The sequence below is a fragment of the Lactobacillus sp. WILCCON 0059 genome (genome assembly GCF_057197985.1).
Genome location: NZ_JBUBHN010000001.1, coordinates 793,313 through 908,655, shown reverse-complemented (window position 1 = coordinate 908,655; position 115,343 = coordinate 793,313). Strand labels below are relative to the sequence as shown.

Annotated in this window: 95 protein-coding genes, 1 tRNA gene, 3 rRNA genes, 3 pseudogenes, 2 CRISPR repeat arrays and 1 riboswitch (2 of these 105 running past the window's edge); of the genes and pseudogenes, 27 read left to right on the top strand and 75 right to left on the bottom strand. The window is 50.0% G+C overall.

The window, feature by feature from the left end:
- The 3 genes and pseudogenes from ACYVUT_RS04405 to ACYVUT_RS04395 all read right to left on the bottom strand — a co-directional run.
- On the bottom strand, window positions 1-212 hold the start of the coding sequence (locus ACYVUT_RS04405) for a GTP pyrophosphokinase (protein ID WP_484501514.1). 397 nt of this gene lie to the left of the window's left edge; the window shows 212 of its 609 coding nt (coding positions 1-212); it begins with the start codon at window positions 210-212; the stop codon falls past the left edge of the window.
- Between the two features lie 225 nt (window positions 213-437).
- The gene (locus tag ACYVUT_RS04400) at window positions 438-689 is read right to left on the bottom strand and encodes a hypothetical protein (protein WP_484501513.1); all 252 of its coding nucleotides are present in this window, start codon (window positions 687-689) and stop codon (window positions 438-440) included.
- A gap of 93 nt (window positions 690-782) precedes the next feature.
- Window positions 783-1,091: pseudogene (locus tag ACYVUT_RS04395) on the bottom strand (IS4 family transposase); the annotation flags it as partial.
- Window positions 1,092-1,101: 10 nt separating this feature from the next.
- Window positions 1,102-1,373: direct repeats of the CRISPR family, unit length 28 nt; unit sequence GGATCACCCCCACTTACGTGGGGAATAC.
- 91 nt (window positions 1,374-1,464) lie between these two features.
- Here ACYVUT_RS04395 and ACYVUT_RS04390 point away from each other — a divergent pair.
- Both ACYVUT_RS04390 and ACYVUT_RS04385 read left to right on the top strand, forming a co-directional pair.
- Window positions 1,465-2,082, top strand: a complete 618-nt coding sequence (locus ACYVUT_RS04390; protein ID WP_484501512.1) for a hypothetical protein — start codon at window positions 1,465-1,467, stop codon at window positions 2,080-2,082.
- On the top strand, window positions 2,072-2,284 hold the full coding sequence (locus ACYVUT_RS04385; RefSeq protein ID WP_484501511.1) for a DUF7675 family protein: 213 nt from the start codon (window positions 2,072-2,074) through the stop codon (window positions 2,282-2,284). Before ACYVUT_RS04390 ends, ACYVUT_RS04385 begins: the two co-directional genes overlap by 11 nt.
- Before the next feature lie 203 nt (window positions 2,285-2,487).
- Here ACYVUT_RS04385 and ACYVUT_RS04380 read toward each other — a convergent pair.
- Window positions 2,488-3,150, bottom strand: a pseudogene (locus ACYVUT_RS04380) (transposase); the annotation flags it as partial.
- 127 nt (window positions 3,151-3,277) lie between these two features.
- Between ACYVUT_RS04380 and ACYVUT_RS04375 the strand changes: the two are divergent.
- The 3 genes from ACYVUT_RS04375 to ACYVUT_RS04365 all read left to right on the top strand — a co-directional run bounded on the left by ACYVUT_RS04375 (window position 3,278) and on the right by ACYVUT_RS04365 (window position 4,688).
- Window positions 3,278-3,652 (top strand): hypothetical protein, encoded by a 375-nt coding sequence (locus ACYVUT_RS04375; protein WP_484501510.1) that lies wholly within the window; start codon window positions 3,278-3,280, stop codon window positions 3,650-3,652.
- Window positions 3,653-3,795: 143 nt separating this feature from the next.
- Window positions 3,796-4,170, top strand: coding sequence for a hypothetical protein (locus ACYVUT_RS04370; protein ID WP_484501510.1), 375 nt, complete (start codon window positions 3,796-3,798; stop codon window positions 4,168-4,170).
- A gap of 143 nt (window positions 4,171-4,313) precedes the next feature.
- Window positions 4,314-4,688, top strand: a complete 375-nt coding sequence (locus ACYVUT_RS04365; RefSeq protein ID WP_484501510.1) for a hypothetical protein — start codon at window positions 4,314-4,316, stop codon at window positions 4,686-4,688.
- A 425-nt stretch (window positions 4,689-5,113) separates the two neighbouring features.
- Window positions 5,114-9,231: direct repeats of the CRISPR family, unit length 28 nt; unit sequence GGATCACCCCCACTTACGTGGGGAATAC.
- Between the two features lie 29 nt (window positions 9,232-9,260).
- Here ACYVUT_RS04365 and cas2e read toward each other — a convergent pair.
- The 9 genes from cas2e to ACYVUT_RS04320 form a co-directional block, all read right to left on the bottom strand.
- On the bottom strand, window positions 9,261-10,133 hold the full coding sequence (gene cas2e / locus ACYVUT_RS04360) for a type I-E CRISPR-associated endoribonuclease Cas2e (RefSeq protein ID WP_484501509.1): 873 nt from the start codon (window positions 10,131-10,133) through the stop codon (window positions 9,261-9,263).
- Entirely contained in the window at window positions 10,130-11,080 is a 951-nt protein-coding gene (gene cas1e, locus ACYVUT_RS04355) for a type I-E CRISPR-associated endonuclease Cas1e (protein ID WP_484501508.1), read from the bottom strand. Before cas1e ends, cas2e begins: the two co-directional genes overlap by 4 nt.
- A 2-nt stretch (window positions 11,081-11,082) precedes the next feature.
- Window positions 11,083-11,706 (bottom strand): type I-E CRISPR-associated protein Cas6/Cse3/CasE, encoded by a 624-nt coding sequence (gene cas6e / locus ACYVUT_RS04350; protein ID WP_484501507.1) that lies wholly within the window; start codon window positions 11,704-11,706, stop codon window positions 11,083-11,085.
- Between the two features lie 12 nt (window positions 11,707-11,718).
- Entirely contained in the window at window positions 11,719-12,420 is a 702-nt protein-coding gene (gene cas5e, locus ACYVUT_RS04345; protein WP_484501506.1) for a type I-E CRISPR-associated protein Cas5/CasD, read from the bottom strand.
- Window positions 12,401-13,477, bottom strand: a complete 1,077-nt coding sequence (gene cas7e, locus ACYVUT_RS04340) for a type I-E CRISPR-associated protein Cas7/Cse4/CasC (protein WP_484501505.1) — start codon at window positions 13,475-13,477, stop codon at window positions 12,401-12,403. The genes cas5e and cas7e overlap by 20 nt, the downstream gene beginning before the upstream one ends.
- A gap of 18 nt (window positions 13,478-13,495) precedes the next feature.
- Window positions 13,496-14,104, bottom strand: a complete 609-nt coding sequence (gene casB, locus ACYVUT_RS04335; protein WP_484501504.1) for a type I-E CRISPR-associated protein Cse2/CasB — start codon at window positions 14,102-14,104, stop codon at window positions 13,496-13,498.
- A gap of 18 nt (window positions 14,105-14,122) precedes the next feature.
- Entirely contained in the window at window positions 14,123-15,841 is a 1,719-nt protein-coding gene (locus ACYVUT_RS04330) for a type I-E CRISPR-associated protein Cse1/CasA (protein WP_484501503.1), read from the bottom strand.
- A 2-nt stretch (window positions 15,842-15,843) separates the two neighbouring features.
- Window positions 15,844-18,609: a CRISPR-associated helicase Cas3' gene (cas3, locus tag ACYVUT_RS04325; RefSeq protein WP_484501502.1), complete on the bottom strand. Its 2,766-nt coding sequence runs from the start codon at window positions 18,607-18,609 to the stop codon at window positions 15,844-15,846.
- 407 nt (window positions 18,610-19,016) lie between these two features.
- On the bottom strand, window positions 19,017-20,195 hold the full coding sequence (locus ACYVUT_RS04320) for an IS256 family transposase (RefSeq protein WP_484500213.1): 1,179 nt from the start codon (window positions 20,193-20,195) through the stop codon (window positions 19,017-19,019).
- Window positions 20,196-20,765: 570 nt separating this feature from the next.
- Here ACYVUT_RS04320 and ACYVUT_RS04315 point away from each other — a divergent pair.
- Together ACYVUT_RS04315 and ACYVUT_RS04310 are read left to right on the top strand one after the other, a co-directional pair.
- Window positions 20,766-20,854 (top strand) — tRNA-Ser (locus ACYVUT_RS04315).
- Window positions 20,855-20,926: 72 nt separating this feature from the next.
- Entirely contained in the window at window positions 20,927-21,145 is a 219-nt protein-coding gene (locus ACYVUT_RS04310; protein WP_484501501.1) for a hypothetical protein, read from the top strand.
- A 272-nt stretch (window positions 21,146-21,417) separates the two neighbouring features.
- On the opposite strand, the gene ACYVUT_RS04305 is transcribed toward ACYVUT_RS04310, so the two are convergent.
- Both ACYVUT_RS04305 and ACYVUT_RS04300 read right to left on the bottom strand, forming a co-directional pair.
- The gene (locus ACYVUT_RS04305) at window positions 21,418-21,591 is read right to left on the bottom strand and encodes a hypothetical protein (protein ID WP_484499206.1); all 174 of its coding nucleotides are present in this window, start codon (window positions 21,589-21,591) and stop codon (window positions 21,418-21,420) included.
- A gap of 288 nt (window positions 21,592-21,879) precedes the next feature.
- Window positions 21,880-22,038 (bottom strand): hypothetical protein, encoded by a 159-nt coding sequence (locus ACYVUT_RS04300; RefSeq protein ID WP_484499207.1) that lies wholly within the window; start codon window positions 22,036-22,038, stop codon window positions 21,880-21,882.
- Window positions 22,039-22,430: 392 nt separating this feature from the next.
- Between ACYVUT_RS04300 and ACYVUT_RS04295 the strand changes: the two genes are divergently transcribed.
- Window positions 22,431-22,655: a helix-turn-helix domain-containing protein gene (locus ACYVUT_RS04295; RefSeq protein WP_484500057.1), complete on the top strand. Its 225-nt coding sequence runs from the start codon at window positions 22,431-22,433 to the stop codon at window positions 22,653-22,655.
- A 307-nt stretch (window positions 22,656-22,962) separates the two neighbouring features.
- On the opposite strand, the gene ACYVUT_RS04290 is transcribed toward ACYVUT_RS04295, so the two are convergent.
- The 5 genes from ACYVUT_RS04290 to ACYVUT_RS04270 form a co-directional block, all read right to left on the bottom strand.
- Window positions 22,963-23,307: a hypothetical protein gene (locus ACYVUT_RS04290; RefSeq protein ID WP_484500056.1), complete on the bottom strand. Its 345-nt coding sequence runs from the start codon at window positions 23,305-23,307 to the stop codon at window positions 22,963-22,965.
- Window positions 23,308-23,339: 32 nt separating this feature from the next.
- The gene (locus ACYVUT_RS04285) at window positions 23,340-23,525 is read right to left on the bottom strand and encodes a hypothetical protein (protein WP_484499210.1); all 186 of its coding nucleotides are present in this window, start codon (window positions 23,523-23,525) and stop codon (window positions 23,340-23,342) included.
- A gap of 117 nt (window positions 23,526-23,642) precedes the next feature.
- The gene (locus ACYVUT_RS04280) at window positions 23,643-24,641 is read right to left on the bottom strand and encodes an AraC family transcriptional regulator (protein ID WP_484501500.1); all 999 of its coding nucleotides are present in this window, start codon (window positions 24,639-24,641) and stop codon (window positions 23,643-23,645) included.
- Between the two features lie 143 nt (window positions 24,642-24,784).
- Window positions 24,785-26,167, bottom strand: a complete 1,383-nt coding sequence (gene argH, locus ACYVUT_RS04275) for an argininosuccinate lyase (RefSeq protein ID WP_484501499.1) — start codon at window positions 26,165-26,167, stop codon at window positions 24,785-24,787.
- A gap of 35 nt (window positions 26,168-26,202) precedes the next feature.
- Window positions 26,203-27,429, bottom strand: coding sequence for an argininosuccinate synthase (locus ACYVUT_RS04270; protein WP_439774916.1), 1,227 nt, complete (start codon window positions 27,427-27,429; stop codon window positions 26,203-26,205).
- A gap of 567 nt (window positions 27,430-27,996) precedes the next feature.
- Between ACYVUT_RS04270 and ACYVUT_RS04265 the strand changes: the two genes are divergently transcribed.
- Both ACYVUT_RS04265 and ACYVUT_RS04260 read left to right on the top strand, forming a co-directional pair.
- Window positions 27,997-28,902, top strand: coding sequence for a LysR family transcriptional regulator (locus ACYVUT_RS04265; protein ID WP_484501498.1), 906 nt, complete (start codon window positions 27,997-27,999; stop codon window positions 28,900-28,902).
- An 18-nt stretch (window positions 28,903-28,920) separates the two neighbouring features.
- Window positions 28,921-29,826 carry a LysR family transcriptional regulator gene (locus tag ACYVUT_RS04260; protein ID WP_484500050.1) on the top strand — a complete coding sequence of 302 codons (906 nt, stop codon included), beginning with the start codon at window positions 28,921-28,923 and terminating at the stop codon, window positions 29,824-29,826.
- Window positions 29,827-29,870: 44 nt separating this feature from the next.
- On the opposite strand, the gene ACYVUT_RS04255 is transcribed toward ACYVUT_RS04260, so the two are convergent.
- The 3 genes from ACYVUT_RS04255 to ACYVUT_RS04245 are packed head-to-tail and all read right to left on the bottom strand — an operon-like array spanning window position 29,871 to window position 33,369.
- The gene (locus ACYVUT_RS04255) at window positions 29,871-30,494 is read right to left on the bottom strand and encodes a hypothetical protein (protein ID WP_484500048.1); all 624 of its coding nucleotides are present in this window, start codon (window positions 30,492-30,494) and stop codon (window positions 29,871-29,873) included.
- A gap of 16 nt (window positions 30,495-30,510) precedes the next feature.
- A complete protein-coding gene (locus tag ACYVUT_RS04250) occupies window positions 30,511-30,912 on the bottom strand; it encodes a hypothetical protein (protein WP_439775681.1) in 402 nt (133 codons plus the stop codon).
- A 21-nt stretch (window positions 30,913-30,933) separates the two neighbouring features.
- Window positions 30,934-33,369, bottom strand: a complete 2,436-nt coding sequence (locus tag ACYVUT_RS04245; RefSeq protein WP_484500047.1) for a hypothetical protein — start codon at window positions 33,367-33,369, stop codon at window positions 30,934-30,936.
- Between the two features lie 196 nt (window positions 33,370-33,565).
- On the opposite strand from ACYVUT_RS04245, the gene ACYVUT_RS04240 reads away from it, so the two are divergent.
- Entirely contained in the window at window positions 33,566-34,234 is a 669-nt protein-coding gene (locus ACYVUT_RS04240; protein WP_484500046.1) for a hypothetical protein, read from the top strand.
- Here ACYVUT_RS04240 and ACYVUT_RS04235 read toward each other — a convergent pair.
- Window positions 34,220-35,125, bottom strand: coding sequence for a LysR family transcriptional regulator (locus tag ACYVUT_RS04235; protein WP_484500045.1), 906 nt, complete (start codon window positions 35,123-35,125; stop codon window positions 34,220-34,222). The two genes, ACYVUT_RS04240 and ACYVUT_RS04235, sit on opposite strands and share 15 nt — an antisense overlap.
- A gap of 368 nt (window positions 35,126-35,493) precedes the next feature.
- Between ACYVUT_RS04235 and ACYVUT_RS04230 the strand changes: the two genes are divergently transcribed.
- The gene (locus tag ACYVUT_RS04230) at window positions 35,494-36,429 is read left to right on the top strand and encodes a LysR substrate-binding domain-containing protein (protein ID WP_484500044.1); all 936 of its coding nucleotides are present in this window, start codon (window positions 35,494-35,496) and stop codon (window positions 36,427-36,429) included.
- A gap of 79 nt (window positions 36,430-36,508) precedes the next feature.
- Here the strand turns inward: ACYVUT_RS04230 and ACYVUT_RS04225 are convergent, their stop codons facing one another.
- The 14 genes from ACYVUT_RS04225 to ACYVUT_RS04160 form a co-directional block, all read right to left on the bottom strand.
- On the bottom strand, window positions 36,509-39,385 hold the full coding sequence (locus ACYVUT_RS04225) for a YfhO family protein (RefSeq protein WP_484500043.1): 2,877 nt from the start codon (window positions 39,383-39,385) through the stop codon (window positions 36,509-36,511).
- Window positions 39,386-39,513: 128 nt separating this feature from the next.
- A complete protein-coding gene (locus ACYVUT_RS04220; protein ID WP_484500042.1) occupies window positions 39,514-40,767 on the bottom strand; it encodes a tetratricopeptide repeat protein in 1,254 nt (417 codons plus the stop codon).
- Between the two features lie 115 nt (window positions 40,768-40,882).
- Window positions 40,883-41,158 carry an HU family DNA-binding protein gene (locus ACYVUT_RS04215; RefSeq protein WP_002877566.1) on the bottom strand — a complete coding sequence of 92 codons (276 nt, stop codon included), beginning with the start codon at window positions 41,156-41,158 and terminating at the stop codon, window positions 40,883-40,885.
- Window positions 41,159-41,361: 203 nt separating this feature from the next.
- Window positions 41,362-42,669 carry a ribosome biogenesis GTPase Der gene (gene der / locus ACYVUT_RS04210; protein WP_439776032.1) on the bottom strand — a complete coding sequence of 436 codons (1,308 nt, stop codon included), beginning with the start codon at window positions 42,667-42,669 and terminating at the stop codon, window positions 41,362-41,364.
- A 76-nt stretch (window positions 42,670-42,745) separates the two neighbouring features.
- The gene (rpsA, locus tag ACYVUT_RS04205; protein WP_439776033.1) at window positions 42,746-43,951 is read right to left on the bottom strand and encodes a 30S ribosomal protein S1; all 1,206 of its coding nucleotides are present in this window, start codon (window positions 43,949-43,951) and stop codon (window positions 42,746-42,748) included.
- Between the two features lie 88 nt (window positions 43,952-44,039).
- Window positions 44,040-44,717 carry a (d)CMP kinase gene (gene cmk / locus ACYVUT_RS04200; RefSeq protein WP_439776034.1) on the bottom strand — a complete coding sequence of 226 codons (678 nt, stop codon included), beginning with the start codon at window positions 44,715-44,717 and terminating at the stop codon, window positions 44,040-44,042.
- Between the two features lie 52 nt (window positions 44,718-44,769).
- Window positions 44,770-45,165: a LysM peptidoglycan-binding domain-containing protein gene (locus tag ACYVUT_RS04195; protein WP_484500041.1), complete on the bottom strand. Its 396-nt coding sequence runs from the start codon at window positions 45,163-45,165 to the stop codon at window positions 44,770-44,772.
- A gap of 109 nt (window positions 45,166-45,274) precedes the next feature.
- Complete coding sequence (locus ACYVUT_RS04190) at window positions 45,275-45,979, bottom strand: ECF transporter S component (RefSeq protein WP_484500040.1); 705 nt, start codon at window positions 45,977-45,979, stop codon at window positions 45,275-45,277.
- An 80-nt stretch (window positions 45,980-46,059) separates the two neighbouring features.
- A riboswitch (FMN riboswitch) is annotated at window positions 46,060-46,175 on the bottom strand.
- 27 nt (window positions 46,176-46,202) lie between these two features.
- A complete protein-coding gene (locus ACYVUT_RS04185; RefSeq protein WP_439776037.1) occupies window positions 46,203-46,922 on the bottom strand; it encodes a pseudouridine synthase in 720 nt (239 codons plus the stop codon).
- The gene (scpB, locus tag ACYVUT_RS04180; RefSeq protein WP_484500039.1) at window positions 46,922-47,524 is read right to left on the bottom strand and encodes an SMC-Scp complex subunit ScpB; all 603 of its coding nucleotides are present in this window, start codon (window positions 47,522-47,524) and stop codon (window positions 46,922-46,924) included. Before scpB ends, ACYVUT_RS04185 begins: the two co-directional genes overlap by 1 nt.
- Window positions 47,514-48,248, bottom strand: coding sequence for a segregation and condensation protein A (locus ACYVUT_RS04175; protein ID WP_439776039.1), 735 nt, complete (start codon window positions 48,246-48,248; stop codon window positions 47,514-47,516). The genes scpB and ACYVUT_RS04175 overlap by 11 nt, the downstream gene beginning before the upstream one ends.
- On the bottom strand, window positions 48,238-48,591 hold the full coding sequence (locus ACYVUT_RS04170; RefSeq protein ID WP_439776040.1) for a reductase: 354 nt from the start codon (window positions 48,589-48,591) through the stop codon (window positions 48,238-48,240). Before ACYVUT_RS04170 ends, ACYVUT_RS04175 begins: the two co-directional genes overlap by 11 nt.
- 10 nt (window positions 48,592-48,601) lie before the next feature.
- On the bottom strand, window positions 48,602-49,498 hold the full coding sequence (gene xerD, locus ACYVUT_RS04165; protein WP_484500038.1) for a site-specific tyrosine recombinase XerD: 897 nt from the start codon (window positions 49,496-49,498) through the stop codon (window positions 48,602-48,604).
- On the bottom strand, window positions 49,491-50,369 hold the full coding sequence (locus ACYVUT_RS04160) for a CvfB family protein (RefSeq protein WP_484500037.1): 879 nt from the start codon (window positions 50,367-50,369) through the stop codon (window positions 49,491-49,493). The genes xerD and ACYVUT_RS04160 overlap by 8 nt, the downstream gene beginning before the upstream one ends.
- Window positions 50,370-50,560: 191 nt before the next feature.
- Between ACYVUT_RS04160 and ACYVUT_RS04155 the strand changes: the two genes are divergently transcribed.
- The 5 genes and pseudogenes from ACYVUT_RS04155 to ACYVUT_RS04135 all read left to right on the top strand — a co-directional run.
- Window positions 50,561-51,736, top strand: coding sequence for an acyltransferase (locus ACYVUT_RS04155; RefSeq protein ID WP_484500036.1), 1,176 nt, complete (start codon window positions 50,561-50,563; stop codon window positions 51,734-51,736).
- The gene (locus ACYVUT_RS04150; RefSeq protein WP_484501497.1) at window positions 51,733-53,265 is read left to right on the top strand and encodes an AMP-binding protein; all 1,533 of its coding nucleotides are present in this window, start codon (window positions 51,733-51,735) and stop codon (window positions 53,263-53,265) included. Before ACYVUT_RS04155 ends, ACYVUT_RS04150 begins: the two co-directional genes overlap by 4 nt.
- Before the next feature lie 6 nt (window positions 53,266-53,271).
- A complete protein-coding gene (locus ACYVUT_RS04145; protein ID WP_484500034.1) occupies window positions 53,272-54,249 on the top strand; it encodes an aliphatic sulfonate ABC transporter substrate-binding protein in 978 nt (325 codons plus the stop codon).
- A 14-nt stretch (window positions 54,250-54,263) separates the two neighbouring features.
- The gene (locus ACYVUT_RS04140; RefSeq protein ID WP_484500033.1) at window positions 54,264-55,046 is read left to right on the top strand and encodes an ABC transporter permease; all 783 of its coding nucleotides are present in this window, start codon (window positions 54,264-54,266) and stop codon (window positions 55,044-55,046) included.
- Between the two features lie 11 nt (window positions 55,047-55,057).
- A pseudogene (locus ACYVUT_RS04135) lies at window positions 55,058-55,520 on the top strand (ABC transporter ATP-binding protein); the annotation flags it as partial.
- Window positions 55,521-55,863: 343 nt separating this feature from the next.
- Here ACYVUT_RS04135 and pyk read toward each other — a convergent pair.
- The 3 genes from pyk to dnaE form a co-directional block, all read right to left on the bottom strand.
- Window positions 55,864-57,633: a pyruvate kinase gene (pyk, locus tag ACYVUT_RS04130; protein ID WP_439776047.1), complete on the bottom strand. Its 1,770-nt coding sequence runs from the start codon at window positions 57,631-57,633 to the stop codon at window positions 55,864-55,866.
- 39 nt (window positions 57,634-57,672) lie between these two features.
- Window positions 57,673-58,632, bottom strand: a complete 960-nt coding sequence (pfkA, locus tag ACYVUT_RS04125) for a 6-phosphofructokinase (RefSeq protein WP_439776048.1) — start codon at window positions 58,630-58,632, stop codon at window positions 57,673-57,675.
- 208 nt (window positions 58,633-58,840) lie between these two features.
- Complete coding sequence (gene dnaE, locus ACYVUT_RS04120; RefSeq protein ID WP_484501496.1) at window positions 58,841-62,335, bottom strand: DNA polymerase III subunit alpha; 3,495 nt, start codon at window positions 62,333-62,335, stop codon at window positions 58,841-58,843.
- A gap of 119 nt (window positions 62,336-62,454) precedes the next feature.
- Between dnaE and ACYVUT_RS04115 the strand changes: the two genes are divergently transcribed.
- From ACYVUT_RS04115 to proC, 4 genes are all read left to right on the top strand, one after another.
- Window positions 62,455-62,655, top strand: coding sequence for a YjzD family protein (locus ACYVUT_RS04115; RefSeq protein WP_270448977.1), 201 nt, complete (start codon window positions 62,455-62,457; stop codon window positions 62,653-62,655).
- A 113-nt stretch (window positions 62,656-62,768) separates the two neighbouring features.
- Window positions 62,769-63,845: a glutamate 5-kinase gene (proB, locus tag ACYVUT_RS04110; protein WP_484500031.1), complete on the top strand. Its 1,077-nt coding sequence runs from the start codon at window positions 62,769-62,771 to the stop codon at window positions 63,843-63,845.
- Window positions 63,846-63,869: 24 nt separating this feature from the next.
- Window positions 63,870-65,117, top strand: a complete 1,248-nt coding sequence (locus ACYVUT_RS04105; protein ID WP_484500030.1) for a glutamate-5-semialdehyde dehydrogenase — start codon at window positions 63,870-63,872, stop codon at window positions 65,115-65,117.
- Window positions 65,118-65,132: 15 nt separating this feature from the next.
- Entirely contained in the window at window positions 65,133-65,906 is a 774-nt protein-coding gene (gene proC / locus ACYVUT_RS04100) for a pyrroline-5-carboxylate reductase (protein WP_484501495.1), read from the top strand.
- Between the two features lie 142 nt (window positions 65,907-66,048).
- Here the strand turns inward: proC and ACYVUT_RS04095 are convergent, their stop codons facing one another.
- The 5 genes from ACYVUT_RS04095 to ACYVUT_RS04075 form a co-directional block, all read right to left on the bottom strand.
- Complete coding sequence (locus ACYVUT_RS04095; protein ID WP_484502044.1) at window positions 66,049-67,416, bottom strand: glycoside hydrolase family 1 protein; 1,368 nt, start codon at window positions 67,414-67,416, stop codon at window positions 66,049-66,051.
- 42 nt (window positions 67,417-67,458) lie between these two features.
- Window positions 67,459-68,910: a PTS sugar transporter subunit IIC gene (locus ACYVUT_RS04090; RefSeq protein ID WP_484501494.1), complete on the bottom strand. Its 1,452-nt coding sequence runs from the start codon at window positions 68,908-68,910 to the stop codon at window positions 67,459-67,461.
- A 34-nt stretch (window positions 68,911-68,944) separates the two neighbouring features.
- On the bottom strand, window positions 68,945-69,265 hold the full coding sequence (locus ACYVUT_RS04085) for a PTS sugar transporter subunit IIB (RefSeq protein WP_484499220.1): 321 nt from the start codon (window positions 69,263-69,265) through the stop codon (window positions 68,945-68,947).
- A 191-nt stretch (window positions 69,266-69,456) separates the two neighbouring features.
- On the bottom strand, window positions 69,457-70,170 hold the full coding sequence (locus tag ACYVUT_RS04080; protein WP_439774852.1) for a GntR family transcriptional regulator: 714 nt from the start codon (window positions 70,168-70,170) through the stop codon (window positions 69,457-69,459).
- A gap of 139 nt (window positions 70,171-70,309) precedes the next feature.
- Window positions 70,310-70,873, bottom strand: a complete 564-nt coding sequence (locus tag ACYVUT_RS04075) for a TIGR01440 family protein (RefSeq protein ID WP_439774851.1) — start codon at window positions 70,871-70,873, stop codon at window positions 70,310-70,312.
- A 148-nt stretch (window positions 70,874-71,021) separates the two neighbouring features.
- On the opposite strand from ACYVUT_RS04075, the gene ACYVUT_RS04070 reads away from it, so the two are divergent.
- A complete protein-coding gene (locus ACYVUT_RS04070; protein ID WP_484500027.1) occupies window positions 71,022-71,681 on the top strand; it encodes a DUF2238 domain-containing protein in 660 nt (219 codons plus the stop codon).
- Here the strand turns inward: ACYVUT_RS04070 and ACYVUT_RS04065 are convergent.
- The 8 genes from ACYVUT_RS04065 to uvrC form a co-directional block, all read right to left on the bottom strand.
- Window positions 71,678-73,573, bottom strand: coding sequence for an SNF2-related protein (locus ACYVUT_RS04065; protein WP_484501493.1), 1,896 nt, complete (start codon window positions 73,571-73,573; stop codon window positions 71,678-71,680). The genes ACYVUT_RS04070 and ACYVUT_RS04065 overlap by 4 nt on opposite strands.
- A gap of 86 nt (window positions 73,574-73,659) precedes the next feature.
- A complete protein-coding gene (locus tag ACYVUT_RS04060; protein ID WP_484501492.1) occupies window positions 73,660-75,225 on the bottom strand; it encodes a bifunctional metallophosphatase/5'-nucleotidase in 1,566 nt (521 codons plus the stop codon).
- 69 nt (window positions 75,226-75,294) lie between these two features.
- On the bottom strand, window positions 75,295-75,486 hold the full coding sequence (gene rpmF, locus ACYVUT_RS04055) for a 50S ribosomal protein L32 (RefSeq protein WP_003614010.1): 192 nt from the start codon (window positions 75,484-75,486) through the stop codon (window positions 75,295-75,297).
- 114 nt (window positions 75,487-75,600) lie between these two features.
- Window positions 75,601-76,395, bottom strand: a complete 795-nt coding sequence (locus ACYVUT_RS04050; RefSeq protein ID WP_439774847.1) for an SDR family NAD(P)-dependent oxidoreductase — start codon at window positions 76,393-76,395, stop codon at window positions 75,601-75,603.
- Between the two features lie 11 nt (window positions 76,396-76,406).
- Window positions 76,407-77,336: a ribonuclease Z gene (rnz, locus tag ACYVUT_RS04045; protein WP_439774846.1), complete on the bottom strand. Its 930-nt coding sequence runs from the start codon at window positions 77,334-77,336 to the stop codon at window positions 76,407-76,409.
- Between the two features lie 31 nt (window positions 77,337-77,367).
- Window positions 77,368-79,311, bottom strand: a complete 1,944-nt coding sequence (locus tag ACYVUT_RS04040) for an acyltransferase family protein (RefSeq protein WP_439774845.1) — start codon at window positions 79,309-79,311, stop codon at window positions 77,368-77,370.
- Window positions 79,312-79,364: 53 nt separating this feature from the next.
- Complete coding sequence (gene obgE / locus ACYVUT_RS04035; RefSeq protein WP_484501491.1) at window positions 79,365-80,687, bottom strand: GTPase ObgE; 1,323 nt, start codon at window positions 80,685-80,687, stop codon at window positions 79,365-79,367.
- Window positions 80,688-80,755: 68 nt separating this feature from the next.
- Window positions 80,756-82,558 carry an excinuclease ABC subunit UvrC gene (uvrC, locus tag ACYVUT_RS04030; protein ID WP_484501490.1) on the bottom strand — a complete coding sequence of 601 codons (1,803 nt, stop codon included), beginning with the start codon at window positions 82,556-82,558 and terminating at the stop codon, window positions 80,756-80,758.
- A gap of 274 nt (window positions 82,559-82,832) precedes the next feature.
- On the opposite strand from uvrC, the gene ACYVUT_RS04025 reads away from it, so the two are divergent.
- Entirely contained in the window at window positions 82,833-83,771 is a 939-nt protein-coding gene (locus ACYVUT_RS04025; RefSeq protein WP_484500021.1) for a nucleoside hydrolase, read from the top strand.
- A 56-nt stretch (window positions 83,772-83,827) separates the two neighbouring features.
- On the opposite strand, the gene recQ is transcribed toward ACYVUT_RS04025, so the two are convergent.
- The 7 genes from recQ to ACYVUT_RS03990 form a co-directional block, all read right to left on the bottom strand.
- The gene (gene recQ / locus ACYVUT_RS04020; RefSeq protein ID WP_439775153.1) at window positions 83,828-85,597 is read right to left on the bottom strand and encodes a DNA helicase RecQ; all 1,770 of its coding nucleotides are present in this window, start codon (window positions 85,595-85,597) and stop codon (window positions 83,828-83,830) included.
- A 65-nt stretch (window positions 85,598-85,662) separates the two neighbouring features.
- Window positions 85,663-86,613: a 2-hydroxyacid dehydrogenase family protein gene (locus ACYVUT_RS04015; protein ID WP_484501489.1), complete on the bottom strand. Its 951-nt coding sequence runs from the start codon at window positions 86,611-86,613 to the stop codon at window positions 85,663-85,665.
- 1 nt (window position 86,614) lies between these two features.
- Window positions 86,615-87,589, bottom strand: a complete 975-nt coding sequence (locus tag ACYVUT_RS04010; protein ID WP_484501488.1) for an amidohydrolase family protein — start codon at window positions 87,587-87,589, stop codon at window positions 86,615-86,617.
- Between the two features lie 127 nt (window positions 87,590-87,716).
- A complete protein-coding gene (gene coaBC, locus ACYVUT_RS04005; protein ID WP_484500017.1) occupies window positions 87,717-88,916 on the bottom strand; it encodes a bifunctional phosphopantothenoylcysteine decarboxylase/phosphopantothenate--cysteine ligase CoaBC in 1,200 nt (399 codons plus the stop codon).
- 10 nt (window positions 88,917-88,926) lie between these two features.
- Window positions 88,927-89,400 carry an arginine repressor gene (locus tag ACYVUT_RS04000; RefSeq protein ID WP_439775157.1) on the bottom strand — a complete coding sequence of 158 codons (474 nt, stop codon included), beginning with the start codon at window positions 89,398-89,400 and terminating at the stop codon, window positions 88,927-88,929.
- A 217-nt stretch (window positions 89,401-89,617) separates the two neighbouring features.
- Window positions 89,618-91,315, bottom strand: coding sequence for an arginine--tRNA ligase (gene argS, locus ACYVUT_RS03995; RefSeq protein ID WP_484500016.1), 1,698 nt, complete (start codon window positions 91,313-91,315; stop codon window positions 89,618-89,620).
- A 233-nt stretch (window positions 91,316-91,548) separates the two neighbouring features.
- Window positions 91,549-92,463: a LysR family transcriptional regulator gene (locus tag ACYVUT_RS03990; RefSeq protein WP_484500015.1), complete on the bottom strand. Its 915-nt coding sequence runs from the start codon at window positions 92,461-92,463 to the stop codon at window positions 91,549-91,551.
- A gap of 122 nt (window positions 92,464-92,585) precedes the next feature.
- Here ACYVUT_RS03990 and ACYVUT_RS03985 point away from each other — a divergent pair, with 122 nt between their 5' ends.
- Window positions 92,586-93,791 (top strand): aminotransferase-like domain-containing protein, encoded by a 1,206-nt coding sequence (locus tag ACYVUT_RS03985; protein WP_484500014.1) that lies wholly within the window; start codon window positions 92,586-92,588, stop codon window positions 93,789-93,791.
- 156 nt (window positions 93,792-93,947) lie between these two features.
- Here the strand turns inward: ACYVUT_RS03985 and rrf are convergent.
- The 12 genes from rrf to ACYVUT_RS03925 form a co-directional block, all read right to left on the bottom strand.
- A 5S ribosomal RNA gene (gene rrf, locus ACYVUT_RS03980) occupies window positions 93,948-94,064 on the bottom strand.
- Between the two features lie 70 nt (window positions 94,065-94,134).
- A 23S ribosomal RNA gene (locus ACYVUT_RS03975) occupies window positions 94,135-97,041 on the bottom strand.
- 217 nt (window positions 97,042-97,258) lie between these two features.
- Window positions 97,259-98,822, bottom strand: a 16S ribosomal RNA gene (locus ACYVUT_RS03970).
- The 16S, 23S and 5S rRNA genes sit together here, the layout of an rRNA operon.
- 509 nt (window positions 98,823-99,331) lie before the next feature.
- Window positions 99,332-100,981, bottom strand: coding sequence for a phosphoenolpyruvate carboxykinase (ATP) (locus ACYVUT_RS03965; protein ID WP_484501487.1), 1,650 nt, complete (start codon window positions 100,979-100,981; stop codon window positions 99,332-99,334).
- Between the two features lie 178 nt (window positions 100,982-101,159).
- Window positions 101,160-102,557: a flavocytochrome c gene (locus ACYVUT_RS03960; RefSeq protein WP_484500012.1), complete on the bottom strand. Its 1,398-nt coding sequence runs from the start codon at window positions 102,555-102,557 to the stop codon at window positions 101,160-101,162.
- 163 nt (window positions 102,558-102,720) lie between these two features.
- Window positions 102,721-103,434: a methionine ABC transporter permease gene (locus ACYVUT_RS03955; protein WP_439776212.1), complete on the bottom strand. Its 714-nt coding sequence runs from the start codon at window positions 103,432-103,434 to the stop codon at window positions 102,721-102,723.
- Window positions 103,431-104,486, bottom strand: a complete 1,056-nt coding sequence (locus ACYVUT_RS03950; protein WP_439776211.1) for a methionine ABC transporter ATP-binding protein — start codon at window positions 104,484-104,486, stop codon at window positions 103,431-103,433. Before ACYVUT_RS03950 ends, ACYVUT_RS03955 begins: the two co-directional genes overlap by 4 nt.
- A gap of 36 nt (window positions 104,487-104,522) precedes the next feature.
- Window positions 104,523-105,383: a MetQ/NlpA family ABC transporter substrate-binding protein gene (locus ACYVUT_RS03945; protein ID WP_439776210.1), complete on the bottom strand. Its 861-nt coding sequence runs from the start codon at window positions 105,381-105,383 to the stop codon at window positions 104,523-104,525.
- Window positions 105,384-105,782: 399 nt separating this feature from the next.
- The gene (locus tag ACYVUT_RS03940; protein WP_484500011.1) at window positions 105,783-108,191 is read right to left on the bottom strand and encodes an HAD-IC family P-type ATPase; all 2,409 of its coding nucleotides are present in this window, start codon (window positions 108,189-108,191) and stop codon (window positions 105,783-105,785) included.
- 36 nt (window positions 108,192-108,227) lie between these two features.
- Entirely contained in the window at window positions 108,228-108,716 is a 489-nt protein-coding gene (locus ACYVUT_RS03935; protein WP_484500010.1) for a dihydrofolate reductase, read from the bottom strand.
- A 14-nt stretch (window positions 108,717-108,730) separates the two neighbouring features.
- Complete coding sequence (locus ACYVUT_RS03930) at window positions 108,731-109,687, bottom strand: thymidylate synthase (protein WP_439776207.1); 957 nt, start codon at window positions 109,685-109,687, stop codon at window positions 108,731-108,733.
- Window positions 109,688-109,847: 160 nt separating this feature from the next.
- The gene (locus ACYVUT_RS03925; RefSeq protein ID WP_484500009.1) at window positions 109,848-110,840 is read right to left on the bottom strand and encodes a D-2-hydroxyacid dehydrogenase; all 993 of its coding nucleotides are present in this window, start codon (window positions 110,838-110,840) and stop codon (window positions 109,848-109,850) included.
- Window positions 110,841-111,081: 241 nt separating this feature from the next.
- Between ACYVUT_RS03925 and ACYVUT_RS03920 the strand changes: the two genes are divergently transcribed.
- Window positions 111,082-111,459, top strand: coding sequence for a hypothetical protein (locus tag ACYVUT_RS03920; RefSeq protein ID WP_484502043.1), 378 nt, complete (start codon window positions 111,082-111,084; stop codon window positions 111,457-111,459).
- 59 nt (window positions 111,460-111,518) lie between these two features.
- On the opposite strand, the gene ACYVUT_RS03915 is transcribed toward ACYVUT_RS03920, so the two are convergent.
- A complete protein-coding gene (locus tag ACYVUT_RS03915) occupies window positions 111,519-113,168 on the bottom strand; it encodes a peptide ABC transporter substrate-binding protein (RefSeq protein ID WP_484501486.1) in 1,650 nt (549 codons plus the stop codon).
- A gap of 275 nt (window positions 113,169-113,443) precedes the next feature.
- On the bottom strand, window positions 113,444-114,106 hold the full coding sequence (locus ACYVUT_RS03910; RefSeq protein WP_484501485.1) for a nitroreductase: 663 nt from the start codon (window positions 114,104-114,106) through the stop codon (window positions 113,444-113,446).
- Window positions 114,107-114,246: 140 nt separating this feature from the next.
- Between ACYVUT_RS03910 and ACYVUT_RS03905 the strand changes: the two genes are divergently transcribed.
- Both ACYVUT_RS03905 and ACYVUT_RS03900 read left to right on the top strand, forming a co-directional pair.
- The gene (locus ACYVUT_RS03905; protein ID WP_002879072.1) at window positions 114,247-114,387 is read left to right on the top strand and encodes an SPJ_0845 family protein; all 141 of its coding nucleotides are present in this window, start codon (window positions 114,247-114,249) and stop codon (window positions 114,385-114,387) included.
- Between the two features lie 134 nt (window positions 114,388-114,521).
- Window positions 114,522-115,343, top strand: the 5' portion of a protein-coding gene (locus ACYVUT_RS03900) for an Mbeg1-like protein (RefSeq protein WP_484500006.1). The gene runs 786 nt beyond the window's last position; 822 of the gene's 1,608 nt are visible here — the first part of the coding sequence; the start codon lies at window positions 114,522-114,524; its stop codon lies off the right edge, out of view.

Below are 115,343 nucleotides of genomic sequence, written 5' to 3'. Positions count from 1 at the left end.
TTTTCGATCAATGCAGACTTTGGCGTTAGCGGCAAACCTTTTCTCTCGCACTTTTGCGTCATGCTTTCTTCGCCTTTGACGCGGCCTTCCAGGTGCTCATATAGCTTTTGCCCGTGTTCAGCGCTATACTCCTGACCGATGCCTTGGATTTGCTGCAAAACAGAATCCAGGATCTGTGGAAGATAGTCGGCGTACTTTCCGTAAATGCTCATTTCACCACTCCTTCTCTATTACTTCTACTCTACCAAAGATCCTTGAAATTTGCTTGTGCTTTAAGGGAAACTTATGATCATCCCCGCATATGTATGGAGAATACACAGTACGAAAAACACAATAGCATAAAGAACGGATTGCCCCCACATACGTGAGGAATGCTGTTTCGACCTATGTTACTCACTAATGGCAGTGAGATTACAGCCAATTAGTAACATAGCCTCCTAGTGTGGTGTACTACGACAACCCCCAGGATCACCGCCACCTACGTGGGGAATACTGTTCATTGCTAAAAATAACTTGCTAATAATTTTCCAGACGAGCCAAATTGGAAAAAAGATAATACAAATTTCAACGAAAAAAATAAAATCGCCAATTGGCTTATCTGCAATCCAATTCGCAAAAATAATTGAGAGCACAACTATTCCAGTATAAGCAATTACGGCTGGCCCCCATTCATCCCACCATTTTTTCATATTTGGCACCTCTTTTTTAACAACATAAACTTCTCACACCAAAACGGACTATGAAGCCTTGAAAACTCAATAGTTTAGCCAGTAAATATTCAATTAAGTTACTAGTGATGACAATAATACCTCTTGCATGTACTTCGGGAGGTGGGAAATGAAAATATTGGTAAAACTTTCCATCTGCTCTTCTATTAGTTGAAATATCTCTTTCACGCTCTCGAACACAGCTTCCACCAGGATCTGAAGAGAGTGATGGAAAGTTGTGCAAATAAGAGCGATCCAGTCTTTGCGGTTGGAGCGATTTCTTACGCAGACTATTCTGGCATCAATCTGGGCACCATCTTTGGCAGGATCTCCAACCTTTATCGGGATGGACAAGCGAATTATAGCATAGCTTAGCCTCCCTCGAGTTAACAAGGGATCACCCCCACCTACGTGGGGAATACCTTTAGTACTGGTAATACTAGAGGCGGGCTGTGGGATCACCCCCACTTACGTGGGGAATACAATGGACCATTGAAAAGGCCGCACCAGCCGCAGGGATCACCCCCACTTACGTGGGGAATACTATGTAAGGAGAACAACAATGCTAGGTGCAAAAGGATCACCCCCACTTACGTGGGGAATACTTTATGTCGACCATAAACCAGCTCTGGTTGGTGGGATCACCCCCACTTACGTGGGGAATACAGCACTGAAAGCACTAAAGGACAAATTACCGTACGCAACTGGAGTGCTCTCGTTTTGGTATCCGAAACGGGAAAAAGACGAAGATTTAAACTTGAAAGATGTGCGTTATAACAGCCCACAGAAAATGAAAAGGGCCGAGTCAGAGCGAGAATCAATCAAAGCTATTGGCGGCTTAGACAAAACAGATGGTTCATGTATGTCTGCGGCACTGGCTTTCGTTATGAGACAAGCGGGGTTTGATGTGACAGACTATAGAGGGGGGCAGAGCGCAAATGCGTTTTCAGAACCAGCAATGCCAATAGCAATTGCCAAGCTAGACGGGGTAACCAGCTATATGGAAAAAAGCAAAAGTGATTATACGGCGGTTCATAGGTTGCTTAGAAATGCAAGACCGGGCAAAGAATATTTACTTGCTGCGGGTGAACATGCAGCCCTTATTAGATCTATTAACAACGAGTGGCAATTCTTAGAATTGCAGGATAAACCAAAAGGCAACGGTTGGCAAGAAATGGGGGGCATTAAAAAGGCGGGTGACGTTGATCGTAAATTGCGTACTAGATTTGGTGCTAAAAGGCGGCCGATGGAACTCACAAGCGTTTTAATTGATGTTGAAAGCTTGATGAAAAGCAAACAGTTTCAGAAAATAGCAGGCTTCTTTAACACCAAAGGTATGAAAGAACATAAGGGGGACGGTGGACATGTCAAGTAGAAAAATATTTTATAAAGAAAATGAAAATGATAAAATTTGGAGCGTGTTAACCGGCAAAAAGGGGCCAATTTTAATCAGTTTTGACAAGAAAACAATTTATAATCTATGGACCGATTATGAAAAAATGACATCGGAGCAAAAAGCAATTATCAAAGAAGAGATGCCTTTTTGGTATGACTTCTTTGAAAGAAACAAAAATTAATTATGGAGCGCTAAACAGCGCTCTTTTTCTACTCTAAGTCAAGTGTTATCAACGATTTTAGGCAATTTTATTTTGAAATAAGGGCCTAATCGGAAAATAGTTCCCGGAGAATCAAGTCAAATATCTGATTTAGGGCATGGTAAATACAGCCACCTTCTGTAATTTCGAAAAAGAGGCTGTTATAATATCTATTGGATCAATTTTTATGACAAAAGTCTTTGGTTATGTTTGGCTACGTCATAGCTATACAATTGATCATTCTTAATTAAAGCGAAGATCGTCCGTAATAATTTATGGATCGATGCGATAGCGGCCTTCTTGTGACTTGCAGTCTCAGAAGACCGTTTTCGTTTCTCGTAATAATCCGCAATATGGCAAGGATTTCCTGCTTTCTTAGCCGACTGAATTTGGTTTATGGCCAAGTACAGTACCTTTCTGCCAATAGCTGTCCCACGCTTTGAAATTGACAGGTGGGCCGTGAGCTTGCCAGATTCATAAACTTGAGGATCAACACCAACGAAGGCGTTTAATTGGCTAGGGTTGTTAAAACGTCTGATATCTCCAAGCTCACTAATGATTCTTAGAGCAGTGTTTTCGCCAATGCCTGGAATGCTTGTGAGGATCTCTAGATCCCGCTTAGGAGCCAGTTTAGCCATCTCCTGTAAAGCAGTCTGGCACTCTTCTTCAGCGCTCAGAATGTTGTTAATAGCCATTTTGAGGCCACGAATATGGGCACTGTTCTTTTTGACAGCTGGACATGCGACTTTAGCCAACCGAATAAGACTTTGCGCTATGTCGTTAGCGCGCTTTTTACCAATACCAGATAAGCCTTTTAAGAAGTCGATGATATCGGCTTCTTTTGTTTTGTTTGCAAAAGAAAGGGGTTGTTTTTTTGGGGGAAGAGGAGCTTATTACGGCACAAGCCGCAAGAGCGACGTGATTTCCGTTGAAGAGTGGCGCAAGCGCCGTGAGACTTGGCAGAATAGAGACTACATGAAACAAGCAGAGCGGCCAAAAGAGTCGCCGTTCATGCAGCAGAAAAAGTTGAAGAGCTTGCTGGAGAGCGAAAAGGACGCCAACAAGCGCAGGGCCTTAGAACAATCAGTGGCGAATTACAAAAAGTCGCTTGAAAAGCCGAAGAGCACAACGACGGAAAAGCAGTACAAGATCAGTCCTGAAATTGAAGGGCTGAGAAATCAAGCAAGCCGTGCTCATGATGAATATATCCGATTGTCCAATTTAGCTGGCTACACAACCTCATGGAGCAATGCTAAAGGGATCACCCCCACTTACGTGGGGAATACCGCTAAGCGTACCACCCGCTGGGACATTGTCAGGGATCACCCCCACTTACGTGGGGAATACTAGTCACGTCAATAGTTTTGTTTGCAAAAGAAAGGGGTTGTTTTTTTGGGGGAAGAGGAGCTTATTACGGCACAAGCCGCAAGAGCGACGTGATTTCCGTTGAAGAGTGGCGCAAGCGCCGTGAGACTTGGCAGAATAGAGACTACATGAAACAAGCAGAGCGGCCAAAAGAGTCGCCGTTCATGCAGCAGAAAAAGTTGAAGAGCTTGCTGGAGAGCGAAAAGGACGCCAACAAGCGCAGGGCCTTAGAACAATCAGTGGCGAATTACAAAAAGTCGCTTGAAAAGCCGAAGAGCACAACGACGGAAAAGCAGTACAAGATCAGTCCTGAAATTGAAGGGCTGAGAAATCAAGCAAGCCGTGCTCATGATGAATATATCCGATTGTCCAATTTAGCTGGCTACACAACCTCATGGAGCAATGCTAAAGGGATCACCCCCACTTACGTGGGGAATACCGCTAAGCGTACCACCCGCTGGGACATTGTCAGGGATCACCCCCACTTACGTGGGGAATACTAGTCACGTCAATAGTTTTGTTTGCAAAAGAAAGGGGTTGTTTTTTTGGGGGAAGAGGAGCTTATTACGGCACAAGCCGCAAGAGCGACGTGATTTCCGTTGAAGAGTGGCGCAAGCGCCGTGAGACTTGGCAGAATAGAGACTACATGAAACAAGCAGAGCGGCCAAAAGAGTCGCCGTTCATGCAGCAGAAAAAGTTGAAGAGCTTGCTGGAGAGCGAAAAGGACGCCAACAAGCGCAGGGCCTTAGAACAATCAGTGGCGAATTACAAAAAGTCGCTTGAAAAGCCGAAGAGCACAACGACGGAAAAGCAGTACAAGATCAGTCCTGAAATTGAAGGGCTGAGAAATCAAGCAAGCCGTGCTCATGATGAATATATCCGATTGTCCAATTTAGCTGGCTACACAACCTCATGGAGCAATGCTAAAGGGATCACCCCCACTTACGTGGGGAATACCGCTAAGCGTACCACCCGCTGGGACATTGTCAGGGATCACCCCCACTTACGTGGGGAATACTAGTCACGTCAATAGTTTTGTTTGCAAAAGAAAGGGGTTGTTTTTTTGGGGGAAGAGGAGCTTATTACGGCACAAGCCGCAAGAGCGACGTGATTTCCGTTGAAGAGTGGCGCAAGCGCCGTGAGACTTGGCAGAATAGAGACTACATGAAACAAGCAGAGCGGCCAAAAGAGTCGCCGTTCATGCAGCAGAAAAAGTTGAAGAGCTTGCTGGAGAGCGAAAAGGACGCCAACAAGCGCAGGGCCTTAGAACAATCAGTGGCGAATTACAAAAAGTCGCTTGAAAAGCCGAAGAGCACAACGACGGAAAAGCAGTACAAGATCAGTCCTGAAATTGAAGGGCTGAGAAATCAAGCAAGCCGTGCTCATGATGAATATATCCGATTGTCCAATTTAGCTGGCTACACAACCTCATGGAGCAATGCTAAAGGGATCACCCCCACTTACGTGGGGAATACCTCTGCTGTAACGTACTGATCTGCTTATTTGCGGGATCACCCCCACTTACGTGGGGAATACTAGAAGCCGCTGCTAGCGGTACAGAAAACGGCAGGATCACCCCCACTTACGTGGGGAATACTCTTGTCAAATATTTACCGCAACCAAAAGCTGAGGATCACCCCCACTTACGTGGGGAATACTTGAACCCTCTTCTTATGATCGCCTGGTTAAAGGGATCACCCCCACTTACGTGGGGAATACAGCACAAAAGCTAAAACTAGAACACGAAGCAAAGGATCACCCCCACTTACGTGGGGAATACAAAAAGCTGGTGACGAATTCGGCTGGGGATTGGGGATCACCCCCACTTACGTGGGGAATACCTTGAGTGGATTGGTAGAAAGCTGCTTAAAGAAGGATCACCCCCACTTACGTGGGGAATACAGAAGATCTGAAGAATGGCGCTGAATGACGTAGGGATCACCCCCACTTACGTGGGGAATACTTTATGCCACCTAATTCCGTACATCGAATAGTAGGATCACCCCCACTTACGTGGGGAATACTTCGACAACGAAATCCCAGGCGGCTTCGTGATGGGATCACCCCCACTTACGTGGGGAATACTAGTTGCGTTGCTTGATTGCTTAAAGCCTTGCAGGATCACCCCCACTTACGTGGGGAATACTTGACGGCTTACGGCTTGTAACGCTTTTCAGCAGGATCACCCCCACTTACGTGGGGAATACTATCCTTGACACTATAGCAGCCGGCTATAGTAGGGATCACCCCCACTTACGTGGGGAATACGGCTTAAACGACTTGAAATGTAGTTAAGAAGAGGGATCACCCCCACTTACGTGGGGAATACCGGAGAAAAGCATCAGCCTCAACCGAAAGCTCAGGATCACCCCCACTTACGTGGGGAATACAAGGCAACCCGAAAATTGACGGCTTGCGACTCGGGATCACCCCCACTTACGTGGGGAATACTGTCCAAAACGAATCCACTTTAATAAGCGTCTTGGGATCACCCCCACTTACGTGGGGAATACTAAAAAGCAAACGTAAGCAATCAAGGCTGGAAGGGATCACCCCCACTTACGTGGGGAATACAGCTTATCCATGGCCACCTGTTGGTCCCTCTGAGGATCACCCCCACTTACGTGGGGAATACCCTCACCTGTCACGTCCTTGTACTCTTCGGGGGGGATCACCCCCACTTACGTGGGGAATACCAGATCGTCTTGTCGAATCCTGCTTTGTTGTAGGGATCACCCCCACTTACGTGGGGAATACATGGTTTTTGAAAAAAGGATAAAAATGACCGTAGGATCACCCCCACTTACGTGGGGAATACGATAGCAAGCTGGCCAGCTTGTCATGCCGGATGGGATCACCCCCACTTACGTGGGGAATACCTCTGGGTCGCTTGATTAGCCCGATTAAGATCAGGATCACCCCCACTTACGTGGGGAATACTAGCCACGCTTAGCTTGTAAGACGCATAATACAGGATCACCCCCACTTACGTGGGGAATACCCATGCGTTGTTTACAGCACGGAACACGCTGCAGGATCACCCCCACTTACGTGGGGAATACATTACGGCGTTCCTAAGGAGCACCAAGCCGATGGGATCACCCCCACTTACGTGGGGAATACAGGACATTAATTTCATCGAATCCCATGAGGGAAGGATCACCCCCACTTACGTGGGGAATACTTGGCAAAGTGATAAGCATGCGTGTACATGTGAGGATCACCCCCACTTACGTGGGGAATACGGCAAGTCATCTTCGTTTTGCGGGTGCCATTGGGGATCACCCCCACTTACGTGGGGAATACCATTGACTACCTGAACGAAAAGACGGGTTCTCGGGATCACCCCCACTTACGTGGGGAATACCGATTGATTCCTGCCGTGGTGAGGACAGGTTAGGGATCACCCCCACTTACGTGGGGAATACTATTTGAAACCCATAGGCTCAAACTTGCCAATTAGGATCACCCCCACTTACGTGGGGAATACTTCCACGATGTTATTTCCGGCGCTGGCAGCATGGGATCACCCCCACTTACGTGGGGAATACTGAACCGGGTAAAATAGAAACGGTTGATGAAAAGGATCACCCCCACTTACGTGGGGAATACTTGGCGATTACCAAGCCCGGCCGGGTGATGTGAGGATCACCCCCACTTACGTGGGGAATACTAGCTGTTGTATCCGTTACATTTTTTGTATCTGGGATCACCCCCACTTACGTGGGGAATACAGTGCGAGCCCACCCGGGTGTCCGCCCGTACCAGGATCACCCCCACTTACGTGGGGAATACTTATTGAGCGCGACAGAGTTCTTGCACGGGCTGGGATCACCCCCACTTACGTGGGGAATACTTGGGCGGGGCATGTTTCAGAGTTGCCAAATCAGGATCACCCCCACTTACGTGGGGAATACGTCCTCATCGGTCTTCTTGCCCATGGCTTGAAGGGATCACCCCCACTTACGTGGGGAATACGACCGGGATCAGCGAAAGCACGCTCTACGACTAGGATCACCCCCACTTACGTGGGGAATACTCAGCAGTGGTTAGCCTGTCAGCCGTGTTTTCGGGATCACCCCCACTTACGTGGGGAATACCACTAATCAAATAAAGGAGAAAATAATGGCAGAGGATCACCCCCACTTACGTGGGGAATACGTGTAGGACTTAGCCAGCGCGTGGTGGGCTTCAGGATCACCCCCACTTACGTGGGGAATACTTCACGGGCGATGTTCCAAGCGTTTTCCATAAGGGATCACCCCCACTTACGTGGGGAATACCAAAACATACCGGCGAGGTTAAAGGGTTTGCGAGGATCACCCCCACTTACGTGGGGAATACCTCTCATCGCTGGAGTACTCTTCATCGATCTTGGGATCACCCCCACTTACGTGGGGAATACATTGTTTGGCTGCAGCGTTTGCAGAAGCTGACAGGATCACCCCCACTTACGTGGGGAATACCCTAAAAAACAATATCGAAGATGTACGGGGTTAGGATCACCCCCACTTACGTGGGGAATACAGTAGTTCCTTGACCAGGCCCATCACCTGCTCAGGATCACCCCCACTTACGTGGGGAATACTCCGGCCTTGTGATAAGCTGCTAAACTCGTTGAGGATCACCCCCACTTACGTGGGGAATACAAAAGTAGTGGCTGGAAACCACAATCGCAGAAAGGATCACCCCCACTTACGTGGGGAATACTCCGGCCGGACCCCGTTGACGTTAGACGCGTTGGGATCACCCCCACTTACGTGGGGAATACAGTCATGACCACGTAAGCCCGGCCTTTGCCGCGGGATCACCCCCACTTACGTGGGGAATACTCATATTCAGCCATGCACGTAGGATAAACCGAGGGATCACCCCCACTTACGTGGGGAATACTTTTCAGACATCATTTTCATAGTGTCTGAAACAGGATCACCCCCACTTACGTGGGGAATACCGGGCGGTGGCGGTAGTCGCATCCCACAAATTAGGATCACCCCCACTTACGTGGGGAATACTTCGTAGCCCTAACCCGTTGTGGTTAGCGTATAGGATCACCCCCACTTACGTGGGGAATACCCGCCGCGTCAACCGCGCGTACGTTGCCAAAAAGGATCACCCCCACTTACGTGGGGAATACCTCAAAATACTAATCCATAAACGGACTCATAAGGGATCACCCCCACTTACGTGGGGAATACGAAAGCGGTGATTTGCTTATAAGTGATAGAGAAGGATCACCCCCACTTACGTGGGGAATACGTTACTTTGCTCAAAAAGCAGCGCGCAATTCCGGGATCACCCCCACTTACGTGGGGAATACTCAGAAAGGCTGATGCCTGAGCCAGAAATGCTGGGATCACCCCCACTTACGTGGGGAATACGGAAGAGCTACATGAGCAAGTACGCGGCTTCTAGGATCACCCCCACTTACGTGGGGAATACAGTTTGCGTGAAAGCAGCGTTTTTACGGTCAAAGGATCACCCCCACTTACGTGGGGAATACCATCATTGAAAGTATCTTTCCACGCTTTCACAGGGATCACCCCCACTTACGTGGGGAATACAGTAATGGATCCCTTTAACGACGCCATTCTCAAATCACCAAATTGCGATTTTTGATTAGTTTCATCGCCAGCTCCTTTGTAGCCCTTGCATCAGACACAGCGTTATGCGGCACCTTGTTTTCGATCCCATAGTTTGATAATACAGTCTGCAGCTTATAGTTGTCCAGGAATTTTTCTTTTCTTTTTACAACTGGTAGCAAATCTTTAATCTCATTTTTCAATTCTTGCATCCCGCATTTCCGGTAATCCCTATTCAAAAATGCAGAATCAAATCTAAAATTATACCCAACGATTGGCATGTCCCCAACAAAGTCAGTCAGTTCTCCCAACGCATCTTGCAACGAAATGCCTTCCTTATTTAACATCTCGGAAGTTATCCCTGTCAGCTCCACTATTTCTTTTGGCACATCAATATCTTGCTTGATCAGTCGGTAGAATTCCGTGCCATCCTGTTTCACCGCTCCAATTGACAAAATCTGATCACTTTCCGCATTTAGTCCTGTCGTTTCAATATCAACCGCAACGAACGCTGTTTGCTTTGCAGCAGCTGCAGAAGCTCTCATTCTCTCAGCTTTATGCGCCTTATGGAACTTAGCCGCATTGCTAAAGCCGTGTTCTACAGTTTCCTGGTTAACAACATGCTTGACAAAAAGCATCCCGTCCAAGTCAACTACCTGCCTGGATTTGCGGGTCGTTTTAAAAGCATACCCCTGCTCATTATTGGTGTTATATACGAGCGTTGCTTCACCATTGCCGATGTTAGTTTGCACTCTCTCCCACAATTTGTCTCTAACTCTGGCACTGACATCGCCAACATAGACCCCGGTTTGAATTTCCTGGCACCATCTGGTCAAATCCCCCCTAAGAGCGGGAGGCGTTTTAGTTAAGGTTATGACTATCATTCTTCATCACTCTGCTGTTCATGGTACTGCACGCCAAATTTTTGCAGCCCTAGTTTATCATCCCAAAGATTCATGACGTCTATATCTTGATCTTGGTCAGCATCCCCCAACAGTAAGTGTTTCAGATCCACAACCATCTGCTTGATCAGCTTGGTCTCACGAAACTTGTCCCGCATTGCATGCCTGGTCCGGCTAGCTATATCATCATCTCCGTACTTCGCTACCGTTTCAAAAGCAATCGGAATAGAAACATCAGCTTTGTACAAATCCGCAAAGTCATAGACAAAAGCTAAATCGTGCCCTGTATGAATAAAACCCAATCCTGGAGAGGCACCCAATGCAACGATTACACTGTAGCTCAAGCCATACAAAGCTTGATGGGCGGCAGTCAATGCTTTGTTAATCGGTGTTCCCGATTCAAAATCATCTACTTTATATTCTCTCTTCGACCACTTTACCCCAGTCTTCTTAGATTGCTCACGATAAACGCGGCGAATCCTTGCACCTTCTTTCCCACGCATCTCTTCCATTGTCAATTTAGTGACATCTTCATCAGGAAAGCGCAGTTGGTACATTTTTCTTGCTACAGCAACCCGCGAACGTACATTGGACACCAGTTTGGCTTGTGCTTCCAAGAGCCTTGATGACCGGTTAAGTGCCCGGCCATGAGCATATTGCCTTACTCCCTGCTCACCAACCCAGACCACTGCCATGCCGGAATCTCCCATCAGTTCCATTGCCCGGTGTGTCACATCAACACCAGGTCCTAGCAACAAGACACTGATGATAGCCGCTGGAACGTAAACAATGCCTTCTTCATCTCTCACTTCTACAGCACCATCTTTGCGGTAAAGCTTGGCGTGTTCAATATAGAGAAATGTAATTCTGTCCTCAGTCCGGCCTAATTCTGTCAAATCAGGCTTCTTGTAGCTTGCTTCTACTTTCATTTTTAGTCAACCGGAATGACAGTCATCAATCCCATGCCAAAAGCCTTTTCCCGGCCAACGCCAGAAGTCAGCATTGCTTTGAATTGATCTAAGTCACTAACTTTTAACCGGCCTTCAAAAACAGTTCTGTTCAATGATACATGGGTCTTTTTGCGCAAAAGTGGCCGGTCATGCCCTACTACATCAGCTGCTACAAGCTCAAAACCGTTTTTCTCTGCCTTGCCTTGCAGCCACTTCAGCTGTTCATCAACAGCAAAGCAGGGAATCAAGCTTCCAGGATGGGAACTGTTCTTGCCGCCGCGGCGGACAGGATTTGCTGTCAATTTGAACTGCAACAGCTGCCCCTCACTCAATCTGCTCAAAAACGGTTCATAGTCTTTGCTGATGGCCGTGCCTGGCTTGCCATATCTTTCAAACTCATGCAAGTCTGGCTTTTCCGGACTCAACATAAGCAGGTAATTTCTGCCATTTAACGAATCAAGCCGCCACAAGTGCCGCAGCCGCTCGCCTTCGTTAATTTCTGCTGGAAAAGACCGCTCAACCCAGTTATGGTAAGCTCCGAGATGGGACAAGTCTTTGATTTTCTGCCGATTGTTAGTATCGATCTCAACTCTTGATAAATACATCCCGTTCCTCCTTTACAGGTAATCCATAATGTCTTGAGATTTCTGCTCGTAAAACGGATTTTTTAAACGGATTCTTTCCTTAGCCGTCAAACGGAAACCAAAGTGGCGGTCTTGCGGGTCAAAGCTCTCCACCCGGTCTTTTACGGTTTGCGTATAAGTAGCATCTGGCAATAAATTCGCGTCAGCAATAATTTCAGCCGTAAACTCCTGCTTCCTCTTTTGCTTCTTTTGATACCACTTTTCTGCCTGCCAATGCATATTTTCCAGCACTTTAACCGGATCCGTATCCGCAAAACTTTCAATCCGTAAAACGCCGGCCGGCGGACAAGCACGGCGGCCAAGATAAAGTTGGAAGCGAGGGTGCTTCAAGGCATACTCGATTTTTCCAATCAGTTCTTCATCTTCACTGCCGACCGCTGCCACGTAAACTGCGTCTTGATAATGGTCACGGTAAGTCAACTTGCGAGTTCCCGGCTTCCATTCAACAGTCTGGAATTCAGTCATTGCCTTGCCAATCTGGTCAACTCTAACCGCGTATGCCAAGTCATTCAGAGACTTGATCCGTGCATCTTCACGCCGCATCCCTAAAGCAGCAGCAATCATCCCAACTATCGCGCTTTTTGATGGTGCAGGCCAGCTGGTCCGCCGCTCAAAGCTCGCTTCATTCCCATAAGCCTGCAGTGGTGCCGTCAGCTTAATTGTTAAAGTCTTCATTTTCAACCGCCTTCTTCAAGACGTTCTGCAGCTTATCCAGCAAATCTTGCAGGTTTTCGGCTTGTTCTCCGACAGTCGTTTCGTACTTGCCAACAGCTACTGTTGCCAGCGGTTGGTCAACAAACTGCAGTGCGTCTTCGTATTCATTCTCCAGCTTCTTGACAGAATTTTCCACGTAGCCTTCGCCTGCCTTGGCAACTACTGGACTTTCAAAAGCAGAAACTAAGTTAACTGGAGTGTCGTCACGCACAGTTACCATCAGATAGTTTGGCAAAGTCTTGTTAGCAAAGGAATTTTGCTTGCCAGTTGGCATGGACAGGGCAAAGTCCTTAACAAAGGTCAAAGCACCTTCGATTGCGTCTTCATCACCCAAGTTGTAACTCAGCTCAGCCATATTGATGTTGGCATAACGGTACAGAGTTGCTGAGTCATATTGGGTGGTCTGAATCAAAGCAGCGCCGCTCTTTTCCTTTTCTTGCAGGTCATCCAAAGCAGTGAAGTAGTCATACTCTGGAATGATTTCATGGGTGGAGATTGCGTGGGCTACTTGTGCAGACGCGTCAACATTAAGTTCCGGGTTGTCGGCAACCATCCGGCCAAACAAGGCAAGATCAAGTGAATTGCCTTCCATCAAGATCTTCTTAACTTCTTTCTTGTCAAGCGCTTCATTTTCCAAAACATAGCTGGCGAGCTTGGCAACTTGACCCGGGCTAACCATCAGCAAAGCACCAGTTTCATTGTCCTTGTTTGTCTTGATTCCGCCTTCCTTTAAAGCATCAATTGCCTTGCTCATAGCAGCATCTTCATCGAGACTTGAATCAAGATCTTGCAGCTTAGCAGCCAGCATTTGCGGTACCCGCTTGGTCCGGGTGCCGATGCTTGCCCCATCTTTAGCAAAAGCCTTTCTTACTGCCCGCTTCCAGGACTGGGATGACACCCGGGCCCGGGTAACACCGCCGTAAAAGGCAGTCTTTGGAGCACCAGTGTCGTCACGGTTGAGGTTTGAGGATGGAACGGTTTGCAAAACATTGATGTCGACGTATAAATTCTTAGTCATGATTTTTTCTCCTTAAAATTATTGCTGATTAGTGTCTACCTTTTTGAATGCACGATAGTACTGCTCACCCCAACGCAGGCGGACTTCGTTCGCCTGGCGGTAACCAAACTGGAACTTGTACAAGTCACCAGCTAAGCGGGCATAGTCAATCTGAATGCCGGCTTTTTTACTCTTGATGATTTGCATTAAGTGAACCAACTGATCAATTACTGCATTGTAATTATTCGTACCCAGCAAGGCCTGCACCCGCCGGTCCAGAGCCTCATGAGAATCAGTCCCCTGCTTGAGCCAATTCAAGGCTTCAAACAATTCACGACCTTTTTTCTCCTCATCCTTTTGGTTAGAATAGTCTCTCCGGCTAAAAACGCAAGAGTCTGAAGCTTGCTGATGCAGGGCATACATTCTTACTGCCGCGAAAATCGCTGCTTCCTCTCTAGTCGCTTTGCCATTTTTGCTTAACCATTGCTCATCAAGATTGCTTAAAAAGACTGGCCAGACTTTTTGGGCCCGATAGCCGTCAATTGTTGCAGCTGACCGCAAAGCTGACAATGACGCCTTGTCAGTATCGCCATTATTGTACAGCTGGCGGATGATCCGTTCGGTAGCCTTCTCAATTTCAAATGCCATCACGATCACCTTTCCTTTCTATTTTTTGTTTAATACCTTGTTGATGCCTGCCTTATACTTATTAGCCGCGATAAAGATATTGCTGTCAGTACCCTTGGTTCCGCTTTGATTCTTATCAGCCTTAATCCCGGAAATATCACGCGGCGCAATAATTTCCAAGAAGTCATCCAAAGTTCTCAAAGCAATTTGTTTCAACTGCTTCTTCCAAAGTTTCTGCTGTTCATCACGGTTATCCCCACCAGACAAGTTGGACAGCCAATTTTCAAAAGGCTCGTTCAAGTTGTCGTAGAACGTTTGACTCTTTCTGCCAGCAAAATCAGCAGCGCCTTGTGAGCCAAAGCGAATTCTGCCGACTTCCATCAAGAAGCCGTAATACTTCCGGCCAACTTCCTGGTTTAAGTCAACCATTTCTTCGATTCTCTCAGGCCAAGCATCTTTACGGTCCTCAGCTTCATCGAACAAAACATCAGCTTCAATCCGCAAATTGTCATCGAATTCAGCTGCCGGCATCAGCGAAGTCGCCCCACCATTACTGATAATTCCAGAAGTATGCAGGTTGATCATTTGCCGATTCAAGAGTTCATTCTTAGTTTTCAAGTAATTCAGCCAAGCAACAGTCAGTGGCTCTTTAGATTCGGTATGGCCTTCGATATCAACATACTGGCCGAAATTCCGCCACATGGCAATACCGATACTGCTTAACTGCCTGGTTGCTGGATAATAGTTTTCATCTTTCTTATTCATTCGCCAGGTACTCATCGGCTCAATATCGTACACATTGGCGCTATCAAAAGCAGGCAAGCCAGCGCTGAAAATTGTTGGTGTACCATCTTGCCATTCGATATGCAATAATCTTGACCAAACAGTATAAGTTTCAGCAAAGTTGTCCGGCTTAACTTGCGACAAACGTCTCTTGACATACTCGCCCAAATCTTCTTCCCAAACAGGCCGTTGTTGAGTGTAGGCTGGCTTGTTTGGGTTAAAAAGCAGCAGATTCAACATCAAAGTCTCAAACAAATTCTTCCCTTGAGCATAAACTGGATTAAGAGTATACAGCCAGCCCCGGGAATTTGACATTTTTTCCTTAGCCTTGACTTTAGTCTTGTCAGTCACACCAGTAAAGTTCTGATAAGTAATTACCCAGCGAACCAGTTCATCCAAAGTGAGCTTATTCTTCCGATTTGCGCTTTTTGGTGCAAAAATCGCCACTGAATTACCACTCTGAGAAACCAAGCGGTTGATCTGCATTAAATCAACCGTCCCAGATCCTTTTGCAATTTTTTTATTATCTGGAACGAAACTGTCATATTGTTCAGCAGTTACTTGGTAGAATGGCCGGTCACCAAAAAAGTCGAAGAGACTTTGGTTCTTGTCTAAATAATCAAACACAGCTTCAGAAAAATTGCCTTCCTTATAAAGACTATTCCATGTCTTCGTAAGAAACTGCAATAAAGTTGAGCCTTCGATTTCATCATCATAGGACTGAACGTGCATTTGATCGTCAAGCGTAACCCAGTCATACTCTTCATCATTTTGATCAACTCTGGTATAAACAGTCATCAAAATTGCTTCCAACAAGCGCAAAACTGCTAAATCCTGTGCATGCATTTCACCAGCTAATTGCCGGTAATCACTTGCATTTTGCAAAAGCCCTTTGATGGAAACCATATGCTCAGAGTTAGTCTTGCCGTCCAACACCTTAATCCAAGGCTCAGTTATTAAGTTATAGCTTTCCATGGTTAATTACCAACCTCCTTTTCGTAACTCAAGCCAGTATCAGCCGAATACCTTAATTTATAACCGTTAAAGCTTCCCTTTGCATGCTCATCAAGTACAACTGCCAAGGACCCCTTCAGCCATGGACTGCCCTGCCAATCTGGAAATGCCCGGGCAGTATTTTCTTCCAAAATATTGATCGCCTGGTCAATATTCGGAGTTACCGCATTAGGCAAGCGAATCAATTCTTTAGCTAAATCCTTATCCATCGTTTCAGAAACCTTATCACCATTCATTAAGTAATATTCGCCCGAAATTTCTTTAAGTAAAATAATTTCAATACTTTCTCGTATATCACGAACTGCGGCAGAAGCTTGGTTATCATCAAGATTTCCTTTATCACGGTCCAACCAGCGATGAATAGTTAGCTCTTCAACCCACATATCATCGTAAAGATCATTCTTAGCTGTGGGATAAACTGGATCATTGATCTGGAAGCTTTCTGCCTTGCTCTTCTCGCGATTACGATCCACATTTAATTTATCACGAGCCTCATCTAACTCTTCAACTTGGTCGTCAGTATCTTCATCGTAAACCAATTGAACTAAGCGAGAAATATCGTTGGGAAGCTGAATACTTTGCGGCAAAAAGTGTTCGGTCTTTTGCAGATAATACTTCTCATAAACAGCTTCATTTGCTGGTCCATAATCATCCGCATACGGCTTCATGACATACAACTGCCGTTTTTCCAATCCTTTAGGACGGGAAATGGGATGCCGGTGTAGCCGGCCGGCTCTCTGTAAGAGCAGATCAATCGGCGCAATATCGGTAAACATGACATCAAAGTCAATATCCAATGATTGCTCAAGGACTTGAGTACCAATTACGATTAGTTTATCTGGCCGTTTTCCTCTCTTACCGATCAAGCTCTGCAGTTCTTTTTCCAACCTGGACCGGTCAGTTGCCAGAAAAGCCGAATGCAGAACCAAGCACTGGCAATCTTGCCCAACTAATCTGGCAAATTCTTGTGCTCTTTTTACCGTGTTAACGATAATTCCGGCTATACCACCATCTTTAATTTTATCGTTAACCTTTGCTAAGACTTCCGTTGGCTCATCATTAATGTAACTGACCTGCATTTCTCTAGGCTTTGTTTTTGCACCGAAGTCACTGTACTGCCGCAGCTCTTTTCCATCAAGAATGCTCAAGAGCGGATATGCACGATTGCTCTCCCAGCCTTCCTGTGCTTGAAGGGCTTTTTTTACCCGGCGATACTTTCCTTTAGTGTAAGACTTGATCAATTCATTTCGCTTTTCTTTCGGTAAAGTAGCCGACAGAATAACCACTGGAACATGATATGCGCCTAACCACTTCAACGCCTTTGACAAATAACTTTGCATATACATATCGTAGGCATGCACTTCATCAATGATAACAACCTTGTTACTAAAGCCGAGGTGCCGTAAGAAAAGGTGTTTCTGTTTAAGCCCCATTAAAAGCAAGTTGTCGATCGTCCCAACCGCAAAATCCGCTAAGATTGACTTTTTACCTGAAAACCAGGAGTTTACAGTGACAGTTCCTGCATCCAATTCTTCAGCTTCAATGTCTTCTGCTCGCGGCAGGTCAGTATAGCGGGAATTCCATTCTGCTTTGCCATGGAGAAGCTTGATATCTGGATTGATGCCCTCAATGTCAGCGATTTTCGTCAGCCAGGAGTTAACCCGGTCAAACATTGCATTAGTAGTTGCTTGAGTCGGCAAGCCAATATACACACCCGTTCTGCCAGTTGCAAAAGCTAATTGCTCTGCGGCTGTGAGTGCGATCTCCGTCTTGCCGATCCCCATCTCTGCTTCGATGATTACCAGACCTGGGTCAACTGCTTCCTTAACATGCTCTTCCATAGCTGCTTGTATTTGCCGCGGCTTAAAAGAAAAATGTTGCTCATAATAATCATCAACATTTGCTACTTCTTCTGGAATCCACGCGTCATTGATTGCCCAAGTAGAAATGGCATTTTGGTAGCGGGCCTTCATATCCAAATCGTTAAAGCCTTGGTCTAATCCAATCAAGTTAAACATCGGCTTATTAGGGTCATTGTTCAAGCAAGTACTAGATGCCAACCAGTCAGCCATGATCAGTAATCCTTCCAAGATAACTGCTTCCGGCTGGTTAACCGGTGGCACTTCATTGATATTCTCATATCCAGCTTGTTCCAACCCATAAGCAATCAGCTCTTCTTGAACTTCCTTCCAAGGCCGCTGAATTTCCTCATCGATATCAGCTTGATAGTAATTTGATGTAAACACATCTATTTGTTTCTCTTGATCACCGTTTTGCGGTTTGCCGTGGTGTCCGCCAACAATTGCAGCTATAGTTTCATTTAATCCTGCTCTTTCCAGAATCGCTTCACCAGCACGTGCATGCGGTGATTTGCTCCGGCTTGGCAAATTCAAGTCATTTAATCCTTTAAAGGAATGACTTACCAATCGGTGAATCAATTCTTCATCTAACTGATGATCATGGTTATATGATTCTTTGGTTTGAAAAGCTGGGGTTGCCTTGCCAAGGTCGTGAATATAGCAAAGAAATGACTCTAACTTTGACATTTCAGCATCGCAGATCCGAGTAGTTAGCATGCTTCTTTGGCCTTCACTTAGCCAGGAATTATAGAGCCAATGTCCAACATTCATGGTATCCACCAGGTGTGCCACTAATGGCAGCCAGCGCTCATCACCATCTTGATTTGATTTCTTTCCCCATAAAGAAAGAGCTTCTTCACTTAGTTTCATTGCAATTCCTTCAACATGTAAAAACTTTCATTCACAATTCAAATTGTACTAACTAATTCTAGCATATAACCGCTTTCATAGTTGAGGACATTTTGCCCACTTTTCTAGTAAAATTTGCCATAATTTATGAATTGAAGTCTTCTACATGTCAGCCGCCATTATATAACTTCTTGCTTTGAAGCTCTGACCTTATCTTACCGAGATCGTGAAGACAGCAAGTCAATTTTGCTAAGTCCAAAAAATCCGCATCCTTTGGATCATGTTTCATACAGTATCCTCGTTTCTGATTTATTACATACAACTTTCAATCTATATGTGAGCCTTTTACAGTTGCACATCCAATATTGACACTGTCAATTCTTTTGTGTAAATAAATCTTTCCGATAGATTGATTCTTTAATTATGTTTTAATCGAAGTATGATTCCAACGTGTCTGTCACCTGGCCAAAGCCTCTATGAGTCCTATTGGCATTCCGGTCATTGTAACCGATAGCCTGTACACCTAAGAAGTTGTCTAGGGACTCCTCAGTCGGAAACTCTGCCTTTGGCTTTGTCTTGCGTTTGATCATGTTGTTTATCGATTCGATCATGTTCGTTGAGTAGATCGAGGGACGAATCTGCTTAGGGTACTGGTAAAAGACCAGCAGGTCTTCCTCAATCTTCTGCAGATTCTTGATCATGCTCGAGTACTTTGAGTCGTATTTGTCGTAGAAAGCGTGGAGAACCGTTTCTGCCTCTTTTAAGCTAGATTGCTTATGAACTTGCTTGAAGTCGTCCAGAACCTCTTTACGATCGCTTACACGGACTTTGCCCTTGATATTCCGCATGACATGAACCAGGCAACGTTGGAATTTGGATTTTGGGTAATACTGCTTTAGCATGTTTTTAATGCCTACAAACCCATCTGACAGGAATAGCTCAACTTGCTCAAGGCCGCGCTCCTTGAAGTTGGCAATCATTTCACCCCAAATTTCGATATTCTCCATCGGGGCGATACGATAGTCAATAATCTCCTTATGGCCATCAGGCTTAATCCCAACAGCCACATAGACTGCCTCGCGCTGGTATGTATCCCTACGCAGAGGAATGTAAGTAGCGTCGAGGTACACGCAGAAGAACTTATCGCTCAGCTGACGTTGGTGATAACTTTCGACCTGGCTGGCAACCTGCTTAGAGATGTTGGAGACAGTACCAGCGGAATAATAGCTGCCGTACATTTTCTCGATCAAATCAGAGATCTCACGGGTCGTTACGCCATGCGAATAGAGCTGAATCACGGTGGATTCTAGCGCGTCAGTGTGTTGACCATATGCTGGGAGAGTATGTTGGTGAAATTCACCTTTTCTGTCCCGGGGAACTTGAACTTTGATCGGTCCGAATTGAGTTTTTACTTGTCTAAAGTAACTACCGTTTCTAGAGTTCCCAGAGTTCCAGCCTTCTCGAGCATAGGGATCGTAACCAAGAAAGGCAGTCAATTCGCTTTCTAAGAGTTGATTGAGTCCTTCTTCAAGCTGATTACGCATGAATTCATCGAATTTCTCTTTGTTCAATAGCGCATTGAGGCATTCTTTGTTAAAATCAGTCATAAGGGATTTCCTTTCGTATTGATAGTGTTCAAATCAATTATACGGAAAGGGAGTCCCTTTTCTATAACCAATTAAGATTTAGTTTAAGGAACTGTTCATCCTTACACATAAAATTATACAGTTCCCCAATATTTCGGTGAACTTAATTTACAGTTTCCTCATTCAGTAAATCATCTGTCCACAATTTGAATTTTAGCACGTAATATTCTACTGTGCAAGCTAAAATAAAAATGCCTTGCCAAAAATGACAAGGCCCCCACTTACGTGAGGAAATATTATTGATCCCTATCTAGACACACAGTGTCCTCAGGGTCACCCCCATTTACATGAGGACTAAAGTAAGTATAGCATAGAAAACCAGAGATCAACTTTGACAATAAAACGATAACAGCCCTCTATAGACATAAGTCAAAAATGCAACCATCGTATTAGTTTGTGGTTAACAAATCTAACTTTGGATCTATCATCCAAGGTATCCAACACGCCCAGCCCCTATTGCTAGTTTTTCCGCGAATTTCTTTCCCTGCTCTTTTACTTTGCTTAACTTTACAGTATAATAATAAATGTTCTGGAGAGTTGGCAGAGCGGTAATGCAGCGGACTCGAAATCCGCCGAACCAATGTTGAATTGGTGCGCAGGTTCAAATCCTGTACTCTCCTTAATAGGATAATCAGTATGAAGCCACCGTGAACGTTTTCTTGGTGGCTTTTGTTATTTTGAAGGGCCGAAAAATGAACGTCTTACAAAAATATCTGGATCAAAACAATGTCACAAAGTATCAAGTCTCCAAAATTTCTGGACTTTCGCAAATGACCTTATCTCACGCAACCGCCGACAGCAAACCCTTGTCTGGCCAAACCGTCAAAGTCATCAGCGCAGTCGCTAAAGCCTTGGGCAAAACACCTGGCGCGGTTTTAGATGACTTGATTGAACTCGACCAGCAAGATTAATTAATAAGGCAGTGAGTACACACGCTCACTGCCCTTTTTTAATCTGTACACTTGCCAAGCTTTCGCGAGCTGACTTTTTAAAATAGCTTGTTGATTATTTTCCAGATAAGCTAAATTGGAGAAATGATAGCACAACTCATCGATCCCACTTTTTTCTTTTCACGCTAACGTCTCACCGAACATTAGTCGTCGATATTGACCAATGTCATTAAGTTAAGGGATTGACTTTGGTCGCTAAAAGGAGACGTGATGTAAATCAAAAATAACTGGCATTACAATTCTTTCAGCCGCTCTTCAAGCATCTGCTGAAGTTCTAGCAAGTCATCCTTATCTGCCAAGTCCCTAATGAACTTTCGGGCTTGGGATCTGTACCGATAGATGCGCTGCCTATCTTTATTTTTCTCTTTCCACTTGGCGTTAGCCCTGGCTTGTGCTTCCGATGTCATATTATTTTACCACCCACGTCAAAATGTTAATGATAATTGCCAACACGGAGAATAAAAGGGATACCTTTCTCTTAAAGGCTCTTGGCATTTCATTTACCCCAGCCTTGCTTAGTCGAAACAGAGCCAAAGTACTCCGTCGATTATCCATAAGATTGCACCCACAACGACAGCGATCTTGGTAATCTTTTTATATTTTTCTTCTTTGCTTGTCATAGTAAACCTGCCAATACTTTCTACAAAACATCTAACCATTTTTTAGAGAAAAAATCTTACACAACCCTGTTCCGCTCAAAGATTTCTAGCAACCTGGTTTCCTGCATCCCTCTGCCTTAATTGTTCTTCCAGCTTCCTGCTGACTTTTTCTGCCCGCTTCAAGCGCGCGTAGTAGTACAACCAGCTGATACCAAGGATTGCAAAAATTATTGCTGCAACTACATCAATGTTCATGTACACATCTGCTATGATTACAGTCAGTGCCATCCAAGCAGGTTACTTGAATAGTTCACCCTTAATCATAGCTCCCTCCTTTCGTATTTTTATTTATCTCTTATTATGACTATAACACATCATTTTTTAAACGGTTATCCTTATTTTCATTTTCCCCTGACAAAGAGCACGCTAATCTTAGCAATAATCCTCTACACCCCATTATTTCCTATCGCGATATAATAACTTCTGCGTTATTATATTCTTAGAATGTGGGAGTGGAGGCTGCCTTCGTAATCCTCTGGATTACCCACGATATATATCTGGTCTTTTTACAAAGAAAGCCGCAGAAGTTAAAAAACGTGCCACAGAAACTGTTGAATAACAAATACTGACAAGAAGGAATAAATCAAATGAATGCACTGCAAGAATATCTCGCTCAAAATAACATCACTCGCTACCAAGTAGCTAAACAAACTGGGATTGCTAATACAACCTTAGCCAACGCCGTTAAAGATACTAAACCCTTGTCCGGACAAACCGTCAAAGTCATTAGTGCAGTCGCTAAAGCCCTAGGCAAAACGCCAGGGCAAGTTCTTGATGATCTGATTGAAATAGATAAGGCTAATTCAAAGTAATATCCACAATTCTCATTTACTTTTCTATGTAAAAAGTCGCTTAGAAGGTCTCTAAGCGGCTTTTTTAACTCCTCAACATTTAATAAATATCGAATGAATCATATCAAATATTCCAATTATAGACAGTACTATTAGTCCTATTATTAAGTCCCCATAGCGGTCAAGGAACCATTTCACAAACCAAAGAACTGCCACTAAGAGGACGATAAACAATATCCATCACAACCAGATTTCTCATCTTTATCATCCTGCTCAGTATCCAATGGATCTTCTTTCATCCTAACATCACCACATTCCTTCTACAAACTTAAAGAGGCCGGCCGCGTCCCACAACAAACTTATTTGTTGGAATTCCTCCCCAACGAGGGTTGCTGTACAAAATAGCCTCTATCTTGACAATTTTATCTAACGGCACAGAATCAATAGTATCATTATTGCTTCTCAGCTTTGCCGTAGACTCATCCAAGTCATATCGAAGAACTTCAATCACATCCGGTAACTCTCCATGCAAAGCCGGAGTATTCCAGAAACCGACATACACTTCTCCATCGCTCGTGGTCACCCTCACTTTTTGGCCAAGCGGGGTTCTATTGATTATGAACTCACCTTCATAGTCAATTTCACCAGATAATTTATAAACGATCAATTTCATATGCCCTATCTCCTTCCTACTTTAAATTCCCCTTACTCCTCAAGCATCTTTCTGCGCTCAACAATATATTCTTCCATGAGCTCCAAATCTTCCGCGGTTGCCAGCTTCAAAATAAAGTTTTTCGCCGCTGACCGCTTAGTAATATAGGCCTTCCGCTCCTTGTTTGCCTCATCCCACTTCTTATTTGCTCTCTTTTGCGCTTCGCTTACTCTAGCCATTCCATTACCTCCTAATTATGCGCTTACTTCCTCCAAATTATACCATCTCCCTGCCCACTTCCTCTACCTAAAAAAGCGGATCAAGCCTTACCGCCTGGTCCGCCTTTTGCGTCTGTTCTAATTTTCTTCTTCCGCGATCTGCTTCTTGTATTCGCTGACGCTGACGCCCTTCCAAATGGTAAAAGCCCGCAGGAAGGAATTCAGTTCCTGGTAGCCCAAAAGGTAGGCAATGTCATTAGTCGTCATGTCAGTATTGCGCAGGTAGTGCAGGGCCAGAATTTCCCTGGTTGAATTTAATTGCTTTTGAAAATTCGTTTTCTCCGCGCTCAATTTTCTTTGCAAGGTCCGTTTGGAATAGCCCAATTTTTTCGCCACGTCGTTAATCGTGAACTCCCCGCTTGGCAAAAGTTCCGTCAAAGCGCTTCTCACCTGGGCGCTGACTGAGTCGTCCACCGTCAAAGCCGCCAGACGCTTGTTCATCTCTGGTTCAAAGTAGTCCCACATGGCCTGATTGTAGGAAATAAACGGCAGCTCCAAATCCTGCTTGGCAAAAGTGATCTTGTTTTCTGCCTCTTCCTTAATCGGGCAGGCAAAAAATTCCTTTACCCCCTCATTTTTCGGCAAGGGAATCGACAGCTCTACTTCAACCGGCTTGATCTCTTCCTGGCTGGCCCGCCGCAACATGGCAACCAAGAAGGCAAATTCTGACAAAATCACGAATTCCGGCAACTTGTACTCTTCACTGCTCGTCTTCAGTTCAATCGACAGATTATTTTCGCCTTCCGTCACATTGAAGGTCATCGGCCCGATTAATTTCTTGTATTGTGCTAACCGCTTGATAAAAACCTGCCCGTTTCTGCTGCAATAAGCTGCAAAAATTGGCGGGGAGAAGGATTCAATCTGACTGGCACTGGCAATCTTGACCGGCAAATACGGATCTCTCGCCATATCCCCGACTGCTCCCATAAAGTCGTAGTATTCTGCTTCCGTCATAGCAGGGTGCTTTTTCTTAAACAAAATTTCCGGCAAGTCCGCCTTCTTTAAAGCCGCGGCCACGTCAATCCCGTAATGTTCCAATAAATCCTCATAGCGGCCGTCTAAAATAAAGTGGTTCATTGTTTTTACCTTCCTAGTTCGTTTAATGATACACCTAGTATAGCCGGCCAAGGCAAAAGTTAGAAGAGCAAAAGACGCCATTTTCAAAGCAGAAGATGCCAAAAAGCCAGGACAACCCTGTCCTGGCTTAAAAGCGATTAATCCTAATTTTCTTCGGCCAGCTTGCCTCTGACCTCATCAACCTGCTTTTGGACTGAATCCGGCGTCGGTCCGCCCAAAGAAGTCCGCTTAGCCAGGCAGTTATGCAGGTCAATTGCCTGGTACAAGTCTTCATCAAACAAGTCGCTATAGCCCTTGTAAGTTGCAAGAGGCAAGTCTTCCAGTACCGTGTCCTGGTCAATGCACAAGGCCACCAATTGTCCGGAAATATGGTAGGCATCTCTAAACGGCATCCCCTTCTTGGTCAGATAGTCCGCCAAGTCCGTCGCGTTGATAAAGCCCTTCTGCGCCGCCTGGTGCATGGCCTTCTCATTAGCCTCCAGGGTCTTAATCATCGGAATAAAAGTCTCCAGACACAGCTCAACATTGTCGATGGCGTCAAACAAGGCCTCCTTGTCTTCCTGCATGTCCTTGTTATAGGCCAGGGGCAGTCCCTTCAAGGTCGTCAAAATTGCCATCAAATCCCCGTAGACCCGGCCGGTCTTCCCCCGGGCCAGTTCGGCCATGTCAGGATTTTTCTTCTGCGGCATGATGGAAGAGCCAGTCGTATAAGCATCCGCCAGGCGGACAAAGTGGAATTCCCAAGATGACCACAAGATCAGCTCTTCACTTAAGCGGGACAGGTGCATCATCACCAGCGCCAGGTCGCTTAAGTCTTCAACCACGTGGTCTCGGTCACTTACCCCATCTAAACTATTGGCTACCGGAGCCTTAAAGCCCAAAAGTTCCGCCTCATAAACCCGGTCGATCGGGTAAGTCGTCCCGGCCAAAGCGCAGCTGCCGATTGGCGAATAGTTCATCCGCTCTTCCATCTGCCCCAATCGGTCCAGATCCCGCATAAACATGTAGGCATAAGCCATCAGCTGGTGACCAAAAGTGACCGGCTGGGCCCGCTGCAGGTGGGTGTAGCCAGGCATGAGGCTAGCCTTGTACTTTTCCGCCTGGTCGCAAAGAGCCGCTACCAAGTCTTTTAAGAGCTGCTTGATCTGCCCGTTTTCTTCCCGCATGTACAAGCGGATATCCAAGGCTACCTGATCGTTTCTTGACCGGGCCGTGTGCAGCATCTTCCCGTCCTGGCCAATCCGGTCAGTCAGGGTTTCTTCAATAAACATATGAATGTCTTCAGCGGCCGGGTCAATTTCCAGCTTGCCGCTATTTAAGTCAGCTAAGATGCCCTCCAAGCCGGCAATGATTTTCTCACTTGCTTCTTTAGGAATAATCCCCTGCTTGGCCAGCATCTTGGCATGGGCAATGGAGCCGGCAATATCTTCTGGATACATTCTTTGGTCAAAACGGATCGATGAGTTGAAGTCGTCCGCGATCTGGTCAGTCTTACCGGAAGTTCTGCCGGCCCACATCTTTTTCATATCACAATCACCTAATCTAAAAAACTTGTCCCGTCTTACTTCTTCTTAGCGTCCAGCTTTGCTTGCACCTGGATTGGCAGACCGAAGAGGTTGATAAAGCCTGCAGCTTCCGCCTGGTCGTAGTCGGATTCGTCAAAAGTTGCCAGCTCAGTTGAATAAAGGCTGTTTGGCGAAGTTACCCCGGCCTTGATGATATTGCCCTTGTAGAGCTTCAATTTGACCGTCCCGGTCACGCACTCCTGGGTCTTGTCGACAAAAGCAGCCAGTGCTTCTCTTAATGGAGTGAACCATTGCCCGTCATAAACCAGTTCCCCGTAAGTAATAGCCAGTTCTGACTTCTTGTGCTGAACCTGCTTGTCCAGGGTGATGGTTTCCAGGTATTCATGGGCAAAGTAAAGAATGCTGCCGCCTGGAGTTTCATAGACCCCTCTTGACTTCATCCCAACCAAACGGTTTTCAACCAAGTCCAAAAGGCCAATCCCATTTTCTCCGCCGACCTTGTTCAGCTTCTCCAGCATTTCCATCAAGGGCATTTCCTGCCCGTCTAAGGCAACCGGCACGCCTTTTTCAAAGTCCAGCTGCAGGTAAGTTGGCTTGTCCGGGGCGTCAAGCGGTGACACGCCCATTTCCAAAAAGCCCGGCTTTTCATAAGTTGGCTCAAGACTTGGGTCTTCCAGGTCCAGCCCTTCATGGCTTAAGTGCCAGAGGTTCTTGTCCTTAGAATAGTTGGTTTCCTTGCTGATCCGCAAAGGAACATGGTGAGCGGCGGCGTAGTCGATTTCATCTTCTCTTGAGACCAGGTCCCATTCCCGCCAAGGAGCAATGATCGGCATGTCCGGGGCAAAGTGCTTGATCCCTAATTCAAAACGCACCTGGTCGTTGCCCTTCCCGGTTGCCCCGTGGGCAATCGCGTCGGCCCCTTCCTTAATGGCTACTTCCGCCAAAGCCTTGGCGATCAAAGGACGGGCGTTGGCCGTCCCCAGCAGGTAGCCTTCGTACTTGGCGTCTGCCTTCAGACATGGCAGCAGATAATCGTTGACATACTCTTCTTCCAAGTTGGCCACAACCAATTTAGCTGCCCCGGAGTTCTTGGCCTTTTCTTCCAGCCCTTCCAGTTCATCGCCCTGGCCGACGTTGGCGGAAACCGCGATGATTTCCGGATTGTTGTAGTTTTCCTTCAGCCAGGGAATGATTACGGAAGTGTCCAAGCCGCCGCTGTATGCCAATACGATTTTCTTGATCTTGCTCTTGTCGATGTTCATTAATATTCTCTCCTGTAAAATTCTAACTTGCTTTTAATCTGACTCGTTAATGCGCCTCATTTTTATCACCTTTTCTAGCAAAAAAAGCCGCCCTTTTGCTAATTGCAAAAGGACGACTTGCTCGCGGTACCACCTTTAATTCCCAGCCAAATCCGGCTGAACCCTCTTGATTCTTAACGCGAATCAAACGATGGCCGCTTCTCGGTCATATTCCCGGCTGCGTTCCCCGCGCTGGCTCTGTTTCCTCTCAACTACGAAACTCGCTTGAAGAGTCAGGGGAGCAGGTACTACTTCCTTCGCTTAACTTGTTGAAATTAATTCTAACAGGTCTCTCATATTATGCAAGACCTTTTTACAAACTTTTTTGAATTTTTCTGCAAAAATCTACATGAAACGCTTGCTGTTTTCATGCAAAAGCCCGCCCTTATCGCCTTTGTCCAGAATTGATTATATTTTTGAAATAATTAATCAATTTTTTTGCTGATTCTTTGACTTGAGCTAAATAATGGGGTATTCTGTGCTCATAAAGCGAACTAGCAAAATTAATCAGAAAGACTAATACTATCCATGAATACCGATAAAATCAAAATTTTCCTTGATTTGGCGGAAAGCTTGAATTTCTCGCGGACTGCCCAAAACATGAATATTACCCAGTCGGCTGTTTCCCAGTCAATTTCTTCATTAGAGCGCTATCTTAATGTCAAGCTCTTCTACCGCAGCCGCAAAGAAGTCAATTTAACCCCGGCCGGTGAGCTCTTTTACCAGGGGATGCAGCCGGTCATCACCCAGTTCAACAAGGCCGTCACCCACGCCCGGGAAGTAGCCCAGTCAGTCAATACCATGCTCACCATCGGATTTGCCGGGTCCGGCTATGACCGCTATGTCATTGGCGAGTTGATCCAGGAATACAGGAAGGTTAGGCCTGAGGTCAAGATCTTCCTGGAAAATTATGACCACCGGACTATGGTCGCCCGCTTAAAGCAGGGCTTTTGCGACGTAATCTTGACCAGACCCGAATCAATCGACTCCGGCGTCACCCTTACTTACGACAAGCTGCTGGAAGGCCGCTTTTACGCCGTCTGCAGCAAGAGCTACGGCTATATTGGCAATTCACCTGTTACTTTGAAGGACTTGTCCAAAGAGCGCTTGATCTTCCTTGATAACAGCTGGTGCCTGCCCAAGCAGAATTCCCTGCAGAATGCTTTAAGCCGGGACCTGGCCAGCCTGGACTATGCCGTGGCCAACAACATGGCTGACTACACCCAGATGATTTCCGCTGGCCTGGGCATCGGCATCTGCGCCGACTTTGTCGTTGACCCCAGCGACGACCAGCTGGAGCTTTTCCCTTTGGAAAAAGAAGTTACTGACGAAATCGGCTTGGTCACTTTAAAGGACCGGAAATCACCGGCCGCCGACTTTATCGCCTGGGTCAAAGAGCGAGGGCTGCCGGCCACCCACCCTGTCGCAAAGTAAGGAGCTGGAAAGAAAACAATGAACACAGAACACTTGGCAATTTTTATCAACCTGGCTGAAACCTTGAGCTTCTCCGGGACAGCCATGAACATGGGGGTCTCCCAGTCGGCAGTCTCCCAGACTATTTCTTCGATGGAGCGCTATATCGGGGCCGACCTTTTCTACCGGACCAGAAAGAAGGTCTCCTTGACCCCGGTCGGCAAGGCCTTCTATGAAGACATCCGCCCTGTTCACCACAATTACGTGGAGGCTTTAAGACAGCTGGAAAGCTTAAATGCGCAATTTAAGGACAAGATCACGGTTGGCATCAGCAACTCCCCTTACGAGATCTTTGCCCTGGCCAAAAGCATTGGGGCCTACCAGGCTGCTAACCCAAAGGTCCAGTTTGAAATCGAAAGCCACAATTACCGGGACCTGGTTGGCCTTTTAAACGAAGGCGCCTTGGACATCATTTTCTTAAACCAGGACTCCTTGGGTTCTGGCGCCAAGATCAAGTTCAAGCCGCTTTTGACTGGCAAGTACTGCGCTGTTTTCCAAAAAGACTATGATTTTGCTACTCGCGGGTCGGTCAAGCACAGTGACTTGAACAGCCAAAGAGTCATCTTTTTAAATGACAATATTTGCACCCCTGGCCAGTATTCTTTGCAAAAAATCCTCTGGCAGGAGCTTCCCCACCTCAAGGTAACTTCCGCCAACTCCATCAATGCCGCCATGCTCAGCATCCGGGCGGGTCTAGGCATCGGCATCCTGCCCAACTTCCTTTTGCCTAAGCAGATCAAGGACTTAACAGTCGTTCCTCTTTCCGGCAAAAATGAAATCAGCTACGGCACGGCCATTAAAGAACACACCATGTCCGCCGCCAGCCAGGATTTCTATGACTGGCTGGAAACAGACAAATTGCCGGCTATGCACGAACTGGCTTAAATTAAAAGGCTAGAAGCAGTCTCCGCTTCTAGCCTTTTTGCATGCTATTTTAAATTTTCCTTGGCGGTCAAGGCCAGGTCCCAGGCCAGCCAGTCGCCCGTATTGTCTGAGCCCAGCCACTTGTCCAATCTGCCCAGACTGACCCCGGTCAATTTCACCCAGGCCGCCTTGGTCAAGCCCTTAGCCGCCAGACTGCCGGGCGCTACTTTCTTTAAAAAGGCCAGGTCAGCCGGGTCATAGAGGGCGCTGGCCCGCAGATTATAGGCCCGCTCTTTAACCCCCATGAAGACCAGGCTGTGAGCCAAAGCTGCCAGGGGCAGACCGGTCTGCTCGCTCCATTCTTCCAAGCTGAGACAGTGGTCAAGGGGAGTCGGCGCCAGAGGGAAAAAGTAGTTCTTCTTCCAAATTAAAGCCTGCCTTGGCACTTCCTGGCCCCGGTCAGCAAATTCCTCCTGGAGGAGCTTGATGTCCTCATCATACTGGCGGATCAGCTTGGTCTGGTAGGCCTTCAGCTTGATCAAGGTTGGCATCTCTTTTCTGGGAACTGCCGCGTTTTCGGCCGCCGTGTCGGTCAAGAGGGCCCCAAAAACGATCTGCCAGCGGCTTCTCCGCTTCTCGTCCAAAATCTGCTTTAGTTCATCCCCGCCTAACTGGGCCAAGTCCGTCATTGCCGTCCCTCTTTTCTTAAGCCAGAGCTTCCTTCAGCGGCTTAAAGCGCTTGTCGCCCGTGGAAAAATCTCTGACCAGCCACTGGAAGTCGCCTTCATACTTGCAATACAAGAAGCAGCAAGCCAGGTAATCCCCCTGCTCTTCAGTTGCCCGGTCAAAAACTTCCGTGTCCGCGTAATTTTCCAAGACCAATTGGTCTTCATGCTCGTCCCGGTAATAAGCCCTGCTGGTCGCCGCCGTCTTTCCCAGGCTCTTTAAATCGCCCAAATTGACCAGAGCCAAAACTTGCTCATAGTCCTGGTAGTTTTCCTCCAGAATCCGGCCGGCAATTTCCAAGTCCCCGTCATGGTCCAAGACCAGGCTGGAAACGGTATTGTCTTTTTCTTGTACGGCAATCATGCTTTGCGTGTCGGTCATCTTATTCTTCTTTCTAAAAAATTACTTGAAAAAGCGGTCGAAGAAACCCCGCGGCTTCTTTTCCTCGCTCTTGGCGGCTTCAGCTGCCTCCTTGGCCTGGGCCAGCTCATCCTGCAGCTGCTGAATTTTATCCGCCTGCTCCTTCTTCTCAGCTTCCGCCTGCTGCTGCTTTTCAGCCTGGGCTTCTTTTTCAGCCAAAAGCTGGGCATTTTGCTCGGTGACCTTCATCATCCGGTCCATCATTTCCGCGTTCTTCTTGAGGTATGGAGCGATATTTTCGCCCATTCTCTGCCCCTGGACTTCCGCGGCAGCTCTGGCCTTTTCCATTTCAAAGCGCTCAGCCGCGATCCCGGTCTCCTTCTCATAGCGCTCGACCAGCAAGTGGTTGCCCTGCCAGAGGTCCATGTTGGCCATCTTGACCGTCAGTCCCTGGCTGTCAAAAGTCTTGCAGATCTCAGCTGAAGCCGGCAGGTAGGCGAAGTAGCGGTTGATGTCAGCCCCCTTGTTTGGGAAGACCCGGGCCGGAATCATGCATTCCGGATTGTCCCGGGTAAAGGTGATTTCCCGCAAAGTTGCCTCATCGTGCAAAAGAATGCTCCAGTTCCGCCGGCCGAGGTCTTCAACGATATTGTAGTTCTTCATGTTGAAGTAGTACTTGGTTTCCGTGTTGACCAGGCCGTATTCTTCAACCAACTGCCAGAAGGCATGCTTGACTGGGTAGAGGAAGTCCCGCTTGAGCTGCAAGTAGTCTTCATCGTCCATTTCATCCAGCCAGCGGTCGATCTGCCGGGTCAGGTAAAGAAAGAGGGTGTTGTTCAGCCAGTGACCATGGTTGTCGGTATTGCCGTCCAGATATTCAAAAAAGTGAATGTCCGCGTCCGTCTTCTTGCGGAACTGGTTGCCCTGGCTGATCACGTAACCCCGCCGGCCAACTTCAGTCAAAAGCTCGATGTCCTTGCCCTTGCTGTTCATGCTGAAAATGGCTACCGGTTCCACCGCCAGTTTCTCGCCATGCCGGTTGCTCCGCTTTTTCAAAAAGCTCTGGGCCGCGCTGGAAGAAAAGAGGGACACTTCCGGGTCATCGATGCAGATCGGAGTGATGACCTGGTCTTCATCCATGTAGTGGTCGGTAAAGTTCCAAATATTCTTGTTGATGACCTTAGGGTTGGAGCTGTAGGCGCTGACCCGGTCCTGCTTGCTCAAGCTCTTTCCGGCCAGCAGCTTCTTTCTGACGGCTGCCGTCATCCCGAAGAGCTTGTCTTCTGAACTGGCCTGGACGATTTCCTTGGTGTTGCCGATGGTCAAGTTGGAGGCAATCTTAAGCAGAGTCGACTTGCCAGTTTCCCCCTGCCCGACCAGGCCGGCCACGATTGGGACATCTTCCACGATCCCGTTTCTTTCATCGATCGCCTGGCGGATCTTCCAGATGCTGCCGCTTTCCAGGACATACATCAAGAAGGAGAAGGCGGCCTGGGATTCATTGTCCTGCTTGCGGTCCCGGTAGAAGCGGATAATGTCAAAAATCGCTGACACATCCTGCCGGGTCGGCTTCTGGACGGCCACTGGCTCTTCTTGGTAGGAGTCAATCGCCGGCTTCTCCAAAATCGTCCCAGTTACCGGGTCTTGCAGGTAAAGCGGGCGCGGGTAGTGGGCCTTCTCATCTGGCAAAACAATGGCTTCGCCATTTTCGTTGCCCTCGCCAAAGACAATCTGGCTGAGGCGCTTGCTTAATTCCTCGTCAGCCAGGATCTTTTCGCCAGTCAAATCCTGCTTGTCAATCCCGCTCTTAAAGCGCAGAAGCTTGGCCGTCTTCTTAAAGGACACGCCTGCCTGGCTTTGGGCTAATTGCCCCAGTCGGGTTGCTTCTTTGAAGTCCTTTAAAGGCGCTGTCGCCATTTTGTCTGCCAAGCCGCTGACTTCCAGCAGGTACTGGGACCGCTTGTCTTCTTCTTGGTCCAGATAGCCTTGGTAGATCTCCTTGTTTAAAATATCACTGGCCTTGGCCATCAGCTCTTTGACCAGCTGCTGGACCATGGCCCAGTCATCCCCGGTCTTTTCCCCGCTGCTTAAGGCATAAGTCGCCCCCTGCCCCCAGTAGAAGCGGTACTTGTCTTTCCCAGTCAGCAAGAAAAAGCTGCTCTCTTTCTCTGGTAAAAACTTAACAGCCAACTTGCCGTTAAGCAGTTTTTCCTTTAAGTCCGGACAGTCGCCAGCTAAAAGCGGAAAGAGACGGGACAGTTCGCTTGCCGCGGCGAGTTCGGGAACTTCCTCATCCCCAAAAAGCAGGCAAAGGTCTGCCTGCTCAAATAACCCGGTAACTTCCCGGTCCAGCAGGGTCCAGTCAGGAGCAGCCAGGGCGGCCGTCAAAGTCCCGTATTCCTCTCCTGCTTCCTTGATGTCTTCCAGCAAGCCGTGCTGGATCAGTAACTTTCGCTGAGTATCAATAATCCTTGCCATCTGTCTTATTTCCCATTCATGACTTTTTGCCTGCCATATTGCAGACCTTTAACAAGATTATAGCACTATCCGGCCCGTTTTCGGCAGCGTTTACCCGCTTTGCTGGCAAGAATCTGCGGATTTTTGCCAAAAGAAAGCCGGGCGGGAAAAAATAGTTTATCATGAAAAGAGAAAATAGTTGAAAAGAGGAAAAATAATGACCATCTCCCAATACTTTATCCTGGGCTGGATTGGCTGCGGGATCTTCATTCTCTTTGCCTTGATCTGGCTCTTTGGCCTCATCACCAGCCAGCCGCGCCTGCGCTTTGTCTGCGACTTCTTCATGGTCGGCGCCTTGTTCATCATGCTGATCGGCTTTGGCGCCCGGCACAAGCAAATCGTAATCCAGGAGAAAAGGCAGGCAGCCATCGCCCTTAAGCAAAAGAATTACCAACAAACCGGGGAAAAGTTCCGGCAAAACAGCACTAGTATCGCCAAAAGCATTGATGAAGCTGCCTCCAGCGTAACTACTGCCTGGCAGGATGCCTTAAAGGCAAATCAGCAAAAGAAAAAGGGCAAGAGCGAGAAAACTACTGTCTCCCCGTCTAAAGCCGTCAGCCAGGCCTTTAAGGACGAAAAGAGCAAGCTGGCAGAGAGCAAGAAAAAACTGCTCAAGCAGGCCGACCTTCTGGCCTTGCTCAAGCAGTATCAGTATAAAAATGCCAAAGTCAAATATGCCAGCTACCAAGCTGTCCAAAAGACTGAACTGGCCTACTACAACGCCGTCGTCAGCATCAACGGCTTAACCCTGGCCCAATACAAAAAGCAGGTCAGCCGCGCCAAAGACAAGTATGACCAGGCCGCTAGTGAATTAAGCACGCGTTAAATCATGTCCTTGGCAAAATTCCACGATAAAAGTGGCCATCTTCTGGGCCACCTTCGGCTCTTGGGCCAAGTTTCGGCTGGCCAGGCTGATGGTATACGATGTATCTTCCGTCACTGGAACGGTGACCGCACCAGCCGCCTCATGATACTTGGACTTAGGCAAAAGGGCCACCCCTTCGCCAATGGTTACCAAGTCAACCAAGGTCCGCACGTCATCAGTTACGCTGCTGATTTGGGGATGAATGTCGTTTTTGGCAAAAACATCAGCGATGATCCCAGCCAAAGCATGTTCTTCACCAAAAGCCAGGTAGGGATAGTTCTCAATCTGCTTCAAGCTGACTGACTTCTGCTTGGCCAGTTCATGGCCAGCCGGTAAAAGCAGCTCCAGCCTTCTGTGCATCATTGGCACTAAGTCAAAGCCAGCGATCTTTTCTCCTGGCCGGGTGGTAACAATGGCCAGGTCCAGTTCCCCGCTTTGCAGCATGTCCAAAAGCTTGCCGGTCACGTCCCGCTTCAAGTTGAAATCGACCCGGTATTCCGGATTGACCTGCCGGTATTCCTTGATCACATCTGTAATGAACTGGTGGGCAACGATTTCGGCGACCCCGATTGACAGCTTTCCGCTTTCGCCCAAAGCCATCTCGGCTAATTGCCGCCGGCCTTCCTTGATCTGCTGGACTCCGGCTTCACTGTACTCTTTGAAGACCTTGCCGTAGACGGTCAAGCGGATGTTGCGGCCTTCTCTTTCAAAAAGAGGGACGCCCAGTTCCTCTTCCAGTTTCTTGACCGCGTAGCTCAAGGTTGGCTGGGAGATCCCTAATTTTTCCGCCGCCTGGGCCATATACTGGGTCTCAGCCAGCTCGTTGAAGTATTCCAAGTGTTGAAAGTTCATGTCTTTTTCCTCATCAATAAGTCTCAGCTCCTATTTTTGCTAAAATTTTAGTTTTTAGCAAGTTTTTAGCATTTTTTAAATGGATTTTTAGCAATTTTTGAACTTTTTCGCAAAAATTTCCTGCTAAAAACCTTCAACATAAGTTCGGAAACATATGATTTATAATTCCTATACCGCTTTCATTCCTCTTTCTTGAACGGAAAAGTCGCATTTAGCCAAAAAATCAGCGGTAATTATTTGAATTTCGCCGAATATTATGTCAAAATTGAGTAAGCATGATTGGCGTTGACTAATAGGAAAAAGGCGCTATAATAATCGTATTGTAAAATTAATTTTGTAAATTCATTCACTTAAAAGAGAGCATTAAGATGAAACAAGACGTACTTTACCAAATCTTGACAACTGCTGAAGACTGCCAGACGGTCAGCGATATCGCTAAGAAGCTTTTCCTTAGCCAGCCATACGTGAGCCAGGTTCTGAGCAAGGCAGAAAAGAAATACAATGTCGTTCTGCTGGAAAGAAGAACCCTGCCAATCGAACTGACCGAAGCCGGCCGGACCCTTTGCGACGGCTTGGCCAAGCTGCACAGCGACCAGATGAAGATCGAACAGGACCTGCGCCGCTTCACTGAAGAAGAACAGTCCTACATCAAGATCGGTTTCTCCCCAATCTGGGCCCCAGGCGAAAGCGGGAAGATTATCCCTGTTTTGCAGAAGCAATTTGAAACCACCCGCTTTGAACTGATCAAGACCTTCTCCATCAACTCAGCCAAGCGCTTGATCGACAACCGGATGGTTGACATATACTTAGGTCCGCTTCTGCGGGGGGAAAACCTGAAGAACTTCTTCCTCTTCCAGCCGAGGATCTTCCTGATCATCCCTGAAACCAGCAAGCTTTACCAAGAAGGCAAGCGGGATGTTCCGTTCAGCCAGCAGCTTTTGATGGACCTCAGTGAAGAAAAGATGGTTTCCTTGAGCGATGACTCCGGCTTCCAAAAGACGGTTGACCACTTGCTTGAAGACCAGAACCTATCTGTCAACAAGAGCATCAAGGTCAACGACTACGAAGTCGCCCTGCAGATGGCAGTCGGCGGTTTGGGCTGGACGGCAACTTTGGAATACATGCTGCCGGACCTGGACCCAGACCTCAAGTACAACCAGGTTGAACTGCCACGCACTTTGATCCAGTCTGACAACGGTTTGACCATCCACATGGATTCCAACGACCGGGCCAAGGAAGTTGCCCAGGTCATGACCAAGCTGATGAAGGAAGACCTGGTTAAGCGGAAGCTGATCAAGGAATAAGAGCAGAATTTTGGAAATAAACAGAAAAAAAGACGAGCCAGCCGGCTCGCCTTTTTTATTGTTATTCAACTATTTCTAACTATGCTTCTTTTTTCATTTCTCTTTTCTTATTATTCCTAGTCCTTAATTCCTGCAGCCATTCACTGTGACTGACCGCGGCATAGACTAAAATTGCTAGAGCCGTCAAAGCCGAAATTAAAAGCCCGCTTCTCAATCCCGGTGTCCGGTAGACCAAGCGGACCCGATGCTTGCCAGCCGGCATCTCAAAGCCGACAAAGGCTGTATTGGTCTTGAGGACCTTGACAGCCTTGCCGTCTACCGTGGCTGTCCAGCCGCTTGAATACGGGATGGTCGAGGTAACGATACCAGCTTTCTTGCTGGTGAAGAGCCCAGTCAGCTGGTTCTGCGCGAGTTTCAGCTGCTTGACCCCCTGCTTTTGAATCTGGTGCACTTCTTTTGTGTATTCTTGATTCAAAGGAATTGCCACAACTTTGATCTTAAAGCGATAGGTCCCCAGTTTTGAAGGCTGGAAAGTCAGGCTGCTTGGCAGGGTCTGATAAGTCCCCATGTTCATGACCGCGCTGTCGACCAGGCGGTAAAAAGAAGTCATGTCCTGGCTTCTCTGTACGATGGTCTCACTGGTCTTCTTCCCCGTCACCGTCAGCTTGTAGCTGGGATCTGGCGACCCGGCCAAAAGGTGGTAGCGCCAGTACTTGTAGCGGGTCGCCCGCTCGTTAAAGGTCTGACCAGTCAAGTCTGCCTCCTGCTTAGCCTTCTTCAGCTCCAAATCCAGCTGCTGGCTTAAAGTAAAGGGCTGGTAGGAAATCTGGCTGATTTCGACATGGAGCTCGCTTTTGCCCAGTTTCGCCTTTTCTTTATCTGACAGATGCAGCTTCAGCTTGTAGCTGACATCAGAGTCCGTATAAGTCAGTTTATTCTTGCTCAGCTTCTTGCCATTGGCAGCAAGCAGGCTGGCCTTGATAGTCTTGACCCCGATCAATTTAGCTGCTTTGAGGCCGGAGTCCTTGACCACCACTCCGCTGGCCAGAGCCCGCTCTTTTTGGCTCGCTGAGAGCTTTTGGTAGTGGCTGGGGCTAATTGCCTTATTGCTCAGCCAAAGCAGCGGAAAGGCCTCTGTCGTCTTATACAGCTGGGCCTGGTAGACAGTCTCTTGATTTTGGTCCTTTTTCTCCTCACCAGAGGCAATCAAGTCATAGGTCCCAGGCACCTTATTGCCATTTACTGAGTATTTTTGGTTAAAAATATAGCGGACGCCCAGGAAATTGTTCAAAATCGTCCGGTCATCCAGCTGGTGGAAGGGAATATTGTTGTCATACTGCAGGTTGCCCAAGTCAGTTGAAAACTGGCCCAGGTACTGGTTCTGGATTGAATAGTAAGATGACACGTTGGCCAGGCCGCTGGTCAAGTCGTTAAAGAGCTTTTTCTGGCTGACAAACTGGTTGTTTGAGACAGTGTTGACCCGGTAAAAGCCGGTCGGCAAAAGGTGATTCATGCCGCCGTAGCGGTTTTCAGCGATCTGCTCATACTCGCCCCTGGCCAGCATATTGCCCGCGAAGTTCCCGTTATAAGGCAAGGCCGCGTACAGGGCATTAAAGGCTAAATTAGCCGCTACAATAAGCAATAACGACCGCTTTAATGCCCGTCCTTCGTTGACCAGATAAACCGCTCCTAAACTAAGCAAGAGGAAAATAACTGGCAAGAAGAGCTTGTAGTCATTTTCCAAAAAGGACATGGCGACCAGGTAAGCCAGGTAGATCCCGCTGACGATGAAAATCAGCCGCATTTCCTTTTGGCTGACTGCCTGCTCGCTGACGGCCTTGACAAAGGCCATTACGCTGAAGGCAAAAGGCAGGTACAAAAGCAGGGTCCAGCGGTTTGAAGCTGACATCCCCCCGTTAAAGACTGCCCCAACTGCCGGGATCAAGAGCATGACCGCCCCTAAGACAAGTGAAGCAGCAACCGTCTTATACTTGCGCCAATTAGCGAAAAGATAAACCAGAGCCGGCAAAATGATGCTGGCCAGGCCCAGGGCTGACCAGAACATCAACTTCCAGTTGTCCCCGTCAATCAGTTCCTTGGGCAAAAGCAAGTAATAGTAAGCCGGATAAAAGGTCAAGCCGTTGGCAAACTGCGACCCGGTCCGGGTGGAGTTGATTACGCCCAAAAGTTCTGGCAAAAGCAGGCCCGCTGACAAAAGAACTGCTCCTGAACTGGCAAAAAAGAGCTTCTTAATCGTTGGCCAAAAAGGAATCTTTTTCCAATAAGCCAGGCCCCAGCGCAAAAGCAGATAGATGATTGCCCCCAGGCCCAGAACAAAGGCCAGGTAATAGTTGCTGACCAGCATCCAGACAAAGACACCGAATAAAGGCCAGGCGCTTCCTCCCTGCAAGAGCCGCTCCAGCTGGACCACGATCAAGGGAAAAAGAATAAAGGTCGTGGTAAACATTGGCTGGGCCAAGGCCGCGTAAAGCAGGTAGGCATTGACCATGTAGACCCCGCTGCCAATCAGGATTACGCCGTCTTTAAAGTCAAAATGGCGGGCAAAATAAACAAAGGCCAAGCCTACGCAGTAAAGGCGCAAAAGCAGGATCAGCTGATAGGCAAAGACCAGGTGGCTGGTCGGAAACAAGAGGGCCAGGTAGGCAAAGATGTCCCCGATCGTATAGTAAGAAAAGACCGAGAACAGGTCACTGCCCAGGCCCATGGTCCAGGACCACTCGGCCGGTCCCTGGCTTAAATGGCGCAGGAAGTTGAGCACGTATTCCCGGTACTTGACCAGCAAGGGCAGGTGCTGGTTAGCGGCGTCGGTATTCCAGATCAAACTGTGGCCCGTGAGCAAGTAAGGGCCAAAAACACAGGCCGCCAAGAAAAGAAAGAAGACTGAGTACTTCCAGTAGACAGTCCGGTCACGCTTTTTGTTAAAGCTGAATTGCAAATGTCATACCTCCAAAATGTTCAATGGTCTGTCTTTCTATTTTACCGCTTTTCTCTCCTTCCCGCTAAAAGGCTAGAAAATATTAAAAAAGAAAAATGACCAGCAATCCCTGGTCATTATCCAAAATTCTAATTTCTCAGCTGCTCGTAAAGTTCCTGCATCTCCTGGTCATCTGGCACAAGCTTCAAGTATTTTTCCAGAAGCTGCCGGACCAAATCGCCTTGGGCGCTCTCCTGGGCAAAGGAAATCATCCCCCGCAAAAAGTCAGGACTGCCTTGCAGGCTCTGGTAGGCCAAAAGGTATTCCTGCAGAGCCTGGTCATATTTTTCCATTTCCTGGTAGGACCGGGCCATGTTCCAGTGGGCCTGGGGCTCCAGGTCGCTGTCAGCCAAGGAGGTAAACAAGGCCAGGGAGTCTTCTGCCCGCCCCTGGGCCAGGTAGAGGTCGCTTAGGAGCAGCCGGAGGCTGGAGTTATCCGGGTTGACCGAAAGGCCCCGCTTCAAGAGGTCTTCAGCATCCTCTGTCTTGCCTAATTTAGCGGCTGCCTGGGCCCCGATCTGGTAAAGCTCTTCATCCAGCTCATTGTAGCCCAGGCCCGTCTGAGCGGCAAAGAGGGCTTCTTCCGGGTTATCTTCTTCCTGGTAGGCCTTGGCCAGGAAAGGATAAGCGTTGACGTAGTCAGGACTTTGTTTGATGACGTCGTCAAGGAAGGCAACCGCCTTGTCAAATTGGCCGGCTTCTTCCATGATCACCCCTGCCTGGTACTTGGCGTCGATATCCAGGAGGTCTTCCTTATGGTCATTGATAAAAGCTGCCGCTTCTTCATACCGGCCCAATTTGGCCAGGGTCTGGAAGACCCGCTGGTTGAGGTTGACTTCCCCAAACATGGTTTGTCTTTGCCGCAAGTCCTGGTAAAGAGGCAGGGCCTGGTCGTTTAAGTCGCTCATGTAGTCCAGTTCCGCCAAGCCAAAAGTAATGGCGTCTTCATCCGGAGCCAGCTTTCTTGCCTGCTCCATCTTGGCCCGGGCCGTTTCGATCAAGCCCTCGCTTTGGTAGTAGTCAGCCTGGACCAGGAGGCTTTCCAGATAGGCATCTGAATCAGCCGGTACATTGTAAAGCAGGGTCAAGCCGTCGTCCTCCGCCCCGTCATTGAGGAGGATTTCCGCCAGGTAGACCTTGAAGAGGTCTTCATCTGGAAATTCCGCGATCAAGCTGCGGTAGACTTCCTTGGCCAGATCGGTAAAGCCCAGGTCAGTCAAATTTTCCGCCAGAGACGCCAGAATCTCCGGATCATCGTTTTCCAGGGCCTGCTTTAGAAGGGCACGGCTCTCGCTGAAGCGGTGGCCTTGAATCGCGTCCAACAATTGTTCAGAATATGTCATCTTTGTCCTCACTTTCTGCTTACTATTGTACCGTAACTAGTCAGCTAAAAAAGTTTTTTGCCCAAACAAAAAACGCCAGGAAAACCCGGCGTTTCTTTATTTTAAAGCGCGTCAATTACTTAACAGCGTCCTTAAGAGCCTTACCTGGCTTAAATGCAGGAACCTTGCTTGCTGGAATTTCGATTTCAGCACCGGTTTGTGGGTTGCGGCCCTTGCGAGCTGCACGGTCACGAACTTCGAAAGTGCCGAAGCCGATCAGTTGCACCTTTTCGCCCTTAGCCAAGTCTTCTTGGATAGCTTCGAAAACTGCGTCAACAGCTTCTGAAACGTCCTTCTTAGTCAACTTAGTCTTAGCAGCTACTTCTGAAACTAATTCTGCCTTATTTGCCATGTGGAATTCACCTCCTATAAATTAGACTCGCGTCTAATCACTTCATTTCTCTTGCAGAAATGAGGGACACTGAGCGCTTGCTGCATTCAATTAATTCCCTGTTCTCTAAAATATCACAAGAACGTTGTCCCTACAAGGCTTTTAGCCTGCGGCTTAGCACTTTTTCAAGAGAATGTCACAAATTGAAAAAGAAAAGCCCGCTACTATTTACGCTTGCGCGGCAGGATCTTGATCGGAGTCCCGGTGAAGTCGAAATTCTCCCGCAGCTGGTTGATCAAGAAGCGCTGGTAGGAGAAGTGCATCAGTTCCGGATCGTTGCAGAAAACGACGAAGGTCGGCGGATTGGTCTTGACCTGGGTCATGTAGTAGACCCGGAGCCGCTTGCCCTTGACCATTGGGGCAGGCACCAAACGGCTGGCTTCCAGCAGCAGGTCGTTTAAGACGCTGGACTGGATCCGCTGGTTCTTGTTCTCGTAGACTTCCTTAACCATCTTCGGCAATTGGTCGATGTTCTTGCCGGTCTTGGCTGAGACAAAGACAATTGGGGCATAGTCCAGGTAAGAGAATTCTTCCCTGATCACCGCTTCAAAGTCCTTGCCTGATGAAGAGTCCTTCTTTGGCAGGTCCCACTTGTTAACGGCGATAATCATCCCCAGGCCCGCTTCATGGGCATAGCCGGCCACGTGCTTGTCCTGCTCTCTGATACCGGTGCTTGCGTCCAAAACCAGGATAGCCACATCTGAACGCTCCATGGCACTCATGGCCCGCATGACAGAGTACTTTTCGGTCTTTTCATAGACTTTGCCCCGCCGTCTGATCCCAGCCGTGTCAACGACCCGGAACTTGGTCCCGTCCTTGACGAATGGCGTGTCGATGGCGTCACGGGTAGTCCCTTCTTCGTTGGCCACAATCACCCGTTCCTCGCCCAAGAGGCGGTTGACGATGGATGACTTGCCCACGTTTGGCCGGCCGATCACGCTGAAGGAGATAACCCCTTCTTCTGTCTTTTCGGCATCAGCTGGGAAGTTCTTGACTACTTCGTCTAAAAGGTCACCGATCCCGGTGCCGTGCGCTCCGGAAACAGGAATCGGGTCACCTAAACCCAGACTGTAGAAGTCATAGATATCAGTCCGCTGCTCAGGGTTGTCGGCCTTGTTGACAGCCAAAAGAACTGGCTTGTCGGCCCGGTAGAGCAGGTGGGCAATCCGCTCGTCCAGGCTGGTCACGCCCTGGCTGGCGTCAGCCAGCATGACGATAACGTCAGCCTCTTCAATGGCAATTTCTGCCTGGGCCCGGATTTCTTCGTCAATCGTGCTGTCTTCCCAAGTAATGCCCCCGGTATCGATAATGCTGAACTGGTGGCCCATCCAGCTGGCCCGGGCATAGTTCCGGTCCCGGGTCACGCCTGGCCGGTCTTCCACGATCGCCACCCGCTCATTGATGATCCGGTTGAACAGGGTTGACTTGCCTACGTTTGGTTGCCCTACGATGGCAACAATTGGTAATGGCATCTTTTCACCTCTTTTGCTTTCTATTGATTCTTGTCAAACAAAAAGACCGACCAGCGGTCGGTCTTTTTAGTGCTGATTAACGGTTCTTAAGTTGGTCACCGATCATGTCACCAAGTGAGAAGCCGTTGTCGTCGTTGTTCATGTACTTGCGAGCAACTGCATCGTTGTTTGATGAACGACGTGCGCGAGGTCTGTCGTTTGATGAAGAAGCGTTCTCTGGATCAGCTTGCTTAATTGACAGGGAGATTCTTCTTTCACTTGGGTCAATGTTAAGAACCTTAACCTTGACCTTTTGACCTACAGTCAAGACATCGCTTGGCTTGTCAACGTGCTTGTTGGAAATTTCTGAAACGTGTACCAAGCCTTGGATGCCGTCAGCAACTTCAACAAAGGCACCGAAGTTGGTCAAAGACTTAACTTCGCCTTCGATTACATCACCTTCGTTCAAGCTTGAAGTTGCTTGTTCGAATGGAGATGGTTCAGTTTGCTTGATTGACAGGGAGATACGGTGACGGTCATTGTCGATGCCAATAACCTTAACCTTAACATCTTGGCCAACCTTCAAGACGTCGCTTGGCTTGTCAACGTGCTTGTATGAAATTTCGGAGATGTGTACCAAACCGTCAACGCCGCCGATATCAACGAATGCACCAAAGTTGGTCAAACGTGATACCCGGCCTTCAACTACGTCGCCGACAACCAGTTGTGAAGCAACGTTTTCAAAGGCTTGTTCGCGTTCTTCTTCGATCAATTCCTTGTGGGAAAGGATCAGACGGTTCTTAGCCGGGTCGATTTCAGTAATCTTGACCTTGATGGTCTTGCCGATGTATGGCTTAAGGTCTGAAACGAAACGGTTTGAGATCAAGCTTGCTGGCAAGAAGCCGCGGGTGCCGACATCAACGAGCAAACCACCGCGAACTGATGAAGTAACCTTACCTTCGATAGTCTTGCCTTCTTCGAAGTCCTTTTGCAGCTTGTCGTAAGCTTCGCGTTCCTTAACGCGGGTTACTGAGAAGAAAAATTCACCGTTTTCCTTGTCACCGCCTGCACGACGAACTACGTAAGCCTTGAAGGTATCACCTGGCTTAACTTCGTCACGCAAGTTGACACTACGGTCGTTGGTGAAATCACGGCGAGTGATTACACCTTCAACGCCGGCGCCTTGAACACCAACGTTAATTTGGCCATCTTCAACGCTCAAAACGTTAACGTCAACGATGTCGCCCACCTTAACTTCTTGCATTTGAGCAAGAGCATCTAAAAATTGATTGTTTTCTGACATAAATACAAAATGCCTCCCTGTTTATTCGTTCTCTATTTTACCGAAAAATAGATGAATTTGCTACTATTTTACCAGACTTTTTTTGACTTTACTTGCTGGTATTTGTTTTTTTAGCAATTTCGGCCAAGATAGCGTCAACAACCTGGTCAATCGTTAAATTAGTTGAATCGATTTCGATTGCATCCGCTGCCTTCTTCAAAGGTGAAACTTCACGGTGGGAGTCAAGGTAGTCCCGCTTGGCAATGTCAGCTTCGATTTCTTCAACCGTCTGCTTGGCCTCAATCCCCTTCTGCTGCCAGTCCAAAAGCCGTCTTTCCGCTCTGGACCGGGCACTGGCAACTAAGAAGATCTTGACTTCAGCCTTAGGCAAGACCGTGGTCCCGATATCGCGGCCATCCATGATCACGTTGGTTGACCCAGCGAGTTTTCTTTGCAGGTCAACCATCTTGCTTCTGACCCCTGGCAGGGCTGATACCTGGGAAACATTGGCCGTGATTTCCGGAGTCCGGATTTCCAAAGACACGTCTTCACCGGCTACCAGAACCTTTTGGCCCTTTTCACCTGGCTCTAAAACAATGCCATCTTCGTCGATCGCCTTTAAGATCCCGGCCTCATCCCCGTAATCCAGGCCGTGCTTGCGGGCAATAAAAGTACATGCCCGGTACATCGCGCCTGTGTCAATATAAACGAATGACAGCTTATTGGCCACAATCTTGGCCACGGTGCTCTTACCTGCTGAAGCAGGTCCATCAATTGCTACTTGCATAACATCAAAATGAAGCGACTCACATCGCTTCAATCCTTTCCAATAAATTCAGCTATTTGGCTTGCTTGATCTTCAGTTTCTGACCAACCGCCAGGGTTGAGCTGGTATCAAGACCATTCTGCTCAGCCAGCTCTTCAGCGCTTATGCCGTACTTCTGGGCGATCGCGGCCCAACTGTCGCCAGACTTGACCACGTAAGTCTTGACCTCTGGAGTAGCCTTCTTCTTGCTGGACTGTTTGGCAGCCCGCTTGGGCTTGGTCTGCTCTTTCTTAGTTTGCGGGACGGCATAATCGCTGCTTTGACTGGTAACTAGCGGCAAAACCGCCAGGGCTATCATAACCACGATCAAGAGGGCCGTCCACCACGGCGCCTGCTTGTTCTTGCGCTCTTCTCTGACCGCTTGCTGGCGGGCCAGACGTGACAAGGGCTTTTGGGCATTTTGATCCATCTAGCTTCCCCCTTTAAGCTTACATTCTACCATAAATCACCTGCCTAATCGAAAAGAAAAGACTTTCCCTAAGGAAAGCCTCATCAAAAGATTCACTTGTATTTTCAAATTAGTACTTGCTGGAAACGCTGAAGTGCTTGATCACGAATGGCTTGATGGTCTTTAAGACTGATTCAAAAAGGATGTAGACCACAACTGAGTTGATGGCCCCCTTGATCAAGTTGAATGGAACGATGATGCCCATAATGTAGCTGGACATGCTTGGAATGTGCAGCATCTTGCCTAGGTAAGTCTGTTCAGTAAAAGTAAGCAGCTGAGCGTAGTTCATGTGCATCCCCGCTGCCTGCGGCACTGAAGTGTAGGCGTAAACCGGAGTAAGCAGGAACTGGTTGGTCAAAGCCATGACCACCGTCAAAGACAAGACTCCTAAAAGCAGGCCCAAGGCTGGCAGCAGGTAGCCCTTCAGGCTCTTTCTGTCCTCTTCCTTGACTGATCCAGCCAGGAAGTAAAATGGCAGGGCAAAGGCCATTGAGGCCAAAAAGGCAGCCAGTTCACCGACCAATGACGGCAGGGCAAAACCGGCAAAGATCAACGACAAAAGGCACTTGATCGCGGCCACGGCCACCCCGCCGCCAATGCCGAAGATAAAGGTAGTGATGACCACGATGACGTCGGAGAAGTCCATCTTCAAAAAGCTGACGCCTGGCATAATCGGGAATTCAAACTTCATCACCACGAAGGCAATAGCCCCGATCATGGCATAAGCGAGCCAGTTGCTGACTGATTTAGCTGTCCGTTTGTTAGCAGCTTCCATATTAACATACCTCCATTAAAAAAGTCCGTTGCCTTGAAGAGCAACAGACCTTTCTTAGTAAGCATGCTTATTATTCCAGCGTCTGCCTTCTTCCATCTAGACTATAACTATCGGTAGCTTTACAGCATTCAACCATTTGCATGGCTCGCGGACTTGCACCGCCGGTCGGGATTTTCACCCTGCCCCGAAGACAACTTGTATTATTTAACTTTACAACTATATTCTAATCCACCTGCTTGAGCCTGTCAACCTCTTTGTGGTTTAATTCCCGGTACTGTCCGGATGTAAGGCCTTGCAAGTCAAGAAAAGCATACCGCTCTCTGGACAATTTGTCAACCAGGTGGTTAACAGCTTTAAACATTTCCTTGACCTGGTGGTAGTGGCCTTCGTGGATGGTCAGCTGGACGATCTGGGTCTGGGCCCGGGGATTGGTCTTCAAAACCTTGACCTGGGCCGGCTTGGTCTTGTAGCGGCCAATCTGGACCCCCTTCTTCAAGGCCCTGATTTCATCTGGCTGCAAAATGCCCTTGATCTTAGCCACGTAGACCTTGTCGACTTCGTTTCTCGGGTGCATGAGCAGGTTGGCCAGTTCCCCGTCGTTGGTCATCAAAAGCAGGCCTGAAGTGTCATAGTCCAAGCGGCCAACTGGGTAGAGCCGGTATGGCAGGTCACTAAAGTAGTCAGCCACGGTCTTGCGGCCCTTGTCGTCCTTCACCGCGGAAATCACGCCGCGCGGCTTATAGAAAAGATAAGTGTGGTGGCTTTCCCTTTCGATCGGCTGGTTGTCAACAACTACTTGTTCAATTGAGCTGACCTTGGTTCCCAGCTTGGTCACTACTTGCCCGTCGACCCTGACCCGGCCGGCCAGGATCATTCTTTCCGCTTCTCTTCTGGAAGCGATACCCGCCTGGGCGATCACTTTTTGCAAACGTTCTTGCGCCATTATAAATCCTCCATCTTTTGCAATGCTTCATCAGCCGTGCCGTTCTCGGCAAACAGGTCTACCTGGCCGTCGGCATCAAAGCTGCTGTCTTCAAAATTCTCAATTACCGGCAGATCCGCCAGGGACTTGTAGCCAAAGTACTGGAGGAAGTAATCGGTCGTCACGTACAGCTTGGGGTGGCCCGGGGCGTCCTTGACTCCCTGGGCTTTGACCAGCCCTCGCCAGACAAGGGTTTGCAGGGCACCAGAGGAATTAACCCCCCGGATTTCGTCGATCTCAATTCTGGTAATTGGCTGCCGGTAGGCTACGATCGCCAGAATTTCCAAGGCTGACTGGCTGATGTTCTTGGTCAGGTCCTTGTTGAAATATGCTTCCACCAGGTCGCTGACCTCCCCGCTGGTCGTCAGCTTGTATTCGTCGTTGATTTCCAAAAGCTGCAGGCCGCTGTCGGGATCGCTGACTAATTTTTCCTGCAGTCTTTTAGCCAGGGGCTCAATTTCCGGGTCTGCTACCTGCAGCAAGTCCCGCAGCTGCTCTTTCTTGATCCCGCTGTCGCCAGCCACATAAAGGAGGGCTTCCAGCTGGGCTATTTTACTCGTCATGCTTGCTTCTTTCTATTTCCAAGTCGCCGAAGCGGCGCTTTTGCCTAACTTTCAAGTACTGGTCCTTGGCCAGTTCCAAAATGGCCAAAAAGAGGCCAACCAAGTCCGCCAGGTTTTCCACCTGGTCAGTCAAGGCAAAAAAGCTGGCCCGGCCATTTTTCGCTAAAACTTCCTTCAGCCAGGCAATCATTTCCTGGATTGGCCGGCCGGTCAAGGTAACCTGGGCATGGTCATTTCTTTTCTTAAAACGGCGCATGGCCAAAATAAAGCTGGCTGTCAAATCCTGCTGGCTGATTTGCCCTAATGGCAGAGGCTGAACCTTGGCTCCTTCAGCCACGCTGGGCTCTTTGGCGGCCAGGACCGGCACTTCATCATTTCTGACCTTAAAGTAGGCTGAAATCTTTTTGAAGACGGAATACTGAACCAATTGCTCAACCAGTTCCTCCCGGGGGTCGGTAAATTCTTCTTCTGTTTCAACGAAGTCGTTTTTCGGCAACAGATACTGGGACTTGATCCTAAGCAAGGTTGCCGCCATTACGAAATATTCCCCTGCCAGCTGCAGGTTCAGCTTCTGCATCTGCTGCAGATAGTCCAGGTACTGCTGGGTAATCCGGGCAATCGGGATGTCATAGATGTCTAATTCCTGCGACCGAATCAGGTGGAGCAAAAGGTCCAGGGGGCCTTCAAAATTCGGCAGCTCAATGGTCATGCCTTCATTCATCATTGTTCAAGTACTTCATTAAATAGGTATATTCCGGGACCGTCATAACTTTCTGCTTGCCAGCTTCCTGGGCCAGTTCCCGCATGATTTTTGAAAAATGCTCATCATCGCGAAAGCCCGGCGCCAGTGACAAATAGCGCAAGACCAGGCAGCCGGCCCCGGCCTCGCAGCCAGCCAGGCCGACGATATTCTGGTCCTCGTCCCGGTAAAGGTAAAGCTGGTGGGCCGGATCTTCAGCATACAGCTGCATTTCTTCCTTCAAATTCTGCAGGTTCTTGAAATCTGGCAGATAGGATAAGAGGCCCATGGCGACTTTTTCATAATCTTTTTTATATGGTACTAGCATATAATCACCTCTAAATCCGGGGATGGGTCTTTTGGTAAACGTCCAGGATATGCTTCTGGGTCAGATTGGTATAGATCTGGGTCGTTGAAATGTCGGTATGGCCCAGGATTTCCTGGACTACCCGCAAATCCGCCCCATGTTCCAGCAAATGGGTCGCGAAGCTGTGGCGGAGGGTGTGCGGGGTCACGTCTTTAGCTATCCCCGCCTGCTGGCAGTACTTCTTGATTTTCTGCCAGACGGCCTGCCGGGTCAATTGCCCGCCCCGGCTGTTCAAGAACAGGCAGTCACTGCTCTTGCCGGCTTTTAGCAGCTGCTGGTCTCTGACGGGCAGGTAGCGCTTGATCCAGTCCAAAGCCAAATCGCTCACCGGAATCAAGCGTTCCTTGCTTCCTTTGCCCAAAACCTTGATCAATTGCAAGTCGGCATGGACGTCGGCCAGTTTTAAGTTAACTGCTTCGCTGACCCGCATCCCCGTCGCGTAAAGCAGTTCCAAAAGTGCCCGGTCCCGCAGGCCCAAATCCGTCGTTACATCTGGCTGCTCTAAAAGCCGGTTTACTTCTGCCTCAGTCAAAGCCAGGGGCATCCGCTTCTCCCGCTTGGGAGCATCGATCTGGCTCATGGGGTCCAGGGCAATCAGCTGCTGGCGGACCAGCCACTGGTAAAAGCGGCGCAAGGTCGACACCAGCCGGCTGATAGAGCTATTGGCCTTGCCCAAGTCCCGCTCTTTAGCCAAAAAAGCATCAATTTCCACGGCTTCCAGCGGCCAGTCTGCCATCTGCTCTTCTTTGACGTAAGCTAAAAATTCCTGCAAATCCTGCTGGTAGGCCGCGATCGTATTTGGGCTGAGTCCCCGTTCAATCTGGCTGTAGCGCAGGTAATCGTCAATCTGTTCAGCGAGCTTATTCATCCGCCTCATCCTTGACCAGCTTGATCGTGCCGGCTTCCTTGTCCTGGCTGACCAGCCCCCGCTTGATCAAGTTGCCTAAGGCCCGCTTGAAGGCTGACTTAGAGATGCCAAAGTAATCCTTAATTGCCTGGGCATCACTCTTGTCACTAAAGGGCAGGGTCTTATCAGCTTTACGGCGCAAAGACATCATGATCATGGCCGCGTCATCGTCAATTTCTTCAAAAGCCCGGGGCAAAACGCTCATGTTTAAGCGGCCGTACTGGCTGACCCCGATCACCCGGGCCTTGACCTCTTCGCCAAGCCGCAGCGGCTGCTGCATTTGGGATTCGTGGATGAAGCCCAAATAGTAGTCATTGGTCAAGACAAAGCAGCCCAGGGACTTGCTGGAGTAAACCCGGGCAAGCAGGTTCTTGTTGACCAGGTTATTTGGGAAGCGGACGGCGATCTGGTCAAAGACATTTTCGTCAGCTGCCTTGGCCCAGATCCGGTCCTTGTCATCAGTTTCCAGCCTTACCAAAAGGCGGTCGTCTTTTTGCGGCCAGCGGGCCGGGTCAAGCGGCAGGTCGTCCAGTGACATAACTATATCCTTATCAGGCAAGCCGATGTCCAAAAAGACCCCCAGGCCCCGCTGAACCCTGGTAACCGTAGCCCAGCCGTATTGGTCAGCCTGAGCAAAGGGCAAGAACTGGGTCATTTCCCGTTCATGTTTTTGATTATCATAAATAAAGCCCGTGATTTCGCCGCCAATTTTGGGCGGATCTTCCTGGGTGATTTCTTCTTTCTTCAATTTGAACGTTAAGCCGTCAATCTGCACGAAATAGGCTTCAGCGTTGCTGTCAGTAATTTTACCGGTCCGGATTTCTCCAAGCATGTTCTGCCTCCAACTTTACATAATTCTAATGCTAGTATACGGGAACAAAGAAAGAAAATAAAGCAAATAGCAATAGTTTTTCTGCCCAGTCGCTGATTTTTTTCAATTCACGCATAGTTTTTTCTATTTTAAAGCAAGTTTTGGCCAAGTTCTTTAATTAATCTAGGTAAGCAATAAATAAGGAGGCTTACATGTCTAAGAAAAAACACCTTTACGAAGTTGACCTGATGCGCTGCTTCTTTATGTTTGGCGTCGTGCTCAACCACGTGGCCAGCACATTTGCAGAGGCACTTGGCAACAAGGCGACCCCTGCGGGCCGCTTTCTAGTATCGACCCACTTAATCCTGCACTTTCCTCGCTTCGGCTTTATGTTCATTACCGGCCTGGTTCTCTTTTTAGGCTACTGGGACCGGCCTGAAAAACAGAACTGGCCGACTTTTTGGAAAAAGCGCTATATCGGCAGCGGGATTCCCTACCTCTTCTGGAACGGCCTCTTTTTAGCCTTCCTCTTGCTGACCAATGGCTCTTTCAGCTGGAACAAGTGGCTGACCGACTGGCTGGAAGCTATCAGCAAGGGCAACCAGTTCTACTTCTACTACATCTTCTTGATGTTCCAGCTCTACTTGATCTTCCCACTGGTGCTCAAGCTTTTTGCATTATTTAAAAAGCAGCTCAACCTGCTCCTGGCGCTCAGCGCGGCTCTCCAGCTTTGCCTGGTCATCTGGGCCAAGTACTACTACCCGCAGGTTAATCATGATTCCTGGCCCTACCTGTTCAAGTACTACGGCAACAACATTCTGTTCTACCAGTTCTACTTCATTTTAGGCGGCTGGGCCTGGATCAACTACGAAGCCTTGACCAAGTGGCTTTTGCGGAAAAAGAAGCTGGTCTTCATAACAACCGCGCTTGCCGCGGCCGGAACCCTGGTCCTTTACCAGTTCAACGTCCAGGTCCTGCAGCTCAGCCAGCACTCAGCCAACTTGATTCACCAGCCATACTTAATGATCTACGCGGTCTGCATGATCGCCACCATCTTCACCCTCTGCCTGCTCTATGAAGAGAAAAGAGACCAGTGGCAACAGACCAAACCGGTCTTTGTCAGCTGGGTTGACCGGTCTAGCGCCATTTCCTTTGGCGTTTACCTGGTCCACTCAATTTCAATCACCTTCCTGGCCTGGCTGTTGAGCCTTGTTCAGCTGAACCAGTGGGTCTTGCTGGCCTTATTTCCACTTGGCTACGCGGTCTGCCTGGCCATCTCCTGGCTGATCGCCGACTTTTTATACCTGACTCCGCCATTCGGCCGCTTGATCGGCCGGCCAAACGGCCGCAAGCTGCTGGCACTTTTTAAGAAGGGAGAAATCTCATGACACGCTTAACTGATGACTTGCAAGAAAAAATCGCCCAGAACCAAAACAGGGAAATCCTAATGGACCTCAGCCGGCACTTATGGTTTACCGGCCAGGACATCGAAGATGACGTGGCCTTGTTAAAAGAAGCTTTTAAGGCTGTGAACTTGGCCGCTGGTGACCGGGTCCTGCTCTGCCTAGCCAACAGCCCGGTCTATATTCCCATCAACCAGGCCATGTGGCGGATGGGGATCACCCCCCACCCCGTCTCAGCTTCAACTCCGGCACCGGAAATCCTCCGCCTTTTAAGCGACCTGGACTACCCGGCCCTCTTGCTTGATGCTGAGCTGGCGGCAGAAATCAACTTGCCAGCTTTTGCAAAACAGATCTTGAATTTAAAGACCAAGCCGGATCTTGCCTTCTTTTATAAAACAGACCTGCCAGCCGGCCGGTCTTGCCTGCCGAGCGAAGACTCCCTTGGCTTGATCTTAAACACTTCCGGCACCACCGGCAAGCCTAAGCAGGTTGGCTTGACCCATGCCATGATGAGAAACGCTGCCCAATATGACAAGGACAGCCACCGCTTAACCGCGGACGACACGGTTTTGGTCGTCATGCCCATGTTTCATATGAACGCCCAGATGATTCTGACAACCAGCAGCCTTTTGGCTGGAGGACGAATCGCCATCGCGCCGAAATTCTCGGCCAGCCGCTTCTGGAACTGGGTTGAAGAAGCTGATGCCTCCTGGTCCTCAGTCGTGCCAACCATTGTCACGATTCTGCTCAAGAACGAAAAAGCCCTGGCCGCCTACAAAGAGCATCCGCAAAACCGCCTCCGCTTTATCCGCTGCGCCAGCGCCATGCTGCCTGTTTCCCGGCACAAGCAGTTCATTGAAACTTACCATGTGCCGATCTTGGAAGGCTACGGGATGACCGAATCATGCTCGCAGTGCACTTTAAACCCGCTTGATGCCATCAAGATCGGGTCATCGGGCAAGCCTTATCACACTGACATGGCAATTTTTGCCGATGGCAAATACCACGAATACGGTAAGGAAAACGGAATTAAAGGCGAGATCTGCATCAAAGGCGACCACGTCATTGCTCATTACCTGTCCGGCAGCCAAAAGGACTTCCAAAATGGCTGGTTCCATACCGGGGACCTGGGCTACTTTGACCAAGACGGCTACCTTTGGCTGGACGGGCGAATCAAGCACTTGATCAACCGGGGCGGCGAAAAGGTCAGCCCAATCATCGTCGAAAACGTCATCTCTGAACTGCCTTTCGTCAAAGCCGTCGCCGTTGTTCCAACTCCAGATGACCTTTACGGTGAAGCGGTCACTGCCGCTGTCGTTTTAGACCCACGGGCCGGCCTCTCAGCTCAAAAAGCAAGAGAAGAAATTTCCCGCTACTGCCAAAAGAACCTGGCCGCCTACCGCCGCCCAAGCAAAATCTTTTTCGTTGACCAGTTCCCGCTTAACCCAACCGGGAAGATCAAGCGGCCAGAACTTGCCGCGGAACTGACAGAGCTAGAAAGAAAAGGAGCCTAGTTTTTTATGAAAAAGCACAAGCACTTAGCCAGAAAAATTTTCCTCGCCGTCTTGCTGGTCCTCTGGGCCAGCGTGGTCATTTATTCCCAAGTCGGGCTCAACAAGTCTTCTAGCGCGAAATTGACCACGATCAAGATCGGCTACCTGTCCGGTGACGAAATCGCCATTTCCAAAGCCCGGGGGGTCTTGAAGAAAAAGATGAAGAAGCAAGGCTACAATGTGGTCTTCAAGGAATTCTCCTCCGGGGCTGAAGAAGTCCAGGCCCTGGCTTCCGGCTCAATCGACTACGCCCGCTGCGGGGACACTCCGCCGGTTACGGCTCTTGCCGCCGGCAGCAAGCTGGCCTACATCGCCACTGGCGGGACCAAGGCCAAAGGGACCGGCCTTTTGGTCAAAAAGTCATCCGGCATCAAGACGATTGCTGACTTAAAGGGCAAAAAGATTGCCTACACCAAGTCCACGGCTTCTGAATACTTTATCCGGGCCCTTTTGTCCAAGTACGGCTTAAAGACCAGCGATGTTCAGTTGGTCAACCTGGAAACCAGCGCAGCTTCTATTGCCTACTCCAAGGGCAAGGTCAGCGCCATCGTGGCCTGGGACCCAACTACCTCCCAGCTGGAAGCCAGCGGGTCAACCCTTCTTTACACCGGGGAAGACGTTTCTTACAACAACCGCAGCTACATCATGTCAACGCAAAAGTTTGCCAAGAAGAACCAGGCAGTCAGTCAGCTTTTGATCAAGTACCTCAGCCAAGACATGACTTGGGCCAACAAACACCAAGCCAAGCTGACCAAGATCCTGGTCAAGGCCCTGGGGCTTAAGGAATCCGTCGTTAAAAAGATGATCTCCCGCCGATCATACGACTTCGGCGCCGTCACCCAAACGGCTATCAAGGAATCCCAGTCCATGGCTGACACCTTCTACAAGGCCGGCGTCATCAAGACCGACCCGAAGATCAGCAAGTACGTCATCAGCATTAAGTAAGAAAGAGGCCAAACATGCAAAAGAAAGCGGCTTTTAACTGGAAAAAGGACCTGCTCCCCTGGGCCTTGCCCGTCATCATCATCTGCTTCTGGCAGATCAGCGTGCAGCTGAAATGGATCCAGTCAGAATTCCTCCCGGCCCCATCTGCCGTCCTGGCAACCGCGGTCAAGGACTGGCAAAACGGAACCTTGCAAAAGAACATCAGTATCAGCCTCTACCGGGCAAGCATGGGCTTTTTGATCGGGGGCGGAGCCGGTTTTATCTTAGGAATTTGTTCCGGGACTTCAAAAGTCTTCCGGCAGACTTTTGACACCAGCATCCAAATGCTCAGAACCATCCCTAATATGGCTCTTATTCCCCTCATTATCTTGATCATGGGAATCGATGAAGGGTCAAAAATCACCTTGATTTCCTTGGCTTGCCTCTTCCCAATGTACATCAATACCTACCATGGCATCAGCTCAATTGACCCGGACCTTTTGGAAATGGGCCAGGCCTACCAGCTTTCCAAGTGGCAGATGTTCAAAGACGTCATTTTCCCTGGTGCTTTGCCAACCATCTTGATCGGGGTCCGCTACGCCCTAGGGACCATGTGGGTGGCCTTGATCGTAGCCGAAACGGTCTCAGCTGACTCCGGCATCGGCTACATGTCAACCAATGCCCAGCAATACATGGACGTGACCACCATCTACCTCTGCATCGTCTTATATGCCTTGCTGGGGGAACTGTCCAACTTTATCGCCCACAACTTTGAAGTCATCTTGCTTGACTGGCAAAACAGCCGGTCAGCCCAATAGGAGGTTAAAAAATGCCTTTTCTCGAAATCAGCAACCTGCAACAGTCATATGGCGGCAAGGAAATTTTAAAAAACGTCAACTTAGGCATCTCTAAAGGCGAATTTATCGCCCTGGTCGGGATGAGCGGGGGCGGCAAGTCCACCCTCTTGCGCTTGATCGCTGGCCTGGAAGAGCCGACAGGCGGGGAAATCACCATGAATGGGCAAAAGTTGTCCGGCCTTAACCAGCAAGCCCGGGTCATGTTCCAAGATGACCGCCTGCTGCCCTGGAAAACGGTTCTGGGCAACCTGCTCATGACCGGCAATGACCCGGACAAAGCCAAGCGCCTTTTAGCCCGGGTGGGGCTGGAAGAATACGCTGACGCCTACCCGGCTACCCTGTCCGGGGGGCAGAGACAAAGGGCAGCCTTGGCCAGAGCCCTCCTGTCCTCTCCCCAGCTCCTGCTTTTGGATGAACCACTCGGTGCCCTTGATGCCTTGACCAGAAGCAAGATGCAAGAACTTATCCTGCAGGTCTGCAAGGAAGAAGGCATCACCACGGTACTTGTTACCCACGACGTCCGGGAAGCCACCATCATGGCCAACAAAATCTGGGTCATCAAAAACCAAGGCATCGCCGCGGAAATGATCAACGACTTCCGCGACCAAGACGATGACCAGGCCCAGCTGGCCAAGGACAAGATCGTTCACGACACCTTAAAGATCATCTTGGGTGAAGACGACGCGGCGGCTTAAAAGAAATAATCAAGCAAAGAAAAAGAGCTCAATCGTTTGATTGAGCTCTTTTCTTCTGTGGTTGTCAGACTTGCAATCCTAGATTACAGGTTTGAAACTTCACCTTGGTAAATTGCGCCGCGACGAGCGTCAACAGTCAAAGTTGAGCCGTCAGCGATCTTTGAAGTTGCGTCAGCAGCGCCGACAACAACTGGAATGCCAAGTGATACGCCGACAACAGCTGCGTGGCTGGTCAAGCCAGAAGCTTCAACGATCATACCGCTGGCCTTCTTGATAGCTGGCATGTAGTCCTTGTCAGTAGTCTTAGCTACCAGGATGTCACCTTCGTGAACCTTAGCGTTGGCTTCTTCAGCGCTGTTAGCAACAACAGCCTTGCCGATAACTGAGCCAGTGCCTACGCCCAAACCTTGAGCAAGTTGGTTACCGATGATTTGCAGCTTCATCAAGTTAGTAGTACCTGATTGGCCGAATGGTACGCCGGCAACGATGATTACCAGGTCGCCATCCTTAACAAAGCCGTGTTCCTTGGCTACGCGGGCAGCTTCTTCGAACATTTCGTCAGTGTTTGAAGGTTGCTTTGCCAAAACTGGTTCAACGCCCCATACGATACCCAATGAGTGTTGGATCTTTTCGTCGAAGGTCAAGGCAACGATGGTTGCGTCTGGACGGTACTTGGAGATCATACGAGCTGAGTAGCCGGAGCTAGTAGCAGTGATGATAGTCTTAACGCCCAGTTCTTGAGCAGTCCGGACAACTGATTCACCGATAGCTTCAGTAACGTTTGAACCCTTGTATTCTTCAAAGCGTTGCAGAGCCAGAGTGTTCCGGGTGTCCATTTGCTTTTCAGTCCGAACGTCGATGTCGTGCATAGCTTGAACTGCTTGTACTGGGTACAAACCGTTTGCTGATTCACCTGACAGCATAGTTGCGTCAGTACCGTCAAGAACGGCGTTAGCAACGTCAGTTACTTCGGCACGGGTTGGACGTGGGTTTTCTTGCATTGAGTCCAGCATTTGAGTAGCAGTAATAACTGGCTTGCCCAAAGCGTTGCACTTCTTGATCAAAGTCTTTTGTACGAATGGCACGTTGATGAATGGAATTTCAACACCCATGTCACCACGGGCAACCATCAAACCATCTGAAACTTGCAAGATTTCGTCGATGTTGTCGATACCTTCTTGTGATTCAATCTTTGGGAAGATCTTAACGTATGGTGCGTTAGCTTCTTCGCAAAGTGCGCGGATGTCAAGAACGTCTTGAGCCTTACGTACAAATGAAGCAAAGATGAAGTTAATACCGTGCTTCAAACCAAAGCGGATGTCGTCAGTGTCCTTTTCAGTAATCCCTGGGAGGCGGATTTCAACACCTGGAGCGTTAACACCCTTCTTTGAGCCGATGACACCAGTGTTTTGAGCTTCACAAACCAATTCGCGCTTTTCTTCGTCCTTGGCCTTGATAGTCAAACCAACAGCACCGTCGTCGATCAATACAGTACCGCCAACGTGAGTGTCGTCGAACAGACCTGGGTAGGTAACGTGGATCATGTCCTTGTTGCCGGCCTTGCTTGCGTCCATTGAGATACGGATTTCGTCACCAGTGTTGATAGTGAACTTGCCGCCTTCTTGGTCAGTGGTTCTGATTTCGGCACCCTTGGTGTCCAAAGCGATGCCCAAAAGCTTGCCAGTCTTCTTTTCAACTTCACGAACCATGTTCATTCTTGCCAAGTGTTCTTCGTGGTCACCGTGTGAGAAGTTGAAACGGAATACGTTTGCGCCTGCTTCGGCTAACTTGGTAATAGTTTCAATATCGTTTGAAGCTGGTCCTAAAGTACTAACAATCTTCGTTTTTTTCATCTTGAAAAAATCTCCCTAAATCAAAAACTATAAAAACAACTATCTTGATAAATCTGCGTTGAGCTTTAACAAGTCATAGTCACCCTTGTGAGACTCATCAAATAAATCAAGGATGTCGTGTGAAGTAACCTTGCCGTTTTCAATGCCGACAGCCAGGCCGCCCTTGCCTTCCAAAAGAAGGTGAACGGCTTCGCTGCCCAGCTTGGAAGCCAGCACCCGGTCAGAAACAGTTGGCGTGCCGCCCCGCTGCATGTGGCCCAAAACGTTGGCCCGAACGTCGAAGTCACCATACTTCTTCAGTTCAGCCATGAATTGGTCAGCAGTCATCACGCCTTCGGCAACGACTACCAAACCGTGGTCCTTGCCGCTTTCCTGGGCTTGCTTCAAGCGGTTGGCGATTTCTTCAACATCATATGGTCTTTCAGGAATGACAATCGCGTCCGCACCGCAGGCTACGCCGACGCGCATGGCGATGTCACCGCAGTTGCGGCCCATTACGTTAACAATGAAGACCCGGTGGTGACTGGAAGCAGTGTCACGGATCTTGTCGATCGCGTCCATTGCCGTCATGCAGGCCGTGTCATAGCCGATCGTGGCATCCGTGTAAGGGATGTCGTTGTCGATCGTGCCTGGCAGACCAATTGAGTTGAAGCCGTGGCGGGTCAATTGCAAGGCGCCGTGATAGGAACCATCCCCACCGATAACGACGACAGCATCGATGCCATGCTTCTTCAATTGAGCAATACCAGCCAGTTGCCCTTCTTCTTCTGCGAATTCAGGATAACGCGCAGAGTAGAGGAAGGTACCGGAAACATTGATCAAGTGGGCTACGTCTTCACTTTCCAATGGGAAAATGTCGCCCGCAACCAAACCTGCAAAACCGTATCTGATGCCGAAAACTTCCAAACCGTTCGCGATCGCGACTCTGGTTACGGCTCTTACGGCTGCATTCATGCCAGGGGCGTCGCCACCACTAGTCAAAATACCAATCCGTTTCATGAATTCACCTCATCATGATTTAAATTGTGTAATATCTCACATCACATAAATCATAACATTTTTCCCGCATAAAGTCTTGTAAAATCTGGTTTAAATTCGATTTATTTCTCATTTCGACCTGTTAGGGCTTACAAATCCCAGCCTGGCGTTTATTATTTTTTTCACTAGGACAGATTTTTTTCAAAAAAGCAAATTGGTCAAGTCATTTTCAGCGCAAATTGACCTGCTTGAGGCCATAAATTTTAAAGTCCAGGCTCTCTCTTTGGCCTAAAGCTTCTAACTTGAGCAGGTAATAGTCACCCACCTGTAAATTCAACTTTAAATTTGCCAATTCCCCGGCAAAAAGCCAGCATCTGTAGCGGCCGGAAGAATCGGCCAAGATCAAAGTCGCCATCTTCCGCCCCCGCTTGTCTTCCTGGTAGCGGACAGCTAACAGCTTGCCCAGGGCCGTGCCCCTTTCTTTGACCCGGAAGTCGCCCAGGCGCTTGGTCTGATAGTGCTGGTCAAAATAGCGCTCAAGGGCCAGTTCTTTTGGCTTGACCGTGACCGGCTTGACTTCTTCGACTTGCTCGATCTGTTTTAAGTCCAGAAGGCGGAGGTCCCGCAAGATCAGCTGGTAGCCCCGGCCATCCTCCTGGTCTTCTTTTTTGTCAATCTGCAAAAGATAGACCGCGTCTTCTTTCAGCATTTGGGCAAAGCGGCGGTACTGGCTGGTAAAAATCGTCACCTTTTCACTGGTCTGCCCGTCGCTAAAAACAGCGTTGCTGCCTAGTTCGCCAGCCCGCGCCCCCCGCTTGACCCGCCAGTCGTTTTTCTTGACGAATTGGGCAAGGACCTGCCCGGTCTCGTTTAAGGCAAAAGCAGCAAAGGGCTTGGCCCCGTAGCGCTTGGCCAAGGCCTTGCCGGCAATTTCCAAAGGCGTTGCCGTTATCGCAAAGCCCATGGCCCGCTCTTCCATGGCCGCCTTTTCAGCTGCCGTAGGCATCGGCACGTTTTCTTCTTTGGCGGCCAGAAAGTCCTGCAAGACCAAGCTCTTTTGCGACAGACGGGCGGTATTGAGCATGTTGCCGCAGTTGACCAGAAGGCTTGCCCGGTTGGGGCTGATCTGGTCAAAAAGTCCGGCTTCAATCAAGGGAATCAGCTGCCTTTCTTTTAACTCCTTGGCATCCAATTGCCGCAGAAAAGCCGGGAAGCTGGTTACCGGCCGCTTTATCTTTAAGAGCTGGTCCAAAAATGGCGGAGTAATAGCCATGATGTCCTTTAAGCCCAGGTAGATCCGGCCTTCAAACAGGCGGGCTTCTTCCTGGCTCAAGTTGATGTCCGGGCCTAGGACTTCAACGCCGGCCTTTCTGGCCTGGCGGATGATGGCCCCTTTTTCCTTCCCCCGGCTAGCCCGGATTTTTTCCAAATAGAACTCTCTTGGGAAGTGGACGGACAAGAAGGCCTGCCAGTAAGCCAAAAGGGCATAGGCCACGGCGTGGGAGTGGTTGAAGCCGTAGTTGGCAAAGGGCTCGATTAAGGCATAGACCGCTTCGGCTGCTTGCCGGCTGTGCCCTTTTTTCATTGCTCCAGCGATAAACTTGCCCTTTTCTTCAGCCAAAAGGCCAGCCTGCTTTTTGGAAATCGCGTTCCGGAAGACGTCAGCCTCAGCCAGGCTGAAGCCGGCGAAAATCCGGGCTGTCTGCATGACCTGCTCCTGATAGACGAAGACGCCGTAGGTTGGCCCCAGGACTTCTTTTAAGCTGGGATCGGGATACTGAACCGGACTGGTCCCGTTTTTCCGGGCAACATACAAGGGGATGCTGGCGATTGGGCCCGGCCGGTAAAGGGCCACGGCTACGGACAAGTCGTCAAAAGTCCGGGGCTGGATTTTCCGCAAGACCTCCTGCATCCCGCTGGAATTAAACTGGAAGATCTGCTGGGTCTCCCCACGGGCAAAAAGGGCCAAAGTATCCGGATCATCCAGAGGCAGCCGGGTCAAGTCCAGGGGACCGCTGGTCTTTTTGATTTCCGCCAAAACGCCTTCCAAAAGCTCCAGATTGTCCAGGGTCAGAAAGTCGATCTTAAGGAGGCCGTACTTTTCAACATACTTTTTGGTCTGCTCAACCGTCCATAAAGGCGCTTCTTTCCCGGTCATGAGGCCGATCTGCCTGGACAGGGGCTCCTCACTGATCACTAAGCCAGGGGCGTGGGTGCCCGTGTCTTCCGGCAGGCCCTCCAGCCTTTTGGCGGTTTGATAAAGGAGGCGGGTCAAGGGACTGGCGTTAGTTATGCCTTTAAAAGCAGCCTGCTGGCTGGCCTCTTCCAAAGTTTTGGCTGGGCCCATCGCCTGCTTGAGGTGGGCGATAGCCGGCAAGGTCAGGCCAAAGACCTGGCCGGTCCGGTCAAGGACGCTTTTAGCCTTCATGGTCGTCAAGGCCAAAATCCGGGCCACCAGGTCAGACCCTTGGCCAAAGCGGGCTTTAGCACCGTATTTAGCCTGCACGTAGGCAAAGGCCAGCTTCCGCCCGCTCGTGGTAAAGTCCAGGTCAATATCGGGCATATTGGCCCGGGCCGGGTTTAAGAAGCGTTCAAAAAGCAGGTCGTATTTCAAAGGGTCAATTTGGGTGATGCCTAAGGCGTAGGCGACCAAAGAGCCGGCAGCTGACCCCCGGCCAGGGCCGACCAGGGCACCCTTTTTTCTGCAGTAATTGACGATGTCGCCGACGATCAAAAAGTAGTCGGCAAAGCCCATCTGCTTGATGACGGCCAACTCTTTTTGCAAGCGGGCCTGGTAGATCCCCTGCCTAAGCTTTAATTTTTCCAGGCCGGCGAAAGCCAGCTTTTCCAAATACTGGTCTGAAGAAAGGCCTGTTTCTTGCGGAAAGACCGGCAGCTGGGGCTCTTTAAAGGGAATCTTGGCCTGGCAGTTGTCAGCAATCTTGCCGCTGTTTGCCAAGGCTTCTTCCAGGCCCATTTCCCGGCAGGCAGCTGCCAAGGTAGCCGCGGGCCTAAGCCAATGTGACCCCTGCCCTTCCGCCATCAAGGTCAGTTCGTGCTCATCCAGGACCCGTCTTTCCTTGATGGCCTGCAGCACCTTGCAGAGGAACTGGTCGCCCGGGTCTAAGTAGCGGACGTCTTCAACAACCGTTATGGGCAAAGCGGCAGAATCTGCCAGCTTTTTGACATAAGCATCATAAGCAGCCGCGGATTCAGCCGGGTAAACGCCTAAGTATAAGGGCAAGGCTTTTGGCAAAAAGGCCAGGAGCTTTTTAACATATTCCTCCCCGCTATTACCCAATTTATTAAGCTGGCGCAATTCACTGGTCGGCCCGGCAGGCACGATCACGGTTAAATCAGACAAGTCCGGCAGATCGGCTAAGCCAGGGGCTGATCCAATAAGGTCGCCAGACGCAATGTTCAAAAAGCTGGACAGGCGCATCAAGGACTGGTAGCCCTTTTGACTTTGAGCCAAAAAGACCAGGTCATATTCTGCTTCTTCCAGCTCGATCCCCTTAAAGCGGCCCTGCAGGCCCAAAAGAGGCTTGATCCCTGCTTTTAATGCTTCCTCATAAAAATCAGCCAGACCGTAAGTCACGTTGATGTCCGTCAGTGCTACGGCGCTATAGCCCCGCTCTTTTGCCCCCTTGACCAGGTCAGCTGTTTTCATCGGGCTGGCCAGAATCGTATTGGCTGAAATCGTCTGCAATGCTGCTATGTTCACCTTGCTCGCCCCGCCTTTCACTTTTTCCTTGTTATTTCAATTATAGCAAAGTCGCCTTTTCACCAATTGAATTTGCTCGCCGATTCTGGTAAAATGCAGAGCGAAAGAAGGAAGATACTATGGGACGTTACATTGTTTGCATCGTCTGGGGGATGATTTTTACCTTCATCATCGGCTTCATCGGAGCCCCTCTGACCCAGAGCACGTATAACCCTGTTACCTTGTTGATCGTCGGTGCCGTATTTGGCCTGCTGTTCTCTTTGACTATTCCAAAGATCACAGCCAAGTCATACAAGGACGACTCCGCGTTCAGCAAATAAAACAGATGACCACAGGCTAGCCGAACTGGCTAGCCTTTTTTTGGCTATTTTTTCTATCCGCGGGCAAAAGATGGTATGATTTACCTAGTCTAAATTTATTAAGGAAGTTGACAATGAAAGATAACCTGATCGTTTTTAAAGTAGGGACCTCCTCGCTGACCAGTCCGGCCGGTGACCTGGATCCAGAGAAGATCAAAAGAATTACCCGGCAGCTGGCCCAGCTGCACCAGGCCGGCTACAAGCTGGTCCTGGTAACTTCAGGATCCATCGCGGCGGGCTTCCGCCGGCTCGGCTTTGACAAACGACCCAGGAAGGTTGCCGACAAGCAGGCTGCGGCCGCTGTTGGCCAGGGGCTCTTGATCGAGGAATACACCCGCAGCCTTTTAGTGCAGGGAGTGGTTTCCGCCCAGATTCTCTTAACCCAGGACGACTTCGCTGACCAGCGCCGCTACCAAAATGCCCAGACAGCCTTGAACGTCCTTTTGAACCGGCGGGTCATCCCCATCATCAACGAAAATGACACCATCGCTATCGATGAACTGAAAGTCGGCGATAACGACACCCTTTCAGCGCAAGTTGCCTCTTTGCTGAAGGCTGACCTCCTGGTCCTTTTGACCGACGTGCCTGGTCTTTACAGCGACAACCCCAGAAAGAACCCCGATGCCCGGCCAATCCCGGTCATCGACGAAATTACCCCGCGGATTTTTGCAATGGCCGGCGGGGCCGGGTCCAGCAACGGGACCGGCGGCATGGCCACCAAGATCAAGGCCGCTGACATGGCCACCAAGTCCGGCGTTCCGGTCTTCATTTGTTCGGCAGATTCTACTGCCCTGGTTGACGCCGTTCACCAAAAGAACCAAGGGACCCTTTTTACGGCCAACGAAAATGCCTTTAACCAAAAGAAGCAGTGGCTGGCCTTCTACGCCCCGGCCAAAGCCCGAGTCTACATCGACCACGGGGCCGTTCACGCCATGGCCAGGGAAGGCTCCAGCCTGCTGATTTCCGGGATCAAGCAGATCCAGGGCAATTTTAAGAAAAATGACATCGTGGAAGTCTACAGTTTGAAGAGCAAAAAGCTGATCGGCAAGGGCAAGGCCAGATTCTCCCGGCCAGTCCTGGAAGAAATTCTGGAGCAAAACCACCCCGAAGGCATCTTCATCCACCGCGACGACTGGGTTACTACCCTTTGATTTGAGAAAGGAAAAAGAAAAAATATGACTGAAAGCTCAACTCAGCAACTGATGGACAGCCTGCTGGCAAACAAGGAGGCTGTCAACCTGGCAACTACCGCCGACAAGAACGAGGCTTTGGCCTTGATGGCTGACAGCCTACTGGACCATGAAGCAGACATCCTGGCGGCCAATGAACTTGACCTGGAAAAGGCCAAGGGGCAGATTCCAGACGTCATGCTGGACCGGCTCCGCCTTAACCCAGACCGCCTGGCTGGCATGGCCAGCGGCATCCGGGCCTTGATCGACCTGCCGGACCCAGTCGGCCGCCTTTTAAGCGAGCACACGGCTGACAACGGACTCAAGATTGAAAAAAGATCCGTTCCTTTTGGCTTAATCGGGATGATCTATGAAAGCCGGCCAAACGTCACTTCTGACGTGGCTGCCCTGGCCCTTAAGTCCGGCAATGCCGCCCTTTTGCGGTCCGGCAAGGAAGCCTTCAATTCCGCCAACGCCATCATGCAGGCCTTAAAGGCCGGCCTGGCCAAAAGCAAGATTTCCCCAAAGGTGATTGAACTGGTGCAAGACACCAGCCGGCAGTCTTCCAGCGAAATGATGACTGCCCGGGGCAAGATCGACCTCTTGATCCCGCGCGGGGGCAAGGGCTTGATCAGAGCAGTTGTTGACAACGCCAAGGTGCCGGTAATTGAAACCGGGACCGGGATCTGCCACATCTACGTCAATAAGGCAGCCAATTTAGCCGAGGCAGTCAAGATCACGGCCAATGCCAAGATGAGCCGGCCATCTGTCTGCAACGCCGCTGAAGTCTGCCTGGTTGACCAGGATGTTGCCGCTGACTTCCTGCCGCGTTTAGCCGAAGTTTTTGCCGGCAAGGTTGAGATGCGGGCTGACGAAAGAGCTAAAGAATTTTTGCCAGAAGCTAAAGCAGCTGGCCCAGACGACTTTGACACTGAATTTTTGGACTACATCATGGCCATCAAGGTCGTTGACGGAGTTGAAGAAGCAATTGACCACATCGCCAAGCACTCAACCCACCACAGTGAAGCCATCGTGACTGAAGACCAAGCAGCCGCTGACCGCTTTACTCAAGCCGTCGACTCAGCTGCCGTTTACGTCAATGCCTCAACCCGCTTTACTGACGGTGGTGAATTCGGCCTGGGCTGCGAACTGGGCATTTCGACTCAGAAGATGCACGCCCGCGGGCCAATGGGCTTAAACGAGCTCAACAGCTACAAGTACATTGTCCGCGGCCAGGGACAAGTCAGAGAATAGCAGGGAGAAAAACACATGAAAGTTGGATTTATCGGTTTAGGCAACATGGGGAGCGCGATCGCCAGAGCAGTTGCCAAGTGTGATGACGTCAGCCTGCTTTTGAGCAATCACAACCCGGAAAAAGCCGGCAAGCTGCAGGCGGAAATCGGCGGCCAGCTGCTGGGCAACGCGGCTGTTGCTGCTGAAAGCGACGTGGTCTTTTTAGGCGTTAAGCCATACCAAGTGGCAAGCACCATCAAGGAAATCGGCGAAGGCAGCAATAACGGCAACATCTGGATCTCCATGGCAACCGGGGTCAGCCTGGAAACTTTGACCAAGCTTCTGCCCGGTCACGACCTGGTCAGAATGATGCCTAACACCCCAGTAGCCATTGGCCAGGGTATGACCAGCTACAGCAGCCAGAGCAGCAAGGCCAAAGAAGTCTTCAAAGACTTAATGACTTACTCCGGCAAGGTCGTGGAAATTTCAGAAAATTTGATGGATGCTGCTACGGCAGTGGCGGGCTGCGGCCCGGCCTTCGTCTACCAGTTTATTGAAGCCTTAGGCGACGCTGGCGTGCAAAACGGCCTCTCCCGGTCCCAAGCCATCGAAATGGCCGCCCAGACTGTTTTGGGCTCAGCCCAGATGGTCCTGGAAAGTGGCCAGCACCCGGCCCAGCTCAGAGACGCCGTAACTTCACCAGGCGGCTCAACCATCGCTGGCGTCGTTGAACTGGAAAAAAACGGCTTCCGCTACGCGGCTATCAGCGCAGTTAACGCGGCTCTTAAGCGGAACCAGGAATTAGGCTAAAAAGCAAATTAAGCTGATAAACAAAGAAATACCCACTGAAGATGGAGAATTCTTCAGTGGGTATTTGTTTTTGAGAAGTAGAAATATATTTAGTAAAAGTCTTGTAGTAGGAAAAAAAAACTGTGCTTCTGCAAATTATGCTTTAGGAGAGATCACCCCCATTGCTGGCGAAAACTTTTTTGAACCAGTAGAAGGACTTCTTCGGCACCCGCTTCATGTCGCGCAGGTCGTGGTTGCCGCGGTTGACATAAACCGCCCCGTAGCGTTTTTCCATGTCGGCATGGGAGCTTGGAATGTCGATCAAGCCCCAGCCCAGATAGCCCAAGACCTTGGCCCCGTCTTCAAACATGGCCTCTTCCATAGCCTTGATGTGGGACCGGTGGTAGGCGATCCGGTAGTCATCCTGGATCTCCCCTTTGCCATCCCATTCTTCCCGGCAGCCGATCCCGTTTTCGATCGGAAAGACCGGCAAATGGTAGGCATTATAAGTATGGGTGATGATATTGCGGAAACCCAAGGGGTCGATATCCCAGCCAAAATCAGTTTCCGGCAAAAAACGGTTGTGTTCAAAGCCCCAGTTTAGGTAGCGGTTTGGCGCTTCACCCTCCGGAACCTTGTCGCCGTCCAAGGTAGTGGACCGGTAGTAGCTGAAGGACAAGAAGTCGGTATGAATTCCGGCTAACACTTCCGCGTCCCCTGCTTGAAAATCAGCTTGAATCCCGTGATTTTCAATCCAGGCCAGAACTTCAGTAGAGTACTTGCCAGTCGTATAAAGCTTGTTCAAGTTCTCGTTCAAGAACTCATTTGACTTGCGCGCCAGATAAACGTCAATTGGCTTGGACGTTGCCGGATAAACCGGCGTATAGGCAATCATCCCGCCGAACTTAATCTCCGGGTACTTGTCATGGGCGTACTTGCTCAAGCGGGCATGAGCCAGCATAGTGTGATGGAAAATCTGGTACATGTCATCCAGGCTCTTTTCACCGTGGTCGTAGCCGGCAATATTGAAGACTTCATCAGTAAAGTAGAGGTTGTGCTCGTTAAAGACAATCCAGTACTTGACCCGGCCGGCAAAGTGGTCCAGCATCTTTTGCCCGTATGAGACAAAGGCGTCAGTCACCTTTCTGGACATAAAGCCGTTTTCTTCTTTGGCCAGCTTGGCTGGCATGTCAAAGTGGTACAGACAGATCATTGGCTCAATGCCCCGCTGGCGCATCCCGTCCACCAGGCGGTCATAGTACGCCAAACCTGCAGGATTGACCTCTCCGTCACCATCTTTGATCACCCGTGACCAGGAAATCTGGATCCGGTACATGTTCATGTTCATTTCCCTAAGCAGGTCCAGGTCTTCGTCATAGCGGTGATATTCATCAATCGCATCATGCCAGTCTGCCGTCTTTTCAGTAGCAGGCCGGAGGTCATAGACCGATAAACTTTTTCCATCAATATTCCAGGCCCCTTCCGTCTGCATGCTTGAGACGGAATTTCCCCAGAAAAAGCCTTTTGGCATCGTACGCGCAGTCAAAACAATTCCCCCTAAAAAGCTTTGTCTTTAGTTCTTGCCAGCAGCTTCAGCAGCCGCGTTTTCTTGTTCCCGCTTCAGCAAAACTTGGTCGTAACGCTTGGCAAATGGGAAGTAAACCAAAGTTGAAATTACCAAAACGCAGAACTGCCAAATGGCAATCTTCCAGCCGCCGATGAAGAAACCAGACAGAACGGCTGGCGTGGTCCATGGAGCAGCTACACCGTTAAGCGGTGGCAGGATGCCGTAACGGATCAAGCCGTAAGTTGACAGGCTGACGATCAGCGGCACGCAGAAGAATGGCACGGCCAGGAATGGGTTCATAACCAGTGGCAAACCGAACAGGAATGGTTCGTTGATGTTGAAGATTGACGGTACGAGTTCGATCTTACCAATTGCCTTCATCTGCTGGGACTTGGCGAACCAAACCGTGAAGACAACCAAACCGATCGTAATACCTGAACCAGTCAGGTTGATGAAGTTGTTGTAGAATTCGTTGGTAATAACGTGAGCCCCTTGGGCAACAGATAATTTGCCCGCGTGGTACAAAGCAGCGTTGGCTGCCGTGTTTGGCAGAAGGAAGGCGCCGGCAACTGAACCGACGATCAAACCACCGTGAACGCCGAAGAACCAGAAGAATGGTACGGCCAGGCCGATAACGATGGCCCCGCCCCATGAGTCAGACAGACCCTGCATCGGCATTTCCAGAACTTGGTAGATCCATTGCAGCATGTCAGTGTTGCCAAAAGTCTTGAAGGCGGCAAACAGCAGCATGCAGGCAGTCAGGTCAACGCCGGCTGGAATCATGGCTGAGAACTGCTTGGAAACGCTGGATGGAACTTGTTCTGGCAGCTTAATCTTCCAGCCCTTCTTCATCATGGCGCTGTAGCTCCAGCCGACCAAAAGGCCGATGATGATGGCGGCAACCATCCCTTGACCGCCAAACCAGGTAATGTTCAAAACGTTAGTGACTGGTGAAGCCAGGAAGGTCTGCAAAGCGTGCGGCAATTTGTCGATGTTTTGCGTAACGGCTGAGCCGGACAATACGACCTTGCCGGCCGCGTTGCTGATGCCGCTGGCTTCAGCGGCCTTGAGCGGGCTGTCGACCTGCATAAACTGCAAAAGCAGGAAGGCTGACAGAGCAGTCAAAGCAGCCGGAAGAGGCTCAACTTTTTCATTCTTGACATAGACATAGGCAATCCCGACAACTGACCAAACGGAAATCATCCCGAAACTGGCCGTGTAAGCCTGGCTAAAGAAGGCTGACCAGCCGCTGTCGGACAAGGCCTGGGAAACTGCCGGAATTGGGAAGTTGGACATGATCAAGAAGATCGACCCAATAATGATAAATGGCAGTGAGTAGACCATCCCGTCTTGGATGGCCTTGACAGCCTTCGTGTTAACAAACTTCATGATTGGTGGCAGAATCTTTTGATTGACAAAAGCACTGAATCCACCCTGCTTTGTAGTTTCTGTACTCATCACTTTTTCCTCGATTTACAAATGCAAAAGCTCTTTACTTGCTCATTACCTTAGTAGCTTGTTGAACAACCTTTTCTCCGTCCATCATGCCGTAAGCAGCCATGTCAATGACATCGACTGGAACATCGGTGCCTTCAACCTTCTTTTGGAAGTCAGCCAGCATGTAGCGGACTTGCGGCCCAAGCAAGATGCAGGAGATGTTCTTGTTTTCCAGGTTTGAATCAGCTTCAGCTGCTGGACAGGCAAAGATTTCGTAGTCCAAGCCGTCCTTCTTAGCAGCTTCTTGCATCTTCTTAACCAGCATACTGGTACTCATCCCTGCTGAGCAGCACAGCATAATCGTTTTTTCAGCCATTCTAATTACCTCCTAGAACTTCTCTTCACGGATATGTGTTATCGCTTACAAAGAATAGTATAGTACCAGAGATAGATTATGTCTAGTCTATTTAAAGAATATGTTTTATTTTTTGTTAGACTTTACTTACCCATTAATAAGCAAAAAGAAAAGCCAGGTGGAAAATTCCACCTGGCTTTATGTCCAGATTATTAATGATTGGTTTCAACCATGATGTAAGACCGCTTGTTGTAGAGGTTTCTTGACCGGGAATATTCGATGTTGACCCCTGTATTAGTCCAAATGATCTGCTCAATTTCCAAAATCGGCGTGTTTTCGCTGGCGCCAAGGTACTGCAGGTCATATTCATCCGGCAAATCAGCCCGGACCCGGCGGAAGACCCCGCCGAATTTGATATGCAGCTTCTTGTGCAGGTAAGAGTAGATCGACCCCTCCAGAATTTTTTTGGACAAGGCCGGCACTTGGCTAACCGGCATGTTGGTATGCTCAATCACCAGCGGTTCCCCATCCAAAAGGCGCAGACGAACAATGTCATAAACCGGATCATTCTCGTCCAGATTCAATTTCTCACATAAGTCAGCCGAGGGGAAGCAGACTTCGAACTTCAAGATCTTGCTGCTGATCCGGTCATTGCCAACTTCAGATGACAGGCCGGCAAAGGAATTGACCGGTGAGTCGTGTTGACCCAGCAAGGTCAAGTTGGACAAGACCAGAGTCCCCAAGCCTGATTCCTTATAAACGAAGCCTTCCCGCTCAAGCAAGTCCAAAGCACTCTTGATCGTGATCTTGCTAACCGAAAACTCCTCAGCCAGTTCTTCCTGCTTAGGCAAAAAACTTTGCTGGGGATAAACACCGTCGATAATCCGCTGCTTAATTGTGTCTGCGATTAGTTGATACTTCTTCATGAACTGCCACCTTGCTTCTTAATGCGTTAATTAATAACAACGTAATTTTATTTTATCAACATCCGCAAGTTTTTGCTATCAAAAGTTAAGTACCAATAGCAAATCATCTATTATTTTTACAAAAACTTAAACATACTTTTTACATCAAAGACTCATCATAGATGGCCCGCTGGCCGCCGACATACTTTGGCCGGCGGCGAGCACAGATGATGTTGGCCTCCCCGATCTTATCTAGGGAGATCCTCAAGGGAACTACCACCGGGTGCAGGTGCATCCCGATCAAGGTACCACCGATATCGATCCCGGCTTCCCCCCGGGCGTCAATGTCTTCTACCAGTACCGCGTTGGGCAACTTTTGATAGGCGACGGTCGCGAAGGCCCCGCCGGCATGGTTTGGCTGGGGAATAGCGTTAACCTGCTCCAAGTCATACTTTTCCATTGCTTCCCGGCTGACGACCAGGGCCCGGTTTAAGTGCTCGCAGCACTGGGCTGCCATGTAGATCCCCTTTTCCGCCAAAACTTCATTAATCCCCTGGTAAAGGGCTTCAGCAACGTCAGTGCTGGTATTGGTGCCGATTGCTTCGCCTAAAACCTCGCTTGAAGAGCAGCCAACCACGAAAAACTGGCCGGCCTTGATTCCGGATGCCTCGACGATTTCACTGACGGCCTGCTTGGCCTGTCTTTGAATTTCTGCTAAATCCATCTTTTTTCCTCCAATCTTATTTCTTGCTTTGCCTGCTGCTTTTATTGTAACTCAGTCAGCAGATTCTGCCGCAGGCATAAGCATATCTGCTAAAATATAGGCAAAATAATAAAAATTCCTGTTCATGTTTAGTGAGGTGTCGCTTCCAATGCACAAGCAAAGTTTGCCGCTCAAGTTTTCTTTTGTCTTCGTTGCCCTCTCAATGGCCATTTCCCTGCTTACCGCTGCCTGGCAATTAGCAGAAGGCAAGTCCGGCAGCCTGCTCCTGGTCCTTGAGACCGGGGCTGGCCTGATTTTGGTACTCCTGCCGGCCCTGTTAAGCAAGTGGCTGCGCTTTTACCTGCCCTCTTTTTTGTACTTTTTCTTCCTGGCCTTCATCTATTGTGCCATTTACCTGGGGGATGCCTACCACTTCTACTACATCCCTTACTGGGACAAGTTCCTCCACTTGATCAGCGGGGCCCTGCTCTTTGGATTAGCCTGGGCCATCCTGGGCTGCTTCAAGTTCAAGGAAAAGCTGCCAGCCGGCTTTTTATGCCTGTATGGGGTAGCCTTCGCCGTCTTGTGCGGGGTCCTTTGGGAATGCTATGAATTCACCTGTGACGGGCTTTTTAACATGAACCTGCAGCGCTACCTGTCAGCAGGCCGGGCCCTGGCCGGCCGGGCAGCCTTGATGGATACCATGGGTGACTTGATCGCCGACCTGGCCGGCAGCCTCATCTTCAGTCTGGGCAGCTACCTCCGGCTGAAGCAGGATCCGGCCTGGATTGAGAGCTTCTTTTTCAAAAAATACAGCCCGGACGACTAGTTAACCGTCCGCCGGACCGCGGCCAGCAAGGCCTGCTGGGAGAGGTCCTTCTTTTTCAAACTGTCTAAAACATGCCGGTCAATCGTTCCCTTCGTCAAAAGATGGTGAATGATGACCGGCTTTTTCTGTCCCTGCCGGTAAAGACGGCCGTTCATCTGCTGGTACTGCTCCAGGCTCCAGGGCAGGGTAAACCAAATCAAGGTGTGCCCGCCCTCTTGCAGGTTAAGGCCCGCTCCGGCACTGGCCGGCTGGACCAGCATGACCGGGATCTTGCCCTTGTTCCAGCGGCGGATCATGCCGGCAGAGCCGTCAAAAAGTTCTGCCTTGACCCCATTTTTCTGGTAAAAGTCTAAAAGGCGGGCAGCATCAGACTTGAAATAATAGGCCACCAGGCTGGGCGTGGCCGTATTTGCCGTTAAGTAGAAACACCTTTCCAGTTTCCCGGCAAAAATCTCCTGGTAATGCACCCCGTCTTCTTCATAGATGGCCCCGCTGGCTAATTGCCGCAAGCGGCCGGCCAAAACAGCCGCGTTATCGGCGGTAATCTCCTGGCCTGGCAAGTCCAAGACCTGTTCTTTCTTCAGCTGCTGGTAGCTCTTTTTGGCTTTTGTGGGCATTTCCACCCAATCCAGGCTCTCTGTCAGTTCCGGCAATTTCAACCTGGTGTTTTTCATGGAGATGACAATATCGTCGATGGCCTGGTAGATTTTTTCCTCACTGCCTGGCAAAAGCCGCCACTTGACCGGATGATTGTTGACCAGCAGGGTCGGCTCAAAGTACTGCTGCCGGTAGGCCGTGATGCTTTTGCCCAGCCTTTTTCCTTGGTCCAAGAGATAAATTTGCGACCACAAGTCCTGGAGGGAATTAGGCGCCGGAGTCCCGGTCAGCTCAATCAAGCGCTGAATCCGCCTCCGCACGCTCTTTAAGGCCTTGAAGCGCTGGGAAGCCGGCGACTTGAAAGACTGGGACTCGTCGATGACTACATTTTTAAAAAGCCAAGGGCCCAGGTCAACCAACTTGCTGACCAAGTCCCGGCTGGCAAAATACAGCTGCCAGTCGCCCTTGGCGGCTTTTGCCGCGGCATCTTCGTAGAGGGCCTGCCGGCCGGCTGGGGTCAGCTGGCGGCCTTTTTCATCAGTTAAAAAAGACTGGGTCTTAAAAGGCAAGTCCCACTTGTCAATCTCATCTTGCCAGGTTGACTTGGCCACGGTCTTTGGCGCGATCACCAAGATGTGCCCCTTCATCCCCTCTTCGCGTAATTTGGCCAGGGCAGCCAGAGTAGTCAAAGTCTTGCCCAGGCCGATATCCAAGAAAATCCCACAGTAAGGATGCTCCATAATAAAGTTCATGCTGTAGAGCTGGTAGTCATGCAGGGGTAAAGTCTGCCCGCCTAATTTGACTTGGGCATCGACCATTTGGCCAGAAAAAGACTTAGTCTTTTCTTTTGCTACTTTTGCTTTTTTAGCTTCTTTAACTTCTGTATTATCTGTTTTTTCCTCATTTGGCTTTTTCGCAGCCATGATGACCCCGTCCAGCTGCAATTGCCAATTGCCTTTTTTCTCGACCTGGCTGAGAGTCAAGGTCACCACTTGCCCGGCCGGGACTTCCTGGCCAAAAATCTGCTTGAGCTTGCCGCCTTCTTCTTTGGCCAGCCAGGGCAGGACCCCTTCGGCCGCCTCAAAAGAAGCAACTGCTCCAGGTAAATTCGCTTCTAAATGGCCGCAGACCAGCTGCCAGTCTTTCAAGGTCACGAATGCATAAGGCTTCTGGTGAACCGGCAGGCCGGCCAATTCTTCTGCTGCCTGCACCTGCCGCAATTCTTCGGCCGAAACAAACGAAGTCAAGTGGCTCTTGACCACTTTCCCTTGGACGCGTACATTTTCTCCAGGCATACTCCACCTCCTTAGCTGCTTTTATTTAATTATGCCACAAGGCCATGAAAAAAAGGCCTGGCGGCCTTTTTCTTCGCTATTCGTTACTAATAGAAGCGGTAGTACTTCTTCGTGTCGACCTTGACATCCCCTTGAGTCAAGTATTCGCTGAACATCTGGACATAGTCCTTATCCAAGGAAAATTCGATCTTGTCCAAGCTGTATTCAGGGTAGAAGCCGCCCCCGTTAGCCCGGTAGTTGTTGACGGCCAGGTGGTAGACCTGGTCATCTTGAATATCCTGGCCCTTGAGCTTCAGCTTGGTCAAGCGCTGGCCAACCGGCTTGGAGAGGTCAGCCTCGTACTCCAGTGGATAAAAGACATCAAAGTGGTAAAGTTCCGGCTTTGGCTTCAGATAGCGGTCAATAAAGTGGATCTTGCCATCTTCGTCTTTTTCCAAAAAGCTGGCTGTATGCTCAACGATATGGCGGAGCTCTTTGCCAGTCAATTTGACGCTGACCAATTGGTTGGCGTATGGGTAGTTCAAAAGAATGTCCCGCATGGTCACCGTCTTGCCAAAGCCCTTGGCCACATCGTTCATCACAGCTGTGGCTGAGAGGTCAGCGTGAGTGAAGTAGAGCTGCATTTGCTGGAGCAGGTTGATGAAAGGTGCCCCTTCAATCCGCCCCTTGTTGGCGTCTTCGATTGGTGCCGGCTGGTCCAGGTGGGCAATTGGCTGGTCAAGCCATTTCTGGGTGGCTGCATCAAGTGGCTTAACGATTTCTTCAACTTCCGGATCTGAATCAAAGTCCTTGGTATCGATCAATTCGCTGGTTACCTGCTTTACCTTGTAGCCTTCTGGCGTCTTTTCCAAGTCCAAAACGACTTCAGCGATTGCCTCGCCCCGGTAGCCCGGCTGCACGCATGGCTTGCCGGACGGGCTGATCATGTTCAGTCTCCGGTGCTGGTGGCCCGTCAGCATCACGTCGACTTCCGGGATCTCGGTCAGAATCCGGTAGCCTTCATTTTCCCCGTTGTGCGGTTCAGTCGCTTCCCCGCTGGCAATGTCGCTTTCAAAGCCGCCATGGTAAAGGACAGCCAGGACATCGACCTGCGGCTTGATGATCTTAGCAAAATGGGCAATCTGCTCGTAGGCCGACTTAAAGGCCAGGCCCTTGATCCGGTCAGCCGCTTCCCAGTGAGGAATGTATTGGGTGGTAATCCCTAAAACGCCAACCTTGACCCCGCTTCTTTCCAAGATCAGGTAGTCCCGGCCCAGAGTCGGCACCTGGGTTTCGGCGTCTAAAATATTGCAGTTGACGAATGGCGCCTTGTTGTTGTCCACGTAGTAGGCCATGTAGTCCTGGCCAAAATTGAAGTCGTGGTTGCCCAGGCAGCGGACGTCATAGCCAACCGCGTTGTAGGCGGCGGTAAAGCGGGCCAGGTTGTCCAAATTCTTGCTGCCATGGGTGTAAGCAGCTAAAGGAGACCCCTGCAGGCAGTCACCGGCATCAGTCACGATCACGTGGTCTGCCCCCCACTTGGCCTTTTCCGCCTTGATGGCGCTGGCTACCCGGCTCAGACCAAAGGGAGCGTCATATTTGCCCGTGGTCTGGTAGTCAGTTGGCAGCAGGTAGCCGTGGGTGTCGCTTGAATGTAAAAAAACCAGTTTCATTTTTTCGAATTCCTCAATCCTAATTTTTGGCATAAAAAAAGACACCAGAAAAAACAGGTGCCTTTTAAATTAGTCGTTATCGCTAGCGCTGTTTTCGCTGACTACTTGACGACCCTTGTAGTAACCCTTAGGGGAAACACGGTGGCTCAAACGGTATTCACCAGTAGTTGCGTCGTAGTGCATTGCTGGCACGCTGAGCTTCAAGTGAGCGCGACGTGAACGTTTCTTTTGCTTAGAAGTATGTCTTGCAGGAACTGCCATTTATAACTGATCTCCTTTATTGTAGTATCACAGTATCAGGTCGTTGACCTAAATACTCAAGTAATTAAATAATACTATTGCCTGGCAAATAAATCAAGAAAAACCTTACTTTATTTATTTGCGGGAGGCAAATTCAAGCGACAATCTGTCCCCAATTGCCGGGAACAAGTTGTACAATTTGGCCAAAGCCGCCAGGCTGACCGGCAGGTTGAGCTCACGCTTGTTTGAGCCGAAGTAGTGGACTACTTCCCAAGCCACGTCGTCTGGATCAAGCATGAAAGCCTGCACATTCTTGACGTACTGGCCACTTGCATCGGCAATGTTGAAAAAGTTGGTGTAAACCGGGCCCGGGTTGACGGTCATAACCTTGACGCCGAAAGGCTTCAGTTCAAGGCGCAGGACGTTGGAGAACTGGATTACGGCTGCCTTGGCGGCGCTGTAAGCAGCTGACTTGGTCGTCGGCACCTTGCCGGCCATGGAGCCGAAGTTGATGATCTGCCCGCTGCCCTGCTCCAGCATGAGCCGGCCGAAAAGCCGGGTCATGTACATCAAGCCCAAGACGTCGACTTGGAACATTTCCGTAGCGTCCTGCATGTCAGCTTCCATGAATTCTTCAAACTTGCCGAAACCAGCCGCGTTGACCAGGTAGTCGATATGCTTGACCTTTTCCTTGACTTGGGCAAAAGCCGCTTCAATGTCGCTGGCCAGGCCCAAATCTGCCTTAACGGCAAAAGCTGCTGAGCCAGACAACTCTCTGGCTTCAGCCGCGATTTCCTCCAGCTTGTCCAGGCGACGGGCCAGCAAAACGACCGTAGCGCCCCGGCTGGCGCTTTCCAGGGCGATTGAGCGGCCAATCCCGCTGCTGGCCCCGGTAATAACTACAACTTTATTGCGTAATGAATCATTCATCTTTAAACACGTTAACCTTTCATTGGAACTACGAAGCTGTCCAGGTCCCTGGCCAGGGTCGTGGCCGGGAAAATCTCCCGGGCCTGCTTGACCATCTGGCTGGCCAGAGGGCCCACGTAGCGGGCCGAAACATGAGTCAGGTACAAATGCCCAACCTGACAGGCGGCGGCCGTCTCAGCGGCTTGTGTGCACGTTGAGTGGTAATAATCCCTGGCCAGCTTGCTTTCGCTGGCGTCAAAAGTTGCTTCATGGACTAAGACGTCGGCATGGTCGGCTAAGCGGCGGATTGAAGGTGTGGACCGGGTGTCGTAAATCACGGTCACCACCCGGCCTTTTTTAGCCGGACCCAGGAAGTCCTTGCCGTTTAAAACCGTGCCGTCAGCCAACTCGACCTGCTCGCCCCTCTTTAGTTTACCAAGGAGCGGCCCGTTTGGCACTTTAAATTCTGCCAATTTATCCATTAACAGTTCACCGGCCTTGTCAGCCTCGACTACCCGAAAGCCCCAGCTGTCGATCCGGTGATCCAGCTTTTCAGTATAGACTTCAAAGCCCCGCTCGCTGACGATCTTGCCCGCCTCTTCCAGGGTAACGAATTTAATTGGATAGGAAATCTTGGTTTTGGAAATCCTGAGAGATGTCTTGACAAACTGTTCAATCCCTGCTGGCCCATAGATGGTCAAGGGGCCAACGTCACCTTGAAAAGACCTGGTTGACAAAAGGCCCGGCAGGCCAAAAATATGGTCGCCGTGGTTGTGTGAGATAAAGATCTTCGTGATTTTGCGCAGGCGGATATTGGTGCGCAGAATCTGATGCTGGGTTGCTTCCCCGCAATCAAAGAGCCAAATCTCGTTCAGCTCATCCAGTAGTTTTAAAGCCAGGCTCGAGACGTTCCGCAATTTTGACGGCTGGCCCGAGCAGGTTCCAAGAAATTCCAGTTCCATTTAACTCCCATTCTTTTCCAATTAAAAAAGGCTAATTCGATTCGCTGGCGCGAACCATTTCTTTGACGACGTACGCGCTATAGTAGTTTTGCCCCACGTCATTCGGGTGGGTCTTGTCGCCGTAAAACCAGCTGGACTGGCTGTGCGCGTAGCCATACCAGTCAATGACGGTCAAGTTCTTGTACTTTTTAGCCAAGGCCTGCAGCTGCTGGTTGACCTGGTTCTGCCAGGACCGGGTCGGCACGACGACATTGATCCAGAAAAGATGACGCTTTGGACCCACAATCTGCATGATCTGCTTAACCTCATCATCAGTAAAAGGCCCGTTGGTCCCAAGGCCGAGCAGGACATTGTCCTGCAGTTCGCCCTTTTGGGCATAAGACTGAAGCAGCTGAGGAGCCACGTCAGCCTGGCGGGAAACCGTAGCATCGATAACCGCGTGCGGCATAAGCTGGTGCAAGATGTCACTTGAAGAAGCCATGACCGAGTCGCCGATTGCCGTAACTTGCAGCTTTTGCGCTTCCTGCAGGTCAGCCTGGCTGATTCCGTACTTCTCAAATTCCTGGTTGACCTTTTTCCCGCTGGTCTTAGACTTAGTCGTTTTTGACTTGGTCTTGGCCTTGGACGTCTGCGTTCTCTGACTGCTAGACGACTTCTTGGCCGCCTTTTGCGAGCTCTTGATTGATTCCAAGGCCTTCTTGTTCATCTCAGCCTGCTGCTTGGAGTTGTCATTGATCGTCTTGATCAAAGCCCCATCCTTGTTGTCAGCCTTGGCCAGCGGGGAGAAGATAATTCCGCCGCTGCCAATTAGGAAGACCAGGAAGAAGGCCGCGGTCTGCAGCCAGCTTTTTGAAACCTTGACCGGCCAATGGAAGAGCTTGGCCAGATTGTAGCGGATGCCTTCCCCGGTATAGCGTCTTTTTTCAAAAAGCCGGTAAGTCAGTTCACTGATCAAGAGAATCAAGACGACTTCGATCACCCGGTAAAGGGCAACGTGGTCGGCCAGGTCACTGACCCAGCTTTCAAAAAAGATCATGACCGGGAACTGGTAGAGGTAGATTTCATAGCTTCTCGACCCCAGCCAGTCAAAGACCGGGTTGGTCATCAGCCGGTTCCAGATTCCGACTGGAGCCGCGATCACAGCGGCGAACACCGTCACGAAGAAGCTGAAGATGAACATCCCCCCATAGTACGGGAAAGCCGTCTGCGCATTCATCAAAGGCGAGAACATAAGCAGCAGCATCCCAAACAGCGTGGCTAAACCAGTCCAGTTGAGGACGACCCCATCGCTTTTGGTGAAACGGTTGTCCAGCTCCTCAAAAGGCCAGAGGATGGCCATGGCGCTGCCCAGGCCCAAAGAGAAGAAGCGGGTGTCGGTTCCATAGTAGATTCGGCTGGTATCCTGGCCTGGCCGGAAAAGCAGGGCCATTTCGACTGCCGACAGAACTGACAGGCCAACCAGAACCCAGAAAATGTTCCGCCGCCTTTTGACGAATTTGACCAAGAGGGCCATCACCAGTGGCCAGAGCAAGTAGAACTGCCAGTCGATCGCCATCGTCCACAAGTGAGTAAAAGGCGATTCATTATTGGCGAAACGTTCAAAGTAGCTCTGTCCGTTAAAAATCTGCCACCAGTTATACACGCCCAGCAGGTTGCTGGCGACGATCTGGTAGAGCTTGTTTAAGAGGTTGCGCTGAAAAAGCACGATATACGCGCTGGTCAGCCAGAGCATGGCAATCAGCGGCGGGTATAAGCGCTTAAAGCGGCGTTGGTAAAAAGCCCTAATGTCAAAATAGCCATGATTGCGGTAGGCAGCCATAATCTGATCAGTTACCAGATAGCCTGTCAAAACCAGAAAGATCGGCACGCCCAGGTAGCCTCCGCCAAAGTGGTCCGGGTCCAGGTGATACAGGATTACCCCAATTACGGCCAAAGCACGCAAACCAGCATAGCCAGTAATGTATCGTTTCTTCATTTTTTCAATTCTCTAACTTTCGTTTCTCTATTCTAAAAGTCTCAATCTATCCTTTATTGCACGAACTCGAAGCTGAAGTCGCCAATGTAAACGTCGTCTCCATCGACAGCGCCTTGCGCCCGCAGTTCATCATCAACGCCCAGCTTCTTCAAGCGGCGGGCCAGGCGCATGATCCCATCCTGGTGGTCCAGGTTGGTCATGGCTACCAAGCGTTCAAGCTGCTCGCCGTGAATTTCAAATTCATGGTCAGCAAGCTTTTCAACCGTGAATTCCATCTTTTCTGGCCGGTGGTACTTGTAGGTCTTAGTCTTGACCTCTTCTTGCGGCTTGACGGCGGCTGCTGCTTCTTGGGCTTCAACCTCGCTGACCAAGTCAGCCGCCCGGCTCATCAAACGGTCAACGCCTTGGTGGGTGACGCTGGAGAGTTCGTAAACTTCCTGGTCAACCCCATGAGCAGCCAGGTCCTTTTTGAACTGGGCTAATTTTTCATCAGCACCTGGAATATCCATCTGGCTGGCCACGATGATTTCCCGCTTGCTGGAGAGGTCATCTTCCGTATATGAAGCCAGTTCGTGTAAGATGGTTTCATAGTCTTCGTAAGCATCCCTGCCGTTGTTTGGGTCCATGGAGACCATGTGCAGGATAACCTTGGTTCTTTCCACGTGGCGCAGGAACTGGATCCCCAGCCCTACCCCCTGGCTGGCCCCTTTGATCAAGCCCGGCAGGTCGGCCATGGAGAAGTCCCGGCCGTCTGGCAGCAGGACCATGCCCAGGTTTGGCTTCAAGGTAGTAAACTGGTAAGCCGCGATCTTCGGCTTGGCACTGGTAACGACTGACAGAAGGGTTGACTTACCGACAGACGGGAAGCCGACCAGACCAACATCAGCCAGGACCTTCAGTTCCAAGCGGAGGGTCCGGAATTCACCTGGTTCCCCGTTTTCCGCGATTTCCGGGGCCGTGTTGACGCTGGTGGCAAAGTGGATGTTGCCCCGGCCGCCCCGGCCGCCTTTAGCAACGACCAGTTCCTGGCCGTCCTTGACCAAGTCACCGATTTCCTCACCGGTGAAAAAATCATAGACGGTCGTGCCGACTGGCACCTTCAGGTAAAGGTCCTTGGCCGCCTTGCCGTATTGGGCCTTGATGCGGCCGTTTTCGCCAGGCTCAGCCTTGAACTTGCGCCGGTAGCGGAAGTCCATCAAGGTTCTGAGGCCATTGTCGGCCACAAAGATGATGGAGCCGCCCCGGCCGCCGTCACCGCCAGCTGGTCCGCCATTAGGCATGAATTTTTCATGGCGGAAGGCCACCATGCCGTCCCCGCCCTTACCGGCTTGGACTTCAATTTTAGTTTGATCAACAAATGTTGAAGGAGTTGGCATTCTTGTTCTAACCTTTTCTTTCTTTCGTTAATTGTTACCATTTAATAATAAGCTATTTTGCCCAATAGCTAAAGGGAAATTTTGACAGCCTGCGCCTGGGTTAAAGTCAGTCCCGCCTTGCGCAGATCGTCGATTGAAGCTTCCTTGATCTTCTTTAAAGAGCCAAACTCCCGCAAAAGCTTGGTTCGGCTCTTAGGGCCGATGCCCTTGATGGAGTCAAGCCGGCTGACCAGGGAATTCTTGGCATGGGTCTGCCGGTGGAAGGTGATGGCGAAGCGGTGGACCTCATCCTGGATCCGGGTCATAAGGTAAAAGCCCTCTGACTTTGGGTCCATTGGAATCATTTTAAAAGGCTGGCCGTTAAAAGGGTCACCGTACAAGAGGTGGTTGGTCCGGTGCTTGTCATCTTTAACCATCCCCGCTACCGGAATATCCAGGTTCAGCTCATTTCTTAAGACGTCCTCGCAGGCTTCCACCTGGATCTGCCCCCCGTCCATCAGGATGAGGTCCGGCATTCTTTCGTGTTCTTTTAACAGGCGGCTGTAGCGGCGGCGGACGACTTCCCGGGTGTTGCCGACTTCATCGGCGCTGTTTTGGTGCTCGACTTCCCCCTTCAGCTTGAACTTCCGGTAGCCTGTCTTAAAGGGCTCCCCGTCTTTAAAGACAACCAGGGCCGAGACCGGATCCGCCCCTTGAATATGGGAGTGGTCAAAACTTTCAATGTATGACCCGTAAGGCAGACCCAAGGCCTTGAAAATTTCTTCCTGGGCCCCCTTGGTCTTGCGCTGACCAAGTTCCAGCAGGCGGAACTTGTCATCCAGCTTCAACTGGGCATTTTCTCTGGCCATCTCCATCAAAGAGGCTTTCTGCCCTCTTTGCGGGGTCCGAACCTTGATGCCGATTGCCGCGGCCAGCTCATCCTGGTCGATGCCTTTTGGCACCAGGACCTCTCTAGGCTTAACCCGGTTTTTTTGCGCGTAGAACTGGGCAATAAAGGACATGAATTCGTCTTCCGGATCAGTTTCATCAGTCAAAGGAAACATGTGCGATTCCCGCCGCAAGAGCTTGGCTTGCCGCAAAAAGAAGACCTGGATGGAAATCCAGGACCGGTCCACGTAATAGTTGAAGATGTCTCTTTGGGTATGGTCGTTGGAGATGATCTTCTGCTTTTCAACCGTTTCTTCAATGTATTTGAGCTGGTCCCGGAGTTCCCCCGCCCTTTCAAATTCCAAATTGGCCGAGACTTCCAGCATTTTGTCCGTCAAGTCTTTCTTAACAGCCTGGATGTCCCCGTTCAAAAAGCGCTTGATCTTCTTGATCTGCTCATCATATTCGCTTTGCGGCACTTCCTTAAAGCAGCTGCCCAGGCACTGACCCATATGGTAGTAAAGGCAAGGCCGGCCAGTATAGCCGCTGCAGCGGCGCAAAGGAAAGACCTTCTGGATGAATTTTAAGGTCGCGCTGGCCGCGTAGACGTTGGGGTAAGGGCCAAAATAGTAGCCCTTGTCCTTGTAGACGATCGAGGTAAGACGGGTCTGGGGATTTCTCTCATTGGTGATTTCAATGTAGGGGTAGCCTGTCCCCGACTTCAGAGCAACATTGTAATAGGGCTGGTACTTTTTGATCAGGGTGATTTCCAACAAAAAAGCTTCCTTGTCGGAATCCACCACGATGATGTCGTAGTCGGCAATGTTTTTGACCAGCTCGGCCCGGCGGCCTTCCTGGCTGCTCTTGAAGTAGGACCGGACCCGGTTCTTCAAGTTCTTGGACTTGCCAACATAGATAACCTTGCCGTTGACGTCCTTCATCAGATAGCAACCGGCCTTTTCCGGCAGCAATTTCAATTTATTTTCAATCAATTGACTTGCCATGTCTGCCTCCCCGCGATTCATTTACCGTACGATTTTATCACGAAAAGTATTATTCTAACACTGATCCGCCTATAATCTCAAAAATATTTTAATGATTTTTCATGACCAAGGCGGAGAAAAGATAAACATCTTTTAACAATAATTCTTTTACGGCAAAGCTCGTTCGACTTTTAGTGCAAAATAAACTTTTTTTCACTGAAACGGCTGTCTTTCGTCAGCTTATCACGTATAATATTATTGTTAAGACTATAGGATTTTAGGAAGGTAAGATTACATGAAGAACTTCTACTTGAATCATGATAGCAACATGGACGACTTTACTTCACTTTTGCTGATGCTTTTAGCACCCGACATCAAGCTGATCGGGGTCGGGGTAACCGATGCTGACGGCTATGTTGAACCAGGCGTTTCCGCGTCCCGGAAGCTGATCGACCGCTTCAACCAGCGCGGCGACAAGCTGGAAGTGGCCAAGTCTGACTCCCGGGCTGTCCACCAGTTCCCGGAAGCCTGGAGAGTGTCAGCTTTTTCCGTTGACCACTTCCCGATCTTGAATGAAAAAGGCACTGTTGAAACGCCGGTTGCCGCTAAGCCGGCCCACCTGGACATGATCGATAAGATCCACGCCGCTGACGGCCCGGTTACTCTGGTCTTCACTGGCCCCTTGACTGACTTAGCCCGAGCCCTGGAAATCGACCCAAGCATCCAAGACAAGATCGAAGAACTCTACTGGATGGGCGGGTCTTTGAACGCCCACGGCAACGTTTACGCTCCATGCGCTGACGGGACCCAGGAATGGAACGCCTGGTGGGACCCGGAAGCCTGCAAGACGGTCTGGGACTCCAAGATCAAGATCCAGCAGGTCGGTCTGGAATCAACTGAAGAACTGCCTCTGACCGATGAAATGCGCCAGCACTTTGCCGTTAACCGCAAGTACCCGGCCTTTGAATTCTTAGGCTATGTCTACGCCCTGGTCAACTCCTTTGAAGTCGACTCAACTTACTACCTCTGGGACGTTTTGACCACCATGAGCGCCCTTTACCCGGAAATCGCCACGACCCGGGAAACCAAGTCCGACGTCTACACTGACGGCGACCGGGCTGCCCGCTTCTTTGAAACTGAAAACGGCCGGCCAATGACCCTGGTAACTTCCGCCAACTACGACAAGTTCTGGGAACGCTTTGACGATCTGTGCGAAAAGGCCAAGCTTTTCTAAAAAATAAAACGATAATAATGACGAAACCTTCAGAAGATTTTCTTCTGAAGTTTTTTTCATCCATATTCTTTGATTACGGCCAGCATGGCTTTCCCATAATTGGCCAATTTTGCATCCCCGACCCCGCTGCACTGGAGCAGCTCCTCCGGCGTTCGCGGCTTTCTGGCCGCCATGTCCCGCAAGGACAAGTCAGAGAAGATGACAAAAGGCGGCACTCCTCGCTTCTGGGCCAGAATCCGGCGGGCCTTTCTGAGCTCTTCAAAGAGGACCTGGTCACCGCCTGTTTCAGCAAGTTGCTCGCTTTTGGCTTCCTGGCGCTTTTTGACCCTGGCCTTGCCGTCCAGAACGTCCCAGCCCCGGTTGGTCACGTGGACCAAGGGATACCGGTCCCCCACCAGCTGCAGGTAGCCCTTTGAGACCAAGTAGTCGACCAAGCTGCTTACATCAGTCTGCTTTTTCCCTTTGAGCAGACCGTAGTGGACACACTCATCTGCTCCGATTTCACTGATTTTTTTGACTTTAGACCCTGTTACTGCCTGGGCAACGATCTTTTTGCCATAGCGGCCGTCTAAGTCATAGACCATGCCGATGATGGCCTGAGCCTCAGCCGTTATATCCTGGAAATCACCCTGGCTGAGGCAGTTGCTGCACTTACCGCAAGGCGGGCAGTCCTGGCCAAAGTAGCGAACGATGAATTGCTGCAGACACTCGTCGGTATTGGCATAGTCGCTGATCGTCTGCAGCTTCTGGTACTGGACCTGCCGGTAAGATTCATCAGCTTCAGAATTGTCGATAAACCAGCGGAACTGCCTAAGATCGCTTGGGTGAAAGAGCATTACTGCCTCACTTTCCAGTCCGTCTCGGCCGGCCCGGCCGGCTTCCTGGTAATAAGCTTCCAGATTCTTGGCACTGTTTGCGTGAATAACAAAGCGGACATTGCTCTTGTCGATCCCCATGCCAAAAGCATTCGTGGCCACAATCAAGGGAATCCGGTCATATTGGAAGTCGTCCTGGACCTGGGCCCGTTCCTCATTGGACATCCCTGCATGGTAGGCGGCAACGTTAAAGCCCTCCCGGCGCAAAAATTCGGTCAGCCCCTCCACCTTTTTCCGAGTGTTGGAATAAATGATTCCAGCTTCTCCCCGGTGCTGCTTTAAATAGTTGACGATATAGGCCCGGCTGTTTTTGGGCGCGTTGACCAGCTTGAAGCGAAGATTTTTTCTTTCAAAACTGGTGATGACAAAATTCTTTTCAGAAATATCCAGCTGCTGGCCGATGTCTTCTCTAACTGCCTTGGTGGCCGTGGCTGTAAGGGCCAAAACATTAGGACGGGTATGGAGGGCATTGATCCCGTCCTTCAGCTTCCGGTAGGCCGGCCGGAAGTCGTGCCCCCACTGGGAAATGCAGTGGGCTTCATCGATGGCGACCAAATTGACCTCCAAGAAGTTGAGCTGGTAGCGGAAATAGTCCATCTCCATGCGCTCCGGCGTCACGTAGAGCAGCTTGATTTTTCCTTCATAGCAGGCTCTTAAGATCGGATTGACGTCTTCCTGGGCCGTGGAGCTGTTAAGTGCCGCGGCCGGAATCCCATATTCGCGCAGGCTGTCAACCTGGTCCTTCATCAAAGAGATCAAGGGCGAGATGACTACGGTCGTGCCTGGGATCATCAAGGCCGGGATCTGGTAGCAAAGAGACTTCCCGCCACCGGTCGGCATAACGGCCAGGACATTCTCCCCCCGGATAACTTTTTCAATAATTTCTCTTTGGCCTGGCCGAAAACTGTCATAGCCAAAATACTTCTTTAAGACCTGCTGTGGATCAAGCAAGCTCTCTGCCCCCTTTAATTCGCTTTACATTTAATGATAACGAAAAAAAGATGCTTTCGCATCTTTTAGTTGACCCGGTTGACCGGAACTCCGTTGACCAGGAAGGAGACGATATTATGACTGGCTTCTTGCAAGACGCTGCGCCGGGATTCCCGGGTGGCGCTGCCAGCATGCGGGGTCAGGATCACGTTGTCCAGCTGGCAGAATTCCTTGTTGAAGTCCGGTTCTTCTTCAAACACGTCCAAGCCCGCCCCGGCGATCCGCTTGGCCTTTAAGGCCCGCAAAAGCGCCGCTTCATCGACCAGGCTGCCCCGGGAAGTATTGATCAAAAAGGCAGACGGCTGCATCATGCTCAAGGCTGCTTCATCGATCACGTGGTAAGTTTCCGGCGTCGCTGGCGCGTTCAAGCTGACATAGTCAGCCTGGCTGAGCAGGTCAGCCAAAGGGACATAGCTGACCCCCAGGGCCCGCTCTTCATCTTCCGGCAATTGGTGGCGGTTGTGGTAGAGAATGTTCATCCCGAAAGTCCGGGCATAGCTGGCCAGGGTCTTGCCGATTCTCCCCATGCCGAAGATCCCCAAAGTCTTGCCGACCGGGCTCTGCCCCTGGTTTTCCGCCAGGCCCGTGTCCAAGAAGTTCCCTTGCCGCATTTCTTGATTGTAGAGGGCCAGTTTCCGGCTGAGGGCCAAAAGGAGGGTAAAGGCCAGTTCCGCCGTCGGCTGCATGACGCTGGCCGGACAGTTGGACACGATGATCCCCTGGCTGCTGGCATAGTCCACGTCGATATGGTCATAGCCAACCCCGGTCGCGGAAACGATCTTGAGCTTTTTACCCGCGTCCAGCAGTTCCTGGTCAACTGGCAGCTTGCCGGTGATCAAGGCATCGAATTCCCCCAAGTTAGCCAGATACCAGTCCTTGCCAGCCTCTTCCGGGGCAAAGGTCACCTCGCAGACTTTTTCCAATTCGGGCAGGCTCTTGACTGCCAAGCCCGCCACCAAAACTTTCGCATTTTCCATCTTATGCATCTCCCTCAAACAGCGGATCGCGGCTGGCTTTTAATGCCGCCACGTGGTCTGCCTTGAAATAGATTCTTTCCGCATTGCCATAGTATATATCTGCCATTTCTGTTTCTGAAAAAATCCCCGAATCTTCCAGCCAGGAATAAAGCTGGCCGTAATCATTGAAAGTGGCTGACCAGGGAGCATCGCTGCCCCATAAAAGTCTTTTTGCCCCAACGATTTCTTTGGCCAGGCCCACCGCTTCCTGACAGAAGGGATAAGGATAAGTCTGCTCGCCGGAAATGTCTTGCAAAGCCGCCAGATCAAAGCTGATGTTTGGCAAAGGAGCCAACAGGGCCAATTCTTTTTCCAGCAAGGCCAATTGGCCGGGCTTGGGGAAAGACAGATGGCAGAGGACAAAGTCCAAATCTGGGTAACGCTTAGCCAGCCGGGCCAAAGACCGGGGCTGGTGGCTGGCCTGGCTGCTGTCACCATAGTCCACGGCTACCGCGAAGCCCGGATAAGAACTGAGATAGTCCAGAATCTTGCCCAGGCGCTCGTCTTCCGCTAGGTTAAAAGGCAAATGGTAGCCCATGAGGCCGCCGGCCTGGCTGACTTCCAGCTTCAAGGCCCGGAAGCCTAAATCTTCAACATGACGCTTGACGATTTTTTCCGCTTCACTGGCAAAGGGGTCAACGGAAAAAGCCGGGGCAAAATGCTCTGGATCCGCCTTAGCCGCCTGCCAGCTGTAATAGTTTTGAAAGCCGTACAGGCTGCCCTGCAAGAGAACGGCCTTGGCCACATCGTGCTCCTCCATCACTTTTTTCGCGGCAGCTAGTCTAAAAGAGTCATCTCCCCAGCCTGCCGGAAAGAGGCGGGTTTTAAAGCCATTGTCCCAGACCACCAGGCCGCCCCCTAAGGCATTGCTTCTGCCGCTCCCCTTGTAGCTGGCCAGGTCCCGCACCAAGTGCAGGTGGGCATCAATTTTCTTCATCGTTCGTCTCCCAATCTTTTTTACGAAACTCTTACTCTTATTATAGTGAAAGCGGTTCATTTTAGCAAAAATTTCAGAAAAAATAAAAGGCCTTTCACCAAGTAAAAGGCCTTTTCCTCTATTTCTGTTAATTGCTCTTTTCCGCCAGCCGGTCCAAAGTCAGCGCGATCAAGCGGTCAGCCACGGCCTGCTTGCTCATCCGCGGCCAAGGATCAAGCTCCTTGCCTGCTTCCAGGACCGTCACCTGGTCCTCGTCGCCGCCAAAGGCATCCCCGCTGACATCGTTGGCCACGATCGCGTCGGCCCCCTTCTCCGCCAGCTTCCGGCTGGCATTGACCAAAAGGTCGTTGGTTTCAGCGGCAAAGCCGATGACCACTTGGTCAGGCCGCTTCTTTTTGGCCATTGTCTTTAACAGGTCCGGATTCTTGACCAGCTGCAGGGTCATCTCCTCTACCCCGTCCTGCTTCTTCAGCTTGTGGTCAGCTGCTTCTTTTGGCCGCCAGTCACTGACGGCTGCCGCCATCAAAAGGGCGTCAGCAGCTGGGAAAAGTTCTTCTAGCCGCTCCAGCATGGCTTGAGTTGACAAGGCGGGATGCAGGTGGATCCGGGCATCTTTTGGCAAAGAAACTGAAACGTTCCCGTAAATCAAGTCCACCTCGGCTCCTCTTCTAGCCGCGGCTTCTGCCAGGCGGAAACCCATCTTGCCGCTTGACCGGTTGCCGATAAAGCGGACCGGATCAATGGCTTCCAGGGTCCCCCCGGCAGTGACGACGATTCTCCTGCCTTTTGCCGGCAAGTCCAGCTGCTCTTCAAGCCAGGCCAGGATTTCTTCAGCTTCCGGCATCCGGCCCTTGCCAGCGTAGCCTTCAGCCAGTCTGCCCACGGCCGGCTCCATGATCCGGTCGCCGCCTTCTTTTAAAAGGCGGATATTGCGCTGAACAGCGGGATTTTCCCACATGTGGGTGTTCATTGCCGGCACGATCAAGCGCGGGCAATGCAGGGCCAAGAGAGTGGTTGAAATTGCATCATCCCCCATCCCCTGGGCCATCTTGGCCAAAATGTTAGCATCAGCCGGTACAACCAAAGCCAGCTGGCTCCAGTCAGCCAGGTCAATATGGGCGATTTCAGCCTGCCGGCTCGGACTGAACAAGTCGTCTAAAACCGGCCATTTCGTCAAGGCTGCCAGGGTTGCCGGTCCAACAAAATTTTCGCTATTGGCCGTCATTGCTACCCGAACTTCATGGCCCGCCTTTTGCAGGCCGCGAACAACGCTGACTGCCTTATAGGCCGCTATTCCGCCAGTCATATAGACCGAAATTCTTGCCATATCTGCCGCCTTAGTAGATCTTCCGTTCCTTGACGATGGCTTGTGCCCAGTCAGCAAAGCGTTCAGCTGCTTCAGCATCCTTTAAGATGACCAGCAAGGTATCGGTGCCGGCAATCGTGCCGACTACGTCATCGTTGTCAATGTCATCGATTAATCCTGCCAAAATTGGCGCGTAAGTCAGCTTCATGCTGGTTTGAATAACGACCGTGAACTGAACTGCAGTAACAGTAGCCACCCGTTCCCGGATTGCGTCTTTCAGCTGCCTTTCCCGGTTAACAGCAGCTGATGGCGCCTTGACATAGTAACTGCGGCCATCATCATCTGGCACCTTGCTGATGTGCAAGGCGTGAATGTCACGGGAGATGGTGGCTTGGGTTGCGTTTGCTCCATGGGATTGCAGCAAGAGCAGCAATTGTTCTTGCGTTTCAATCTTGTTGGTTTGAATCAATTCGTAAATCAGCTGTCTTCTTTCTTTGTAGTTCATAATTATTGCCCCTTAATCTTATATTTAAGCGTTTTAGATACCTTTAATTTTAGCGCACTTTTATATTTCAATAAAGCTGTTATTTAATTATTCTTGACTTATCCTGCTTTTTTTAATCAAATTTCCCCAAAAATCTCTAACACCATTAGCATTATCCAATAAAAAATGCCTTGAAGCAAATTCAAGGCATTTAATATCATTCAATTTAAATAAAAAACTACATTTCGTCTGGTGCCTTAACGTCCAGCAAGTCCAGGGCTGACTTGATGACGTGGCTGACTGCTTGAACAACGGCCAAACGGGCCTTCTTGACATCTTCGTCAACGTCATCAACCAAAATTCTGGTATGAGCGTAGTACTTGTTGAAGCGCTTGGCCAGTTCCAGGGCGTACTTGGCAATCGCGCTTGGGTCGTAGCTTTCCATGGCCTTTTGAATGGTGTCGGCATAGCGGCCCATGAAGGAGACCAAGTCCCATTCTTCAGCGCCGATCTTGGTCAAGTCAACATCTGAGAAGTCGGTAATGCCGCTCTTTCTCAAAAGGCTTTCGCCACGGGCCCGGGCATATTGCACGTAAGGACCGGTTTCGCCTTCGAACTTGACAACTTCTTCCAGGTTGAAGTCGATCGGGTTGCGGCGGTAGTTCTTCAAGTCGTGGAAGACAACCGCGCCGATGCCGACTTGCTTGGCAACTTCGTCAGCGTTCTTCAAGCCGGCATTCTTTTCAGAAATCTGCTTGCGGGCCAGGTCAACGGATTCGTTCAAAACGTCTTCCAGGTTAACGACGTTACCCTTTCTGGTAGACATCTTCTGGCCGTTGATGCTCATCAGACCGAAGCTGATGTGGACAATGTCGTCTGCCCAGTCAAAGCCCATTTCCTTCAAGCAGGCACGCAGCTGCTGGAAGTAGACTTCTTGTTCCTGGCCAACAACGTAGATGGACTTGTAGAAGCCATAAGTCTTCTTCCGGTACATGGCAGTTGCCAGGTCACGGGTGATGTAAGTTGAAGTACCGTTACTCTTGATAACCATCAAAGGCGGCAGGTTGTACTTTTCAAGATCAACGATTTCAGCACCTTGGCTCTTAACCAAGAGGCCCTTGTCTCGGAGGATCTTGATTGGTTCATCCATCATTTGGGCACTGAAGGCCTCACCAGTGAAGGAGTCAAAGTGGACGTCCAGCATGTCATAAACCTTCTTGAACCGTTCCAGGGAAACTTCTCTGAACCAGCTCCACAGGCGCTTGGCTTCTTCGTCGCCGTGTTCCAGCTTGGAGAACCATTCCCGGCCGGCTTCATCGTATTCCGGGTGTTCTTCAGCTTCCCGGTTGATCCGGACGTAGTAGGACAAGAGGGTGTTGATTGGGTCCTTTTCAATGTCGGCGTCGTTACCCCACATCTTGTAGGCAGCCATCATCTTCCCGAATTGGGTGCCCCAGTCGCCAAGGTAGTCAATTCTGATTGGCTTGAAGCCTTCCTTGGCCAGGATGCGGGCAATAGCTTCACCGATCATGGTTGACCGCAGGTGGCCCATCCCCATTGGCTTGGCAATGTTAGGTGATGAGTATTCAGTTGAAACGTTCCGGCCGTGGCCAAGGTCACGGGCACCGTAGTTTTCAGGGTCAGCCAGGATTTCCTGCAAAATAGCCGCCCCAGTCTGGCTCTTGTCCAAGAAGAAGTTGATGTATGGACCAACTGCTTGAACCTTTTCAAAATTCCCCTGGTCAATCTTTTCAGCCAGTTCAGCCGCGATCAAGTTTGGCGCCTTGCGCATGGTCTTGGCTAAAGTAAAGGTTGGAAAAGCGTAATCCCCCAGCTTTTCATCCTTTGGACGTTCGATCTTGACGTCAATATCTTCCAGTGACCAGTCTGGCAAAACCATTTGTAAGGCTTCTGCAACAAGTTGTTTACCGTTCATAAAATACCTTCTTTGTTTCCTATGTCTAAAAAATTGAATAAAAATCACTCAGCGCTTGCTTGCCCCATCGCTGATGCAAAATTTAGTTCATGCTTCCTATTAATCTCATCGAGTGTGACAAAACGCTTTGCAGTCTCATTTATTTTTACTCTGTATATTATAGCAAGAGATTAGCGCCTGTGACAACAGATTTTAATAATTTCATTATACTATTTATACAGACTGCATGCATTCTATGCGTTTTCAGCTTCCATGGTCAAGCGACCGCCAGGATACTGGCGCCTAATCAGCTCATGCACGTTCTTGATCATCTGCCTGGTTGACGGAGCCAGGCGCTGCTGGTTGGAAGTCACCAGGGCAATCTTCCGGTAAAAGGGCGTGCTGAAAGGCAGGATCTTGACCTCTCCCTGCATCTTCTGCAGGGCCAAAGCCGGCAAGATGCCCAGGCCCAGGCCTGCTTCTACCATGGCTACGATTGACTGGTCGTCAATGGAGAACTGGATCGCCGTTGACTTGATGGAATAGTGGTCCAGGGCAGCTTTCGTGTCCAGGTCGTAGTCACTTTGCTGCAGGATAAAATTGTAATTTACCAGATCCTCTTCACTGACGCTGTGACCGTTTTTGACCTGGAAGTTTTTGGGGGCAATGCAGTAGATTTCGTCTTCCAGAATTTTCTCGCAGCTGATCCCCTGCTCATTTTCCGGCAGCATGGTCAAGCCCAGGTCCAGCTGCCCGCTTTTCACCGCCTGGGTGATTTCGCTGAAGCCAGCCTGGCGGACGGAAATTTTGACCTGGGGGTAGTTTTTGGCAAAATTCTGGATCAAAGGCGGCAGCCAGTTGATGCAGGCGGAAGAAAAAGCCCCAATCCGGATCAAACCTGTGTCCAGGCCTTGAATCTGCTGGGCTACCTGCTCCAGCCGGCTCTGGTCATTGATAATTTCCTGGATCAAGGGGAGAATTCTTTCCCCATCAGGCGTCAGCTTGACCCCGTTTCTTGATCTGACAAAGACTGGAAAGCCCAGTTCCGTCTCCAACTGGTTGACCGAGTGGCTGATCGCTGACGGAGTGACGTTTAAGACCAGGGCAGCCTTGTTGAAGGTCCCCTGGTCAATAACCGTCCTGAAGACTAAATATGGAAATGGCAGCATTTGCCCCTCCTTACATGAAATTATTTCACTTAAAATTAAACAAGTTGAATTTTATTATTCTTACTCAAGCAATTATAATATAGTCAACGCACAAATGACAATACAATTAGGAGCAATGAAAAATGTTAAGCAAGCTTTTTGCCAATAGAATCAAAACTGAAAATCCATCCCGCCTGCAAGGGCTCTTCCCGGAAAGCAACTTTTCCGACAACATCTCCTTTGGCGGCGGCTGCCCGGACGAAAGCCTCTTCCCAAGCCAGGCTTTGCAAGCTGCTTACCAAAAAGCCGTTAGCCAGGAACAGGCCCACTCCTTCCAATACCATGACGTTAAGGGGCCGGGCGACTTGCGCGACTATCTGGCAAACCGGGCAAGGCAGCAGGGAATCGAGGCTAACGCCGATGACATTTTGCTGACGGCTGGCGGCCAGCAGGGGATCGACCTGGTAGCCAAGCTTTTCCTGGAAGCTGGCGATGAAATGGCAGTTGAAGCTCCCAGCTATGTCGGAGCCCTGGCTGCATTTGACAATTACGAGCCAGTCTACCACGAAATTCCTCTGGAAGACGACGGAGTCAACCTGGATTACTTTGAAGAAGTACTGAAAAAGCACCCGGCAATCAAGCTTTTCTACACGGTGCCGGACTTCCACAATCCAACCGGAATCACCATGTCCCTGGCCAAGCGCCAGCGCCTGGTTGAACTGGCTAACCGCTACGACTTCGTCATCCTGGAAGACACCCCATACCGGGACCTGCGCTACCATGGGGAAACTTTGCCAAGCATCAAGAGCTTTGACACCGAAGGCCGGGTAATTTTCCTGTCCAGCTTCTCTAAGATTCTTTCCCCTGCCTTCCGCTTAGGCTGGCTGGTGGCCAGTCCGGAAATCAAGGAGCAGCTGGTCAACTTGAAGTTGTCAGCTGACCTGGAAGTACCGTACTTAGCCGCTGGTACTGTTGCTGCCTACCTGGCTGATAATGACCTGGACCAGCATATTGACCAGCTGAAGAAGGTCTACCGGGTCAAGCTGGATGCTATGGCCAAGGCTTTAAAGACTTACCTGCCAGCTGATGCCAAAATCAGCCAGCCGGAAGGCGGCTTCTTCTTCTGGGTTGAACTAGGAGATGAAATTGATACCAGACAGCTCTTGCTTGACGAAGCTGTGCCGAAAGAACACCTCATCTACGTGCCTTCTGCCAGCTTCTATCCTAATTGGGACAAAAATAACGGCCTCCGGGTCAACTTCACTGGTTCCAGTCTGAGCCAGATCGATGAAGGCGCTGAACGCTTGGGCAGAATCCTCAGCCCTGCTCAGCTGAGAATGGCAATCTAAACCAGCTAAATACTATTTGCAACCGTCCAACACTTGGGCGGTTTTTTGCTGCTAAATAACTGTCAATCTATTGTAGGCCATTTTCTGGCTAAAAAGCAATTTCTATCGTAAGAATATAAAACAAAAAGAGCCAGACTTCCGTCTGACTCTTGTCTCGCGCGGCAGCTTCCTATCCTCGCAGGCAGTTTCCCACCAACTACTTTCGGCGTTAAGAAGCTTAACTGCTGTGTTCGGCATGGGAACAGGTGTATCCTTCTTGCCATTGCCACCGCACTCTCTTTGAGCTTGCACGCTCAAAACTGAATATCTCTTTCCAAGTCAAAACCTTCATTGCTTTGCTCTTTTGGTCAAGTCCTCGACTGATTAGTACCGGTCCGCTCCAAAGCTCACGCTTCTTCCACTCCCGGCCTATCTACCTCATCGTCTCTGAGGTGTCTTACTTTCTTGAAGAAATGGGAAATCTCATCTTGAGGGGGGCTTCGCACTTAGATGCTTTCAGCGCTTATCCCGTCCGCACATAGCTACCCAGCGATGCCTTTGGCAAGACAACTGGTACACCAGCGGTGCGTCCATCCCGGTCCTCTCGTACTAAGGACAGCTCCTCTCAAATTTCCTGCGCCCACGACGGATAGGGACCGAACTGTCTCACGACGTTCTGAACCCAGCTCGCGTGCCGCTTTAATGGGCGAACAGCCCAACCCTTGGGACCGACTTCAGCCCCAGGATGCGACGAGCCGACATCGAGGTGCCAAACCTCCCCGTCGATGTGAACTCTTGGGGGAGATAAGCCTGTTATCCCCAGGGTAGCTTTTATCCGTTGAGTGATGGCCCTTCCATGCGGTACCACCAGATCACTAAGCCCTACTTTCGTACCTGCTCGAGTTGTCTCTCTCGCAGTCAAGCTCCCTTTTACCTTTACACTCTGCGAATGATTTCCAACCATTCTGAGGGAACCTTTGGGCGCCTCCGTTACACTTTAGGAGGCGACCGCCCCAGTCAAACTGCCCGTCAAACACTGTCCTCGGCCTGGATCACAGACCTGAGTTAGAGCATCCGTCAAGCAAGGGTAGTATCCCAACAGCGCCTCAGATAAGACTGGCGTCCTATCTTCTCCGGCTCCTACCTATCCTGTACATGCTTGACAGATACCCAATATTAAACTGCAGTAAAGCTCCATGGGGTCTTTCCGTCCTGTCGCGGGTAACCCGCATCTTCACGGGTATTATAATTTCACCGAGTCTCTCGTTGAGACAGTGCCCAAATCATTACACCTTTCGTGCAGGTCGGAACTTACCCGACAAGGAATTTCGCTACCTTAGGACCGTTATAGTTACGGCCGCCGTTTACTGGGGCTTCAATTCAAACCTTCGCTTGCGCTAAGCTCTCCTCTTAACCTTCCAGCACCGGGCAGGTGTCAGCACCTATACTTCATCTTACGATTTTGCAGATGCCTGTGTTTTTGATAAACAGTTGCTTGGGCCTTTTCACTGCGGCTGATCTTGCGACCAGCGCCCCTTCTCCCGAAGTTACGGGGCCATTTTGCCGAGTTCCTTAACGAGAGTTCTCTCGCTCACCTGAGGATACTCTCCTCGACTACCTGTGTCGGTTTGCGGTACGGGTGCACCGTTTCTGGCTAGAAGCTTTTCTCGGCAGTGTGACGTCGCAGCCTTCGCTACTATAATTTCGCTCCTCATCACGCCTTGTCCTTATGAGAGCAAGCATTTGACTCGCTCTCAGACTTGACGCTTGAACGTGGTATCCAGCACCACGCGCTGCTAGCCTCCTGCGTCCCTCCATCGCTCATAACGATTCGGTGCAGTACAGGAATCTCAACCTGTTGTCCATCGACTACGCCTCTCGGCCTCGCCTTAGGTCCCGACTTACCCTGGGCGGACGAGCCTGCCCCAGGAAACCTTAGTCTTGCGGCGGACAGGATTCTCACCTGTCTTTCGTTACTCATACCGGCATTCTCACTTCTAGAAGCTCCACATGTCCTCTCGGTCATGCTTCACCGCCGCTAGAACGCTCTCCTACCACGTGCATAATGCACATCCACAGTTTCGGTATCATGCTTAGCCCCGGTAAATTTTCGGCGCGGCGTCACTCGACTAGTGAGCTATTACGCACTCTTTGAATGATGGCTGCTTCTGAGCCAACGTCCTAGTTGTCTGCGCAACTCCACATCCTTTTCCACTTAGCATGAATTTTGGGACCTTAACTGGTGATCTGGGCTGTTTCCCTTTCGACTACGGATCTTATCACTCGCAGTCTGACTCCCGCACATAAATGTCTGGAATTCGCAGTTTATCTGAATTCAGTAACCCTTGACGGGCCCCTAGTCCAAACAGAGCTCTACCTCCAGCATCCTCTTTGCGAGGCTAGCCCTAAAGCTATTTCGGAGAGAACCAGCTATCTCCAAGTTCGTTTGGAATTTCACCGCTACCCACAACTCATCCCCGCAATTTTCAACTTACGTGGGTTCGGTCCTCCAGCGCGTTTTACCGCGCCTTCAACCTGGTCATGGGTAGGTCACTTGGTTTCGGGTCTGCGTCAGCCAACTGCTCGCCCTCTTCAGACTCGCTTTCGCTGCGGCTCCGTCTTTTCTGACTTAACCTTGCTGACTAACGCAACTCGCCGGTTCATTCTACAAAAGGCACGCCATTACCCCTTAACGGGCTTTGACTACTTGTAGGCACACGGTTTCAGGTTCTCTTTCACTCCCCTCCCGGGGTTCTTTTCACCTTTCCCTCACGGTACTGGTTCACTATCGGTCACTGGTTAGTATTTAGCCTTGCGAGATGGTCCTCGCGGATTCAAACGGGATTTCACGTGTCCCGCCCTACTCAGGATACTGATAGGCCTTCTTTGGATTTCGCTTACGGGGCTCTCACCCTCTCTGGCGCGTCTTCCCAAACGCTTCTGCTATCCTCTGAAGTGCCATGTTTCAGTCCTACAACCCCGGCAGATAAATCTGCCGGTTTGGGCTCTTTCCTGTTCGCTCGCCGCTACTTGGGAAATCGATATTTCTTTCTCTTCCTGCAGCTACTTAGATGTTTCAGTTCACTGCGTGTTCCTTTCTTGTGCTATGTATTCACACAAGAATAGCATGTCTGCACATGCTGGGTTCCCCCATTCGGAGACCTCCGGATCAAAGCCTACTTACGGCTCCCCGAAGACTTTCGCGGTTAGTCGCGTCCTTCATCGGCTTCCAGTGCCAAGGCATTCACCGTGCGCCCTTCTTCACTTGACCTTGCAAGTCAGTTCTTTCGAACTCTCTCGGTCGCTTTGCAATGTTCTCATTGATCTCAATGATTCTCGGTTTTTTCTTGGAATTAAGATATTCAGTTTTCAACGTACAAGTGAGAGTTGATACTCTCAAAACTGAACAAAGTTTCTTTTGCAGTGTGCTTCCGTAACTGATGGATTTCTCTTAGCATTTCTGCTCTCCATCCATCTGTTTTCCTTAGAAAGGAGGTGATCCAGCCGCAGGTTCTCCTACGGCTACCTTGTTACGACTTCACCCCAGTCATCTGCCCTGCCTTAGGCGGCTGACTCCTAAAAGGTTATCCCACCGACTTTGGGCATTGCAGACTTCCATGGTGTGACGGGCGGTGTGTACAAGGCCCGGGAACGTATTCACCGCGGCGTGCTGATCCGCGATTACTAGCGATTCCAGCTTCGTGCAGGCGAGTTGCAGCCTGCAGTCCGAACTGAGAACAGCTTTAAGAGATCCGCTTGCCCTCGCGGGTTCGCTTCTCGTTGTACTGCCCATTGTAGCACGTGTGTAGCCCAGGTCATAAGGGGCATGATGACTTGACGTCATCCCCACCTTCCTCCGGTTTGTCACCGGCAGTCTCTCTAGAGTGCCCAACTTAATGATGGCAACTAAAGACAAGGGTTGCGCTCGTTGCGGGACTTAACCCAACATCTCACGACACGAGCTGACGACAGCCATGCACCACCTGTCACTGCGTCCCCGAAGGGAAAGACTTATCTCTAAGTTTTGCACAGGATGTCAAGACCTGGTAAGGTTCTTCGCGTTGCTTCGAATTAAACCACATGCTCCACCGCTTGTGCGGGCCCCCGTCAATTCCTTTGAGTTTCAACCTTGCGGTCGTACTCCCCAGGCGGAGCGCTTAATGCGTTTGCTGCGGCACTGAGAACCGGAAAGTCCCCAACACCTAGCGCTCATCGTTTACGGCATGGACTACCAGGGTATCTAATCCTGTTCGCTACCCATGCTTTCGAGCCTCAGCGTCAGTTGCAGACCAGAGAGCCGCCTTCGCCACTGGTGTTCTTCCATATATCTACGCATTCCACCGCTACACATGGAGTTCCACTCTCCTCTTCTGCACTCAAGAATGACAGTTTCCGATGCAGTTCCACGGTTGAGCCGTGGGCTTTCACATCAGACTTATCATTCCGCCTGCGCTCGCTTTACGCCCAATAAATCCGGACAACGCTTGCCACCTACGTATTACCGCGGCTGCTGGCACGTAGTTAGCCGTGACTTTCTGGTTGATTACCGTCAAATAAAGACCAGTTACTGCCTCTATCCTTCTTCACCAACAACAGAGCTTTACGATCCGAAAACCTTCTTCACTCACGCGGCGTTGCTCCATCAGACTTGCGTCCATTGTGGAAGATTCCCTACTGCTGCCTCCCGTAGGAGTTTGGGCCGTGTCTCAGTCCCAATGTGGCCGATCAGTCTCTCAACTCGGCTACGCATCATTGCCTTGGTAGGCCTTTACCCCACCAACTAGCTAATGCGCCGCGGGCTCATCCTAAAGTGACAGCTAAAAGCCGCCTTTCAAACTTGAATCATGCGATTCATGTTGTTATCCGGTATTAGCACCTGTTTCCAAGTGGTATCCCAGTCTTTAGGGCAGATTGCCCACGTGTTACTCACCCATCCGCCGCTAGCGTCCAACAAATCATCCCGAAGGAATCTTTGAATTCAGCTCGCTCGACTTGCATGTATTAGGCACGCCGCCAGCGTTCGTCCTGAGCCAGGATCAAACTCTCAATTTGAAAATTGAGCTATTTTTAATCTGCTCCAGATTATTTGCTTGCGAATTGACTTCGCTTATTTGATTGGATCAAACATTGTTTGACCCGCACACTGCGAAACTTTGTTCAGTTTTCAAAGTACCAACTTGCGTCAAGTGACGCAACGTTTTATATCCTACTCGCTTGTTTGATTCTTGTCAACAAGTTTTTGATATTTTCTTTTTGCCTCCGCGAGACTTGCTTGTCTCACGCGGCAACAAATATTAGTATACTCGTTATTTTTGATTCGTCAAATTTGCTTTTTCATTCGTTTTATGATTGGTGCACCCGGCAGCGTTGTAATATTTTTTAACTTGTATCCTCTTCCTTTTGTTTTGCCTTTTGGGCGTGGATCATTTGTTAAAGGCACAATAGTTCGGAATATTGCTATTTTCACTAGCGAAAATGACAAGTTTTTTTATTTTTCTTTTGTAAAAGAAAAAACAGACCCGGAGGTCTGTTAAATAGTCAAAAGGTAAGAGATAGGTAGCTTACTTTAGTTCCGCCACGATTTTTTCCAAGCATTCCTTGGCTTCTTCCGGCAGCGGCGTCTTCGGATGCTCGCCGTTATAAGCATTCAACCAGTCCAGCCGGTCCTGCATCCGGGCCCGGAGGCTTTGCTTGTAGTCAGCTGAATCTAAGTCAACCGGATAGGCAGCAAGCGGCATATAGCTGACACCGGCAAAATCGCCAAAAGCTTCCCACTGGTCAGTATCATCCACCAGCTTTTCAATGATCTCCAGGGTCAGTTCCTTAGGAATATTTTTCCCGCAAAAAGCATCCGTGTTTAAAACATAGCATTCAGCTCCGCGCTTGGTGAAAAGCTCCTTGAAGTCACCATAGTCGCCAGCTACCGGGTAAGCTCTGAAGGGGTCAGCAAAAGGTTCAATGACCAAGGTGTTCATGTCAAAACCCTTTGGCAGGTTCTCTGCCGAAGTCCGCTTGGTCGCTAAAGTCAAGCCCAGCGTCGTGGCCAAAACCGGATCCGTCACCTTTAATACAGGCGGCAAAGAGTTGTCCTTCATGATCCAGAAGAGGGCTGTGATTGGATTTTCTTCCACATCGACCCGATTGGCTGAAGTATACCGGCTCTTGATGACCCGGCCGTTATTGTTTCGGAGGTCTTCAGTGACTAATACCTTCCGCCCTTCTTCATCCAGAGTAACCGCGCAGTTCATTACGGCGGTGTAGTACTTGGTCTCGTGGTGACCAGCCGGATAGTCGTGGGTCTTGTCAAAGTAAGCGGGCTCCAAAGCTACTGAGCTGCCGTCTTCTCTTGAGATAATGAAAGCATCGTCGTGCAAAACCGTAATGTCGTACTTGCCACCATGATCAGCATGAGTCAAGGTTGATTTGCCCGAACCTGATAACCCGTAAAAGGCGAAAACCTTGTCCTCCTTGTCTTCAAAGTGGAAGGCCTGCTCGCCCCCGTGGCAGGCGGCATAGCCGTGCCGGTGGGCCAGGGCCCAGGCTAAAGTCAAGGTCCCCTTCTTCAGCTCCCCGAAATAGCGGAGGCCAAACACCGCGGCGCAGTTATGCGGAGCGTCAAAAATTGCCAGTCCGTCCGGGTAAGCTGGATCCGTTACATTCGGGTCAAAGTAGAAGTAGAGGTCCCCTTCATCATAAAGCTTGGACTGCTCATACATCTCAGCCGCTTTTTCATCAAAAAATTGGAAGTTGAGCACGTAACTGAGCAGGTTAAAAGCCTGATCTTCCGGCAGCATCAAGTGGGCCTTTAATGTAAATGAAGGATCCAGCCCAACCAAGACCGTCGCCTTTAAATACTTTTGCTCATGCCCCGCATAGATGTCCTCATACAGACAATTAGTTAATGCAGCCGCATCCTCATCTGGGTCATCAACAAAGTGCCGGGCTGACGCCGTCCGGCCCAAGACCTTGCCGTGGTTGTAAACCAATTGCTTGGCCCCGACCGGCAGACCCAAATCACTGGTGTGCAGGATCGGCAGATCTGTCTCAATCACCCCTGGCTGTCTTTTAGCCAGTTCATATGCCTCAGCTACACTCTTGACTTCATGAACATTATTGCCGTAAAAAGCTGATTCAATAGTCGCCCGTACCCGGCTGAACTTCTTATTAGCCTTGACCAGTTCACTCTGCTTAAAACGTTCTCTAGTGCTCATAATCTCTTCCTTTCATCATCACATCATTTATCATAAAGCGGTTTCAACCGTTTTCCTTTATCATAACACAGGTATGTGAAGGAGTGAACTTTAATTTGCTAATTCTTGGTAAAAAAAGACAGCAGCCTGAGAGCTGCTGTCTAAGATAGTATTCTATTTTAGTCTGTTCTTTTTCAGCTTAGTTTTCGCCGCGCACGAACTTGCTTGCCTGGATACCAGCTTGCCGGCCAAAGACTACAGTTTCAGCAACTGAGTTGCCGCCAATCCGGTTGTTGCCGTGCAGGCCCCCGGAAACTTCACCAGCCGCGTAAAGGCCTTCGATAACCTTGTCGTCCTTGCCCAAAACTTGAGTTTCAGGGTTGATGTGCAAACCGCCCATCGTGTAGTGGATAGCTGGGTGAATGTGAATAGCAAAGTATGGAGCAACAGAGATGTCGCGGTCCATCCCGGTAGTCCGGCCAAAGGCTTGGTCGTCTTGGTTCTTGACTGCTTCGTTCCAGCTGGCAACAGTTGCTTCAAGGCCCGCTGCGTCAACGCCGATCTTGCCGGCCAGTTCTTCCAAAGTAGCACCGTGTTCTACCAGGCCGATGTGGTCGTAGAATTCAACTGCCTTAACGTGGTCGCGGACGCCTTGGTCAAAGATGAGGTAGGCACCGTCTTCATTCAAGCCAGTGATGGCTGCTGAAACAACTTTCCGGGTGTCCAGTTCATTGATGAAGCGCTGGCCAGCCTTGTTGACCAAAATAGCGCCTTCGCCCCGGACAGCTTCCCCGATCAAGAAGGTCTTTTCACCATCAGTTTGGGCAGTTGGGTGAACTTGGATAAAGTCCATTTGCACCAGTTCCGCACCGGCTTCTTCACCCAAGATCAAGCCGTCACCAGTTGCACCAGCTTGGTTGGTCGTCTTGTAGCCTTCCAGGTCTGGCCGGTACTTCTTGATGATTTCCTTGGAAGCACCGAAACCACCGGTTGCCAAAATAACAGCCTTGGCCATAACTTGCCGGCGGCCATCTGGACCAACGACGTCAATGCCAGTTACCTTGCCGTTTTCGTCTTGCAAAAGCTTAACAACCTTGGTCTTGTTGAAGACTGGAATCCGGGCTGCTTCAATGCTCTTCAACAGGCCGGTAATCAAGTAGCCGCCAACTGGCGCCATAGATGCTGGCCGGTGAGCCCGCTTCTTGCTCATCCCCCCGGTAATAGTCAAGTCATCCAGCTCAACGCCGTATTGCTTCAGCCAGTCAATTGCCAGAGCAGCGTGGTCAACGAAGTAGGTCAGCATTGCTTCATCGTTCAAGTTGCCGCCGCCCTTAAGGGTTTCTTGGTAGAAGTCAGCCTTGTTGTCGATAATGCCGTGCTTGTATTGAACCAGGGATTCAGCCGCGTTCATCCCAGATGAAGCCTTGCTGGTGTTACCGCCCAAAACTTCGTTCTTTTCGAAAACAGCCACGCTGGCGCCAAGTTCATGTGCCTGCAAGGCAGCAGACAAACCGGTACCACCGGCCCCGATGACTACCAGGTCGTAGCTTGGGTTGACTAAATCGATTGGAGTGGACTTAAATTCGTATTTTGCCATGATAGTTCCTCTACTCAAATTATTTATTACTTACCTCCACATTATAAACTATTTTTTAACTTTTTAAAATTGAAAAGGCTATTTTTTAAAAATGTCAATTTGTTTCTAACTTTGCCAAAAAGAAAAGAATCTCCTGCAATGAGAAGATTCTTTCAAAAAATACTTACCGGTGCTGGTGGTTCAGCTTCTTGGCCAGGAAGTCGCCGACCACTTGCACGATGAAGATCATGATTACGACCAGGAGAGTGGCCAGGAAGGTCACGTCGTTGGCGAAGTCGCGGTAGCCGTATTGGATAGCGGTCGTACCCAGACCACCGGCCCCAACGGCCCCGGCCATAGCGGTCAAGCCGATCAGACTGATGATGGAAACAGTCGATACCCTGATGATTTCTGACCGCGTTTCCTTGAGGTAGACGTCAAAAATAATGTCCCAGTTGCTTGCGCCCAGGCTCTGGGCTGCTTCAACCTTGCCCGGGTCCAGGCTTTCCAGAGCGACTTGCACCTGGCGGGCATAAAATGGGAAGATCCCCAAAGTCAGTGGCACCAGAGCAGCCGTGTCCCCGATTTCCGTCCCCACGATCAAGCGGGTCAAAGGTGAAATGAAGGCCAAAAGAATAATGAATGGAATGGCCCGCAGAACGGAGATCAGCTTGTCGCAGAAGTTGAACCAAAACTTGTTTTCCAGGATCCCGCCTGGTTCGGTCAGAACCAGAACAACCCCGAAGAAGAGGCCCAGAACTCCGCCGAAGATCGACGGCCAGAAGGTCATGTAGATGATCTGCAGAATTGAGGTGCCCCAGCCGGTGTCCCCGCTCCAGCCCAAGTTGTAAATATTTGGAAAGGTCTGCGCGATCCAGTGTACCAAACCATTAATCATAAGCGGTTACCTCTTTCGTCTAATTCCGTTACCGTGACACCCTCGTCGTTTAAGAACTTCAAGGTTGCCTTCTGCTTTTCAGCATCCCCCTTGACCGTGACCAGCAAAGTCCCGACCGGTTCGTCCGCCAAAACTTCCACGTTGCCGTAAAGCATCGATGCTTCCACGCCGACTTCCCGGTAGAGCTCGATGATGATCGACTTGGCCACGTTGTTCAAGCTGTAGACCAGCTGGTAGAGGGCTTCATTTTCAGCCAGGCTGATGTTCAAGCTCTTCAAGGTGTCAACTACGGCCAAAGAGCCACCGACGAACTTCTGGGTCAGTTCAGCCTTTGGCTGAAGGAAGACATCCCGTAAGTTGCCGTTTTCCACGACCCGGCCATTTTCCATAACTGCCACCTTGTTGGCGATCTTCTTAACCGCGTCCATTTCGTGGGTGATCAAAACGATGGTCAAGCCCAGTTCCCGGTTCAGTTTCTTCAAAAGGTCCAGGATCTGGATGGTCGTCTGTGGGTCCAAGGCACTGGTTGCTTCGTCTGACAAAAGGATTTCCGGATCATTGGCCAAAGCGCGGGCAATCGCCACCCGCTGCTGCTGACCGCCGGAGAGCTGGGCTGGATAGGCATTGGCCTTGTCTTCCAGGTCAACCAGCTTCAGAAGCTTGTGGCATTTTTCTTCCAGCTCATCGTCAGAGAGGTCTGAGTGCTTGAGGGCAAAGGCAATGTTTTCAATGACTGTTGTTTCATTCAGCAGGTTGAACTGCTGGAAAATCATCCCGATCTTCCGGCGGCGGGCCTGCAGGTCCTTGCCGCTGATCACCTGCTTGCCGTCTTTGACAAAGTCGACACCCTCAACCACGACATCTCCAGCCGTTGGCTTTTGCAAAAGGTTGATGGTTCTGACCAGGGTAGACTTCCCGGCCCCGGAAAAACCGACGATCCCGTAGATGTCGCCTTTTTCGACGTGCAGAGTCACGTCCTGCACGGCTTGCACATCGGCAGCCTTTTTCCGCTTAAAAGTCACACTGACGTGGTCCAGTTGAATAATGCTCATATGATCAAAGCTTCTTTCTAGGTTAAGTTAAAAATCTTAGAACTTGGCATCCCAAGCTGCAACTTGCTTGCTGCCGTAGTACTTCTTGTACAGCTGCTTGGTCTTTTCAGTCTGGTAAGCCTTAACGACTTCCTTGTAAGCCTTCTTGTTCTTGTCCTTCTTGCGGGCAACGATGATGTTGATCCATTGGTATGAGTCCTTGTTGATTGGTTCAACGTAGATGGTTTGCTTGTCGCCCAGGCCGGCTGGGTTGGCGTAGTCGTTGTTGACAACAGCAGCGTCAACTGACTTCAAAACTCTGGCAGCTTGTTCAGTAGCAACTTCCTTGATCTTGAAGTTCTTCGGGTTGCTCTTGATGTCAGCAACAGTGTAAAGCTTAGTTGCGCTGGTTCCCTTCAGAGTGATCAGGCCGGCGTTCTTCAGAACCAAGAGAGCCCGGGCTTCGTTGGTCGCGTCGTTTGGAACAGCGATCGTAGCACCCTTTGGCAGAGCCTTCAATGACTTGTACTTAAGTGAGTAAAGACGGATTGGAGCGATGTAGGTCTTGCCGATAGCTACCAAGTTGCTCTTGTTGGCCTTGTTCCAGTTGTTCAAGAAGTTGTAGTGCTGGAAAGCGTTAAGGTCCAGGTCCCCTGACTTCAAGGCGCTGTTTGGCTGGTTGTAGTCAGAGAAGTTCTTGGTCTTGACAATAATACCATACTTCTTCTTGGCCGTGGCAGCCACGCTCTTCCAGATAGCCCGTTCAGCCTTGGTTGCCCCAACGGTCCCAACGGTCACCGTTTCAGTTTTAGCGCTTTGCTGACCGCCCTTCTTGCCAAAGGAGAAGAAGGCGATAACAGCCACAACTACAACGGCCACAACAGCAATAATAATGTTTCTTTGTTTCTTTTTTCTCATGATTAATACCTCCAGAAACACAGCAGCAATCCCGATCAGCGGCAGTCAAATTCGAACAGAAAAGAAAAAGCGCCCGTCCTTGATAAAGGACGAGCGCTCGTGATACCACCTTTAGTTCATTCATTACTTGCGTAATAAATCTCACCAGCTGTCTCCAAACTAAAGCAGAAACAGCTTGCTTGTTTAACGAGAGCAACCCCGGCAGCGGCTAAATATCACCGCAACATATCATTCCAAGCCCATGTTCACCGGAACTCTCCTGGCGGCTTTCACCATCTGCCGCCTCTCTGTAAAGGATCGTCACCCGACTACTCTGCTTTTCGAGATAACTTTTCTTAACTTGATGCTCTAAATTTATCATTATTTTTTAAGTAAGTCAAGCCTTTTTCTAAAAAAATGTTAAAGCTCATTCCGGTCCTTGCCATAAGCGGCCAAAAGATCCCGCAGCTTGGCATCTTTCCCCTTCTCCGTCAGGACGTTGCTGACTTCTTTGATCCCATCGCAGATCCGCGACATGATTCTGAAGAGGGTCATGCCGGCAAAGAAGAGGACGACGACCGTGAAGATGGCCCGGCCAGAGAGCGGACTCAGCTTGAAGAAGCCAGGAATAAAGATGATCGACAAGATGATGCAGACCACTGACAGGGCCAAAACGCCCAGCTTGTACTTGTTGAGCGGCCGTGAGATCCAGAAGAGGACCATCAAGCCCACCAAGACCAGGAGGGCAGTTGACGCGGTCGCGACTTCATTGTCCCCAATATTGGTAAACTTGTTGGTCAAGACCAGGATGCTGACGGCCAGCCAGTCGGTAATCCCGCCAGGGATTGACTTGGTCAGAATGTTGACCGTGAAATTGCCCCGGATCCGGGAATGGTTCTTTTCCAGAGCCAAAAGGAAGGATGGCAGGCCGATCGTAAAGCTGGAGATCAAGGTGATCTGTGCCGGCTTGATTGGGTAGTTAATCGTCAAGATCAAGGAAAAGACCGCCATCAGCAAGGAGAAGATGTTTTTAACCAAAAAGAGGCCAGCTGAACGTTCAATATTGTTGACCACCTGCCGGCCCTCATTGACCACCTGGGGCATCTTGGCAAAATTGGAGTCCAGCAAAACCACCTGGGAGGCCTGGACAGCAGCGCTGTTGCCTGAAGCCATGGCAATGCTGCAGTCGGCTTCCTTCATGGCCAGGATGTCATTGACCCCGTCTCCGGTCATGGCCACAGTCTTACCGATCCTCTGCAGGGCCTGGACGAATTCCTTTTTTTGCTCCGGCTTGACCCGGCCAAAGACATTGTATTCAGCCATAGCCTGCTCGTATTCACCCGGCTTGATCGTCTGAGCATCGATGTATTTTTCCGCCCCGGCAATCCCGGCCTGGCCGGCCACCCGGGAAACGGTCACCGGATTATCCCCGGAAATGACTTTGATTTCCACCCCTTGCTTGGCAAAATATTCAAAAGTCTCCTTGGCCTCTTTCCGGATCGGGTTGGACAAAAGTACGTAGCCCAGAACTTCGACCTCCTGGGTCAAGGCTTCCTTTTCATCCGCCAGTTCAGCTGGATACTTGGCAAAAGCCAGGACCCGGTAGCCTTCTTCTGGGTAACGGGCAAACTCTTCCTGGCAGGCTTTCAGCTGAGAGCGCAGGATCATTTCCGGTGCCCCCAAAAGCAGAGTGTAGCCGGCAAAAACCGCCCCGCTGTACTTGTTGACTGAAGTAAAAGGAATTACCCTTTTGGCATTGACCAAGGGCTGGTCCTGGCCAAACTTCTGGCTCAAGGCTTCAGCGGTGATATTATCGACAGGCATGTTGGAAACGTAGGCAGCAAGCCGATCTTCCAAATCATTTCCCGGGTAATTTTTTGCCGGGACGACTTTTTCCACCGCCATTTTTGGCTCAGTGATCGTCCCCGTCTTGTCAACGCAGAGAACATTGACCCGGGCCAGGGTTTCCACGCTTTTCATGTCGTGCAGCATGACCTGATTTCTGGCCAGGCGCATGGCAGCCAGGGCCAGGGCCACCGTCGTCAAAAGATAAAGTCCTTCCGGGATCATGCCGATAATGGCTGCTTCCATCGAACTGATCGATTCAGCAAAAGACCGGTGGTTGAGGAAGTATCCTTGGGCAAAAAGGGCTACCCCCATTGGAATGATGATGATGCCGACCCACTTGATCAAACGGTTGATGGCCCGGATCATCTTTGACTCTTCTCCGCCGCCCATGGCTTTGGCTTCCGCCGTCAATTTGGCGATGTAAGACTGGCTGCCCACCTTGACCAGCTGAGCCATGACTTCACCGGAAACGACGAAAGAACCGGACAAAAGCTCATCGCCAACCTCCTTGGCAATTTCGTCGCTTTCCCCGGTCAAGAGCGATTCATTGACCCGGACGCTGCCGTCGACCACCTTGGCATCGGCCGGGATCTGGTCACCGGCTTTCAAGAGGACCAGGTCCCCTTCAACCAGCTGGTCAATTGGCACCTGCCGCCTTTTTCCGCCTCTGAGCGCCAGAACTTTGGTCTGGTTTAAGACCTGCAGCTTGCTTAAAACGGATTTTGCCCGGATTTCCTGGACGATCCCGACGATCGTGTTCAAGATAATCACCGGCAAAAAAGTCAAGTCACGAATATCACCGGCAATTAAAAGCAGGATGGTCAAAACCAGGAAGATCAAGTTGAAGTAGGTAAAGGTGTTTTCAACGATGATCTGCCGGTTGGTCTTGAACTCATCATCAATGGCGGTGTTGACCTTGCCGGCCGCTTTTTTCTGTTCGACCTCCTCCTCGGTCAGCCCCGTCTGCAAATTTGTTTTCATCACTCACATCTCACTTTTCACAACTTGCCCTCCCTGCTATTTTTTGCGCAGGTAGGTCTCAAAGACATAATCATACTTGTTCTTGCCATCAGCCTGGTGGGCTTCTGTATTTACCAGGTCAAAAGCCGCCCAGGCAAGGTCCGGCATGTAGGTGTCAGCTGGAAAAGTCCCCTTAATCCGGGTCACTTCCAGCTTGTCAACCTGGTCAGCCAGCAGGGCAAAGAGGCTGGAGCCGCCAATAACGCAGACTTCCCCGGCTTGCTCCTTCAGCCAGCTGGAAACTTCTTCTTCGCTTTTCAGCTGCAAAACCCCAGCTGGCAGGTCCAATTTTCTGCTGGAAAGGACGACATGCTCCCGGCCTGGCAGAAGACCCGGCAAGGACTCAAAAGTCTTTCTCCCCATCAGCATGGGATGACCCATGGTCTTTTCCTTAAAGTGGGCCAAATCAGCGGGCAAGTGCCAGGGCAGGCGGCCCTGGTAGCCGATGGCGCCTTTTTCATCTTGTGCCCAAACATAGCTAAGCAATTTTTTCACCCTTTCTAAACGGCAACCGGGGCCTTGATCGTGGACCCATGCTGGTAGTTGACCAATTTGATATCGGCCATTTCAAAATCTGCTACTTTTTTCTTCTCTGGGTTCAGCCACAAAGTTGGCGCGTCAAATGGCGTTCTTTTCAGCTGCTCTTCAACCTGGGCAAAGTGGTTCTTGTAAATGTGGGCATCCCCGATAGTGTGGACGAACTCACCCACTTCCAGGCCGGTTTCCCGAGCAATCAACGATAAAAGCAAAGAGTAGCTGGCGATGTTAAATGGCACGCCTAAGAACATGTCACCTGAGCGTTGGTAAAGCTGCAGGCTGAGCTTGCCGTCAGCCACATAAAACTGGAAAAGGACATGGCAAGGCGGCAGGGCGCTGGAAGGAACGTCTTCCGGGTTCCAGGCCGTTACAATCAAGCGGCGGGAGTCGGGATTGGTCTTGATCTGCTCAATCACGTTCGCGATCTGGTCGATAAAGCCGCCATCCCGCTTGCCCCAGTGCCGCCACTGGGCCCCATAGACGTCGCCCAGGTTGCCGTATTTTTGAGCAAAAGCTTCATCATCCAGAATCCGCTGGCAGAATTTCTGCATTTCTTCATCATAGACTGCCTTAAATTCCGGGTCCTTTTGACTCCTGAGGCCAAAGTCAGTCATGTCCGGGCCCTGGTATTCCGGGCTGGTTACCCAGTTCTTGAAGGCCCATTCGTCCCAAATGTGGTTTTTATGTTCAAGCAAGAAGCGGATATTGGTGTCTCCCCGCAAGAACCACAAAAGCTCGCTCTTGATCAAGCCAAAAGGCACCCGCTTGGTTGTCAAGACCGGGAAGCCCTGGCTTAAGTCAAAGCGCATTTGGGCCCCAAAGAGGCTTCTGGTGCCTGTCCCAGTCCGGTCATTTTTGTCATTGCCTTCGGTCATGATCTTTTTCAGTAAGTCTAAATATGCTTGATCTTGATTTGCCATTTCCTTGTCCTTTGCAAAAACTTTTTACTTCACTTCACCTTTAGTCTAACAGAATTTTTTAGCAGGTGTTAATCTTTACAAAAAGCTTAACAGATGGAAAAAGCCCTAGCAGGATTGGCCTGCCAGGGCTTGTCATTGTTCTTCTTTTTTCGCTTTTTAGCTAATTAACCTTGAAAAAGGCCTTTTTCCCGGACAGGGTCCGCTCGATATCAGTCATGCTCTGGAAGAACATGTTCTTGACCGCCATCTTGGTATAGTAGGCTGAGTGCGGGGACATGACCACATTCGGCAGGTTGATCAGCTCCGTGTACTCTTCCGGCAAAGAACCCACGTCCTCAAACTTGCGGCCGAAGATTTTTTCTTCCCCTTCCAAAACGTCCAGGGCAGCCCCGCCGATTTCATGATATTTCAAGGCCACAATTAAGGCCGCGGTATCGACCAGTTCACCTCTTGACTGGTTGACCAGGATCGCGTCGTCCTTCATCTTGGCAAATTCATTGGCGCTGAACATGCCCTTGTTTTCCGGAGTCAGCGGGATGTGCAGCTGAACGATATCGCTTTCCTTGATCAAGGTCTCAAAGTCAACGAAGTCCAAAAAAGGCTCTAAAGAAGCATTATAAACCGGGTCATAGCCGATGACTCTAGCCCCCAGGGCATGGTACATTTCCGCCGCTGCTGCCCCGATCCGGCCCAAGCCGACGATGCCGACCGTCTGGTTGAAGATCTCATCGCTCATCAGCTCCGTTGGCCGGGTAAAGTCCCCCCGCCGCATCTTCCGGTGATAGTAGCCCCACTTGCGCAAAAGGTACATGGCCCCGGTCAAGCCGTTTTCCGCGATTGCCCGCGGCGAATAAGCCGGCACATTAGCGACGGTAATCCCGTACTTAGTGGCCGCTTCCAAGTCGATATTGTCCGCCCCTACCTTCCGCAAGGCCAGGTGCTTGACTCCTCCTTGCGCCAAAGTCTCAAGGTCAGCGGCCGTCAAGGCTTCTGCCTGCTGGGTCGAAACTGCCTCAAAGCCCTTGGCTTCTTCCAGGTTATCTGCCGTCAAGGGGCTGTGGGTATAAGAAATTTTATCGTCTGGGTGTTGGTCCTGCCACTCTTTTAAAAAAGCTTCTTCCACCGGCGTAATGCCGAACAAGTATGCCTTCATCTTTTTTCTCCTCATAATTGACAAATTTTGCCAAACAAGCTCTCGTTTTTTCTGATTCTGGTATCCTAAAGTAAAAGCCTGATGCTTTTCTTTATATTATGACAAAAAAATTAAAAGATTGCTAGAGTGATTTTTAGTTATCGCATTTTTTAACACTTCTGTAATCTTTAAGCTAAAGGCCAGAAAAAACTGAAAAGAAAACATGGAGAAAAAGTATAAAGCAAAAGAAAGGTAGAAAATGATGAATGAAGAAAACGATCCCCGTTACATTCAACCCAAAGACAGTCTGGAAGCCATGGAACTGATTCAAAAGCTCTTCAACCAGTACCGCCGCGCACCCTTAACCTCCGAGCTTCTTGCCTACCATCAGAATTTGATCGAACGCCTGGAAGGTGACATCCACCAGGCTGCTGAAGCAGAAGGCCAGGCCAAAAGAGTCCAGGACTTAGACCGGATGATCAAGCTGATGAAGGACTGGACCGCCATCCGACTTTCCGGCCGCCCCTTTAACGCCAAGATGCGCCACTTCCGCTTCCTGCCAGAGGGCGGCCAGGTCAAGTTCAAACGGCATCCCCACAAAATTAAGGCTAATTCCAGTCACAGAGCTAGCCGGCATTAAAAAAGCGAGACCACTTGTCTCGCTTTTTTGTTTGCATATCTAACTTGCTACTTGCTCAATTACTTGATGTAAGCGTACTTGTAGCTCCATTGGGTACCAGCGTTGTTGTGGATGATCCCCTTAACCTTGCTGTTTTGCAGGTAGGCAGTCGTCTGCTGGTAGATCGGGCTGACTGCCTGGTCGGCATTAGCCACTTGGGCAGCCTTGACCAGGTCTTGCCAGCGCTTGTTAACGTCGTTGGCGTCAGTCGTCAAAGCCTTCTTGATCAAGCTGTTGTATTCAGCATTGTTCCACTTGCCGTAGTTGTAGCTAGTCCCCTTCTGCAGGATCTGCATGAAGGTCATCGGGTCGCTGAAGTCCCCGCCCCAGCCGGAAACGTAGATGTCAAAGTCCCCGCTTACAGCCTTGGTGTAGGCGTTCTTGCTTGGGATGGAGCTGACCTTCACGCTGATGCCGGACAAAACCTTGGTCCATTGGGACTGCAGGTACTGAGTCAAGGCGTCGGCGTTGGTGCTTTCGTTTGAAGCCAGCAAGGTCAGGTTCAATTTCTTCAAGCCCAATTCCTTCAAGCCAGCCTTCCAGTACTTTTCAGCCAGCTTCTCGTTGTAGTCAACGGTATTAGCCACCTTTTGCTCCTTGGCAAAGTCTTCCTTGTTGGCTGGGTCATAGGCCAAGCCGGAAGCCACGAAGCCAGTCGGCACGCTTGACCCGTCCCCGAAGACCTTGCTGGTCAAGATCTTCCGGTCTAGTGACAGGGACAAAGCCAGGCGGATGTTCTTGTTGTTCAAAGCCTTCTTAACTGTCGCGTCCTTAGCCTGGAAGTTGTAGGCCAAATAAGCAACGTAGGAGTATGGGTAAGTCTTGAAGTCCTTATTCTTCTTCAGCTGCTTGACCTGTTCACTAGACAGCGGAGTGAGGTCCAGCTTGCCCTGCTGGTAGAGCTGGTAGCCGGTGTTGGTGGTCTTAACGACCTGGTAGCTGATCTTGCTCAGCTTAACAGCCTGCTTGTCCCAGTATTGGTTATTCTTGACAAAAGACCAGGTGTCATTGGTCCCCTTCCAGCCAGTGATTTTAAAGGGACCAGAGTAGAGCATGTACTTGGAACTGGTGGCATACTTCTTGCCCGCCTTCTTGATGAAGTTTTCGTTTTGCGGCCCAAAAAGCGGATAAGCCATCAAGACCTTGAAGTAGGCAATTGGCCGGTTGAGCTTGACTTGCACGGTTTCCTGGTTCAAAGCCTTGATGCCCAGGCTGGACGGGTCCTTCTTGCCGGCAATAATTTCATCAGCATTCTTGATGCCAGAGAAAAGATAGGCGTAAGGTGAGGCCGTCTTTGGGTTGATCGTCCGCCGCCAGGAGTAGACGAAGTCCTGGGCGGTAATCTTTTCCCCGTTTGACCACTTGGCGTTTGACCGCAGCTTGAAGGTCCAGGTCTTGCCGTCCTTAGACACGGTGCCGGACTTGGCTAAGCCGGCGGCTGGCTGCCCGTTTTTGCCCAAACGGTAGAAGCTTTCAAAAACGTTCCCCGTCTGCCCATAACCGGTCGCCTTGCTGATGTCAATGGTATCCAGCGGAGCGGCCGCGCTGAGCTTTAAGACCTGCTTGTCCTTACTTGATGAGCTTGAGCTCTGCTGACTGCCGCAAGCGGCCAGCAGGAAGGCGGCACTGACGCTGACAGCGGCAAGGGTGAATTTCTTGATCTTTTGCATTTTTTCCTCCTAAGACAAAAAAGCAGCTGCTCCCTAAAGGAAACAGCTGCTTCATTTGCCACTAAGCTAACAATTACTAGGCAAATCACTTGGTCTGAGCTAAATCCAGATTAGGCAACACAAAACGGTCGTATGACATAAGTGACATACAACAAACGCACATAGTTTGGTTTTCTTGCATTGCAAACATGATTTAGCTCCTTTCTCAATTTGATTTAATTTAATCTTACAGATTCACTTACAAAAAGTCAACGCATTCTTGCAAGTTTTTCAGTTTAATCCTTAACCTTCAAAAAATCAGCCAGATCCCGGCGGGGAGCCTGGTAGCCGTTGACGTACTCATCTTTGGCATAGCCCAGGCCGATCCCCATGGCCAGAGTCTGGTCATCCGGGATCCCCATGATTTCCCGTACGCTGGCCGGGTACTTGACCAGTTCATAAGCCGGCATGGTGTCAATCCCTTTGGCCTTGGCAGCGATTGCCAGAGTTTGGGCAAAAGCACCCAGATCATAGACTGACCAGAGGTTGGAGTGCTTAGGAATGGTCAAATAAGCAATTGCCGGGGCATAGTAAAGATTTTTCTGCAAAATGTTGGTCCTGAGGTCCAGCAATTCCGGCGTGTTCAAATATTCCTGGCTGGCTTGGTTGTGCCGGAGCATGTTTTCCCTTGGATAAGGATCCCAGTCTTCCCGGTGCCAGGTTTCCCAGTCTGGGGACGGAGCCGTCCCCGCTTCAGCCAAAGCCAGGTGGCGGGCATGGATCTTCTTGGCCGTTTCCCCCATGGCTAAATAAACCCGCCAGGGCTGGGAATCAACCCAAGACGGAGCCAGGCCAGCCAAGCGGACTACTTCTTCCAGGTCTGCCCGGCTAGGCTCATTGCTTTGGTCAAAATAGCGCGTGCTGCGGCGCTTTTCAATTGCATCAATCGCATCAGTCATTTTTGCACCTCTCTTAATACTGCTTACCTTTGTACTTCTTTTTTGTAAGTATAGTTCAAAATTGACTGAATAGCAAAAAAATCGCTATAATTGAGGCAAAAGCAGATATTTTATTTCAATGGAAAGCAGGATATGGACAAATGGGTTTAACCTTTAAAAGACAAGACGACTTAGACAAACTCTTCGACAAATTCGCCAGCATCCCTGACCCCAAGAAAGCCGCTTCCGGCAAGGGCAAGGAAAAAGAAGACGACAAAGCTGCCGGCAAAGAGGCAAAGTAAGCCGCTTGTTGGCGGCTTTTTATATTTTATAAAAGTCGCTAAATTTTCCCGTAAATCTGCCCACCTCTGCCCTATTTAGGCTAAAATTAACTTGTAAGCATTTGCAATTATTTTTCTTTAAGGATGTGAGCACCTTGGACAACAGCAACTTGCTGACCTACCTGGAATGGCGGGGCGACATTCCACTGGAGAAGTCTCCTTTCAACGAAATTGACGCTTTAGTTTTAGCAATTTTTTCTTATCTTAACTTGGAAAAGTACATCCCTTCCGGCAATAAGGAAGTTACCGTACGCGAAATCGCCGAGAAATACTTTGCCTCTTCCTTTACCGGCATAGACGCTAGCCAGTACCAGGAACTCTTCCGCCTAATGAGCGAGGGCGACCGCTTTAAGGATGCCCGCTTGTCCCACTTCAACACTGTTTTGACCGACCAGTGCCAGTTCAGTGCCTTAAAAATCGTCCTTGAAGATGGTACCCACTACGTGGCCTTCCGGGGGACCGACGACACCCTGGTCGGCTGGCGGGAAGACTTTGAAATTTCTTTTAAGGAAACCAAAGCCCAGATCTTAGGCGCCCGCTACCTCAAGGACCTCCTGGCTGATGACACAGCAGACTATATCCTGGGCGGCCACTCCAAGGGAGGCAACCTGGCTGAATACGCTGCTTTGAAGCTGCCTGAGGACTACCGGGCCCGGATCAAGGCTGTCTACACCTTTGACAGTCCAGGTCTGGCCAGTGAGGCCGGAGTTGACTATAACGAGGACTTTTTAAAAAGAGTTCTCCGCCGCTACGTGCCCGACTTTTCCATTATCGGCCGCCTGTTTGAACCCAGGGAGGTCGACCCAGTCATCGTCTATTCAACCAATGGCAACATCGCCCAACATGACACTTATTCCTGGCAGATCAAGGGCAGCCATTTCGTGACCCGCAAGCGGCCCAATCCTGAGTCCCGAGTC

Excerpts from the sequence above, each read along its gene's own strand:
- ACYVUT_RS04150 (WP_484501497.1), top strand. The coding sequence starts at position 51,733 with ATGACACGCTTAACTGATGACTTGCAAGAAAAAATCGCCCAGAACCAA.
- cas6e (WP_484501507.1), bottom strand. The coding sequence starts at position 11,706 with ATGTATTTATCAAGAGTTGAGATCGATACTAACAATCGGCAGAAAATC.
- ACYVUT_RS04230 (WP_484500044.1), top strand. The coding sequence starts at position 35,494 with ATGAAACAAGACGTACTTTACCAAATCTTGACAACTGCTGAAGACTGC.
- ACYVUT_RS03965 (WP_484501487.1), bottom strand. The coding sequence starts at position 100,981 with ATGAGCACTAGAGAACGTTTTAAGCAGAGTGAACTGGTCAAGGCTAAT.
- cas7e (WP_484501505.1), bottom strand. The coding sequence starts at position 13,477 with ATGACTAAGAATTTATACGTCGACATCAATGTTTTGCAAACCGTTCCA.
- ACYVUT_RS04040 (WP_439774845.1), bottom strand. The coding sequence starts at position 79,311 with ATGAAGAAACGATACATTACTGGCTATGCTGGTTTGCGTGCTTTGGCC.
- cas3 (WP_484501502.1), bottom strand. The coding sequence starts at position 18,609 with ATGAAACTAAGTGAAGAAGCTCTTTCTTTATGGGGAAAGAAATCAAAT.
- rpmF (WP_003614010.1), bottom strand. The coding sequence starts at position 75,486 with ATGGCAGTTCCTGCAAGACATACTTCTAAGCAAAAGAAACGTTCACGT.
- ACYVUT_RS04160 (WP_484500037.1), bottom strand. The coding sequence starts at position 50,369 with ATGCTTGGAGAAATCCGGACCGGTAAAATTACTGACAGCAACGCTGAA.
- ACYVUT_RS04320 (WP_484500213.1), bottom strand. The coding sequence starts at position 20,195 with ATGACTGATTTTAACAAAGAATGCCTCAATGCGCTATTGAACAAAGAG.
- ACYVUT_RS04010 (WP_484501488.1), bottom strand. The coding sequence starts at position 87,589 with ATGAAGAAAATTGATGCCCACCTGCACTTGGTGCGGGACCTGGCCAGC.
- ACYVUT_RS03945 (WP_439776210.1), bottom strand. The coding sequence starts at position 105,383 with ATGAGAAAAAAGAAACAAAGAAACATTATTATTGCTGTTGTGGCCGTT.
- ACYVUT_RS04400 (WP_484501513.1), bottom strand. The coding sequence starts at position 689 with ATGAAAAAATGGTGGGATGAATGGGGGCCAGCCGTAATTGCTTATACT.
- ACYVUT_RS03915 (WP_484501486.1), bottom strand. The coding sequence starts at position 113,168 with ATGCAAAAGATCAAGAAATTCACCCTTGCCGCTGTCAGCGTCAGTGCC.
- ACYVUT_RS04195 (WP_484500041.1), bottom strand. The coding sequence starts at position 45,165 with ATGGATCAAAATGCCCAAAAGCCCTTGTCACGTCTGGCCCGCCAGCAA.
- ACYVUT_RS04105 (WP_484500030.1), top strand. The coding sequence starts at position 63,870 with ATGACTGAAAGCTCAACTCAGCAACTGATGGACAGCCTGCTGGCAAAC.
- ACYVUT_RS03905 (WP_002879072.1), top strand. The coding sequence starts at position 114,247 with ATGGGTTTAACCTTTAAAAGACAAGACGACTTAGACAAACTCTTCGAC.
- ACYVUT_RS04250 (WP_439775681.1), bottom strand. The coding sequence starts at position 30,912 with ATGACCGACACGCAAAGCATGATTGCCGTACAAGAAAAAGACAATACC.
- ACYVUT_RS04170 (WP_439776040.1), bottom strand. The coding sequence starts at position 48,591 with ATGCTAGTACCATATAAAAAAGATTATGAAAAAGTCGCCATGGGCCTC.
- pyk (WP_439776047.1), bottom strand. The coding sequence starts at position 57,633 with ATGAAAAAAACGAAGATTGTTAGTACTTTAGGACCAGCTTCAAACGAT.
- ACYVUT_RS04385 (WP_484501511.1), top strand. The coding sequence starts at position 2,072 with ATGTCAAGTAGAAAAATATTTTATAAAGAAAATGAAAATGATAAAATT.
- ACYVUT_RS04065 (WP_484501493.1), bottom strand. The coding sequence starts at position 73,573 with ATGCCTGGAGAAAATGTACGCGTCCAAGGGAAAGTGGTCAAGAGCCAC.
- ACYVUT_RS04280 (WP_484501500.1), bottom strand. The coding sequence starts at position 24,641 with ATGAACCACTTTATTTTAGACGGCCGCTATGAGGATTTATTGGAACAT.
- ACYVUT_RS04140 (WP_484500033.1), top strand. The coding sequence starts at position 54,264 with ATGCAAAAGAAAGCGGCTTTTAACTGGAAAAAGGACCTGCTCCCCTGG.
- ACYVUT_RS03960 (WP_484500012.1), bottom strand. The coding sequence starts at position 102,557 with ATGGCAAAATACGAATTTAAGTCCACTCCAATCGATTTAGTCAACCCA.
- ACYVUT_RS04185 (WP_439776037.1), bottom strand. The coding sequence starts at position 46,922 with ATGGCGCAAGAACGTTTGCAAAAAGTGATCGCCCAGGCGGGTATCGCT.
- ACYVUT_RS04365 (WP_484501510.1), top strand. The coding sequence starts at position 4,314 with ATGAAACAAGCAGAGCGGCCAAAAGAGTCGCCGTTCATGCAGCAGAAA.
- ACYVUT_RS04215 (WP_002877566.1), bottom strand. The coding sequence starts at position 41,158 with ATGGCAAATAAGGCAGAATTAGTTTCAGAAGTAGCTGCTAAGACTAAG.
- ACYVUT_RS04235 (WP_484500045.1), bottom strand. The coding sequence starts at position 35,125 with ATGAACTTTCAACACTTGGAATACTTCAACGAGCTGGCTGAGACCCAG.
- casB (WP_484501504.1), bottom strand. The coding sequence starts at position 14,104 with ATGGCATTTGAAATTGAGAAGGCTACCGAACGGATCATCCGCCAGCTG.
- ACYVUT_RS04050 (WP_439774847.1), bottom strand. The coding sequence starts at position 76,395 with ATGAATGATTCATTACGCAATAAAGTTGTAGTTATTACCGGGGCCAGC.
- ACYVUT_RS04290 (WP_484500056.1), bottom strand. The coding sequence starts at position 23,307 with ATGAAATTGATCGTTTATAAATTATCTGGTGAAATTGACTATGAAGGT.
- ACYVUT_RS04305 (WP_484499206.1), bottom strand. The coding sequence starts at position 21,591 with ATGACATCGGAAGCACAAGCCAGGGCTAACGCCAAGTGGAAAGAGAAA.
- ACYVUT_RS04270 (WP_439774916.1), bottom strand. The coding sequence starts at position 27,429 with ATGAACATCGACAAGAGCAAGATCAAGAAAATCGTATTGGCATACAGC.
- ACYVUT_RS04060 (WP_484501492.1), bottom strand. The coding sequence starts at position 75,225 with ATGAAACTGGTTTTTTTACATTCAAGCGACACCCACGGCTACCTGCTG.
- scpB (WP_484500039.1), bottom strand. The coding sequence starts at position 47,524 with ATGACGAGTAAAATAGCCCAGCTGGAAGCCCTCCTTTATGTGGCTGGC.
- ACYVUT_RS04095 (WP_484502044.1), bottom strand. The coding sequence starts at position 67,416 with ATGCCAAAAGGCTTTTTCTGGGGAAATTCCGTCTCAAGCATGCAGACG.
- ACYVUT_RS04220 (WP_484500042.1), bottom strand. The coding sequence starts at position 40,767 with ATGACATATTCTGAACAATTGTTGGACGCGATTCAAGGCCACCGCTTC.
- coaBC (WP_484500017.1), bottom strand. The coding sequence starts at position 88,916 with ATGGCAAGAATTTCGGTCTATATGACTGGCGGAATAGCGGCCTATAAG.
- ACYVUT_RS04375 (WP_484501510.1), top strand. The coding sequence starts at position 3,278 with ATGAAACAAGCAGAGCGGCCAAAAGAGTCGCCGTTCATGCAGCAGAAA.
- uvrC (WP_484501490.1), bottom strand. The coding sequence starts at position 82,558 with ATGGCAAGTCAATTGATTGAAAATAAATTGAAATTGCTGCCGGAAAAG.
- cas5e (WP_484501506.1), bottom strand. The coding sequence starts at position 12,420 with ATGAAGACTTTAACAATTAAGCTGACGGCACCACTGCAGGCTTATGGG.
- xerD (WP_484500038.1), bottom strand. The coding sequence starts at position 49,498 with ATGAATAAGCTCGCTGAACAGATTGACGATTACCTGCGCTACAGCCAG.
- ACYVUT_RS04285 (WP_484499210.1), bottom strand. The coding sequence starts at position 23,525 with ATGGCTAGAGTAAGCGAAGCGCAAAAGAGAGCAAATAAGAAGTGGGAT.
- ACYVUT_RS04000 (WP_439775157.1), bottom strand. The coding sequence starts at position 89,400 with ATGAACTACAAAGAAAGAAGACAGCTGATTTACGAATTGATTCAAACC.
- ACYVUT_RS04155 (WP_484500036.1), top strand. The coding sequence starts at position 50,561 with ATGTCTAAGAAAAAACACCTTTACGAAGTTGACCTGATGCGCTGCTTC.
- ACYVUT_RS04075 (WP_439774851.1), bottom strand. The coding sequence starts at position 70,873 with ATGGATTTAGCAGAAATTCAAAGACAGGCCAAGCAGGCCGTCAGTGAA.
- cas2e (WP_484501509.1), bottom strand. The coding sequence starts at position 10,133 with ATGATAGTCATAACCTTAACTAAAACGCCTCCCGCTCTTAGGGGGGAT.
- ACYVUT_RS03925 (WP_484500009.1), bottom strand. The coding sequence starts at position 110,840 with ATGAAGGCATACTTGTTCGGCATTACGCCGGTGGAAGAAGCTTTTTTA.
- ACYVUT_RS03940 (WP_484500011.1), bottom strand. The coding sequence starts at position 108,191 with ATGAAAACAAATTTGCAGACGGGGCTGACCGAGGAGGAGGTCGAACAG.
- obgE (WP_484501491.1), bottom strand. The coding sequence starts at position 80,687 with ATGCCAACTCCTTCAACATTTGTTGATCAAACTAAAATTGAAGTCCAA.
- ACYVUT_RS04295 (WP_484500057.1), top strand. The coding sequence starts at position 22,431 with ATGAATGCACTGCAAGAATATCTCGCTCAAAATAACATCACTCGCTAC.
- argH (WP_484501499.1), bottom strand. The coding sequence starts at position 26,167 with ATGAAAAAGATGTGGGCCGGCAGAACTTCCGGTAAGACTGACCAGATC.
- proB (WP_484500031.1), top strand. The coding sequence starts at position 62,769 with ATGAAAGATAACCTGATCGTTTTTAAAGTAGGGACCTCCTCGCTGACC.
- argS (WP_484500016.1), bottom strand. The coding sequence starts at position 91,315 with ATGAACGGTAAACAACTTGTTGCAGAAGCCTTACAAATGGTTTTGCCA.
- ACYVUT_RS03950 (WP_439776211.1), bottom strand. The coding sequence starts at position 104,486 with ATGAGCATTATTCAACTGGACCACGTCAGTGTGACTTTTAAGCGGAAA.
- ACYVUT_RS04115 (WP_270448977.1), top strand. The coding sequence starts at position 62,455 with ATGGGACGTTACATTGTTTGCATCGTCTGGGGGATGATTTTTACCTTC.
- ACYVUT_RS04090 (WP_484501494.1), bottom strand. The coding sequence starts at position 68,910 with ATGAGTACAGAAACTACAAAGCAGGGTGGATTCAGTGCTTTTGTCAAT.
- ACYVUT_RS04300 (WP_484499207.1), bottom strand. The coding sequence starts at position 22,038 with ATGAACATTGATGTAGTTGCAGCAATAATTTTTGCAATCCTTGGTATC.
- ACYVUT_RS04070 (WP_484500027.1), top strand. The coding sequence starts at position 71,022 with ATGCACAAGCAAAGTTTGCCGCTCAAGTTTTCTTTTGTCTTCGTTGCC.
- ACYVUT_RS03955 (WP_439776212.1), bottom strand. The coding sequence starts at position 103,434 with ATGATTAATGGTTTGGTACACTGGATCGCGCAGACCTTTCCAAATATT.
- ACYVUT_RS03985 (WP_484500014.1), top strand. The coding sequence starts at position 92,586 with ATGTTAAGCAAGCTTTTTGCCAATAGAATCAAAACTGAAAATCCATCC.
- ACYVUT_RS04190 (WP_484500040.1), bottom strand. The coding sequence starts at position 45,979 with ATGGAAGCTGCTAACAAACGGACAGCTAAATCAGTCAGCAACTGGCTC.
- ACYVUT_RS04310 (WP_484501501.1), top strand. The coding sequence starts at position 20,927 with ATGAACGTCTTACAAAAATATCTGGATCAAAACAATGTCACAAAGTAT.
- ACYVUT_RS04175 (WP_439776039.1), bottom strand. The coding sequence starts at position 48,248 with ATGATGAATGAAGGCATGACCATTGAGCTGCCGAATTTTGAAGGCCCC.
- ACYVUT_RS03930 (WP_439776207.1), bottom strand. The coding sequence starts at position 109,687 with ATGGCAAATCAAGATCAAGCATATTTAGACTTACTGAAAAAGATCATG.
- rnz (WP_439774846.1), bottom strand. The coding sequence starts at position 77,336 with ATGGAACTGGAATTTCTTGGAACCTGCTCGGGCCAGCCGTCAAAATTG.
- ACYVUT_RS04265 (WP_484501498.1), top strand. The coding sequence starts at position 27,997 with ATGAATACCGATAAAATCAAAATTTTCCTTGATTTGGCGGAAAGCTTG.
- ACYVUT_RS03910 (WP_484501485.1), bottom strand. The coding sequence starts at position 114,106 with ATGACTGATGCGATTGATGCAATTGAAAAGCGCCGCAGCACGCGCTAT.
- ACYVUT_RS04085 (WP_484499220.1), bottom strand. The coding sequence starts at position 69,265 with ATGGCTGAAAAAACGATTATGCTGTGCTGCTCAGCAGGGATGAGTACC.
- cas1e (WP_484501508.1), bottom strand. The coding sequence starts at position 11,080 with ATGAAAGTAGAAGCAAGCTACAAGAAGCCTGATTTGACAGAATTAGGC.
- ACYVUT_RS03990 (WP_484500015.1), bottom strand. The coding sequence starts at position 92,463 with ATGCTGCCATTTCCATATTTAGTCTTCAGGACGGTTATTGACCAGGGG.
- ACYVUT_RS04145 (WP_484500034.1), top strand. The coding sequence starts at position 53,272 with ATGAAAAAGCACAAGCACTTAGCCAGAAAAATTTTCCTCGCCGTCTTG.
- proC (WP_484501495.1), top strand. The coding sequence starts at position 65,133 with ATGAAAGTTGGATTTATCGGTTTAGGCAACATGGGGAGCGCGATCGCC.
- pfkA (WP_439776048.1), bottom strand. The coding sequence starts at position 58,632 with ATGAAACGGATTGGTATTTTGACTAGTGGTGGCGACGCCCCTGGCATG.
- ACYVUT_RS04255 (WP_484500048.1), bottom strand. The coding sequence starts at position 30,494 with ATGACGGACTTGGCCCAGTTAGGCGGGGATGAACTAAAGCAGATTTTG.
- ACYVUT_RS04260 (WP_484500050.1), top strand. The coding sequence starts at position 28,921 with ATGAACACAGAACACTTGGCAATTTTTATCAACCTGGCTGAAACCTTG.
- ACYVUT_RS04015 (WP_484501489.1), bottom strand. The coding sequence starts at position 86,613 with ATGGAAAATGCGAAAGTTTTGGTGGCGGGCTTGGCAGTCAAGAGCCTG.
- rpsA (WP_439776033.1), bottom strand. The coding sequence starts at position 43,951 with ATGTCAGAAAACAATCAATTTTTAGATGCTCTTGCTCAAATGCAAGAA.
- ACYVUT_RS04245 (WP_484500047.1), bottom strand. The coding sequence starts at position 33,369 with ATGGCAAGGATTATTGATACTCAGCGAAAGTTACTGATCCAGCACGGC.
- cmk (WP_439776034.1), bottom strand. The coding sequence starts at position 44,717 with ATGCAAGTAGCAATTGATGGACCTGCTTCAGCAGGTAAGAGCACCGTG.
- ACYVUT_RS04080 (WP_439774852.1), bottom strand. The coding sequence starts at position 70,170 with ATGAAGAAGTATCAACTAATCGCAGACACAATTAAGCAGCGGATTATC.
- ACYVUT_RS03920 (WP_484502043.1), top strand. The coding sequence starts at position 111,082 with ATGAATGAAGAAAACGATCCCCGTTACATTCAACCCAAAGACAGTCTG.
- ACYVUT_RS04025 (WP_484500021.1), top strand. The coding sequence starts at position 82,833 with ATGAAGAACTTCTACTTGAATCATGATAGCAACATGGACGACTTTACT.
- ACYVUT_RS04240 (WP_484500046.1), top strand. The coding sequence starts at position 33,566 with ATGACCATCTCCCAATACTTTATCCTGGGCTGGATTGGCTGCGGGATC.
- der (WP_439776032.1), bottom strand. The coding sequence starts at position 42,669 with ATGCCATTACCAATTGTTGCCATCGTAGGGCAACCAAACGTAGGCAAG.
- ACYVUT_RS04330 (WP_484501503.1), bottom strand. The coding sequence starts at position 15,841 with ATGGAAAGCTATAACTTAATAACTGAGCCTTGGATTAAGGTGTTGGAC.
- ACYVUT_RS04370 (WP_484501510.1), top strand. The coding sequence starts at position 3,796 with ATGAAACAAGCAGAGCGGCCAAAAGAGTCGCCGTTCATGCAGCAGAAA.